Here is a 107,600-nt window from a genome sequence, read left to right on the forward strand (position 1 = left end):
GCGCATTAACGCTCACCGACCCTGGCTTTAAGCTGCTTTCCCACTGCACGGAAAAAACCAACGCCCCCGGCAGCCCCAAAGCATGGCAGCAGGTATTTGCCGCGTTTGGATTAGAGCTTGAGCTAATGGCAACCGGCTGCTGCGGTATGTCGGGCACCTATGGTCACGAAACGCGCAACGCCGCCACCTCAAAGGCTATCTATGCGCAGTCCTGGCAGCCCCAAGTGGAAGCAAGTGACCATGCGGGCAAGCTACTCGCCACCGGCTACTCCTGCCGGAGCCAAGCCAAGCGCTACTCGAAAACGGCGCTTCCCCACCCTTTACAAGCATTATTAACGGCCTTAAAAAGCGGTTAAAGATTGTACAATAAGAAAGCCTTGTATAAGGTTGAGAGAGTTAAACACGGAACGTCAATAGACACGACGCGATGCATTTAAGCGTTTTCAGGAGCTGCCTTGTTGTCTCTACTCCCTCTACTGCCCCGCCTAAGCGTTGGGTTATTAACGCTTAGTTTGTCGGGTGTCATCACGGCGCAAGAAAACCGTGTTGTAACACAGATAGTGGCCGACGCACCGCGAATAGAAATACTGCCTCTCACGGGCAGTGTTACAGCCCTGCGTACCTCACAACTTTCGAGCGCGGAAGCAGGCTTGGTCAGTGAGCTGGCGGTTGAAATGGGCGACAACGTCACCCAAGGCGAGCCGTTGCTATCCCTCGATACCCGCTATATCACCTTAGAAAACCAGCGCGCCCGCGCCGATCTGGCCCAGGCAGAAGCTGAGCGCGACGAAGCTCAGCGTTTAGTTAACGAGGCGAATCAGCTCTCGGCGCAAAACTTTGCTGCCAGTGACCGGCGCCAACGTGAAAGCAGGCTGGCCGCCGCGCAGGCCACGCTTGAAGCGCGCCGCGCAGACTATGCACTCACTCAGCTCCAGCTAGAGCGTCATCAAATACGTGCCCCCTTTGACGGTATGGTTACCCAACGGGAGAGCAACGTTGGCGAGTGGGTCAACCCGGGTGATGCCCTGCTCACGCTGGTTGATTTAGCGTCGCTTAGGCTCGATTTTTCGGTACCGCTGGCGGCTTACCAACGCTTTGAAGGTTCCACCTTAGAGGTGCGCCTGGAAGGCGATGATCAATGGCACACGGCACGCACCCTGGCACGTATTCCCTTGGATGCCAGTTCGCGGCAGTTTCTACTTCGCGCAGCAGTAGATACTCCGCTTGAGATGCTGCCGGGCATGGCCGTAGAGGGCCAGTTACAGGTTAACGGCGAGAGCGGGCCCAGCGTACCGCGGGATGCATTGATTCGCCGGCCCGATGGCAGCGTTAGCGTTTGGCTCGCCCGCCAAACCGACGGTACTTGGCAAGCCTTTGAGCAACGCGTTGAAATCGGCAGCAGCCACCTGGGAGAAGTGGCTGTTAATGAGGGGCTATCAGCGGGAGACCGCGTCATCGTCGTTGGTAATGAGCGCCTCGAAGAGGGGCAGAACGTGACCCTAAGCGACGACTAAAGGAGCCCCCTCACCTATGTTTGCCGCCATTATTCGTCACGGCATTTTGGTCAGTGTGATTACCCTGATCCTTCTGATTCTAGGCATCGCGGCCATCTGGCGGATCCCGGTTCAGATGATTCCCGACCTTGAAACCCGCGTCGTGGGCATCGAGACCCAGTGGCCGGGTGCCACGCCACAGGATATCGAAAAAGACATCTTGATCGAGCAGGAGGAATTCCTACGCAACGTGCCCAACCTGCAGCGCATGGAGTCCACCGCTAGCAGCGGTAGCGCCGAAATCGAGCTGGAATTCCCGTTTGGGGTCGATCTCACCGAGACCTTGATTCGGGTTAACAACGCGCTAAGCCAAGTGCCCTCCTACCCCAACAACGTCGACCAGCCCCGCATCGTCGCCAACTCCTTTTCCGCCAATGCCTTTATGTACTTTAACGTTGGCCCCCGGGAGGGCAACCCGCGCCAGCTCGATATGCCCGCCATGCGCGACTACCTGGAAGACAATGTAAGGCCGCGGCTGGAGAGTGTGGCGGGTGTTTCGGAAGTCACGGTTTCCGGTGGCGCCGAGCGGCAAATGCAGCTATTGATCGACCCTGAGGCACTGGCCGCCCGTGAGTTGAGCATTCCCGATATTCAGGCCGCGCTTCAGGCACGCAACCAGGATGTGTCCGGCGGTAACCTGGAGAGCGGCAAACGCCGCTACCTGCTGCGCACCGTCGGTCGGTTTGAAGATGTTGAGAGCCTTGAAGCGCTAATTCTTAAACGAGAGGGTGACGCCGTTACCCGCCTTGGCGATATCGCCAAGGTGCAACAATCCTACGCCGAACTAACCTCCCGGGCTTACAGCTCGGATGGCCAGCCGGTACTGAGTGTGCAGGTGCGCCGTGAGCCGGGTGCCAATGTAATCGATATCAAGCGCGCTATGCTGGATGAAGTCGCGGCGCTTAACGAAGGGCTCCTGGCAGAGCAAGGCATGCGCATGACGCTTTCCAGCGATGACGTGCGTTATGTCGAATCATCAATTGCTAACGTTTGGGTCAACTTGGGCCTCGGTGCACTATTTGCCACCCTGGTGATGTACGCGTTTTTGCGCTCTGCACGCGCCACCGTGGCCGGGATTATTGGTATTCCCATCTGCACTATCGCTGCTTTTCTAGGCCTGCTATTGGCGGGCCGTACACTCAACGTCATTTCGCTGGCGGGCGTTGCTTTCGCCATTGGCATGACGATAGACAACACCATCGTAGTGCTAGAGAGCATAGAAACCCAGCGCCGTCGTGGTTTCGCGCGCTTTGAAGCGGCGCTCGAGGGCGTCAAGCAAGTATGGCCCGCGGTGCTCGCCTCAACGCTGACCACTATATTGGTGTTTGTACCGATCTTCTTTATTCAGCAGGAAGCCGGTCAGCTCTATTCGGATATTGCGGTGGCCATCTCTACCTCGATTATCATTTCGATGGTAGTGGCGATAACGGTCATTCCCACCCTTGGCGCGCATATCGATTTTCGTGGTAAAGAGAGCGCTTCAACGGCAGCACCGCACTGGGTGCGTGGCTGCTTATGGATAGTGGATAGCATGATTCGCACTGCTCCCCGGCGCTTCTTTGCCATCGTGCTGGGCATTGCCGGTGGCATTGGGATTTTCGTTTGGCTGACGCCCCCAGCGGAGTACTTGCCCGAAGGCGAAGAGGCCAAAACCTTTGTGAGCATGAATGCCCCGGCGAGCTATAACTTAGCCACCATGGATGCGATTGCCCAAACCCTGCAGCAAGAGCTCGAGCCCCATGTAGGCGCCGATCCTGAACGCTTTGAGCGTGGCGATACCGATATTCCGCCGATTAGCACCATGGGCATTCAAGCCGAAGCTCAAAGCCTGCGGATCATTGCTGAAACCAGCGATCCCACCCATATTGAAGCCTTGATGGATGCACTCACCCAGCGTTTTGAAGCCTACCCGGATATGCGTGCCTTCGCCGCCCGGGGCTCGATTATTTCCAGCAATGACGGCGGTACACGCAGTATCACGCTGGATATCGCCGGTAACGATTTAAACGAGCTTTACACCACCGCCAATGCCATTTACCAACGCGCTCAAGACGTTTTCGACAACCCACGCATTCAGTCCCGCCCTTCCGCCCTGGATCTCGGCCAACCGTTGATTGAAGTGTATCCCGACTGGGAACGCGCTGCTGAGGTGGGTATGGACACCAGCACCCTAGGCACCACCGTGGCAGTGCTCACCAACGGCGCCTACCTGGATGATTTTTACCTCGATGACGAGAAAATCGATCTCTACGGCTACGGCCCTGGCGCGGGGAATATCGCGCTGGATGACCTCGCCACCCTGCCTATCCACACACCGTCGGGCATCAACGTGCCGCTTAATACTCTCGCTGAGATTCGTGAAACCGTGGGGACGGCTACCCTGCGGCGCGTCGATGGGCGTCGCAGTGTCACGCTGGACGTCATACCACCGCGCAGCGTGGCGCTGGAAGCGGGTATCGAGCGCATGCAGCGGGAAGTGATAGAGGCCATGAGCGACGAAGGTACGCTGCCAGCTAACATTAATGTCACCGTCAGCGGCGCAGGCGACCAATTAGACGCTACCCGCCAAGCCCTTACTGGCAATGCGTTGATTGCCTTGGCAATCGTCTATTTGTTACTGGTGGCCATTTTTGCCCATTGGGGTTATCCACTGCTGATTCTGGCTACCATTCCACTCGGCGCCGCGGGAGGCATTGTGGGGCTATGGCTGATGAATACCGTCGGCGCCCAACTACCGAAAATTGGCTTGAACGCCATCAGCCAGCCGTTCGACATGATCACCATGCTTGGCTTTTTAATTCTGATGGGAACGGTGGTCAATAACCCTATTTTGGTGGTTCATCAGGCGAGGGAGAATCTGCGCACGGCGAGCATGAGCGTTCGTGACGCCGTACATCAAGCCGTAGAGAGCCGGTTACGGCCCATTGCGATGACCACACTGACGACCCTGTGCGGCCTTTCACCGCTGGTGTTTTTACCGGGGGAAGGCACCGAGCTTTACCGCGGCGTCGGTGCCATTGTGCTCTTTGGGTTGCTGGGCACGGCAATTGTCACCGTCACCTTCTTACCTGCCCTGACGGTGGCCGTGCTGAGCTGGAAAAACCCAACACGATCGGCCTAAGGGAGTGTTTTATTAGGGGAGGCTTCGATTAAAAGAAGAGCCGTTTAAGCGCTAAGCCGGGGTCGCTTTCGCGCATAAACGCCTCGCCCACCAGGAAGCCGTTAACGTTGTGGTCGCGCATTAGTTCTACGTCATCGCGGGTGTGAATGCCCGATTCGGTAATCACGGTAACGCTCTCAGGTATACGCGGCAGCAGATCCAGCGTGGTATTGAGACTGGTGTCAAAGGTGTGCAAATTGCGGTTGTTGATACCCACCAACTTTAGCTCCAACGCCAAGGCGCGCTCCAGCTCGTCTGCATCGTGCACCTCTACCAACACATCCATTCCCAGTTGATTGGCCTGCTGGTGTAGATCACGCAGCTGTGCGTCATCCAGGGCGGCGACGATCAATAGGATGCAGTCGGCACCAATGGCTCGCGCTTCACTGACCTGATAACCATGGGTGATAAAGTCTTTACGAATCACCGGTAGCGTGCACACATCCCGCGCGGCAATCAGGTAGTCTTCATGGCCCTGGAAGAAGTCGGCATCGGTGAGCACCGATAGACAGGCAGCGCCCCCTTGCGCATAGCTTTTGGCGATATCGGACGGGTGAAACTCCTCACGAATAACGCCTTTCGAGGGAGAGGCTTTTTTCACCTCGGCGATAATGGCAGCATCTCCAGTGGCGATGCGCGTATTGAGGGCCTCAATAAAGCCACGCGGGGCGCTCTGCTGCTCTCCTAGCGCAAGTAAATCCGCTTCAGAGACGGCTTGGCGGCGCTCAGCCACTTCCTGGTCTTTGCGGGCCAGAATGCGGGTTAAAATAGTCGGCGTTGACTGTTGAGTCATAGTGGTCTCTTCTTATTTAAAAGCGTGCTGCTGAAAATCTTATTGCTTAAACACGCTGGTAAAGTGCGAAAGCTCTTTGAGTTTTTCCAGCGGCAGTTTGGACGCCTGGGCGTCTTGGGCGACCATCACGCCCTCTTTCAGTGTGTCGGCCACCCCCGCACAGTAAAGCGCCGCACCAGCGTTCAGCGCGACCATATCAGCAGCGGCACCTTCACCTGAAAGCGCTGCCTTGACCAAGCGCAGGCTGTCTTCGGCACTGCTGGCCTTCAGCGTTGCCAAGCTTTGGCGCTCAATGCCCAGTTCCTCGGGTGTAATGGTGTACTGGGTAATCTCACCCTCTTTTAGCTCAGCGACTAACGTCGGGCTGGCCAATGATATTTCATCCAGCCCCTCCTCGGAGTGCACGACCATCACGTGGCGGCTACCCAAGGTTTTAAGCACTTCTGCCATTAACGGCACCAGTTCGGGGGCATAAACACCGAGCACTTGGTTGGGCGCGCCAGCGGGGTTGGTCAACGGGCCCAAAATATTGAACAGGGTGCGCACGCCCATTTCGCGACGTGGGCCAATGGCGTAACGCATGGCCGGGTGGTGGTTAGGGGCAAACATAAAGCCCACGCCCACCTGCTCGATGCAGCGCGCTACCTGATCAGGTTTAAGGTCGAGATAGATACCCGCCACATCGAATAAATCCGCACTGCCGGAAGACGACGAAACGCTGCGGTTACCGTGCTTGGCCACATGAGTACCGGCGGCGGCAGCCACAAAACTGGCCGCGGTGGAAACGTTAAACAAATTAGCGCCATCGCCACCGGTACCGACGATATCCACCACGTTCTCAGCGTTAAGCTCAACACGCTTCATTAGTTCGCGCATTACCTGGGCGGCAGCGCTAATTTCGATAGCACTTTCGCCCTTCATTGCCAGACCGACCAGCAGCCCGCCAATTTGTGCGTCAGAGGCATCGCCAGTCATGATTTGGCGCATCAAAGCGTGCATGGCATCGAAAGAGAGGTCTTCGCGGCGCATCACCGCATTAATCGCGTCTCGCATTTGCATAAGCAGTGGAGCCCTTAAAGCGTTTGAAACCGGCCGTCAGCCGCGTTTTAAAAAATTGGCCAAAAGCTCATGGCCTTGGCGGGTAAGAATGGATTCAGGGTGAAACTGCACCCCTTCAATATCCAGCTCGCGGTGGCGCAACCCCATTATCAAGCCGGGGGTCACGTCGTCTTCGCCGGTCCAGGCGGTAATTTCCAAGCAATCCGGCAGCGTCTCTTTATCGACGACCAGGGAATGATAACGGGTCACTTCCACGGGGTTATCCAACCCTTCGAACACGCCTTGGCTATCGTGCCGTACGACTGATGTTTTACCGTGCATAACCTGTGGTGCGCGCACCACCTTGCCACCATAGACTTGGCCAATGGCCTGATGGCCAAGGCAAACACCCAAGATAGGCAGTTTGCCCGCGAAGTGTTCAATGGCGGCCATGGAAATACCCGCCTCATTGGGCGTGCAGGGCCCTGGCGACACCACCAAATGGGTCGGCGCCAGCGCTTCGATCTGCTCAATGGTGATCTCATCATTACGGTGAGTGATGACGTCTGCGCCCAGCTCGCCAAGGTACTGCACGATGTTGAACGTGAAACTATCGTAGTTATCGAGCATTAAGACTGTTTGAGCCATAACCCTTTGATACTCCTATAATCGCCTGTGCAATGGCTCTTTTGTCATCCAGGCGGTTCCCCAGATTAGTCATCGATTGCCATCCGCTTCATGCGTTCGATGATACCGCAACCCGAGCCTCTCTTGCAGGGGTTAAGTGCCGCCCTGGGTGAGTCGACAGGCAGCGTACTTAAACTCAGGGATTTTGCCATAAGGATCGAGCGCCGGATTGGTGAGTAGATTCGCGACGGCTTCGGCCAACTGGCAGGAGAGCGAATCACACACCCGCACCGCGCAGATGTTCAAGTAACTGACCACGTTAGCGCAACGCAGGCTGTTGTCGCTCGTCACCCAGCAGCGCCCGCAGGGCGAAGCGCTACAGGGGATAAATCGCGGCCTTGTGGGTGGCCACGCCGACGCCGCAAAGAAGAAACCGTTCGGTCAGTCATAAGGCACGCTATGATGAGGGGAATATTATTCAGCATAGTGGCACTTGCCCCTGGAGGAAATCCTCCCTTAGGCAACATCCTCTCGAATTACCGGTGCATTGGAACTGGCAACTGTCCGCCGCAGTCTTTATTATCTGCCGTCTTTTTTGGGATAGCTTTGCGGGCAGCTTTTGGGATAGCTTTGCGGGCAGCTTTTGGGATAGTTTTTAAGATAGCCTTTATGATCGTTTTTAAGACAATTTTTTAGATACTTTCTAGCCAGTTAGGAGCGTGGGATGTTAAAGCGGGTTACCTGGATGTGTACGCTCTTATTCGTCGCATTAATAAGCACAACACCATCCTATGCCAACACAACGCTGCGCGTTATGGCCTCGTTTTCAGTGATAGAAGACTTGGTCAAGCGAGTCGCTGGTGACGCAGTCAGCGTCAACGTTATTGTTCCACGGGGTGAAGATGTTCACCTCTGGGAGTTAACGCCGCCCAACGTGCTTGCGTTAGAAGAAACCCATATTGTGTTTTATAACGGGCTAGGCTTAGAACCGTGGATACGCCATGTCGAAGCGATGTCGGACGACCAAATCACCTTAATCGAAGTAGCCCACAAGGCCGATTACGCACCCTTGATGATCTCTACCGGGCAGTATAAAGGCGAACCAGATCCGCATATGTGGATGGATCCTGACGGAGCTTCAGCCTACATTGATGTCATTGCGGAGACCTTAGCTGAGCATATGCCTGACCAAGCAGAAGCATTTTATGCCCGTGCCGAAGAAGCCCGCAGGGCATTGAATGATCTCAGCCAAGCGGTTAAGGAGCGGCTCGAAGGCATCCCAAAAACCAACCGCACCTTACTGACCAGCGAAGCAAGCTTTGGTTATTTTGCGGACGCCTTTGACTTCGAAGCGCTGGGGTTGTGGGGGTTGAATAACGAGACCCAAGGCAGTGCCCAAGCAATGGCCAAGATGAGCGAACATCTCGGCGAGAAGCGCCCTCCAGCGCTGTTCTATGAGAGCACCACACCTAGCATTCATATGGACGCATTGTCACGGGAGACATCGCTCCCCCTGGCAGGGCCACTGTATGTCGACACACTGAGTGGTGCAGACGGCCCGGCTGCCACTTACTCGGCCATGCTGCACCATAACGCTGAAATACTGCACTCAGCCCTGGGAGGCGCTACCGCCGAGTAATAGGATCGCCGTCATTAAAGGTTATCCAAACCGCGCTCGGCCATGGCCACTGCGCGAAAAATCGCCCGGCCTTTGTTGAGGGTTTCTTGCCACTCCATTTCAGGCACCGAATCAGCCACAATGCCCGCCCCGGCCTGAACGTGGAGTTGGCCGTCTTTGATCACCGCGGTACGAATGGCAATTGCGGTATCCATATTGCCGTGCCAGGAGAGATAGCCAACTGCCCCGGAGTAAATTCCACGCTTAACCGGTTCAACTTCATCGATAATCTCCAGCGCACGAATTTTAGGCGCTCCCGAAACAGTACCTGCGGGGAATGTGGCCCGCAGCGCGTCCATGGCGGTTAAACCTGGCTTTAGCTTCCCCGTTACGTTAGAGACGATATGCATGACGTGGGAGTAGCGTTCAACCACCATCTGGTCGGTGACTTCCACGCTGCCCGTTTGGCAAATACGGCCGACGTCGTTACGCCCCAAATCGATCAACATAAGATGCTCGGCTAGCTCTTTCGGGTCGGCGAGCAGGTCTGCTTCCAGGGCGTCGTCCTCTTCCTCTGTTTTACCGCGCTTACGTGTTCCGGCAATGGGGCGCACGGTCACTTCGCCCTCTTCCATACGGGTTAGAATTTCCGGCGAAGAACCCACTACGTGGTGATCATCCAAATTAAAGAAGAACATATAAGGCGATGGGTTGAGGCTACGCAGCGCGCGATAGAGATCCAGCGGCGAGGCCTGATAAGGAATCGACATACGCTGAGAGGGTACGCACTGCATGATGTCCCCCGCCAACACGTACTCTTTAATTTTATCGACGGCGGCTTTGAAGCCCTGCTCCGTAAAGCCAGAGTTAAAGTCACTCTCTTGCACCGGCTGCTTACCGCTGCCAGCGTTATTAGGGCTAATGTGCGCTTCACGTAGACGGGTTTCAAGATGCTTTAAATGCCCCTGGGCGCGCTCAAACGCGTCCGGCTCGGCAGGGTCAATGTGAGTCCAGATCGTCAGGCGCCCCGAGAGATTGTCGAATACCACAAAGTCGTTGCATACCATTAACAGAATATCAGGCACGTTCAGCGGATCAGGCTTGTCCGCTCCACCGCGCAGGCGTGGTTCGATATAGCGAATGGTGTCGTAACCAAAGTAACCCACCAGACCACCATCGAAGCGTGGCTGATCATCCAGCTTAGGCACCTTAAAGCGGCTTTGGAATTTTTCGATCCACGCCAGGGGATCGTCCACTTCGGTGACGCCAACCGTTTCACCCTCTTTAATGTGGCGCACCGTAAAGCCACGTACTTCAATACGTTCATGACTCGGCAAGCCAATCATTGAGTAGCGACCCCATTTCTCACCCCCCTGTACCGACTCGAACAAGAAGGTCCAGGGAGTGTTCGCCAGCTTTAAATAAGTAGATAACGGCGTATCTAAATCAGCGAGGACATCACGCGAAACAGGAATTCGGTTGTAACCTGCTTGGCTAAGCTCGTGAAAATGTTCCGGGGTCATCATTAAGCGGTCCTTGTCGCATGGGGTGCAGTCATCAACAGCTCTGTTAACGAAGAGAGCACTAAGTCAGGGTGGCTATCTTCGATGGGTTCGCCGTGATTATAGCCGTAGGGTAACGCCACGGTCGTAAAGCCCGCTGCTTTTCCCGCAGCAATATCATGGCGCGAGTCACCCACCATCACACACTCAGAAGGTTGTATTTGAGATGTTTGCGCAGCGTGCAGTAGCGGCAATGCACTGGGCTTTTTTTCGGCCAGTGAATCCCCACCGACCCATAACGTAAAATAGTCCAGCAGTTCGAAGTATTTTAAGAGTGGCTCAATAAAACGCTCGGGCTTATTGGTGATCAGTACTAATGTTATGCCCTGCTTATGCAGCGCCTGAAGCGCTGGCTGAACCCCAGGATAAAGTGTCGTGAGGACACTGGGCGCTGCGCCATAATACGTCATAAAAGCATCATAGCCGCGCTGTTGAAGCGCTGGATCAGGCGCCGCTTGCAAGGCCCAAGCCAGGGCTCTTTCGACTAACACTGGCGCGCCATTGCCAACCCAGTCGCGCACATCGGATTCGCTCGGTTCGGGCAGATCAAGCTCCCGGAGTGCGCACGCCACCGCAGCAGCAAGGTCCGGTACGGAATCAATCAGCGTACCATCCAAGTCGAAAGCAATCAGCCGTTTACCCTGCAGTACTGGATGCAGGTCAGAATATCGTATCGAATGCACCTTCAAAGCCCTCTAGCTATTGCCTTCTAGCGTCATCCACCGCTAAAAATACTTTATCGTCCTTCGCATTAGGCAACCATCTTACCTGCTCATGGCAAACTTTCGCATTAGTCAGAAGCGTAAGAAGCTTCTATGCTGGAGCTAATTTAGCCAAGGAGATAATGATGGCCATCCCCAGAATCGTGATTGTCGGCGGTGGCGCAGGCGGGTTAGCCCTTGCCACGCGTCTAGGACATACATTAGGCAAGCGTAAGCGCGCAGAGATTGTGCTGCTAGATCGTAATGCCACCCATGTTTGGAAACCGTTGCTCCATGAACTGGCGACTGGCGTGCTGAATTCCAGCATGGACGAGGTAGATTATCGTGGCCATTCCACTACACACTATTACCGCTATCAGCGTGGTTCGCTAACGGGAGTGGATCGTCAACAGCGCGTACTGCACTTAGCCCCCGTCGAAGACGAGGATGGCGACGAGGTACTGCCTGCTCGCGAGCTGACATATGACTATGTAGTGATGGCCCTGGGCAGTGTTTCAAATGACTTCGGCACGCCCGGCGTAGCAGAGCACTGTCACTTTATTGATTCGCCGCAGCAAGCCAAAGCGTTTCAGCGCGATATGATTAATACCTTCCTGCGCTACACAGATCCCACGCTACGCCAACACGTCCAGTTGACTATCGGGATCGTGGGGGGCGGCGCAACAGGCGTGGAGCTTGCCGCCGAGCTATTTGATGCTTCGCGCATACTCAACGCCTACGGCGTTACCGCTATCGACCATCAGCACATCAGCGTGCACTTGCTGGAAGCGGCGCCGCGCTTACTGCCGGGTCTCTCTGAGCGGGTCAGCCAAACAGTCAAAACCGAGCTTGAAAGCATGGGCGTGACCATCCACACCGATACCGCCATCAAGGAAGCACAGGCGTACAAGCTGATTACTGGCGACGGTGAAGAGATCGAAACGGATATTAATGTGTGGGCAGCGGGTATTAAAGCACCTTCGTTTCTAACGGAACTCGGCCTGACGACAAATAAGAAAAATCAGATCGAAGTGAAACGCACCCTGCAAAGTGTCGACGATGAGAGGGTATTCGCGCTTGGTGACTGCGCCAGTTGCCCGATGGGAGAAGACAGTACCGTGCCACCTCGTGCACAAGCGGCGCATCAACAAGCGAAGCTATTAGCCAAAAACTTGGTCCACGAACTCGACGGCAAGCCACTGCAGGATTTCCGCTACCGCGATCATGGCTCGCTGGTATCCCTGGCCCGCTACGATGCGGTGGGCAATTTAATGCGTAGCTCCGCATCCAGAGGCCTATTTTTAGAGGGCTGGCTGGCACGTCAAGCCTACGCTTCGCTATACCGCATGCACCAGTTGGCTATTCATGGCGCGATAAAAACAGGGCTAGCGTGGCTAGTGGATAAACTCAACCGGTACTTAAAACCGCGTATGAAGCTTCACTAACCACCCTGGCTCGTTAGGCTTTCGCCAGCGCCTCGCGCATTTGTTGAATGACACTATCGTATCCGTGCGGGTCGCTGGCTTGGTAGGCGCTAAAGATGGCTGACCCGGCCACAAAGGTATCAGCGCCTGCAGCGGCAATCTCGGCGATGTTGTCCACTTTTACCCCGCCATCGATTTCCAAACGAATATCATATTTCGAGGCATCGATGCGCGCCCGCGCTTCGCGCAGCTTGTTCATCGTACCGGGAATAAATGACTGACCTCCAAAACCTGGATTGACGCTCATCAGTAGCACCATATCGACCTTATCCATGACGTAGTCGAGGTAAGAAAGCGGCGTCGCCGGATTAAATACCAGGCCTGCTTTACAACCGCCATCACGGATTAACTGCAGCGAACGGTCAACGTGCTCTGACGCTTCCGGGTGAAATGTTATATAGCTGGCGCCCGCCTCGATAAAATCGCTGATCATGCGATCGACTGGCTTAACCATCAGATGCACATCAATCGGCGCAGTCACGCCGTGCTTGCGCAGCGCTTTACACACCATCGGACCAATGGTCAGGTTGGGCACGTAGTGATTATCCATGACATCGAAGTGCACCACATCCGCGCCTGCAGCCAGCACGTTATCTACTTCCTCGCCCAGCTTGGCAAAGTCAGCCGATAAAATAGAGGGGGCAATCAAGAAATCCTGCGCAGCGGTCATATTCCATTCCTGCTTATCAATCAGTAGACGAAGGGGGGTTACTCGATATACCTGCGAGTGAGCAGGCAAGAGCAAAGCCAGGCCGCTATCTTATCAGAGCCGCTTAACAGAACCACGTATCCGCGTCTTCGCAACTCATCACACATATATTCTTAAATAGAATATAAAACAAGATTGTAATTCCACATTGATAGTTTTAACCTTGGCAATATTGCGCCACGACGTGCTTATTGATTTAAGGAGTTCCCTATGACATTACCGACAATTTTCCGCCGCAGCCTGATTGCGATTGCATTGGGCGTCACGGTCAGTGGCACCGCCGCTGCACAGGAGCGGGAGCTGCTCAACTCATCTTATGATATTGCTCGCGAGCTGTTTGCCGCGATCAACCCTGAATTTCAAGCGTGGTGGCAGGAAGAGCACGATGAAGAGATCGAGATTAGCCAATCTCACGGTGGCTCTTCTGCCCAAGCACGCGCCATTCTCCAGGGTCTACGTGCCGATGTCGTCACCTTTAATCAGGTAACCGACGTGCAAGTACTCGCGGATGCCGGGCTAGTAGCAGAAGATTGGCAGGACGCGTTTGAGAATAATGCCTCGCCCTACTATTCCACCACTGCCTTCTTGGTGCGTAAAGGCAACCCTAAAGGCATTGAAAGCTGGGACGACCTGGTACAAGAAGATGTCGAGATGGTCTTTCCTAATCCGAAGACCTCGGGTAACGGACGCTACACCTACTTGGCTGCCTGGGGCTTTGCCGAGAATGAATTCGACGGTGATGAAGAGAAAATTGAAGAATTCATGCGCACCTTCTTAGCCAACGTGGCAGTCTTCGATACCGGCGGCCGTGGCGCAACTACCAGTTTTATCGAGCGTGAAATTGGCGATGTACTGATTAGTTTCGAGTCTGAAGTGAATAATATTCGCAGCGAGTACGGCAGCGACGACTACGAAGTGATCGTGCCGCCAGTGAGTATTCTGGCTGAATTCCCCGTCGCGGTTGTCGAGGAAAACGCTGAGCGCAACGGCAACAGCGATTTGGCCCAAAGCTATCTTGAGTATCTCTACACCGAAGAAATCCAGCGCCTGCTTGCGGGTTTCAACTACCGGGTACATAACGAAGCCGTGGTTGAAGAATTCGCTGACCAGTTCCCGGAAACCGAGTTGCTTGAAGTAGATGAAGTATTTGGTAGCTGGGATGAAGCCATGGAAACTCACTTCGAGGGTGGCGCCCTGCTCGACCAGTTGCAGCGCCGCTAATATTTACTCATGAGCCAGCCTGAATTATGAGTCAACTTGCCTCGTGGCGAACCGGCAGCACGCGCGTGCTGCCGGGTTTTGGCCTTTCTATGGGTATCAGCGTGCTGTTTATCTCGCTGGTGCTGTTATTGCCGATTACTGGCCTGTTCGGCCAGTTAGCAGAGCTTAGTCTTGCCGAATATTGGGCGATCATTACCGAGGGCCGTGTCGTAGCAAGTTATATGGTGACTATTGGCGCTGCGGCCGTCGCAGCACTGATCAACGCCGTGTTTGGTTTGTTACTAGCCTGGGTATTAGTACGTTATGAGTTTCCCGGCAAGCGCCTACTTGATGCATTAATGGACCTGCCCTTTGCACTGCCCACCGCCGTGGCCGGTATTACGCTAGCAACGCTGTATGCCAGCAGCGGCTGGATGGGCCAACTGCTTGAGCCGCTGGGTTTTCAAGTCGCCTACACCTGGGTGGGTATCGCGCTGGCGATGGCCTTTACCAGCATACCTTTCGTAGTGCGTACGGTGCAGCCGGTACTGGAAGACTTGCCCGCTGAAGTGGATGAAGCCGCCATGTCACTGGGGGCTACCGACGGTGTCGCCTTTCGCCGCGTGATCATGCCGCATATCTGGCCCGCCTTAGTGACCGGTACCGGGCTTGCCTTTGTGCGCTCGTTGGGTGAATTCGGTGCCATCATCTTTATCGCTGGCAATATGCCCTACGAAACAGAGATCACTGCGCTAATGATTTTCGTCAAGCTACAGGAGTATGACTATGCAGGCGCGTCGGCAATTGCCTCAGTTGTACTGTTTGTCTCGCTGGCGCTATTACTGGCTATCAACATTTGGCAGGGCCGTTTTGTACGCCGCCTGCATGGAGGTAAGGGGTAATGCGCCGAATTGGTGATGCGCCGCTTATCCGGCGTCTGCTGATAGGGGCTGCCTTGCTGCTATCAGCGCTCTTTTTATTACTACCGTTGGTAGCCATTTTTGCCCAAGCATTTTCCCAGGGCGTCATGGTTTTCTGGGCCAACGTTAGTAACACCTTTACGCTGCATGCGATTGGCTTAACGCTGTTTATCGCACTAATGACCATTCCGGTATGTTTGGTTTTTGGCGTCGCGCTGGCGTGGCTGGTCACGCGTTTTAGCTTTCCTGGGCGGCGCATTTTGCAAACGTTGATTGATATTCCGTTTGCGGTATCCCCCGTGGTAGCGGGTCTTATTTATCTGCTGCTCTATGGCCGTAACGGCTGGATCGGCAGTTGGCTGGATGGTCATGACATTCAGCTAATGTTCTCTTGGCCGGGCATTCTGATGGTGACCATTTTTGTTACTTGCCCATTTGTTGCACGGGAGCTGATCCCGTTGATGCAGGCGCAAGGCTCCCGGGAAGAGGAAGCCGCCGTGACGCTTGGCGCTTCCGGCTGGACGACCTTCCGCCGGGTTACCCTGCCCAATATTCGCTGGGCACTGCTTTATGGCGTCATCCTGACCAACGCCCGTGCGGTCGGTGAATTTGGTGCCGTCTCAGTAGTCTCAGGGGCCATTCGCGGTAAAACCAATACGCTGCCACTGCACCTGGAACAGCTCTATCAGGATTATAACGCCGTGGGCGCTTTTGCTTGCGCGGCCTTACTTGCATTTATTGCCCTATTGACGCTCGCTGCCAAGGCCGGGCTGGAGTGGCGCGCATCGCGTCGGGAGGCTTTCATATGAGCATTCACTTACACAATATTGCCAAGCATTTCGGCCCTACTCAGGCGTTAGAGCCGATCAATCTGGATATTCAAAAAGGTGAACTGGTGGGCTTACTCGGCCCTTCGGGGTCGGGCAAAACCACCCTGCTACGTATCATCGCTGGCCTGGAAAACACCGACCACACCGCCCAGCCGGGTAAGATTTTATTCGGTGACCGCGATGTGACTAATGTGCATGTACGTGATCGGCGCATTGGCTTCGTGTTTCAACACTATGCGCTGTTTCGCCATATGAGCGTTTATGACAATGTGGCGTTTGGTCTGACCGTGCTATCACGTAAGCGTCGGCCCAGCAGCAGTGAGATTCGCGCTCGGGTATTCAGGCTGCTTGAAATGGTTAAGCTGGAGCACTTGGCTAATCGCTACCCTGCTCAGCTCTCAGGCGGTCAGCAGCAGCGTGTGTCGCTAGCCCGCGCCTTAGCCGTGGAACCCGAAGTGCTGCTACTGGACGAGCCGTTTGGCGCCCTGGACGCCAAAGTTCGCCAGGAGCTGCGCCGCTGGCTACGCCATCTGCATGACGAGCTCAATTTTACCAGTGTGTTTGTTACGCACGATCAGGAAGAAGCGCTGGAGCTATCCGACCGTGTAGTAGTGATGAGCAACGGCCGCATCGAGCAGATTGACACCCCAGATGAGCTCTACCGCACGCCGAGAAATCGCTTTGTGTTTGAGTTCCTGGGTGATGTAAATCACCTGGAAGGTAAAGTAAGCAATGGCGTATTGACCTGCGGTGACGCCTATTGGCACGTTGACCTGCCCGATGGCCATGAGGAATTATTGCTTCGTCCTCATGAAGTGCGCCTGACCGAACAACCGACCAAAGAGAGCCATCTGCCCGTCACCATCACGGCAATCTCGCCGGTGGGCGCCGAAGTACGCGTAGAACTAGAGGCGGATTGGCTAGCCCAGCCGTGGCTGGCGACCGTCCGCCATACTGACTTTGAGCACTTGGCGCTACGCCGTGGGCAGCGCTTATTCGCCCATCCGCGCCACTGGCGACGCTTTCCCGAAACAGAGGCGAAAGCCGCAGAACAAAGTCGCGTTGCATAAAGCCTAAATAGCCGCCCCCTCACAGGGCGGCTAGCATTAATCACCTACCCCTTTGTTTTAAAAACGCATTTGCCTAAAGGTTAGACTCACCCGCGGCTCGATATCTTTCTTGGTTTTAGGCAGGCTATGGAGCCAGTTTTGCTGAGTAGTACCTTTCATAATTAACAGACTGCCGTGCTCTAGCGTAAGCGACACACTCTCCCCTGTTTGTTTATGTTTAAACGAGAATTTCCTTTCGCCGCCTAAGGTCAACACCCCGATTGCCCCATTCTCAACAAGGTCTTTTTCGGCATCACTGTGCCAACTCATGCCTTCCTCGCCTGAATTATAAAAATTACCCAGGCAAGAATTAAATCCCTCTCCGCAGTGGCTCTCCACGACCTGTTTAAGCTCACGCAAAAAGTCTGGCCACATTGATGCCATTTTTGTGTAGCCAGAGTAGGTATAGGAAACCGGCTTATCTGCATACCAGGCTATTTTCCTCTTTGTAACAATCTCCTTGCCGTAAATAAACGCGCGATCATGCTCCCAGCTTAGTTTGCTTTTGCATTTATCTAAATACATAGCAGCTGTGGGCGTATCAAGGATTTTACCGTGGTAATAAGCCGCCCCATCCTGTGGAAGCAAATTAATCAACTTCATATCGTCGTTTTCAAACAGATCTGTATACGTCATAGCGATGCCTATTGCGTGCCCATTACAAAGACAGCAAGAAACGGGTTTTTCTCACACTAATAAGGAAGCAATACTGAGCGCCATGGGACCAAACAGCCGTGTCTATGGCCTGTTGTCTAATAGAAAACCTTGAAAAGGAAAATAAAATGAGAGCAGTAGCCTATATACGGCTACTTTCGCTAGCCGCAATTTGGGGAGCTAGTTTCCTTTTTATGCGAACTTCATCACCAGCAATAGGAGCAATCAATACAGCTTTTTTCAGGGTCTTTTTTGGACTAGTTGGCTTGGCTGTTATAATCCTAATCGTACGTAAAAGCCTGGCGTTCAAAGGCAAACTAGGCAAAATTTTGGTTTTGGGAGTCATTAACTCAGGCATCCCATTTCTTATGTACAGCATAGCGGCAACATTACTCCCTGCTTGCTATTCAGCGATTCTAAATGCAACGACGCCTTTAACAGGGGCCATGATTGGCTTTTTTATCTTTAGCGAGAGCTTAACTATAAAAAAATGGCTGGGCGTAACGCTAGGAATTATCGGCATTACGGTTATTACCACAGTGGGTGATTCAAATATTGTTGGTAACATCTATATTGGCGTTGCTGCCTGTATGATAGCCACTATTGGTTACGGCTTTGCTGGCTTTTTGACCCGAAAGTGGATAACCCAACAGGGCGGTCTGGATTCAACGCTGGTTGCGTTTGGCAGTCAAATAGGCGCTACCGCTTTTCTCAGCCCCTTTTTGCTTTGGAACATTTCATCTGGCCCCAGCATTGATTGGCTTCAAGGTGATGTATGGATCAGCCTGCTCGCCGTCGGCTTTTTATGCACCTCCCTCGCTTATATCCTCTATTTTAGATTGATCGCTGACATTGGGCCGTTACGTTCGCTCACCGTTACCTTCTTGGTGCCACCCTTCGCTGTGTTGTGGGGGTTTTTAGTCCTTGATGAAACGATTTCTAGCGGATTCTTACTTGGCTCTTTTATCGTTTTACTTTCAGTTTGGCTAATCGTAAGTCCAGATTCTCAAAAAAATAGCCTTGCGCACTAGCTTGCTTGTCTTATTTCACAATGAAGATGGCGCACTATGGCAATAAACAATGAGGTATTGAACATAGCTAAGAAAAGTCGCGTCGCCTGACCATACCGCCAGTGCGCTACCCGCGTTATACTGGCGTTTTAGCCATAGCGGAGGAAGACCATGCTTCGGCGTCACTTTTTACGACTTTCAGGTGTCCTACTTGCCAGCGCATGGCTAGCCGGTTGCACCAGCCCGCAATACTTACAGCTCAGTCCTGAACGTAACACTCAGGTACCCCAGGTGGGTTCCGGCCAGCAGGTGACGGTGATAGCCCAGGATGGCCGCGAAAGCGATATTATTGGTAATCGTGCTGGCGGAGGAATGTCGACGGCGCATATTACCGTCAGTAGCCACGAGCTGATCCCGCGTCTGCAGCAAGAAGCTGAGCGTGCGGTACGCGATATGGGCTTCAATCCTACCACTGAACAGGCTGAGGGACGCCCGTCCTTAACGTTGGAACTTGCCAGTCTCAACTACGCGCGTGGCGACAGCGGCCAGCCGTTGGTAGACGAAGCACGCCTTGAAGGGGTTTTTCGCGCTATCGCTCAAAACAAGGGCACCACTTATACGGGCACTTACACATCGCGCCGCACCCAGGGCTATGCCCTTAAACCCGATGCTGATAGCAACGCACGCATGCTGAGTGACTTGCTTAGCGATGGCTTGAACCGCGCCTTTAGTGACCCTGAGCTGGGGCGCCTCTTAGCACGTTAGGCTGATTTCTACTCCGATACGGGCCGCATCTGTATTGTCCCCCTGTGTTTATTCTCTACAACTACAGGGGGCATTTACAGGCGCGGCCCGCGTCGTTCTAGCGCCCATACGCTTTCTCGATATCCTCGCTCATCAGGGCTTCCCTCCTCCAGAAAGGTCAAAGCGAAGTTAGCCGAAAACAGGTTATCGAGCTCATCAGCGGTCACACTATAAGGAGGCCCTGCGCCACCCTCGTCATGCGCCAAGCTAATCAGCAGCCCTTTGGCGCCAGGCGGGACTAACTGCGCAAGGTGAAAGGCATAGCGCTGGCGAGTGGCAGGCGGCAGCGCTATCAGCGATGCACGATCATAAAACGCCCCAATCTCGGCCGCATGCTGAATATGTAAGTGAAAAAAATCGCCACACCAGAGTTCAACATTACCTTGACGGGAGATAGTAAATCCTGCCTGACGGTAACGTGACACCGGTGTGCTTCGCTGCGCCAAAAACTGCTCAATGGCCTCAGGAGCAAATTCAATGCCAAGCACGGGATGCCCCTGATCGGCCAACCAGCGCATATCAAGACTTTTACCACACAGCGGCACAAGCACCTTGGTACGATCAGTAACGCCAAGCGAGTCCCAATGACGCTGCAGCGCCGGGTGCGTCTGCTGTAGGTGGAAACCAATGCGTCCTTCTTGCCAGCGCTTGCGCCATTGATCGCTCATTATTTGGCCACCTTCGTATCGATTCCGCTATTCGTTTATTTGTCCAAACGCGTGGCTAAAACCAGCGGTCACGCTTCTTACGCCGACGTGGCAAGTGAGGCACAATCAGACCCACCAATAACCCCGCGCCAGCCACACCGCCACCGTACATGAAATAACGCATTAGGAGGTCTTCTTCTTGCGTTTCCAAACGCGCCTGGAGTCCTCTTACCTGCTGACGCGACTGCTCTGCCTGGCTGTCGAGCTCTTGATTGCTTGCCTCAAGCTCGGCAATGCGACGTTCACGCACATCAAGAGTCTCCGTCATTGAGGAAACACGCTGCTCCCAGGTATCGTTGATCCCTTCAAGCTCGGCAGTCAACTCCTCAACTCGCGCTTCTAACTCGGGTAACTGCTCGATCGCGCTCGGCGTTTGCTGAAGCTCATCGCTCAACACCCAGACCGTATTGCCGTCGCTATTGCGCACCCGCGTGTAGTCTCCACTGGTTTCCAGCACAGCGACCTGTTCACCGGCATTCAATGTGCCAATAATGCGATAGCCATCGGTCGGACCACTTCGCACGTAAGTGCTAAGCTCATCGGTCACCCAGGCTTGGTTGTCGGACTGAGCATGGGCCTGGATACTGGCAACACTGAGCAAAATTCCAGCCGCAGCGGCGTAGTAATGAAAACGAATTCTATTTACGTGCATGACATCATGTCCTGATTTAAAACGCCGCAAGGCGGACGAAGCCAGCAGCGCTTATCGCTTAGCTTAGCGGCGCGCATCTCATACGTTTACCCTTCTCCGCGTGGAGGCAACGGAAAGGGACGGGGGAACTCAGCTACACGAGCGTCAGTCTTTACCGCCTTCAAAGGCCCTTCTCTCTCCACTTCGTCGATACGCACAATGGCATTCAACGGCAGATAACTTCGCTTAACGCCTTCAAAGGTTCGCTGCAGCTTTTCGCTTACAGGGTCAACGACTACACGTGAAGAATCTTCAAAGACAAACTCCTCGACTTCAATAAAGCCCCAGAGTTCGCTTTGAAATATTTCTCTGACATATAAATCCCAAATTTCACCCTGCTGGTGAACCACCACACGGTAGATCGGCTTGGCCGCCATCTTGGCCTATTCCTCTTGCCACTTGTACATGAAAGTTGAACCGCCTAGCTTACCATATTCGTATCACTACGCCTTTAGCTAACCCTGCGTTTGCACTGCGGACACTACACCCGTTGGCCAGCTACAAAGCCCTTGTGTATGGTAACGGCGAGCGGCTTGCTAGGTTTCATCACTCTTTCAGATTGAAGCCTCAATGCGAGTGAAAAAGCTTTGAGCTTCCATAAGCACAACAAACAAACGTTTATAAAATCAAAGTATTAATCGGAAAATTCATTAAAGCGTTTGATATTGAGTTTGGCTTAATTCATTCTCAATGCATCATCAGCCTTGATGGTGGCTAGAGAGCATATACGTTTCGCCCCTAGAGGAAACAGTCGCTGAGCGTACTGCAATTTGGTACCTACTAGGGATTGATCTACTTTAAAGCGATGATTCACCCACATTTCGCGATCTACTAAAACGCCAAGAAGATCTCGACTTCTATGTATAATCCCTATTGATGCTGGGATAAGGAGTCACCGTGAAGACAGATCAACTCACGTCTTCTCATGAAGATAGTAAGCTCAATGGACTATTGAGCAATTTTGATGACGCCGTGAGCCTGCTTGCGCAAGCGCCCGCGCCCTCGAAGCCCGCCCAGTTACCGCATGTGATGGATACTGCACGGCATGTACTATTTCAAGATGGCGGCTGTGAAGCGCTAGAGTCGCGCGCACAAGCGTTTGAAAATTCGGGTTTATTTTCCGGCTCTGACTGGGAAACCCCCCAGTATTTAGTACCGACGCTGACCACATTTTCGCTGAAAAGCCCAGACGCTAACGTGGTCGTGATTGAAGCGTTAAGTGAGCTGAGGCTACTGGCCGTTGCCAAAGGGGCCTATCCACATCCGCTTATTTCAGCAGAACATGCTCATCACTACCTAACCCAGGTAATGGCGATTAATTTATGGCTGCTTTTCTTGCCGCCGAGCGAGGCTGAGCGCGAAACCCAAGGGCAACTGGCCACTATTCCACGCCAGCTTTTTCAACATTTAGCCGATCGAATCGGCTACGAGCATATCGTCGACCAACTGATTGATGAGATTTGGCGCATTTTGAAGCAGCGTCCAATCCAAGTCGATGCGATCAAGCAAATGATCACTCAGATTGCGCTCTGCCAAGTCAATCCTGACATTGATCTTGGCATTAGCGGCCAAGGCGCCGATCGGCTAGTCAGTTCGCTCTACGGGCCGACTCAAGCGTGCCGTGAAGATCCAGGTGTGGATATTTATCGCGAGCGCTTGGAGCGTATGGACCAAGCCGCGCTTCAGGCAGAATCCACTGGTTTTGCCCGTGCAATGCACGATACCGGGCTGGTGTCGCCTTATCATGCCGTATTACTACGTCACTTACTCGAGGAAGGTGACCACTTACTTTCTGAGGCGCTCGGCCTTTCGTCTACCGGGCGTGATTGTTTGCTCTGTTACCGCGAACTGGTCCAAGCGCTTATTCGTGGCGGTGTATATCCTGCTACTTCCCAAGCGGTTTACGGCCTAGCGCTAATGCTTGAGCGCGGCATTCTTTATCAGCCGCCGGTAGCGCCAGCAATGTGGCGACAACTTAACCTACCGCTCTCTGAATGGGCGCAGTCGCGTCTGCAAATGGCCTATGGCGACATTGCTTCTCCCCGTGCACGGCTAATCGAAGGTGTACTCTGCATGCTGGGACTTCCCCTAGGTGTTGGTCAGGGGAATAACCCAACCTGCCAGTCGGCCCGGGCACTCTCCATGTGGGCATACAACGACCCAGACTACCTACTGCAGATGGTGGCATGGGCGGCACGCGACGATGAAATTATTATGCACTTTGAGGGACAGGCGATCTCATCAATGGAGAGCGTTTCTGGCGTTGCCACGGAACTACCCATGGATCTAGACCCGGTCTCGCTGATTGTCGTACCGCATCTGGATCGTATCTATGCAGAAATGGGCCGACGCTGTATTGGTCGCGAAGGAGACCCTCACCGCTGGGTTAACCCTGAATTCCATGGCTGGTGGTCGGGCCGCGGCTTTCGTATTAATGTCGATGTGGCGACTGGCCAGCTAAGCGATGTGGACGATTTTGTACGTCATTTTTACGCCTGCTATCACCCCTATTACAATGGCAACCAGCCGCTGATTCACCCGCAGCCAGCGGGTATTGCGGTCACCGATAGCGCGGCACGCTTTATCGGCTGGCACGCGATTACGATTTTGCGGGCGTCGCTTGATCCTTCTGATGTCATGCGGGTTTACTTCTATAATCCCAACAATGATAGCGGTCAGGATTGGGGTGACGGTGTCATTGTCAGCACCTCAGGCAATGGTGAACGCTTTGGTGAAGCCTCGTTGACGTTTGAGCGCTTTGCATCGCGGCTATATATTTACCACTACGACCCACTTGAGCGTGGCGAATTGGTTTCAGTCACTAGCGATGAGCTGGATAATGTTAAGCGCTATCTGCACCGTAGCTGGGGAGCCTCGCGCCTACCGCCTACCGAACTACAGGCTGATCAAGGCCCGAATGCGCCTTTGGACGAGGGTTAAGTAGCCCTCACAACGACACGTTTAATTATTATGATGCGACTCGATCAACTGTTAGTCAGCCAAGGGCTGGCCAGCTCACGCACCCGTGCCCAACGGCTTATTCGCCACGGGCGGGTACGCCTCGCCGAGAACGGCAAGCCACTCACCAAAGTGTCCGAAAAATGGCCTGAAGATACCTGCTTTGATATGGAAGATGACGCCGAAGAGCGCTATGTCTCCCGTGCAGGTTTGAAGCTTGAGGCAGTGCTGATAGCGCTTGAGCTGCGTTTTGACGACTGCGTTGTCCTCGATATCGGCCAATCCACCGGCGGTTTCACCGATTGCGCACTACGCTTTGGCGCTTGCCATGTTATTGGCGTGGAAGTCGGCCATGGCCAACTCGCTGCTGAACTCCGCAACGACCCTCGCGTGACTTGCCTGGAGGGGTTAAACGCGCGTTCGATGAGCAGCGCTAAAACGCTCAACAACCTACTGACGGCTCAGCCTATCGACAGCGCTGTAATGGACGTTTCGTTTATATCTCAAACGCTGATAATGCCCGAAATCGCCGCCTTGCTCCCAGCGGGCGGACAGTTGATCTCGCTGGTTAAACCCCAGTTTGAGCTGAACCCCGGCGCACTGGATAAACGCGGCATAGTACGCAATGCCAAACATTATGCAGAGGTTGAGGCCAATATTCGTAGCGCCTGCCACGCCTGCGGACTCGTCATTCACCATTGGCAGGAGAGCCCCATCACCGGCGGCGACGGCAACCGCGAGTTTCTCCTCCACGCTGTAAAAGTGGCTTAACTCGATGCGGGAGGCGTTAGCTCGCTAGCCGACTGCACTTTAACCGCCTCACCCTGCTCCGGGTGCAGCCATACATCCATCTGCTCAAAGGCCACACGGACATTCGCTTCGCGAAATAGCTGGTCTACCCTGCAATTAATTTCATCGGCAGCAAATAGCCGATCGAGCAGATCGTTGACAAAAATACGCAACTCAAAATTAAGACTATGTTGTCCATAGCTCAAGCAGAAAACCTGGGGTTCTGGGTCGGTGAGTACGCGGGGGTTTTCATCCGCGGCCTTGCGAAGCAACTGGTGCACCTTGGGCATATCTGAACCGTGGGCCACGCCATAGGTGAGAACGACACGTGTAATATTATCCGACAGCGACCAGTTAATAAGTTGGTCGGTCACGAATGTTTTATTGGGGATAATGATCTCTTTGCGATCAAAGTCAGTCACGGTGGTCGCACGGATGCGGATACGGCTGACAGTGCCATGCAAATTACCAAGCGTAATGGTATCGCCAATACGAATGGGGCGTTCAAACAGAATGATCAAGCCCGATATAAAGTTGGCAAAAATCTCCTGTAGACCAAACCCTAACCCGACACTTAACGCTGCCACCAGCCATTGAAGCTTGTCCCATGAAACACCCAGCGTCGCCAACCCCATCACGATACCGGTGCCGACAATCGTGTAGGAGAGCAAAGAGCTAATCGCGTAGGCGCTGCCCTGCTTCAATGACAGCCTCGACAACACCATGACTTCCAGCAGGCCGGGTAAATTACGTGCCATAATAAACGTAATGGCAACGATCAGCAGGGCAGCAAATATATCTGAGATCGACAGAACGTTATCGACCAGATCTCCCTCTTGTGCTTCCCACAGCGAAACGTTATCCAAATAGCCAAGCACCGAAAGCAAGTCCGACCATACTAGATAAAGCAATACACTGAAGCCGATCAGCAAAATCAATTTGGAAAGCCGTAACGATTGGCTATTGATCTGTTCCATATCTAGCGGCGGCTCTTCTACCACTTCCAGGCCCCCTTCTGCGCCCTCTTGCACCTGAGCCCGGCGACGCGCTAACGCACGGCGGTAGGCAAGACGCCGTGCGGCGACGGCTAAGCTCCTGACCAGGGTAGCTTCGACGACGACCCACAGTCCCAGCAGGTAAAGCGTGATAGCAAACCGCGCCACTAAGCGCAGCGCAGTGTATTCATATCCCCACACCACCAAGCCCAGCAGGATCAAAGGCACCGATGCCATCGCCAGCCCTAGCAGCAAGCGAAACAGGCGAACGCCAAAGATAGGAATATGTGCCAATATCAGCTGCGCTAACCACCAACTCATGGCTAACAAGCCACACGATAACAACATCAGCGCCACAGGGCGTAGCGCCAACGGGGTTTCCATTTCTCCTGACATAGCCGCAATGCCGATTACAGGCACCAAGGCGATACCTAAGCCACGTAAGAGTTGGCGTAGACGGGCACTGTATTGCGGTGACCAGGTGAAGTGACGCTCAGCTACGCCATCGGCCACCAGCAGCCTGCGCGCCCATGCGATCACGGCCCAACTTAAGGCCAATTGAAGCATCGCTGGGGCGACGCTGTTTGCCAACGGCCCCGCCGGCCCGAGCAGCCCAACACCAACGCCTGCTAGCACTAAGGGACCAGAGAGAGCCAATAATGCATTTAGCAACACCGCCTTCGGCGTGTGCAGTTGAGTGTCACTTTTTAGCCGGCCAATTTGCGAATGAATCTTGGCTAGACGTGCTTTAATCTGTCGCCTCAACCCCATAAGCAGCAGGCCCAGCACCACTAGCGGTGCTCCTTTTAGCACTTCCCAAGAGAGCCCTTGCCAACGGGCGGGCAAAATGGCACGCCACTCCCCCTCCTGCCACTCTAAACGTAAATTATTGGGCAATTGACGCAGCCAGTTAAAGTCCAGAGGGCGACTATTGGCGACCCAAAAAAGTTGTTCATCGATGGTTTCGCGTAGCTCACTGGTTGTCGTCAAAAGCTGCTGTTGATTCAGCTGTAGCTCGATCGCCGCACTCAACAAGCTGCCATAAGACTGTTCCAACTGTTCGACAAGCTCACGACGGGATTGATAGAGCCGCGAGAGGGAGTCTACTAGGCTTGGCGTTGCCTCTATGCCTGCCTCCGATAGCCGCCTAACGGCAAACTGCTCGCTTTGGCGTAACTGGTCACGCTGGCGGACTAAATCAAACTGTTTAAGGCGTAGATCGGCAATTTCGTCTTGCAAATTACGCGGTGTCGCTAACGGGGGTAGTGATTTACGTTGTTCACGCAGAATTCGCGACAGCAGTTGACTGCCACGAATAGCCTCAATCTGCTCATTAAGGCTGCGCTGCAGTTGGCGTACATGTTCCAACTGGCGCTGGGCTTCGATATTTTCGCGCACGATACTGTTAGCGCGATCTGTCGCTCGCAATAACTCAAGGCTTAATGCCTGGTTGGTTTGCTGCGCCTGCACCACCACAGGATGCCCTGCGGCAATGAGCGGATTGTCCCGGGCGGCATCGGCAATGGCTTGCTCGGAGGCCAGCCGACGCTGCCGATCAATCACACCTTGAAGCATGCTTAGTTGCTGCTCTTGATAATCAATCTGTAGCATCAATACATCGCGGCGCTGCTGCGCTAATTCACGCAGGCGGCTGTTAGCGCTTAGCTCGCGCTGGTAAAAGCTTACTTCGCGGTCGGCAAGTGCCCGTTCTAGACGTAATTGAATAAGGCGTGGGTCGTTCAACGCAGAAAGTTGGCGATCCGCCAGCAAAGCCTCGCGCTCATCGTGCTGTCGGCGTAAACTCTCTGCGCGCTGAAGGGTTTCAGCGATAGATTGTTGAGCACGCTCAGGAAGTGTTTGGGCGGCCAGCAGTTGGGAGTTCACTTCCGCTAGCTGGCTTTGCAACTCTTGAAGCTCGACCACTGCGCCAGTTTGCAGAGTTTCCAGTTCGTCGAGAGGCAGGTCGCTTAAGTCGGCAACTGAAAGCTGCTGCGAGGCGTCTTCAGCCTCGCTCAGCTCACGCTGAAGACGTGCCAGCAGCTCGGGGGCTTGTTCTACACGCGTATCTAACGCAGCTAGACGCTCCTCAAGAGAGGCCAGCCGCTCATAAGCGTCAAGGGACGCCTCTAAGGCTTCTTTGTCACTAGTCTGCTGAGCAGTTAATGTCCCTTCAAGCGCTTCCAACTGAGCAAGCCTTGATGCCAGTTCAGCCTGCTCAGGCACTCGCTCAAGCATATTGGCTTGGAGCGCGGCGTGGGCTGGGTTAGCGGTACCGCTGATAATGAATAGCAAGAATAAACACGATATGAACCACTTACAGGTGTATCTCACCACGTTACTTATGCCTCATTGACATCAATCGCTCCGTAGATACGGATAATGGGGCTATTGTCAGGCGTTCTGATAACAAGCGCAATCAGAGGTGTTGACTTCCTTAGGCGGCGTGATAGAAACAAACTTGGCTTTTGCCTCTTCATTCATTTTGCGAGTCACCTCGATGGTCACCCGAAAACTGCCGTTCACAAAACTTATTATCCTACTGAGCTTTGCTACTTTTAGTGCCAATGCCTTCGCTGCTTCTCAACAAGAGATAGAAGAGCGTATACGCGCCCTCAATGCTGAGTTATACGATTTACATCAGCAGCTGCAGCAGGTAGAGAGCCCCGAAGACGCCGCTCAAGGCGTCCCATTTGAGCCATTGCCGGAAGAAGCGGCGCGGGAAGATTTAAGTGAGCGCCGTGAACTTGAGCAGGAATCTAGCCGGAATCCGTTCTCAATCACAACGCACCACACTAATTATCTGTTTCCGGTTAGCTTCAATGCGAATAAGAACCGCGAAAGCTTTCGCAATATTTCAGATGATGGCGAAGTGAATAGCGTAGAGCTTAAATTCCAGTTCAGCGCCAAGGTGAATCTAATTGAGGAAGTATTCGGCAACTACGGCGACGTCTATTTTGGTTACACCCAGCGCAGTTGGTGGCAGGCTTACAACACTGACGCCTCGTCACCATTCAGGGAAACTAACTACGAGCCTGAAGTTTTTATCGACTTCGACAATGCATGGGGCGCGCTAGGCTGGGTGAACACGCGTAATAGAGTGGCGTTGAATCATCAGTCTAATGGGCGCTCAGATCCTCATTCACGTAGCTGGAATCGCGTTTATCTTGAAAGCACTTTCCAGCGGGGTGATTGGGCGTTCACTCTAGCTCCCCATTGGCGTATACCAGAATCCTCAGAAGATGATGACAACCCTGATATCGAGCGCTACATGGGCTATGGGGATATTCGCCTCGCCAAACGTCTCAATAACAACCATGAAGTAAGCGGGCTACTGCGCGGCAATCCAAGCGCTGGCAACATAGGCACACAGATAGATTACAGCTGGCCCGCTTTCAACAGCTTGCGTGCACATGTACAGTATTACTACGGCTACGGTGAGAGCATGATCGATTACGATCACCGTGTTCATCGCTTAAGCCTTGGGTTTAGTCTTAACCCCTTATTTAGTGCGACAGGACTGAACCGATAGATGCCTTTGCTTGTCTGTAAGCAAGTGGCTGCTATCTTTATTGCAGCTTATCATTCATTCGCCCAAGGAAGACTCCATGGCTAAACGTCAATCCACTTACTCTACTCAAGCTGATCAACTCAAAGATGATTTGCGCCACTTAAGTGAAACCGTTGAAGAGCTCGTCAATGCGACAGCTAAGGACGCCAGCGGAGAGATGAACGATCTACGTAGTCGCGCCGAGCGCCGTTTAAAAGATACCCGTGCACGTCTTGAAGCTCGTGGTGAACGTATCTATGACGATACCCGTGATTCACTGACTCACCAAGCTGATGCATGCGACCGCTACGTTCATGAAAACCCCTGGACGAGCATTGGTATTGGTACCGCAGTGGGTATGGTTGTGGGTATGCTGCTCGGTCGCCGCTAATGGCTTTGGGTCCAACCCAACGCGTCTTCTCTGCTGCCAAACGCTTACTGAAATCGCTGATAGCTAATAGCGAAACCCGTCTGCGTTTGGCGGTGTTTGAGTTAGAAGAAGAGCGTGCTCGTATATTGGTCCTCCTTCTTCTTGCAGGAGCAAGCCTATTGTTGCTCTTGTTAGGTATTGCCACGCTGACAGCGCTTGTAGTGGTGCTGTTCTGGGATACCTATCGCTTAACAGCGATTGCTATTAGTGCAGGGGTGTTGATAGGGGCTAGTTTGCTGCTTGCATGGATGGCTATCCGCCAGTCCAAGCAACACTCTCTTTTAAAAGAGACACTCAAACAACTTGCCGCTGATCGAGCACTGCTTGAGGAGCCAAGTGATGAAACCATCCGCAGACACCGCTAAAACGCTACCTAAGCCACCAAGTCGTGCTGAGCGCAAGGCGCTGCTGCTGGCTGAATTAGAACAGCAGCGTATAGATATTTTGGTGGATAGCGAATATCTGCAACAAGCCGCTTCACCACTGGATAAGAACTGGCAAAGCGTCAAATTGCCTCTCTACGCAGTCGGCGGCTTTGCCGCATTCAAGCTGATGCGCCACCCAGGCGGTGCAATGGCGGCAGGCAGAAAAGTACTTGCGGGCTACATGCTACTCAAGAAACTTAAATTATTAGCCAAAGTGGCTACTTAAGCACAATGCTAATAGCCTGGGCTAGTGGGGTCGTCTAGCAGGATTGCCCGCAGGCTACGCCACTCGCCCAAGCCCATTGAAAATTATACCCGCCTAGCTCCCCTGTCACATCCAGCACTTCACCGATAAAGCGCAATTGCGGCAATCCTTTAACTTCAAACGTTTTTGACGATAGTTCATCGGTATTGACCCCACCCATGGTCACTTCAGCGGTGCGCCAGCCTTCAGTTCCCGCTGGCTTTAGTTGCCATGTATTAAGCCTGCCTGCCCACTCATCCAGCGCCTGGTTTGCATATTGGGCCAATGGGCGTGCTGGGTCATGATCGGGATACCACTCCAACAGAGACTGGGCCAAGCGCTTCGGAAAGCGTTCCGTAAGCCACGTAGAAAGCTGTCGTTTGGGGGTAGCTTGGCGTGCCTCACGCAGCGATTCGGCCACATTTTCTTCGGGCAGTAGATCAATTGTTATTGGCTTTCCAGGCTGCCAAACACTGGATACCTGGAGCATCGCTGGTCCTGATAAGCCACGATGAGTAAACAACATAGGGTCGACAAAGCGATGGCGGCCTTCAGCACTAACCGCCACCGGCACGCTCAATCCAGAAAGCTCCGCCGCCCGCGCCTTCCAGGTATCACTCAAGGTAAAGGGCACCAGCCCAGGGCGGGTCTCAAACACCTCCAAGCCAAATTGGCGGGCAAGATCGTAGCCAAACCCCGTCGCCCCCATAGTGGGAATAGAAAGCCCACCACTGGCCACCACCACCACACCCGCATCTATCTTCCCTATAGAGGTCGTTAGCTGCATGGCATCGCCCTGCTGCTCGACACGGCTGATCTGTGTACTCAGCGCTATTTCAACCCCAGCCCACTCACATTCGGTGAGTAGTGTGCGGACAATTTCTTTGGCGGATGTCGCACAAAATAGCTGTCCCGGTGTTTTTTCCACATACTCAACCCCATGACGCTCAACGAGCTCCACAAAGTGTTCAGGACGGTAACGTTTAAGCGCCGAAATACAAAAGTAAGGATTTGAAGAGTAAAAATGCTGTGGTGTAGTGCCGAGATTGGTAAAGTTGCAGCGGCCACCACCGGACATCAGGATTTTTTTGCCCGCTTTTTTAGCATGATCAAGCACTAAGACCCGCTTTCCAGTATAGCCCGCTTGTGCAGCGCACATTAGACCTGCGGCGCCGGCACCAATAATGACAACGTCATAGATCATAATGAATAGTTCATGATAGATGGCTTAAAGGGCGGCATAAAGGACGGCTCCTGGGCTAAAACAGGCATTCTATCAGGGCTAAGCCTTAGAATTTCTTATGTTATTAAATTACTACGCATAATATATGTATAAATATTTCCAACGCTGAGAACACTATGCATTTATTTTTTCACCAAAGACGGCACGCGCGACATACGCTTGTTGCTCTTGCGCTGCTGTTATCGAATGTGACGTTTGCCCAATCAGCGCCCTCGGTCATCGGCACACGAGCAATAATGACCACCTGGTCAGACCCCCTTGAAGCCTTGGGCACGCTGAGTGCCGATGAAAGCGTCACGCTATCGACCACCGTCACGGACATTATTGCTGAAATCAATTTTAGTGATGGCGAACAGGTTAAAGCGGGCCGGTTACTTATTCGACTTGAGGATGCTGAAGAGCAAGCTCAATTAAGAGCTTCACAAGCACTTCGTGAAGAGCGTCGCAACGCCTCGAACCGTTCCTCGCAGTTGCAGGAACGTAACTTAGCGGCCCGCGCCGACGTGGAAGATAGTCAGTCCCGCCTGCGCCAAGCAGAAGCTGATATACAAGCGATTGAAGCCCAGCTAGCCAATTACCAAATAAAAGCCCCCTTCAGCGGACGCGTTGGTTTCCGCAATATCAGCGTGGGTGCCCTGGTCACACCGGGCATGAACTTAGTGACCCTCGATAAACTGGATGTCATGAAGCTCGACTTCAGCGTTCCCGAAGTGTTTCTAGGTCGCCTTTCGCCAGGATTAATGCTAAATGCCACCACTGCCGCCTACCCTGACGACATTTTTAGTGGCGAAATCGCCACCATCGGCACGCGGGTCGATCCGGTAACGCGCAGCATCAATGTGCGTGCTGAGCTTGATAATGCAGATGGTCGACTGCGCCCTGGCATGCTGATGGAGGTTGTCGTTCAGCAACACGTACGCGACACCATTGTAATCCCTGAGGCAGCCATTGAACCCAGTGGAGACCGTCATTTTGTGATGCTAATCGAACAAGGTGATGACGCGACACGTTTAACACGACGCGAAATTGTGATCGGTGAGCGGCGTAATGGTGAAGTGGAAATTCTAGAGGGGCTATCCGCTGGCGATTTAATAGTCGTCCATGGCTTACAGCTAGCCCGAGATGGCCAAGAGGCAAGATTGATCGGCATTACCGATGACGAGACCGGTATTCGAGCATTACTGGAGGCTGACCGCTAATGCGTCTTTCGGATATTTCCGTTCAGCGCCCCGTCTTGGCAATGGTGATTGCAGCCTTGATTATCGCGTTTGGCTTATTGGCACTCAACCGCCTGCCGTTACAAGAGTATCCGACGATTGATCCGCCGGTAGTCACCATTGACACCCGCTACCCGGGGGCATCAGCTAGCGTTGTTGAAACGCGAATCACCCAAGTACTTGAAGACCGTATCGCGGGCGTTGAAGGCATTGAGCTAATTACCTCGCAAAGCGAGGACGGGCGCTCTCAGATTGAAATCGAATTTGGCATTGATATGGACATTAATGCCGCCGCCAATGATATTCGTGATCGCATATCCGGCGCCCTTCGCAACCTACCCGATGATGCTGATAACCCGGAGGTGACCAAAGCCGATAGCAGTGAAGAGATTGTGGTGTGGCTCAGCCTTTCTGGCGAAGAGTACTCCATCACTGAACTTACCGACTACGCTAACCGCTTCTTGGTCGACAGCCTTTCTGTTCAGCCGGGTGTAGCACGGGTGCGTGTGGGCGGCGGCAGCGACTACGCCATGCGGGTATGGGTGGACCGTAATGCGCTAGCCGCGCGGGGCCTCACTGTGAGCGATATCGAAGATGCGCTACGGGCGGAAAACGTTGAACTGCCAGCAGGCTCGATTGAGTCCGAAGATAGGCAGTTTATTGTTCGCCTTCCCCGCAGCTTTGCCAACGCCGAGGATTTTCAGCGTCTTGCTCTTAATGCTCCCCGCAATCCTTCCCCCAATCAGGGCGAAAGCGGCTATCTGGTTCGCCTTGCCGATGTAGCAAGGGTAGAAGTCGGCGCGGTAGAGGACCGCTCTGTTTTCCGCTCCAACGGCGTCCCCATGGTCGGCCTTGGCATGATCATGCAGTCGACAGCCAATGTTGTAGAGCTTTCTGAAGCGGTGCAGGTGGAGTTAGAGCGGCTGCAGGGTACGCTGCCTGAAGGGATGTCACTGAGCTTGAACTACGACGCCTCACTGTTTGTTTCGGGGGCAATTGAACAGGTCGTCATGACACTATTCATCGCCATGGGCTTAGTCGTGGTGGTGATGTTCATGTTTTTAGGCAATTTGCGCACCACCCTAGTCCCTGCGGTGACCGTGCCTATTGCCGTTATTGGTGCCTTTACCGCTCTTGCCGTGATGAACTTCTCGATCAACCTGTTAACGCTGCTAGCGCTGGTGCTTGCCATTGGCTTGATTGTTGATGACGCCATCGTGGTACTGGAGAATATTAATCGGCGTATGCACGACTACGGCGAAACGCCTTTAGTCGCCGCCTTTCGAGGTACCCGGCAAATCGCCTTTGCCGTTATTGCTACCACGCTCGTATTAGTAGCGGTATTCGTGCCCCTTAGCATGCTGCAGGGCGATATTGGCCGGCTGTTTTCCGAGTTCGCGCTTACCATGGCCGCTGCGGTCGTAGTCTCTACCCTGCTCGCACTGACACTCACTCCCATGATGGCGTCGAAAATACTTAAGCCGGGCATGCACGACAGCCGCATTGGCAAAGCCGTGCAGTGGCTGCTTAGCGGCACACAACGGCGCTATCAAACTGCCCTTGAGTGGATGCTCACTATGCGCTGGCTGGTAGTGGCCCTGTTTGTGTTGCTAATTGCCGCCACCGCTTGGCTGGCCACAGTACTGCCGAACGAATACACCCCGCAGGAGGATCGCGGTAACTTCATCGTATTAGTGAATGGCCCTGAAGGGGCTACCTTCGACTACATGATGGATTACATGGATGAAATCGAAGCACGCATGGCGCCTCTGGTCGAGAGCGGCGAGCTGGAACGGGTGGTGGTCCGTGCCCCACGCGGCTACGGCAATATCGAGAACTTCAACAGCGGCTTTATCATCGTCAATATGGCCGACTGGGGCAGCCGACGTAGCGCCTGGGAAATCATGGCCGAAGTGCGTCAAACCCTGAGCACATTACCGGGGGTGCAAGCCTTCCCTGTGATGCGCCAAGGCTTTGGACAACGCACCCAAAAGCCGGTGCAGTTTGTGCTGGGCGGAGGGACGTATGAGGAGCTAGCCCGCTGGCGCGATACATTGATAGATCATGTGCGCGAAAACAACCCGCGCTTAATGGCTTTGGAGAGCAACTACAACGAGACTCAGCCGCAACTGCGGGTGGAAATTGATTACGAGCGCGCCGCATCGTTAGGGGTTACTGTTACTGAGATCGGCAGAACACTGGAGGTACTGTTAGGCGGCCGTAATGTTACCCGCTACGTGGATGATGGCGAAGAGTACGATGTTATTCTGGAAGGCGACCGCGGCAGTCAGAACAGCCCCAGAGCATTGGATAACATCCAGGTTCGCTCTGCACGTACCGGCGAGCTGATTCCTCTGGCCAGTCTCGTCACCCTTTCCGACTTTGCGGGCGCCAGCACCTTAAATCGCTTTGACCGTATACGCGCCATTACCATTGAAGCTAACCTAGCGGATGGCTATCCGCTAGGCGAGGCACTGACATATCTAGAAGAAGCTGCCGCTGAGCTACTACCGGAAGAGGCACAAACCAATGTGGCCGGAGCGTCGCGTGATTTCCAGCAGGCCAGCGGTGCCACCGCATTTCTGTTGATACTGGGAGCTTTAGTTGTCTTCTTGGTGCTCGCTGCCCAATTTGAGAGTTTGATTCACCCCTTTGTGATTATGCTCACGGTGCCATTGGCGATGAGTGGTGCGTTGTTTGCCCTGCTCCTGAGCGGTCAATCGTTAAATATTTACAGCCAAGTGGGGCTGGTACTGCTAATTGGCCTAGCCGCTAAAAACGGCATACTCATTGTTGAGTTTGTAAATCAGCTACGCGACGAGGGCCAAGCGTTCCGAACAGCGTTAATTGAAGCCTCGGTCACGCGCTTAAGGCCGATATTGATGACGGCCGTGACGACGATGGCCGGTGCCATCCCGCTGATTATATCAACCGGCCCTGGTGCCGAATCGCGTCTGGTGATTGGCACCGTGATCATGGCGGGGGTAGGTTCGGCAACGCTGTTTACGCTCTTTGTGGTTCCTGTGGCTTACGACCTACTGGCACGCCACACAGGATCGCCAGGCGCAGTGAAGCGACAACTTGAGGATGAAATCGCTAATGCTCCAACGGCAAATCAGTTGCCCACGGGTAATGCAGAAAAGTAGCCCGCGTCATTAAAAAAGGCTTCCCATAAAATTGGGAAGCCCTTTCTCTGAACCAGCTCTGAACTAACGTTGCTGTTGGCTGTTACTCACACTCACCCAAGTGCTCGCCTTCAATCACTGTATTCATACTCAGCTCGCCCATGGGCGACTGGGTCAGAATATCGACGCTGCCTTCAATACGCTCACCCATAAAGCGCATTTCGCCATCGATGGTGGCTTCGCCACCCTCAGCACGACACACCATGCTGTAGCTTAGGCCGTCCGCGTTCAATTCCTGGTCGAGCAGCTCACAGCCCTCTTCTTCCTCGATGAAGCCGAATTCAGCGCCCTCAAGCTCTTCTTGGGTAATGCACTGGCGCTCGGTTTCGGTTTGATCCGGAATTTCCATTTCGCCGCTGACGCTGGTTTTGCTGACAAATTCCCACTCACCAGCAGCCACATTAGGGGTTTCAGCCAACGCGACCATCGGAAAGGCCACCAGGGCCGCTACTGCCATGTTACGTAACATCATCGCTACTCTCACTGCGTTGCTTAAGGAACCAGCGAATATCCTACCTGATTCACTCTCACGATGCCCTACCTAGCGATCACACTGCTACACTCTATGTTTAATCAATGCCTGACTTTGCGCACCGACTATAAAGGTAGTTAACCATGCATGACGATGCCCTGGTCAATTATGACTTTCATTGCCCTTACTGCGACTCACCGCTGACCTTTCTGATTGATACTTCTCAGGGTAGCCACGAAACCTGGGAAGATTGCCATCAGTGCTGCGCGCCCATCCAGCTACAAATCATTGTCTCACCAATGAGTGGAGAGCTCGATAGCGTTGTCGCTGGACGCGACGATGATGTTCTATAGCAGATCTAAGCTTCTCGTAGCGCTGCCTTCCGCCTAGTCTCGTTACGGCGCATAAAAAACCAAGCCAATAGTGTTGCCAAGGATACGATCAATATAATCAACGTGGCGAGTGCATTAATCTTCGGCGATACGCCCATACGCACCGATGAAAATACCACCATCGGCAGGGTATTCGCCCCAGGACCTGAAACAAAGCTGGCAATCACTAAATCGTCCAAGGAGAGCGTAAACGCCAGCAGCCAACCTGCCGCCAATGCCGGCGTAATGATCGGTAGTGTGATGGAAAAGAAGGTTTTCACTGGCGGCGAGCCTAAATCCATGGCGGCCTCTTCAATCGAATGATCTACTTCACGCAGGCGCGCTGCCACCACCACCGCCACATAGGCACTGCAAAACGTGGTGTGGGCAATCCAGATCGTCGCCATGCCCCGATCGGCAGGCCAACCGGTTATTTGCGCCATTTGAACAAACAGCAGCAGTAGCGACAGGCCAGTAATCACCTCGGGCATCACTAGCGGCGCCGTCACCATACTGGAGAGCGCCGTTTTACCCCGAAAATGGCCGTAGCGGGTCATTACAAACGCTGCCACAGTCCCCAAGCAAACCGCCATGCTGGCTGCAAAAAATGCAATGCGCAGGCTCGTCCACACCGCCGACAAAATCTGCTGATCGCGAAATAGCTCGCCGTACCATTGAGTGGAAAAGCCCGCCCACACCGTGACCAGTTTCGAGGCGTTAAATGAATACACCACCAACACAAACATGGGCAGGTAAAGGAACAGCAGGCCAAGCACCAGCATGAACGTCGAGAAGTTGATCCTCCGTAGGCGGCTCATGACGCTAACTCCCGGGACTGGTAACGATGGAACCAGACAATCGGTACCAGTAATAACAACAGCATCACCATGGCTAGCGCTGACGCGACGGGCCAGTCGCGGTTAAGGAAAAACTCTTCCCACAACACCTTACCGATCATCAGTGTGTCCGGGCCGCCAAGCAATTCGGGAATCACGAACTCCCCAACCGCCGGAATAAACACCAGCATCGAACCGGCAATAATGCCTCCCATCGATAACGGCAGAGTAACTTTGATAAAGGTATTCAGTTTGCGCGAGCCAAGGTCAGCAGCGGCTTCCAATAAGGCGTTATCCAGCCGGGTTAGATGGGCATACAGCGGCAACACCATAAACGGCAAATAGGCGTAGACAATCCCAATGGTGACGGCAAACTGGGTATTCATCATACGCAGCGGCGAGTCAATCAGGCCTAGCCCTATCAATAGGTTATTAATCAACCCGCTGTTACTTAAAATTCCCATCCAGGCGTAAACCCGAATCAAAAAAGACGTCCAAGACGGCAGCATGACTAACAGCAGTAATAGCAACTGCCAGCGTGCCGGCGCCCTCGCCATCGCATAAGCCATCGGATAGCCTAGTAGCAAGCATGCTAGGGTGGCTATGAACGCTGTTTTTACCGAGCCCCAATACGCAGCTATATAGAGTGAATCCGAAAGTAAAAAGAGATAGTTACCAAGATTGAGAAATACATGCAGCGTCTGGTCAACGTACTCAAGCAGCGGACCATAGGGTGGAATCGCAATGGCTGCTTCGGACAAGCTGATCTTGAGCACCAGCGCAAAGGGCAGTAAAAAAAACAGCGTTAGCCACACAAGCGGAAACGCGATCACCGCTCGGCGCCCTAACTGCATGCGTTTGAACAGTGCTGAAGAAAGAGATGGCTTCATTAAAGGCAGTCTCCTCGCCGTAAGAAGTTCACCACACTAGCGGCTCCAGGCCCTAGCGATTCAAAACATGGGCGGTGCAGGATATTAACGGTTCAAGACGATGGTGCTGTGATCTTCCCAGTGAACATAAACGCTGTCTTCCCAGGTTGGGCGATCACCGCGACGTTCTGTATTGGCCATGCTGACCTTGATCATCTGGCCAGCGGCAGTACGCACATAATAGAGCGAAAAACCGCCCAAGTAGGCGATATCATCCACCTTCCCTTCTGCCCAGTTATATTCCGTGGTGGGCTTTTCACGGGTTAACCAGATTTTTTCTGGGCGCAACGCGACCCAAACCCGACGATCCATTGCCTGGGTAGTAATACCGTGGTCAATATAAATAGGTCGCTCAAGTGCCGGGGCGACGATGCGGCAATGGTCGGCAGCATCTTCGATAATTTCCCCTTCAAACAGGTTCACCGTGCCAACGAACTCAGCCACCATTCGGCTTGCCGGGCTTTCATAAATATCGATGGGTGAGCCGATCTGCTCGATCCAGCCATCGGCCATGATCGCCACGCGGTCGGCCATGGTCATGGCTTCTTCCTGGTCGTGGGTCACCATAATGCAGGTAACCCCTACCTGTTCGATAATTTCGACCACTTCCAGCTGCATTTCAGTGCGCAGTTTTTTATCCAGTGCACCCATGGGCTCGTCTAACAGCAACAGCTTTGGCCGCTTGGCGAGTGAGCGAGCCAGCGCTACCCGTTGGCGTTGCCCACCGGAAAGTTGATGCGGCTTACGCTTGGCAAAGCGCTCCATATGCACCAACTTGAGCATTTGTGCGACGCGGGCGTCGATATCCGCTTTCGGTAACTTGTCCTGTTTCAAGCCAAAAGCGATGTTCTGCGCCACCGTCATATGCGGAAATAGTGCATAGGACTGGAACATCATGTTGATGGGCCGCTTATGCGGGGGCATCGCGGTGATATTGACACCGTCTAACAAAATGCGCCCTTCCGTTGGCGTCTCAAACCCCGCCAACATCCGCAGCAAGGTTGATTTTCCTGATCCGGATCCGCCTAATAACGCGAAAATTTCGCCGCGCTTAACCTGCAAATTGACATCATCCACCGCCAGCGCATCATCAAATCGCTTGCTCAAGCGCTTAACTTCCAGCACTACATCCTCCGCAAACCGCGGGTTTTTTCCCTGAGGGCGTGGTGCTATAGGAAGGGAGGGTGAAGGAGATGAAGGCTCGTTCGACAGGGGTGTAGTGACCATTCGCCACTCCCATCAAAAGGCCCGGCAAACCGGGCACATTAATAAAATAAACAGCGAGCCAGTGAGGACGCTCCTCAGGCTCGCTGTTAGGTAAAGGTCGGCTTAACGGCCAGACTTCACGCGATTCCAAATACGTGTACGGGCGCGCAGCACATCTTGAGGCTTTTCAGCTTGCACGTACAGGTTTTGCATGACGTCGGTTTCTGGGTAGATAGCGGGATCGTTGATAATTTCGTCAGAGAGATATTCATTAGCCGCCGCGTTAGGGTTGGCATAACGCACATACTCGGTGATCTCAGCGGCGATTTCCGGGTCAAGAATAAAGTTAATAAACGCATGAGCGTTTTCAGTGTTCGGGGCGTCAGCCGGTACCGCCATCATATCGAACCAGAGGGCAGCGCCTTCTTTAGGAATGCTGTAACCAATACTGAAATCACGACCGGCCTCTTCAGCGCGCTCGGCGGCTTGGAAAACGTCGCCGGAATAGCCAGCAGCCACACAGATATCACCGTTCGCCAGGTCAGAGACATAGCGCGACGAGTGGAAGTAAGTCATTTCGTCGCGAACGTCGGCAATCAGCTCTCCCGCAGCTTCGATATCGTCGATATTTTCGCTAAGCGGGTCTAAGCCCAAGTATGCCATGGCGGGCGAAAGCATCTCATCTGCGGAGTCCAGCATTGACAAACCACAGCCCGCCTCGCTCAACGCAGCGGTTATTTCAGGATCGAACAGCAGCGCCCAGCTATCCACTGGTGCATCATCACCTAGAATTTCTGTTACACGATCAACGTTATAACCAATGCCATTGGTGCCCCACATATAGGGAACCGAGTATTCGCTACCGGCATCAATGGCTTCCAGGTTAGCCATCAACTCAGGGTTGAGGTTCTCTAAATTGGGCAGTAACTCGTGGTTAAGCGGCTGGAACACGCCGGCTTTTACTTGTCGAGTGAAGTAGTAGGTAGAGGGTACGACCACATCATAGCCCGAACGGCCGGCGAGCAGAGCAGCGTCCAGGATTTCATTGCTATCATAAACGTCATAGGTCACTTCAATGCCGGTACGCTCGGTGAATTTTTCCAGCGTTTCCGGGGCAATGTAATCAGACCAATTATATACCCGTACCTCTTCGGCATGGGCAGCGCTAGCCGCTGCGGCAAACGAGATGGCCGCAACGGCCAGGGAAAGTTTGTGGATGGTCCCCATATTACTTCTCCTGTTGTTTAAACTACTTATAAAACCATTTAGCCACACATTCTTAACCACATTTGCCTAATATGCACCGCTTCTATCGTCAACAGCCTACTATTGCTACCAACAGGGTAGGCCATAAAGCTGACCGTGCGAATTTTGCGGTGCAGTGGCGCCTATCGCAAGCCAATGTGAAAAATTCTTGTATTCTACTTCATCGACCCCATTAACCCAGCAGCGCAATGACATCAGTCTGGAGTGATAGGGAAAGACTATTGATCACATGTCTATTCTTAATTTTAGCTGTTAGTCGTTAGCCGTTAGTATTATCACCAATTTCTAATTCCTCATTCACCAATCGCGGAGATTATCTGAATGTCTTTAATCAACACTGAAGTTAAGCCATTTAAAGCAACTGCCTATTTGAATGGCGAATTTGTCGATGTTACTGAAGCGGACATGCAAGGTCAGTGGTCAATCTTTTTCTTCTACCCAGCTGATTTCACTTTTGTTTGCCCAACCGAGCTTGGTGATCTTGCCGATAATTATGCTGAGTTCAAAAAGCTGGGCGTTGAAATTTACAGTGTTTCAACCGACACCCACTTCACTCATAAAGCATGGCACGACAGCTCTGACACCATCGGCAAGCTCCAGTACCCGATGATTGCTGATCCGACGCTGCGCATTTCACGCAACTTTGAAGTCTTGATCGAAGAAGCCGGTCTTGCTGAACGTGGTACTTTTGTTGTCGACCCTGACGGCAAAATCCAGATCGTCGAAATCAACGCTGGCAACATCGGTCGTAATGCTGAAGAGCTGCTGCGCAAAGTGAAAGCTGCTCAGTACGTGCGCGCCAACCCGAACGAAGTTTGCCCGGCAAAATGGAAAGAAGGCGAAGACACCCTCGCACCTTCATTAGACTTGGTAGGTAAAATCTAAACTGCCTACGGCTGCCAAACGGATATTTTTCACTCTGTTGCCCTTTTGGCAGCGCGACACCCGGGCACCAGCCCGGGTGTTTTGTTTTATTAAGCACGTGTTGTAGTGCCGTGCTCTGTGACCAATCACCGACATGTTAACTGCGAGGAAGCACTGTCATGCTGGACGCCAATTTAAAATCCCAGTTAAAAGCGTATCTGGAAAAAGTGACTCAGCCGTTCGAGATCGTTGCGTCCCTCGATGACGGTGACAAGTCACAAGAATTGCTCAAACTGCTGGAAGATATCAGCAGCCTGAGCGATAAGATTACCTTGCACAGTGATGGGCAGGATGCACGCACGCCGTCGTTTGCGATCAACCGCCCCGGTGAAGAGACGGGCGTGGTGTTTGCCGGCATCCCGATGGGCCACGAGTTCACCTCGTTGGTACTGGCACTGCTGCAAGTCGGCGGTCACCCGCCCAAAACATCTGACGAACAACTCGACCAGATTCGTGCGCTTGAGGGCGATATGCTGTTCGAGACGTACTACTCGCTCTCTTGCCAGAACTGCCCTGACGTGGTTCAGGCGCTTAATCTGATGGCTATCTTCAATCCCAACGTGCGCCATGTCGCTATCGACGGGGCGCTGTTTCAGGATGAAGTCGAGTCGCGTGAAATCATGTCGGTGCCGAGCATCTACCTGAACGGCAAACCGTTCGATCAAGGCCGCATGACCCTTGAACAGATCCTTGCCAAAGTCGACACCGGCGCTGCCGAACGCGATGCTAAAAAGCTAAGCGAAAAAGCCGCCTTCGATACACTGGTGATTGGTGGCGGCCCTGCAGGCGCTGCGGCGGCCATTTACTCGGCGCGTAAAGGCATCAATACGGGTATTGCCGCTGAGCGGTTCGGTGGTCAGGTGGCCGATACCATGGGGATTGAAAACTTCATTTCTGTTTCCCATACAGAAGGCCCTAAGCTGGTCAGCGCGCTTGAAGAGCACGTAAAAGACTACGAAGTCGACGTCATGAACCTGCAGCTTGCCACTGCGTTCAAAGCAGCCGAGGCGGAAGGCGGTCTGCATGAAGTCACGTTTGAGTCAGGCGCTAAACTCAAGAGTAAAACGCTGGTGTTGGCGACAGGCGCCCGTTGGCGTGAAATGAACGTTCCAGGTGAACAGCAGTACCGCAACAAAGGCGTTGCTTACTGCCCCCACTGCGATGGCCCGCTGTTCAAAGGTAAGCGTGTAGCGGTCATTGGTGGCGGTAACTCGGGCGTTGAGGCGGCTATTGACCTGGCGGGCATTGTCGGCCACGTCACATTGGTTGAATTTATGGGCGAAATGCGTGCTGATGCAGTACTCCAGAAGAAGCTCAAGAGCTTGCCCAATGTCGATATTATTCTCAACGCACAGACGACCGAAGTTACTGGCGATGGCAGCCGTGTTAATGGCTTGCACTATAAAGACCGTACGACCGATGAAAGCAAATCCATCGCGTTGGAGGGTATCTTTGTTCAGATTGGCTTAGTGCCTAACACCGAGTGGCTGAAAGGCTCACCAATTGAAATGACACCACGCGGTGAAATCATTGTCGATGCCCATGGCATGACGTCCGTGCCCGGTGTGTTTGCTGCAGGCGATGTCACGACCGTACCTTACAAGCAGATCATTATCGCCATGGGGGAAGGTGCTAAAGCATCGCTTGGCGCTTTTGACTACTTGATTCGTAACTGATTACGACAAAACAAAGCCCGCTGACAATGTGTCAGCGGGCTTTTCTCGGCTTCCCTCTTTATTAGCTCTCTAGCGATCAATCAAGACGTCTTGGGAATTTCTCCCAGCACCTCTGGAATCGTCATCTTCACATAACGCCCTGGCGCCGGCTCAATCACATTGAGCTCCCCCTCGCCAGGTTGGCGCACGGGCACCATTTTTTCACTATCGGCATAACCATTCTCGGTCATCCACGTTTGCCAATGGGGCCACCATGAGCCTTCCTGAGCAGTCGCATTTTCTAGCCACGCTTCATGGTTATCCGGCAGCGCATCGTTGGTCCAGTAGCCATACTTGTTTTTATGGGGCGGGTTAACAATACCCGCGATATGACCTGACCCGCCCAATACGAATGTGACCGGCCCTTTGGGTAACAAAGCGCCATAGTAGGTACTGTTCCACTTGGCGATATGGTCTTCTTTGGTGGATACGAAATAGCTGGGCGTGGACACCTTACGCAGGTCAATTTTCACACCATCCAATTCAATGCCACCTGGCTCAACCAAGCGGTTTTCTAAGTACATATGGCGCAGGTACCAAGCATGCGTCCCAGCAGGCAGATTGGTGCCATCGGTATTCCAGTAAAGCAGATCAAAAGCGGCTGGCGTTTCACCTTTTAAGTAATTATTGATGTAAAACGACCAAAACAGATCGTTCTCACGCAACAAATTGAAAGTGTAGGCCATTGAGCGACCGTCCAGATAACCTTTCAGCTCAAGCGTCTGCTCTATGCCTTCGACCACTCGTTCATTCAAAAAGACGCCGATATCGCCCGGATCACGAAAATCTTGCAGCGTCGCCATATAAGTGACCGACTTTACTTTACGCCCACGACGCGTGCTGGTGAGATATGCCACCGTAGAGGCGGCCAATGTGCCACCAACACAATAGCTAAGCAGATTGACAGACTTCTCACCACAAGCCTGCTCGATAGCTTCCATCGCGCTAATGGGTCCCATCTGCATATAGTCGGCCCAGGTAATATCGCGCTGCTCAGGGCCTGGGTTACGCCAGGAGATCAAAAATACCGTATGGCCTTGATCCACCAGCCACTTAACCATTGAATTGTCTTCACGCAGGTCAAGGATGTAATACTTATTGATCCAAGGCGGCACTATGAGTAACGGCGTCTTAAACGTCTTTTCCGTTGTCGGTGTGTACTGGATCAACTGGATCAGTTCATTTTCATACACCACCGAACCGGGGGTCACAGCGATGTTTTCGCCTACGCCAAAGGCGCCGCGATCGGTCATGCGGACATTGATACCTTCTGAAGAATTACCTAAATCTTCGCGTAGGCGCGCTAGTCCATCGACCAAGTTCTGGCCACGCGTTTCAAGTGTACGGCGCATGACTTCAGGGTTAGTGGTTATAAAATTAGTCGGCGCCATCGCATTGACAAGCTGGCGCGCGTAAAACATCAGGTTACGCTGCTGGGTTTCGTCTAATCCACTTAAACTTTCAACCAACTCTTCCACCATCTGCGAAAACAGCAAGTACTGCTGCATAATGGCCATGTAGTGCGGGTCTTGGGTCCACGCTTCATCTTTAAAACGACGGTCACTTTTAGCCGGTGTAATGAGCGGTGTGACTTGCTCCCCGGCCATGCCACGCATGGCTTGTTGCCATAACAGCCATTGATCCTGTAGCAAACGAGCCTGGGTTTCCCACAGCAGGGTAGGATTTTGCATCAGCGACTTCGCACCGGCTTCAAAGCTTTCGCGCATATCGCTGTAAATTGAGTCGGCGGCTTCACTGGGGGCAATACGGGAAAGCAAATCCTGCATCAATCCTTGGTACTGGTCGCCGATCTCTTTAAGCTGATTATTCCAGGCTTCAATTTCTGCCTGCGATAACCCTTCAGGCAAGCCTAAAGCTAAACCATCAGGTAGCCCTTGAGGTAGCCCGTTAGATAGTCCTTGAGGCAACCCCTGCGATAGCCCTGATGATAGAGCCTGGAACGGATTGTGCCACGCTGATTGCATAATTACTCTCCCTACGCCTAGCGACAGGCGCACCGAACACTTTGGCCATTACTGGATGAAAGACCAAGCTAATCAATGCATCGCGGCGCCCTTAGGCGCCGCGATGATGTCGCCAATCAGCTTTTACGTGATGATTGACTAGAGGCTTTTCCAGGCTGCTCGCCTTTAGCAGTCGCCTTGGCCTGGTCGGACATTTGTTGCCCTGCTTCACTGAACATTTTTTCCATTTCAGATTTAAATTGCAGACTCATTTCGCTCATGACACGAGCGTCTTCCTGCATCTGCTGAGAAAGTTCATTCATCATTTCGGCTTGCTTGGTGCCGAAATCGCGGAGGCTTTCTGCATCCTGGATTTCCGTGGCGCTACGAATGCGCTCAGTGCCCATCTGGCTGTAGCGCTTCATAGCTTCCAACTGATACTGCGTCATTTTTTCCATATTGTTGAGCATTAGCGAATTAATTTTACGCATGGGCTCAAACATTTGTTTCGTTTGGGCGTTAAAGGCGTCCATCATATTATCTTGCATAGTGTCTGCTCCTATTTTGTTCCTTGGCATGAGCCTTGGAGTGACTCACCGTAATGTAGCTATGCTGCATCGCAAAAAGAGTAATCTTTGGCATGCTGCATTGCAACAGCAATGTCGTTAGTCAGTGACACCATGCAAACTTGGGTTGCAATATGTATGCACCTTGCCGAATTACTCTGCCCTTCTTCAACAGGCTTGGCACTGCCTGATTGTGTTTATGTACCGCTACGTTTGGATGTGGAACGTGAACTTGTACCGGACCGGGAACGCGACGACGCTGTCGACTTGGTGCTGCTGCCCGTAGCGTTGTTGGCACCACTTTTCGTACTGGCGTCCGGTTCTTTCTCAGCCTCCGCACTGTCAGCCGAGGAAGTGCTGGCACTGCCCGCCTGACGCAGCATATCCAGCATCATTTGCTGGTAGGTGCCGAAGTTGGCTAGCCCTTGAGACAATCCTTCGGATAGTCCCTGAGAAAGCCCTTGCTGCATCATTGGTTGCTGCAGGAAAGGCCGCATCAAACTCATTGGGTCGTAACCTTCTACCCCAGACTCCATCTGACGCTGGATATTGTCCAGCAGGTTTTTCTGAAAGGCTTCGACGTTAGGAAGCCCCAATGATTGGCGAAACTCATCTGGCGTCAGATCAAACTCAACGTTAATCTTCATAGGCGGCTCCAGCATTTGTTTGCTGCATTGTTTTTGCTACATGTTTTGCCACATAGCTTTATTTGAGTGTAGCAGTGAACTGCAAACCTCACCGTATTGCGTTAGCGCTGAGTTAAACGCGGCGTATCAACGCTGACCTCGCCATTTTGACCGCGCTGACGCAACCAGTGGTCTAACAGCGTGATCGCCATCATCGCCTCAGCAATGGGCGTTGCGCGAATCCCCACGCAAGGATCATGGCGTCCTTTCGTGATCACCTCGACTGCCTGACCATGAATATCGATAGAGCGCCCGGGCGTGGTGATACTGGAGGTGGGCTTTAGCGCTAAGCGAGCAACAATGGGCTGACCACTGGAGATACCTCCCAACACACCGCCAGCATGATTGGAGAGGAACCCTTCTGGTGTCATCTCATCACGGTGCTCACTGCCGCGCTGATTAATACAACCAAAACCAGCGCCTATCTCAATTCCTTTTACCGCATTGATACTCATCAAACCATGCGCCAGATCAGCATCCAGGCGGTCAAACACCGGTTCGCCAAGCCCTACCGGTACGCCTTCTGCAATCACGGTAATTTCGGCACCGACCGAATCCTGGTCGCGGCGTAGCTGATCCATATAGGCTTCCAGTTCAGCGACGCGCGCTGGATCAGGGCAGAAAAAAGCGTTCTGACTGACCGATTCCCACTGTTTAAACTCAATTTTGATAGGGCCTAACTGGCTCATATAGCCTCGAATCTGGACACCCTGGGCGGCTAGATACTTCTTGGCAATCGCCCCCGCTGCTACCCGCATGGCCGTTTCACGGGCGCTGGAACGGCCACCCCCACGATAGTCTCGGTGGCCATATTTATGATGGTAGGTGTAATCCGCATGGGCTGGCCGAAACTGCTCTTTAATTTTCGAGTAGTCGTTAGAGCGCTGGTCGGTGTTCTCAATTAACAGGCCGATTGAAGTGCCGGTCGTTTTGCCTTCAAACACCCCAGACAGAATACGCACTTGATCAGGCTCTTTGCGCTGGGTGGTGTGCCTTGAACTGCCCGGCCGACGGCGATCCAAATCATACTGCAAATCTGCTTCGCTTAATGGCAGCCCAGGCGGGCAGCCATCTATAATGGCGCCGAGCGCAGGGCCGTGGCTTTCACCAAAAGTAGTGACGCTGAATAGTTTGCCAAACGTATTGCCAGACATGGCCGTTAGTTCCTCATACGAAAGACGCCGCATGGGCGTCGAGTTCAGCAGCGCTCAGGGCGAAGACACCCTGGCCGCCACGCTCGAATTCAAGCCACAGGAAGGGGACATTCGGAAATGCCGTTTCCACATGACGATCAGAATTGCCGACCTCTACAATCAACCAGCCGTCATCGGTTAAGTGTTCCCTCGCTTCACGCAGAATGCGCCGCACAATATCCAAGCCATCGCTACCTGCGCCGAGTGCCAATGAAGGTTCATGGCGAAATTCGGCAGGCATCACCGCCAAGTCGCGCGTATCGACATAGGGCGGGTTAGAAACGATCAAATCGAAGCGTCGGCCTTCTAAGCCACTGAACACGTCCGATTCGACCGCCCTCACCCGATCACCCACATCGTGGCGGGTAATGTTCTGGCGCGCTACGGCCAGAGCGTCCTGGCTGATATCAGCAAGCATCACTTCGCAGGTAGACAAATAGAGAGCGCTAGCAATACCAATACAGCCAGAGCCGGTGCATAAATCCAGCACACTGGCAGGTGGCTCTTCGGGAAACCAAGCGGAAAAGCCATCTTCAATCAGTTCGGCAATTGGCGAGCGCGGAATCAGTACGCGTTCATCAACGCTAAACGGGTAGCCAGCAAAAAAGCTCTCGCCTAACAAATAGGGCAACGGGCGGCGAGTGGTGATACGTTCCCGCGCCAGGGCAATAATCCGCTGGCGCTCAACGGGCAGCAGCCGCGCTTCTAGTACGCTTGGGTCAATATTCCAAGGCAGGTGCAGTGCGCCTAGGCATAGTGCCACCGCCTCATCCCAGGCAGAATCAGTACCGTGACCATAGTGTAACCCTGCCAGGTAAAACTCGCTGGAGACCCAGCGCAGGTAGTCGCGCAGCGTAAAGAGATCGCTCATCAGCGCCGACTCGGGCAGGGAAAGGGTTGAGTGAGAGTACTCAGCGTTTAAATGCGTGGACACAGCGACTCCTGGGTAACGTTACTCATGGTTGCAGGCAGTAAAGCCTGCTCCATATGACGAATAAAAGATTGTACCTTTCACGCTGCCCGGTTCACAGCAACGCTCAGCCCGCTATACTGTACGTCTTTATTTATCTCACAGTTTTCTGCCACCCGAGCCTGCCATGACGCGACACCGCCACCTGCCTAGTGATGACGATATCAGTGCCTTTCGCGATGCGTTAAAGGCGGCGGGCGTGCGCCGTATCGCTACCAATCAGGCCGACCCAGGCAAGCCCAAACGCGATGGTAAGGCGCATGAAGCGCGGCGCAATGCGGCGGTAGAGAACAGTGCGCCCCAGTCTAACGGGCGCACCTCGGATGGAAGGGTGGAAGCCGTACGCCCTTCTGAGTATTTAGAGTTCAGTATACCGGACTTGCCGTGGCGTACTTTCAGCCAGTTAAAACGCGGCCAAACGGCATGGCAGGCAGGGCTTGATCTACATGGCTATACGCTGGAAGAGGCGCGCGCCGAGCTGGAGAGCTTTCTGCGTGACTCGGCGGGCCAAGGTTTACGCTGCGTATTGGTGGTGCACGGCAAAGCGTGGGGTACTACGTCTGACTTTCCCGTCCTCAAAAGCCATACCAATACGTGGCTACGCGAGTGGCCAGGCGTACTGGCTTTCTGCTCGGCGATTGATCTCGACGGTGGCACCGGAGCGGTGTATATCCTATTGCGCAAACGCAGCCATTAGTGGTTATTCGGTAGCGTCAGACGCAATGCTGGGCATGCGACGCTCCAACGCTTCGTCAGCCAAATGCCTGCCTAAGCGAATCAAGTCCTTACCGCGGTGGAATTCATAAGTGCTACAGACGGTCTTAGGTATTTCAATCAGCACATCGGGTGGATAACCCGCGACCTTGTACTTGGCCAGCGCCGCTTGGGTAATATCAAATGACTCCAATATCATATCGAGCTTACTCCACTCGCGTTTACCCCGCGCTTCGGTGACTTCTTCAAGTTCGCCGTCCTCTCCGTTGGCCCCCAAGCCAGCCCAAAGTTTTCGAGTAGCGATACGCACGTCACCCATCCAATTTCCCATGCTTTGATCATGGGCGATCTCTTTTTTTGTCTGGCTATCGGCAGCTTCTTCCTTGGGTGGCAGTAACTCTTCCAACGTTACCGGCAGCGGGCTATGGGCAGTCACGTTGACCGCCACTACAAAGTCCGCCTGGTGGGCCGCCACCACAGGCATGATGGGTAGCGGATTAAGTAGCCCGCCGTCTACTAACACCTGCTCGCCCAAATGTACCGGGGTTATTACACCCGGCACGGCGATTGAGGCGCGAATCGCCTGTAGCAATGGGCCATTTTGAAACCATACTTCTCGTTGACGCACTAGGTCCGTCGCAACTGTCGTCACAGGGATCGGTAGATTTTCAATTAAAATATCACCCACCAGCGCTTCCAGCTTGCCCATGACTTTACTGGCGCGCATCGCGCCCATCGGGCTCCATGTCACATCAACCAGCCTGAGCACATCCAGGTAATCGAGGGTACACACCCAATCGCGGTATTCCGGCAATTTACCGGCGGCATAAATGCCACCAATCAGCGCGCCCATTGAGCACCCTGACACGGCGATAATTTCAAAGCCCCGCGCTTCCAATGCTTCAATAACACCAATGTGCGCATACCCACGTGCACCACCACTGCCCAGCACTAGAGCGACTTTATTACCACTACTCCTATGTGCCAATTCGTTCATGCTGCTGTCCTTCCCTAAGCCTTATCGTTCTTACACCAGTGAGCGCCGATTACCGAGGCGACTTTTGCTACCGCGCGAGGTTCCAGGTGCAGGTGGTGGCCACCGCTGAGCACGTGGCGTGTTAACCCTTTTACCGCTTGCCGCGCCTGCGCCGCCCAGGCGCGCTCGCCTAGAATCCCCTGTTCCCCTTCGATTAACAGCACCGAGGCGTTGATTTCCCCCAGCAGCGTAAGCACCTGTTCGGGCGTAAAGCGGACCAAAGATGGCTTTAGCAAACGGCTATCGGTACGCATTTGCACATGGCCATCGGCGGTAGACTGGGTGTTGCGTTCCACGAGTGGCGCTGCCGTTATACTATCCACGGGCGTGACGCCACCAGCGACCCGGGCCGCGATAGCGCTTTCGATATCAGGGTAGCGCGGCGCTCGCGAAAGCGAGCGCCGGTGAGCGATTAGCCCTTTACGCAGTTGGCTGGCAGTCTCTTCAATCGGTGTATTAAGCGCCCCCAACCCATCGATCAGTGTTAAGCGCTCGACGCGCTCAGGTAGTGAAGCGGCAAGCAAACAGGCCACTGCCGCACCCATGGAGTGGGCCAGCAAGCTAACTTGTTCCAGGCCAAGGGCTTCCATGGCATCAAGTACGTCGTGACAGTAGTCCCATAACGCATAGTCACCGCTTGGTGGCGTATGTGCCGAATGGCCATGACCTCGAAAATCGAGCGCCACAATACGAATACCCAGTGCGTCGACCAGCAAGGGAGCTAAGCGAGAAAAACTGGCTGCATTATCCAGCCAGCCGTGAAGAGCCACCCAGGTGGGTGCGTCAGAGCGTCCCCAACTTAGCGCCGCCAGGCGACCTTGAGCAAGAGAAAGCGGCTGCGGCACAACAGTGCGTACAGCCGTAAATTCAGTCTGGGGCATAATCAACAATCCTGAACAAACACCAGCGTTGTTAAGCAGGCAAGATGACGGCGTAAGCGACAAACGTTACCATGCTCGGCGCAATGCTTCCGCCTCTTTTATTTTCATACTCACTTGGTGCCGTTATGAAACCCCATCGCGATACCCGGGCTCGTAATTTGGTCTTTTTTATTGTTGTCATCAGCGCTCTTGTGGTCGGTTTCTGGCTTGCAAAATAGGCCATGCCGGCCTAAGCCTCACCGAGCAGCCCCAGGCTGGCTGCTGGCGCTTGGCGACGTAGTCCCCGCGAAAGCGCATGACCTATTACACCGATAAGCACTGCACCGCCAACGGGAAGAAACACCCATAGCCCTAGGTGCAAACGCGGGGTGAGCTCCAGCAGGTAAATATACAGCGCGGCGGTGGTCAGTTCTGCAAGCACCGCGCCCATCAATCCACTGGCAAAGCCCAACAGCGCGTACTCAGCGCCCTGTACCCGAGAAATCATGCGACTACCGGCGCCAAATACACGCAGCAGGCCGCTTTCATGGGCACGTACCGGGCGGCTGGCCGTTAGCGCGGCATACAGCACGCTCACACCCGCCAACAGCACCAACGCGAGCACTAACTCAACCGCACGGGTAACCTGAGCGAGTACATCCCGCACCTGGCCTAAAATCGCATCGACGTTAAGCAAGGACACCCCAGGAAAGTCGGTGATCAGTTCGCGGATCAGTCCCTGTTCCGCCTCAGGCAGGTGAAAAGCAGTAATGTAGCTATGGCCAAACTGCTCCAATACACCCGGCGGAAAAATAACGAAGAAATTAGGCTGGAAGCTATCCCAGTTCAGGCTGCGTAGACTGGTAATTTGGGTGGTTATTTCGTCACTACCCACTGAAAACGTCATTTCGTCACCGATGCTCAGCCCAAGCCTTTCAGCAAGCCCAGCCTCCATGGAAATAGGCACCGGTGCCGCCTGCTGCGTTGCATCGACAGCACTCATCCAGCCTTCGCTTTCAGTGCCTTGTTCAGCGTTAGCGTCACGACCCAACTGCGCTGGCGAAAACCACTCACCTGCCACCACTTCATTGCCTTCGGGCACCTCTGATTGCCAAGTAAGGTTTAACTCCCGGCGCAGCGAGTTGTCACCGCGGGCATCTGGCGGCACGGCATCTCTGGGTGATTGGTCATTAATAGCAATGACGCGCCCACGTACCATGGGATAAAGGGTGCTTTGGGTTTCCACCCGCGGAGAGACCGCCGCTTCAAAGGGATCGCGCTCAGAGGGCTGTATGTTGATGGCAAAGTAGTTGGGGGTATTTTCGGGCAGTTGATCCTGCCATGTGCTTAGCAGATCGCCACGCACCAACACAATCATCGCCATGGCAAAGAAGGTCACCGAAAATGCCAGCAATTGCCCAAGCCCCGCTTGACGACGACGGGCTAGCTGGCGACCGCCTAAGCGTAGCGCCTGGGACCACTCACTGCGCCCGGTGAGCCGGTGCACAACACGCAATAAACTGCTAAGTAGCAGCGCGCTAATCATCCATAGCACACCAAGCAGTAACGCCCCCCCGATTAACAGTGCAATCGCCAGCGACAAACTGCCCGAATAGAGCCATAGCAACCCGCCAAATACGATACTCGCCACCCCGACGACTAGCCAAGCAGATGGTGGCAGTGGATCAAGCTCACGACGCAGCACTTTTAATGCACTCACTCGTTTGATACGCAGCAGGGTTGGCCCAGCAAACCCCACCAGCACCGCAAGAGCAGTGAACACACCTAATCCCAACGGCATGAGCCCAGGTGGCGGCAGCGTCATAGGGAGAAAACTCACCAATAACCAGATAAGCACTGCTTGCCCCACTAGCCCAAGCAGAGCGCCTATAATCGCCGCTACCAGCGCTAGCCCCATTAGCTGGAGGGTGAAAATAGTGACTAATTGGCGCTGACTCGCGCCGAAGCAGCGCAATAGCGCGGCGGTATCCAGGTGGCGTTCTACATAGCGTCGGGTAGACATTGCCACCGCCACCCCCGCTAGCAATACTGCTGCTAAACCGGCTAGCCCTAAATAGCTTTCAGCGCGCTGCAGAGCATTACCGAGCTGTGGGCGGTCCACTCGCACATCGCGCACCTCTACCCCATCGCGGCGTAGCTCAGCAAGTAATTCTTGCACTTGATCGAGCGCGGCAGGCGGACCTGCCGCTAAAATCTCAAACTCAATGCGCGAGCCTTCTTGAACCAGCCCCGTGGCTTCGACATCCGCCGTGTTGATCATCAAGCGTGGGTTAAAATTACCAAAGCCGCCGGACTGGTCCGCTTCGCGTTCGATGATCCCCGTCACTGCAAGCTCGGTTTGGCCCACTTGGACCCGATCACCCAGCTCTATCTCGATCAGCTCTATCAAGCGTGGATCCGCCCATGCCTCTCCAGGCGGCGGGCCTGAGGCTATTTGTTCGGTGCCATCACCAAAATCGACGTATGAGGTGCCGTAGTGGGGGTAGACATCATCCACGGCTTTTAGGCTGGCAGGTTGAAAACGCCCACCACGACTAATCATCGACACCAGATCCACTTGATCGCTAAGTATAAAGCCCGCATTCTCAAGGCGTTCGCGCAAATCAGCAGAAAACGGATCACGCTGTTCCAGTACCAGGTCGCCCCCCAGCATTTGCCCTGCCTGACGTTCCAGGCCACGCTCTAAACGATCAAGAAAAAACGCAATCATTGTAGACGCCGCTACAGCCAATACGAGGGCAACAAATAGCGCACGCACATCAGCGGCACGCAGGTCTCGTTTGAGACTGCGCATCGCCAAACGCCAGTTCACATCGCTCATTGGATCTCCTCTTCGTTGAGAGCAGCTGCAGGCACAAAGGACTCCAGACGGCCATGCTCCAAACGCAAGCAACGATCACAGCGTCGCGCCAAAGCATGGTCATGAGTGACTAAAATAAGCGTGGTGCCCGCCTCACGGTTTAATGAGAAGAGTAGATCAATGATTTGCGCACCCGTCTCTGGATCTAAATTGCCGGTTGGCTCATCGGCAAATACCAGTTCGGGGTCGGTCACGAAAGCGCGAGCAACGGCCACGCGCTGTTGCTCGCCACCGGAAAGCTGTTTGGGTAAGTGGTTTACCCGTTCGCCAAGCCCAACGCGTTCTACCCACTTGATGGCGGTTTGTGTCTCCCCGGCGCGAGGCGACAGCTCAAGCGGCAGCATGACGTTTTCAAGCGCACTCAAGGTAGGCAGTAATTGAAAATTCTGAAAAACAAAACCCACACGCCCTGCCCGCAGCGCTGCACGCCCATCTTCATCCAAGCGGCTCAGCGCATGGCCAAATAGGGTCAGTTCACCGTCGCTCGGCGTATCAAGGCCGGCTAACAGCCCCAACAGCGTTGATTTGCCTGCGCCACTTTTACCCAGTATCGCCACGCTCTCACCCGCCGCTACGCTAAGGGATAGGTCGTGTAAGATAGTGAGTGAACGTTCGCCGCTAGTCACTTTTTTAGACAGCTTGTCAGCGTGCAGCACAGGTTGCCTTGTCGCCCCGTAGGAAGCACCAATGCTGCCTTGAGGAACATCGCCTGCCGATTGGTTGTCGGTATTAGGCTGGCCCGCACCGAAGGGTGACACGCTAGACATCGATGTATCCGTAGAAGAATTTGCAGTTTTATCTGAGGAGCTTGAACGTGAGGAGTTTGAACTTGAGGAGTAAGACATGAAGCGTGGCATCCCTGTGGCATGGCAAGGTCTGAACCGCATAGTAACCGGATGGCTGGTGTTGCTGATAGTCACTGTTGCCTCATCATCAATCAACGCAGAGCCTGTCAACACAGAACAAGTCAATACAGGACAAGCCCCTGCTCTTTTAGTGATGGGCGATAGTTTAAGCGCCGCCTACGGTATTGAGCGAGAAGAGGGCTGGGTAAGCCTGCTGGCAGAGCGCTTGGAAGGCGATGCACACGTTATTAACGCCAGCATCAGCGGTGAAACAACATCCGGAGGTTTGCAAAGGTTCACTGACATTCTTCGACAGCATCAACCGGATATTGTTCTACTTGAGCTGGGCGGCAATGACGGCTTGCGTGGTTTAGCGCCCAATCAAATGCAGACTAACTTAGCCAATATGATTGAACAAAGCCAAGAATTAGGCGCTCAGGTGCTGCTGTTAGGCATCGACATTCCGCCTAACTATGGCCAAGCGTACCGAGATGCCTTTACCGGTGTTTTCCATTCATTGGCTGAGGAATATGATGTAGCAATAGTGCCTTTTCTGCTTGAGGACATCGCTTTAAACAAAGGCTTAATGCAGAGCGACGGCATTCACCCTACGGCTGAAGCTCAACCGATTATTTTAGAGAATGTTTGGCCTGAGCTTGAACCGCTACTAACAACCACCCAGCAAGCAGCAGTTGAATAAGTAAATTGCACCACCCTTTTGGTTGAGAAATGTAGCGCTTCACCCCGTCAACTTGTAATCTTAAGCCCTATTTGACGGCTACTAACGGCGACTCATGCCCGCTTCCTCAGATCATAGCCCCACCGCCTTGTCGCGTCGGCAGTTCTTAGCAACTGTCGGAGCGCTATGGTTAGGCCTTGGTCTTGGAATCCATCCTACCCCCGCTTCAGCTTTTGACCCCCAACGCCTTCGCCAAAGCATGCAGCAAAAGTATGGGCAAGCCGGTCTGTCCGTATTAGAAGAGTGGCTTGCCCTACTACAGCAATTACAAAACCAGGCAGTCCAAGCGCAATTGCGCGGTGTTAACGATTTTTTTAATCGTCGTATCCGGTGGGTGGATGATATTCGCGTTTGGGGAGAAGAGGATTACTGGGCTACGCCCTTGGAGGCACTGGGTAAAGGTCAGGGGGATTGTGAGGACTACTCAATCGCTAAGTACATAACCCTTAAGCAATTGGGTGTTACTAGCCAGTATCTACGCATGATTTATGTTCGAGCTCGCATAGGCCGTAGTCAAATTACCCAAGCTCACATGGTGTTAGGTTATTACTCGACCCCCGACGCAGAACCGTTGGTACTGGATAATATTGTACCTTCCATTACCCCCGCCTCTCAGCGTACTGATCTCGACCCACTGTTCAGTTTTAATAGCGATGGCCTTTGGGCTGGCGGTTCATCTGAATCTCGCGCCGATCCATTGGCTCGGCTATCACGTTGGCGCAGCGTCATTGAGCGTATGCAAACCCAGGGTTTCATTTAAAAGGAATTGGCACGATGTCACTTATAAAACAACTTTGGCTTGCCATTATCGCCCTGCTAGTGCTGTCCTTCATTGGTAGCCTCGCCATTAGCATTACCACTAGCCGCGACTACATCGAGCAGGAAGTACGCATCAAGAATGAAGACAATGTCACCGCACTGGCCCTATCTATGAGCCAGCTCGAAAAAGAACTGGTGACGTTGGAGCTATTGATAGCGGCTCAATTTGATACCGGCTATTACCGCCGAATTACGCTGAGGGATACGGATGGAAGCGTGCTTATTGAGCGTTCAGCCGAAGAGTATTCAGGCGAAACGCCTGTCTGGTTTCGTCAGCTTGTCGAGTTTGATGTACCCAGTGGCACAGCGACGATTCAAGACGGGTGGCGGCAGTTCGGCACGCTGGAACTTGAAAGCCAACACAGCTTTGCCTATGCCTCGTTATGGCGGAGTACATTAGAACTAGCCGCTTGGTTTTTACTGGCGGGTGCGATCAGCCTAGCAATGGCGACTGTGTTGGTTCGCGGCATTAAACACCCTCTTTCACGGGTGGTTGCTCAGGCGCAAGATATCAGCGCACGGCGTTTTACCACCGTTCAAGAACCACACACGCTGGAATTGCGGCAAGTCACCCAAGCAATGAACATGCTGTCAGCTAATGTTCATCAGATGTTGATTCACGAAGGGCATAAGCTGGATGAGCTCCGCCGCCATTTACAGCATGATCGCGTCACCGGTGCGCTTAACCGCGATGTGTTTATGGGTAAACTTTCCTCCCAGTTAAGCAGTAATGATGCGCGGGCAACAGGCATGTTGATTATGGTACGCGTACTTGAATTAGAGACGCTCAATGAACAGTTGGGTTACGCCGATACCGATCAGCTACTAAGCACCCTGGTCACGCAGTTGGGGCAATTGGATAAGGTGTCGGTAGAACCCATAATAGGCCGCCTTAACGGGAGTGATTTTATTTTTATGCTGCCGCTGGCCGACGATACCGAGCAGGTTAAGCAGCATGTTATCTCAGCGCTGGAGAAAGTGGTCGAAACGGCGCCTAGCGGCGATGTTCTCTTGCCTACGGCCATTATACCTTATGCGCCTCATGATGAGCGTGCGACACTTCTGGCAACGCTGGATGATGCCTTGGCTCAAGCCGAAAGCCTAACCTCGCATAAGCAGGTAGTGGTACGTCAGCGCGAGCGTGTCTCGCTTTATAATAGTCGTGCAGAATGGCGATCAGCGCTGGAAGCAGCAATTCTGGTAGGGCCGGAATTGGCTTACTTCCCCGTGATTAATGCCCAAGGGAACATTCTCCACTACGAATGTCCGGCGCGCTTAAAACTAGGTGGGGAATGGCAAACTGCCGGTGTTTTCATTCCCTGGATAACCCGATTTGATATGGAGCCAGCGCTTGATTTAGCCGTGATCAAAAAGGCACTGAGCAACCTACAAACTGACTTGAAACCGATTGGCATTAATCTCTCTGCGGCATCCATTACCAATACGCAATTTGTCAACGACCTGCGTGCACTGCTGGTATCCCAGCCATTGCTTGCCAAGCAACTCTGCTTTGAAGTACCCGCCACGCTTAGTACACATGCGATTGGTAGCTTGCGGGGACTGTGTGACGCCTTACGCCCGCTTGGTTGCACGTTTGGCATTGAGCATGTGGGCGCAGAGTTTTCCAAGCTCGCGGATTTGCATGACGTTGGGCTTGCCTACTTAAAAGTGGACAGTAGCCTTATTCACTCCCTACATGCTTCAAACGAACAGCAATCCATCGTGCGCGGCATGACCACGCTTTGCCATTCACTCGGGATTCAGGTAATAGGGGAAGGCGTCATAAACGATGAAGAACTCGCCTGCCTGTTCCATGTGGGTGTCGATGGCGCGACCGGGCCAGGCGTGCATTACGAGTAATTTCCACTCTGTACTGATGAGGATTAACGTAATAAAGAAGGCAGCGGCACTGGATAGCAAAAAGCGCTAAATAGTGTCGCTGTCACCCCCAAACAAGTCGACATTGTTTTTTACCCGCAACGACTTACGTTCCATTACTTTGGCCTGCGCTGCTTCCGGCAGGTCAGTAAACGTAATAATTCCTTTCTCTAGTAGCACTTCCAAAATATCTTCGACGACTCGCACAAACGCTAAGTCAGACGCTATAAAGTGTGCGGAAGAACCGGGCTGATCGGCTAAAAACGCAAGCACCTCAGGTGAGTCGGGCGCAACTGTTTCACTACACTCAGGCGTTGGGTCTTTGCTGAGCATGACGATCTCGCCGGACATACTGCGCTTGGTATAGAGCATGTTTAAATTCCTTAAAAGCCTTGCTTTATGCAAGAGAGCCGCCCCTTAAAGGGCGGCCCTCCAACTATACCTTATGACATCGGTATTTTACTGGTCGATTTTTAACTGATCATTGTCCAACATACTTTGAATAAAGTCTGAAGAGTTTCCGCCTTGCGACATCTCCACTCCTTTCAAAACGATATGTTGATCAGCATTGCTACCATCCGCTGCCAAACCACCACCAGACTTAACATGAAGCACAGTGTCACCACCCTGCTGTTCGGCAAAAATATAGTCGTCAATACTTCCGCTGCCTTGGTCTTGTAGAAGATCCGCTAGGTCTAGACGATCCGCTTCACCATCAACACCAAATTTACCCAGGCTGAAATCCATCACCTGGTCTTCAGCAGGACTATTCGATGTACCCTGATCATTCAAGTCCCACTTGAAAGTGTCAGCTCCTGCACCCCCGAAGAGGATATCGTCGCCTTCACCACCGACTAGAATATCATCGCCGCCCTGACCATAGAGAATGTCATCCCCTTTACCGCCGTACAACGTATCATCCCCGCCACGCGTATCATTTGCTACATTGAACTCCGCTTGCCCGGCATTAATGTAGTCATATAACTGCTGTTCGGTCGGCTCGTTTCCACCATTGCTGACTTTCAAGAATTCCTTAAGGGCCGTCATACCTGCCCCCTCGGGCAGCTCTCGACCTTCCCAACTCAAGGCATCAGTATTGATGGTGTCGCCAAAAATAATGTCATTACCATCGCCGCCGTTAATGACATCATTGCCCAATTCGGCTAGTTCGGTGCTACTAGAACCACCCTTCAGGGCTGCTTCCAGCTCCTCAGCGCTGTTAATAATATTCACTTCGCCTTGAGGGACATAAGGTGTCAGGGTGACATTATCAATCTCAAGTCGTGCATCACTAGCAAACCAACCTCCAGTACGGTCGTCAACACTAAATTCTAGACGGTAGGTACCTTGCTCCAGGATGTCAGTTTTAGCTATGTCATTCCCAGTTAATGTCCCGCCTTGGCCGTCAATATCTCTCCAGCTATTGCCTTCCAGCTTTTGTAGCTTCCAGACAGCACTGTCGCCACGCGAAAGATAGGCATTATATTGGAACGAAACTCCGGCATATTGACCAGTTGCGATATTAAACTGAGGAGTAGCAACCTCATAGGCAGACTGGTTCACCGATGTATCAGAAATAGTCATATAGCCATTTCCACGAAAGGCTTCCCGGCTTAAGCTTCCACCTGATGAGGGCTTATCCCAGTTACTTGCGTTACCCCAGCCACTATTGTTACTGAAATTAGCCAGTGTTTCCGAGGGAATACCGTAAGGTGCTTTTACCCAACTAAGCTCGCCCGTATTATCAAAGTACTTAAGATTACTTTCGGTAGTATCTTTACCTATACCAATGGCATGTACCTCGCCCTGCTCCCTTAAAGAAGCGAAGGCCTCGATCGCATCTCGCATATCCCCGTCATCGGTTCTATTTGCGCTGCCATAGGAACCATTGTTGCTAACCGTCGGGTCTCCATCCGTCAGAAAATAAGTTAAATTTTTGAATTCTTTTCCATCACTGGCCGACTTTGGCTGTTCATTGAACCAATCCGAGGCTTTATCAAATGCCGCCTCATAGTTGGTACTACCATCAGCCGTGAGGGCTTCAATCTTGGATATCAACTGCTCAACATTAGCAGTTGTTAGATCATTCAAAGCCCAAGCTGTTGCTGTTGCAGAAAAACCGATCAATGACACATTCACCACACCATCATGTTCGGCAACCTGGTTTGCCAAGTTTTTCAAAGCGTCGATAGTCAGCTTCATGCGGGTATCGTTATACGAGACATTAGTCTCTTTACCATTTAAATCAAACGTCATTGAGCCTGAGGTATCAACAACCAGCGCAATATTATAATTCTTGCCAGGCTGAACAGTCGTGACGGTACCACCAGTGTCCCCTACAACAATATCGTTGCCAGGCCCACCTTGTAGAGAGTCATTATCGCCATTATCACCGACTTCCAACTCCCCTTTGTAAAGCGTCAGACTAACCGGTACATCAACCGCTTCGAAGTTTCCATTGACTTCGATAACTTCAGCGGTGAGGTCAGTAGAACCGTCTGTTTCAACGGCTACTGTGCCCTTGCCATTGCGATCGAGCTTGACAATGTACTCCTCGCCACCAATTAATACCTTCGCTGTCGGGAAATCATTCCCTTCAAAGGTATATTGACTTTCATCGGGTGGATTAGATGTCTCTATTTCAAAGATAACCTCAGATGCCCCCCCGATGCTTGAGGCTTCACCATCCATCACTTCCTTATAATTGATGGAGTGGATTAAATAATCGTCATCGTTACCCACCGCCGTAAACTCGGCCCGAGTAAATGTTTCGCCACTGCCTGGCTCAAAGGTATATGAGTTATCAACTTGGTCTGACCCGCCAGGTGCGCTTTCAGTTTTGGTAATTGTTCCCTCAGCATCGTAATAGGTCACCAAAGCATCCGTAGATGTTCCGCCACCCGACACAATTGCCCAGCCGACAGAGTTTCCATCTTTATCGAAGAATTCGACTTTTGCCCTCTCGTTGTTGTTACGCCATGCGAACTGAACGTCGAAGGTTTTTACTTCATTGTTAAAGGCAACGACGATAGATTCACTACCAACGCTATCGTTAACATAACCGAGCTCGCTGCTGGCACCACTACCGGAAGTCGTACCTACGACACCAAAGCCATCATGGTTAGTGCCTGTCACTTGGGAGATAACTCCCTTTACGCCATCAGTTCGGTAAGCCGTCACGGTGAAGCTGTCAGTGTTATCTACATTGCCAACGTTAATCTCGGATGTTTTGGTCACGATAGCGGTGATATCGACATAGGTAGTATCGATAGTGTCGTTGACCGTTACGGTGGAGGTGTCGTGGCTGTCGAGATTCTCAAAGTTGTGATCGCCGTTATCGGTTACGCTGATAACATAGCTCTCTCCATCCTTGTAGACGTCATCACCCTGGATACCGAACGGCGTTGAGGTGCCTTCAGTCTCGCCTTCAGCAAATGTAATAGTGGCGCCGTTGCTCAGAGAAACAGTGAATTCTTTGCCTGCCGCGTTGCTTAGCGTGGCGGAGATGGTAGCGGTGCCTGTCCCCTCTTTTACTGTGACATCGTTCAATGTGAGTGTAGTAGTGTCGATGGTGTCAACCACGCGGGTCTCGGCGGCGTCACCCAGGGTGACGTTCTCGAACGCGGTGCCGTCAGTGGCGGCGGCACTTTCCAGGGCCACGGTGACGGTCTCGCCGTCGACGAACACGTCGTCGCCTTGCGGCTCACGGGTGTAAGTGGTCTCGGTCTCGCCGGCGGCGATGGTGACGGTGTTGCCGCCGTCCAGGGTGACGGTGACGTCGCGGTCCACGGCTTCGCTGAGGCTGACCGTGAAGGTCTGCTGCTCGGCTTCGGTGAACTCGGCCTGGTCGGCCACGATGTTGACGGTGATGGCGTCGCCGCCATTGGGCGTGCCGGGCTCGCCGGGGTTGCCCGGGGTGCCGGGTTCGTCGGTGACGGTGACGCGGGTCTCACCGGCGGTGGCGAGGTCTTCGAACTCGCTGTCGCTGTCGTTCTCGACCGCGGCGATGCTGTTGACCAGGGTGGCCTGGCCGCCTTCGAAGGCGTCATCGGCGGCGGTCACGGTGGCGCTGCCACTGAGTTCACCGGCGGCGATGGTCACCAGGGAGCCGTCGGCAAGACGGAACTCAAGGCCGTTGTGGCCGCTGAGGTCGGCGCCTTGCGGGCCGGTCAGGGTGACGGTGTAGGTGACGGTGCCGCCTTCGGCGACACTGGCGGTGTCAGCACTCAGGGTGGCGGTGACGGTGTCGATGGTGTCAACGACGGTGATTTCGGCGGCGTCGCCCAGGGTGACGTTCTCGAACGCGGTGCCGTCAGTGGCGGCGGCACTTTCCAGGGCCACGGTGACGGTCTCGCCGTCGACGAACACGTCGTCGCCTTGCGGCTCACGGGTGTAAGTGGTCTCGGTCTCGCCGGCGGCGATGGTGACGGTGTTGCCGCCGTCCAGGGTGACGGTGACGTCGCGGTCCACGGCTTCGCTGAGGCTGACCGTGAAGGTCTGCTGCTCGGCTTCGGTGAACTCGGCCTGGTCGGCCACGATGTTGACGGTGATGGCGTCGCCGCCATTGGGCGTGCCGGGCTCGCCGGGGTTGCCCGGGGTGCCGGGTTCGTCGGTGACGGTGACGCGGGTCTCACCGGCGGTGGCGAGGTCTTCGAACTCGCTGTCGCTGTCGTTCTCGACCGCGGCGATGCTGTTGACCAGGGTGGCCTGGCCGCCTTCGAAGGCGTCATCGGCGGCGGTCACGGTGGCGCTGCCACTGAGTTCACCGGCGGCGATGGTCACCAGGGAGCCGTCGGCAAGACGGAACTCAAGGCCGTTGTGGCCGCTGAGGTCGGCGCCTTGCGGGCCGGTCAGGGTGACGGTGTAGGTGACGGTGCCGCCTTCGGCGACACTGGCGGTGTCAGCACTCAGGGTGGCGGTGACGGTGTCGATGGTGTCGACGACTTCATGTGCGGTGGCACTATTAACTAAATTAAGGTTTTCGTAGCCACTGTCGTTGCTACTCTCAAGGTTGGTCGGTGCCGGAATAGTGTCACTATCAATGAACACGTCCGGATCGCTGAATGTAAATTCGGTGGTACCACTGATGGCACCCGCCTCTACTGTAATAGTTTGCTGCTCACCATTAACATCGAAAGTGAAAGTCTCAGCTGTTGTCGGGGCGGTGCCCAGCGTAATGGTGTAGATCACCGTGGCGCCGTCTTCGTTACTGCCGGTTGCTAACGTAGAGGTGAGCGTTGCATTAACGGTATCGCTATCATCTACCACATTGACCGTTGCGGTACTATCGGTATTAAGGGCCTCATAATTACCACCCTCAGTCTCAGTGATACTCACCGCGAGAGGCGTATTACCCTGTTGAAACTCGTCATCATCACGAGAGGTGAAAGTTATCTCCCCACTGGTGGCACCTGCAGCAATAGTAATCTGCTCACCATTACTCAGAGTAATTGTGAGATCAGTTACCGGTGCATTATCCACGCTAGCGGTGATCGTAATTGAATCACCTTCGGTGACCTGTTCAGGCCCACTCAGCGTTATAGTCGTAGCATCATTATCGTCAACCACAGTTACTGTATCAGTTGCTGTAGTATCTAGAGTGTCGTACCCACCGCCAGTAGCATCTGAGATAGTTAACGATTGTGGCTCGTCACCTTGAACATAAAAGTCGTCCGGGCGGCTGTCGAAGGTCACGCTACCGGTGACTTCACCTACGGCAATAGTGATCTGCTGACCATTACTTAGTGTAATGACCAGCGGACTATCTTGGGGAGCGTTACTAACAGTTGCCGTAACAGTAATAGGTTGACCTTCGGTGACCTGTTGCGGAACGCTAAGTGTGATCGTGCCAGATAAGCCAGTGCCAGGCTCTGGAGTAGGCTCAACCTCTTCGGCCGCTGCCGCAGAGGGATCACCGCCGATGTCAATGAACTCCCCCTCTTCAAGGCCACCTGACGTTTCGAAACTCAGAGATCCTGTTTCCTCGCTAATACGCGCCACACGAACGAAGTCGTGGCTGCCACCACCACCGCCACCAACACCAGCACCAGCGGCCGTCGCATCAAGAATTTCGAGCAGATCGCCATCTTCGTCGTCCAACGCTGTTAACAGCGTCTCAAGGTCTTCATCTAATACACTTGAATCTTCAGTCGTTACTACAGATTCATTGGCCATCTCGGGAGTAACGACAACCTGCTGGCCACCTTCGACTAAGTTGAGCCCGCTACCATCAGCAAAATCCAGTTCTACACTGCCATTACTGGAAGTAATGAGGACTTCACCCTCTTGCAACACATCACCAATACTTAGCTCACGCAAGTTGCCTGCTTCGTCTCGTGCCCAAGCCTGACCTGACATTGAAATAATGGTTGCAGTTGCCATGTAGTTCTCCCGAACGAATATAGAAGCCGTTTGCCTAGCGCCTTAGCACTAGGGAATTAACGGCGTATATCATCATCGTAAGTGAGCAATCGATAAAAAAGTATTGTACTGATGGACAGTAATCGGCGGGGCACTAACTAGGTCAGAAATAGGAGAAATGTGCGCTCTGTCGGGGGCACGAAGATGCTAAGACAAGAGCGCATTACCTAGCTTATTGACTAACAGGCTCCTTCATCGAAGAGAGTTTGAGCATTAATTGCAGGCGGTCGCGTACCGCTAACTTTCTAAAAATAGCGCTTAAGTGGGCTTTGACAGTACGCTCCGTAATTTCAAGCTGACGAGCGACTTCTTTATTCGTCGCACCGCGTGCTACCGCTAATGCCACACCCCGCTCACGCTCCGTAAGCAGGGTGAGATGTTCATTACTGACATTAGTGGAGTCTTCGGCCCGCTGTGTTAACGCCTTAAATGTCCCACCGATCACTTTTGCAAGCAATTCCTGGCCTACCCAAACACCTTGATTAGTAACCACAAGAGCCACTTGCTTGAGAATATTCACCGAGGCTAGCGTGTGCACATAACCACGCGCTCCCAAGTCTAACGACTTTAGCGCCTCTTTATCATTAGGCGCATAACTAAGTATGACAACCGTTAAACCCATCGATACTAAGCGCTGAGTCAGTTGCGGCCACGAAGCAACTGAACTTGCTATCCATGCTAAGTCGCCAGACCGAGCATGTTGAGCGACCGAGTCAGGCGTTGAGGGTTGTGCATCGGGGAAAGCCTTTTGCCAACGTGCCTTGAGGTTGCCATCCATTGTCACAAACCAATGACCCATTATCGTTCCCCCATCGAGTCGCGCCATGCCCGCAGAATAGGCTTGAGCAGAAACTGCATCACTGTTCGCTTACCGGTTATGATATCCACTTGCGCGGTCATGCCTGGAATAACCTGAAGTGAATCCGCTACATTTTGTTCGGCAAGACTGCGGACACGCACTAGATAAAAAGTGTTGTCCTCATCATCGGTAATGGTATCGGCGCTAATGTGATCCAACTCAGCTTTAAGACCTCCATAAATGGCATAGTCGTATGCCGTTAGTTTGATGGTGGCTGGCTGACCGGGATGTAAAAAAGCAATGTCTTGAGGGGCAATGCGCGCCTCGACCAAAAGCTGATCGTCACTGGGAACGATATCGACTACCTCTTGCCCCGGCTGGGCAACGCCACCGATAGTGTTGATATGGATGCGCTGCACCACACCATCGACTGGCGAACGAATTTCGGTTAACCGCACCCTATCCTGAAGACCAGTGCCGGATTGTTGAAGCGCATTCAAGTCCCCCAGCGTTTCAGCAAGGTCATTACGCCATTCGCTCCGACGCTCTGCTCCTAGTTCGAGTAGCTGACCTTCCGACTCTTCGACCGCTGCTTCTAACCGTGAAACAGCAGCATCGGCTTGGTTACGTTCACCGGTGGCACGTGACAAGTCTCGCTGCAAACGCAGCACTTCAACTTCTGAAACAGCACCTGAGTCCAGCAGCGGTCGCGTCAAGTTAAGCTCTTGGCTGGACATATTAGCTTCACGCTGAGCGGTATCGCGCTTAGCAACGGCCTCTCTTAATTCTTCCTGCCGCTGGCGTATACGATCTCTTAACACATTTTCTTGTTCGCGCAGCTCTTCGCGACGACTCTCGTATACCTCTCGCTCTTGAATCACGATAGAAGGTACTTCTTGACGCAGCTCTTCACTAGGCTCAAAAGGAGAGTCAGTGACCAGGGCGCGTAAGCGTTCCGCTTTTGCTTGCAGGGCAAAACGCTGTGCTCGATTTTCGCGGAAGTCCGAGACAAACCGGGTCGGGTCTATTTGCATTAACACCTGACCGGCTTCGACCATTTGGCCTTCTCGGATCATAATCTGGTTAACAACACCGCCATCAAAGGACTGTATCCTTTGCAACTGGCTAGCGGGGATAACGCGGCCACTGCCACGGGTGACTTCGTCTATTGGCGCGAAACAAGCCCATACGATAACCGCGAGGAAAGCAAGGCAGACGCCGTAGAGAAACAGGCGGGCTCGCATAGGCTCTTGTTGCAAACGCGCCCAATCAGTGTCGCTTGCCCAATCCCGACTTAGATGCGCCGAAGTAACGCGGCGCGCAAACAAGCGATCCATAAACGGTCGGAATGGCTTTTTACCCTTCTCTGAAAAGCGGCCAATGGCCTCAAAGCCTTTCTGTTCGGCAGTCTCATTTTTCTGAGCCATTAGGATGCCCTCCCAATCTGACCTTTCCGGAGTGCTTCCACTACCGTGTCGCGAGGGCCATCCGCCACTACTTTGCCAGCATCCATCACGATAATACGATCCACCAATGACAGCAGCGAAGTACGATGCGTCACCACAAGCATCGTTTTACCTTGGGCCACGTTACTGAGGTTCGTCTTAAAGGCCTCTTCACTGGCGTTATCCATAGAGCTTGTCGGCTCATCCAACAGCAAAATCGCTGGGTCATGCACCAAGGCTCGCGCAATCGCTACGGACTGCTTTTGTCCTCCCGATAGTGCTTGGCCTCGCTCGCCTACCTGTAGGTCGACGCCATGAGGATGGCTATTAACCAACGACTGTAAGCCCGCAATATCGAGTGCCTTGAGCAACTCTTCATCATCGATACGCTCACTACCACCGCCCGCGACAATATTCTCACGCAATGAGCCTGAAAAAAGACTGACATCTTGAGGTACGTAGCCAATATGACGGCGCAGCTGAATAGGGTCGATTTGTCGGATATCAATGCCGTCGAGTAACACCGCACCTGCAGTGGGCTGATAAAAACCCAGCACCAGCTTGTTAAGTGAAGACTTACCACAGCCTATCCGGCCTAATAACGCGACCTTTTCCCCTGCTTTAATCGATATTGAGACATCGCGCAGCGCATCGCGCTCTTCATTGGGGTAACGGAACGTCACCTTTTCTAGCAGAAGGCTACCCGCAACACTTGGCTTTTCGACATAGACCTTACCCTCATGGCGTTCAACACGCTTATCCATCACTTGATTAAGTGAATCTAGCGCTGTAGAAGATTGGTGATACTGCGCCAACAGCGCTGCCGCCTGGCTAATCGGCGCCATTGCTCGAGAGGAGAGCATATAAGCGGCAATAAGACCGCCCTGAGAAAGGTTGCCTTCAATAATTTGATAAACACCGACAATAATGACGCAGACCGCCACACTATGCTGCGCCCATTGCGCCACGTTCGAAACCGATGTGCTCACCAGTCGCAATTGAGCACTGGTACGCGACAGAAAAGCAGTGGCTTTTTCCCAATGGCGTTGAATACGGCTTTCGGCACGCAATGCTTTTACATTTTCCAGCTGCGAAACAGACTCGACAAGCAGGGCATTACGCTGGGCGCCCACTTCCCAGGTAGTTTGCGATAACTCATGCAACTTACCCTGTGCAGCCAACGCATAGAGCAGGACAAACAAAATCCCAGCTAGAACAGGCAGCACCAGCCAAGGGTTAATGAGGGCGATTATTGCAGCGAATAACAGCACAAAAGGCAGATCAACGATGCCTAGGATGGTAGCCGAACCGATAAACGCACGTATCGATTCAAACGACTGCAGGGTCGAAGTAAATGATCCCGTTGATACGGGACGATCTTCTAAACGCAGCCCCAACGTTTTAGCCATAATCGAAGAGGACAATTTCACGTCGGCTCGGCTAGCGGCTAAATCCACAAAGCTACTGCGCATTAAGCGCAGTGCTAAATCAAAGCAGAGCACTATAAAAACACCGCCCGCCAGCACCCAGAGTGTTTCGGTCGCCTGGTTTGGCACTACCCGATCGTACACATTGAGCACGAATAGCGGCATCGCCAAGGCAAATAAATTAATAGCAACTGAGCCAATAAGAATGTCGCGGTAAAGCCTTCTATTCTCCTGAATGACACTCCAAAACCAGTGCCCACCCTTCTTTTTCTTAGTTTCAGGGTTATTATCTAACCGCAGGCGTGGGCGAACATATATAGCCTCTCCTGAATAGCTAGACGCTAGCCCATTAAGACTAACCTCGACTTCGGCTTCATTGAGCTCTGGAAAGATGGCTTTAGCAATACCCTTTTTTATATCAATGGAAGTAACAATACATGCACGGCCGGGTTCAAGGAGTACAACCACAGGAAACAGTTCGGGGTTTAAATTGACTAGTCCACTTTTAACAATACGAGCGGTCATGCCCGCCCGGGCGGCCGCTCGGGCAAAAACCGAGGGAGTAAGTTTTCCATCTTCAAGCGGCAAACCCGCCGTTAATGATTCAGAGGAAGCCTCATGCTGATGAATCCTAGCCACAGCCTGTAAGCAAAGAAGCAGTTCATCATTATTCAATGAGGAACTCAACGTCTTCTTACGAGAAAGCGTTTGATCATGCTCTGACAAAGTTCACCTCTTATAATAAAATGGCACATAGCATTTTAACAACGCTATGTGCCGTATCCCCTTACTCAAACAGCTTCAAGACTCTATAAGAACAGGTTAAGGCCAAATACATCATTTACGTATTTATCTCGTCAAACCGCTCTAAAGTAATTTCAACGCGCCGGTTCAGCTTTCGCCCTTCAACAGTATCGTTTGAGGCAACAGGCCTTTTAGAACCATACCCTTCTGTTTGTATTAGATTCTGCGCTACCCCCTGCTCAACGAGAAAGCGGGCGACACTATTAGCCCGACGCTGAGAAAGAGGGTCATTGATTTCATCTGTTCCGGTAATATCAGCGTGGCCAGCGATAAAAATGCGAGCGAGATCATCCCGATCTTTTATTTCTGTTGCTAGGCGAGAAAGATCATCGCGTGTATCTGTTCCCAGCTCAGCACTATTAATGGGGAATAACGCATCTGTTGAAAGGGTCACATCCGGCGCTCTAGTCGGCGCAGGGGCAGAAAAGTCTCCGCCGGTAAAGTCTTCCAGGGTAAAACCGGCAGGACCAGCGACTGGGCAAAGGATATCGGGCGTAATTTCCACACCGTCATTACCCAGTTCAGCGAGGCTTGGCATGTCTTCACGCATAATTTCCAATGCTTGCATTAATTGGCCAGTCGCTGCGAGTGTCCTTGCATCGGCGAGCGTAATATCATACTGAGCGTTGGTATAAGCGCGGCTGGCTTCGAAGTATTCGTTTTCGCTATCCAATACATCCAAGAGGGTACGCTGACCAATATCAAACTGTTGCTGATACGCGCCACGAACGCGGTCAATTGACAATCGATGTTGATTTAAATAGTTCAGCTGTTCACGAAGACGCTGAGCATCATTATAAGCAATTTGTGTCGTCTGACGGACATTGGTACAAGCTAGTTCCCGCTGATCAACGGCTTCTTCAATACGATCGCTAGCAGCTCTGTAGGCAGCTAGATCACTGCCTCCATTGTATAAGTTCATGCTAGCCACTAGCTGAATACTGGTTTCATCACGGCGCCCCGCAATCGCATCATCTTGATTATTGGTGCCAGTTCTTCCCTGGATTTCCAAGCGGGGCATAAAGGCAGCGCGCGAGCTTTCATGCTCAGCACGTTGAACATTTATATTTTCAATCGCGGCATGAAAATCAGGATTACCCTGAAAGGCAAGTTCAACTGCTTCACTGACACTTGCCGGTAACTCTTCATCAAGTGAGGGAGCGGGCATCAAATTTTGTGCGGGTAAATCGCCGACAATACGCATGTAACGCGCAGTAACGTCATGCAGGTTGGTCGCTTCGGTCATCAAATTTGACTCCGCCAACGCTAAACGGCCGCTGATTTGTTCGAGATCAACACCACGACCCGCGCCTGACAAGGTGCGCTCTTCTATTTGACGGTAAACTTCCTGATGCTTGGCGTAATTTTCTTGGGCCAGCCGCACAAGCTCTCGACGGCGCGCGACATCTAAATAGGCCTCTGCAGCTTCAAGAGCAATATTCTCGCTAGCGCCAATGAACTCGTAATAAGTCACTAGCTTAGAACGATCTAATCGCTCAACTTCGCTACGGGTTGCAAAACCATCAAATAGCATTTGCGTTAACGTGAGTTCCGCAAAATCAGTTTCATAGCTACCACGCCCATCACCTTCTTGAGCTTCTCGCCCCACACCTGCAGTGGCATCAATACTGGGCAAGTAGTTGCCGCGCGCTACACCAATATCGTGTTCTGCGGCACTGAGGCGTCGCCATGCTGCCTCGACTTCAGGGTTGGTGGAAATGGCTTTCTGTACAACGCTTTGTAAATCGCTACTCCCAGGCGAATAAAGACTTTGAGGTAGCGTTTGCGCTATCGCACTAGAGAGCGGCCCTAGAGCCAGGGTGAACGCCACTAGCGGTAGAGAAACACAGCGAAAGTTAAATTTAAGTGTTTTTGTAGCTACTGCGTGCTTCATTTTATGTTCCCTATAGCTGATATCACTTCTCTAGTCACCCAGCTAAGCGTTTAGCCTCCATGCTTTTTTATATGGCTAACCACCCCAAGCCTAGCACCTATCTACAGAAGCAATAATTGAAAATAGACATATTTTACTAAGCATATCTAGTAGGTATGCTCAATACAATCTTATTACTCACCTAGAGTAATACAAAAACACAAAAAAACACAAAAAAAACTGAACTAATGCTGGGAGAGCTAACACCTCAAAATCAGTTCAATTGCTGACGCTGCTGAAGTCCCAGCCCTAGTAAAATCAATACCAATCCAATCAGGGTGGAAGGCAAAATAGGCTCTCCAACTACCAAAAAAAGCAGCATGAGTGACACAGGGGGCGACAGGAAAATAAGATTAGAAACTTTGGCTGTACGTGAGACTTTATGTACCGCCAGCTGCCAGAGAATAAACGCAACGCCCATCTCGAACAGCCCGACATAAATGCCCGCACCAAACGCTGGCCAACCGTGCCATTGCACACCTGGGCCGAGTAGTAACAAAACCGTTAACACAGGCAAGCCTACGCTGAAATTTTGCCATTGGCCTACGAGTGGTGGGCGAGGGTCACGCGCATTGAGCAGCCAGTAAAGAGCCCATAGCAACGTAGAGGCTATGGCCATCACTACCCCAAACGGGTCGGCGAAAGAGACATTAAATACCGAGCCCCGCGTCGCGATGACCCATACGCCTGCATAGGCTACCAGCCCAGCCATAATATCCATGCGCGTCAAGCGCTGCCCAAGCAAAGGCACAGCTAAGAACGCCATCGCTAAGGCCCAGGTATAATTTAGCGCCATTGCCTCCTGTCCTGGCAGGCGGTCATAGGCGGCGAACAACACCAAGTAATAGGCCACTGGGTTCATCAACCCCGCCCACGCAGCGGTTTTCCAGCCGGTGCGAAGCGCTGTGGTTATATTGCCTTGCTTGACGACCAGCGCTCCCATCAATACCCAGGACACAAGCGCTGCGAGCCACATCAGCTCCAAAGGACTCATCCAAGCAAGTGCCAACTTAAAAGCTGTCGCCACGGTCGACCATAACGCGACAGCCCCTAGCCCATAGAGGATAGCTTGCCGGTCCTGACTCATCGGTCGATATGCCCTAAATCTCGACCTGGCTCTAGCTGGTCCCGCACACGTTGTTTGAGAAGCTTGATATCGGGAAAACCACCATCTCGCTTACGCTCCCATAACAGAACGTCGTCACACCAAATTTCGAACGTTCCACCATGGGAGGGAGCCAGCGACACTTCGCTTAAGCCCTCGCTAAAGGTAGAGAGCAATTCTTGTGCATACCAACCACTACGCAGAAGCCACTGGCATTGAGTGCAATAACGGATTCGAATACGTGACATCCACGGACTCCCAGAAAAGTTAATATGGCAACCTTAAACGATATACTCTCATTTAGAGATAGCTTGAGTTAGATAGCGCTTGAAACGGATAGCGCTTGAAATAGGTAGAAACCGCCAAGGACCTCCAATGGCCGAACATAACATTTCACAATCCCGCCTGTATGAATGGTTAACAGGCGATGAAGATAGTCGCATGTGCGACGACATACCTGAAGGTGCGTGTAACGAACAACCGCGCAATTTTTTCCTACACTTATGGGCATCTTTGGGCAACAAGCTGGCTGACGAGTTGTCTAGCGCGCGCTTAGTTTTGCCATGGTTGATGGGTATTATCGGCGCTCCGGTATGGATGGTAGGCCTGCTGGTGCCCATCCGTGAGGCAGGCGCCTTACTTCCACAAATTTTTGTGGCTGGCTTTATCCGCTTAAAGCCTAAGCGCAAGTGGGTGTGGGTAGCCGGCGCATTGGTCCAAGCGCTAGCGGCACTAACGCTTGGCGTACTTGCATTAGTCGCCTCGGGCTCGTTGGGGGGTGCGTTAGTCCTTGCGACGCTAGTTCTGCTATCCCTTGCTCGGGGTTTATCGTCTATCGCAACGAAAGACGTACTGGGCAAAACAATTGCCAAGCGTCGCCGCGGTACGCTAATGGGCTGGAGCGGCAGCATTGCCGGTTGCGCCACACTCGCGGCAGGGGCTGTTTTAATGCTGCTCGATAGTCAGTCCAGTGGCTACATTGTGGCGATACTATTAGCAGTTGCTGCTAGCGGTTGGTTAATGAATGCTTTAGCCGCCGCCCGCATTGAAGAGGCCCCTGGTGCCATAGAAGGAGGAGAAAGCGGCTGGAACAGCCTTAAACAGAGTTTATCGTTACTCAAAAAAGACCGCACTTTTTTACACTTTAACCTTGCCAGGGCGTTGCTACTCTCAAGCGCGCTAGCCCTGCCCTACATCGCCCTGCTGGGGCAGGATCAAAGCGGTACCGACCTCAGCGGCTTAGGCATATTGATTGTGGTATCCGGACTTGCCGCGATGGTAGCAAGCCCCGTTTGGGGGAAACGCGCGGATCAGTCGAGCCGAGGCGTCATGCGTGATGCAGCGATCGGTACCGCTATTTGCTGTTTATTGGGCGCCAGCTTAGCTTGGCTGCCCGGCGGATGGACGCAAAGCATTTGGCCTTATGCTGCGGTATACGCGTTATTGGTGATTATTCACCATGGCGTACGCCTAGGACGCAAAACCTACCTAATTGACATGGCAGGCCAAGATAATCGCGCGCTTTATATTGCTCTCTCTAACACCCTTACAGGCCTATTAATGTTGGTCGTAGGCGGCATTATTGGTGCCCTTGCACAATGGCTTGGCAGTACTGTATTGCTAATAATTCTTGCCGCTACCGCCGTTGGGGCAACACTAAGCGCGCACCGATTACCCGAAGTCGAGTGAAACAGCACCGCCAACCTTGATAAAACGCAAGCCCTCTTTAGCAAGCGCTATTAACGTTAGGATAATGTTCATGATTGCAATGCGTGACAACGCTCGCCATGATAGGCCCAAATAAAAGTGGTGTATGAACACTTTTATTCTTCTACTTATAATAAGTGATTAGAAATTCAGCCAGTTTATGGGCAAGAAGAACCACCTTGAACGGCTGAAAGGACTGGAGCTACTACAGGACCCCCTTGATGAAACGATCTCCCTTGATTAGCCCAGAGTTGCTCGAACGTATTGTTGACGCGTCGGATGACGGTATTGTTGTTGCCGAACGAGAAGGAGATGAAAATATCCTCATCTACGTTAACAAAGGGTTTGAGCGCTTAACGGGCTATAGTGCGGATGAAATACTGTATCGCGACTGCCGTTTTTTACAAAACGAAGATCGTGATCAGGATGCGCTAATCTCAATTCGTGAAGCACTGAACGATGGCCGCTCCTCACGTGAAGTACTGCGTAATTATCGCAAAGACGGCACCATGTTTTGGAATGAGCTATCCATTACCCCGGTCTACGACGAAGCTGATGAGCTAATGTATTACATTGGCGTACAAAAGGATGTGACGGAACGCATAGAAGCGCAGCTTGCATTAGCGGAGCTACAAAACCACTAGATATCGGCGAAAGATTAACTTTCTCACTAAAAAAAGCCATCAATACTTGAACTTCATCCCAACTGGCGTTATATAGCGGCAAGGCGCGCGAAATGCGCTAGGCGCTTCACTTTATAGAAAGCATGTGCTTAATGGTTCGCATATGAAAACAAGTGAAGCCATTGTTACGCCGGCACGCCGGCTGGGTTGGAGGACATCACATGAGCCGTGATCCCCTAAGTCGTGACACGTTTACTAATGAAGCACTCGACACCGAAGAGTTCGAAAGCTTAGATGCCGTCAATGATGACCACTACGGTAAAAGTAAACCAAGTAAAGCGGACAGTTTGCGCGCGCGTCGCCAAGTGGAAGCGTGGTTAGAAGAACGCCGATTACAGCGCGCCATTGAAGATGACTGGGACGAAGAAGAGTAAGTCTGGAACGGTGCGGCCTTCTCAATAATGAGAGGGCTCAGCCTGCCAACTAGCAAGCAACCTAGCCTTTCCTGGCCCAGACCACTATCATCACTCCTTAACCAGTAGTTTGCTGCTGTCACTTTATTCCTTTCAACAACCTAACGGATCTCCATGGCGCAATACGTTTTCACCATGAATCGGGTTGGCAAAGTAGTGCCTCCCAAAAAGCAAATTCTCAAGGATATTTCGCTATCGTTTTTTCCTGGCGCCAAAATCGGCGTATTGGGTCTTAACGGTTCGGGTAAATCCACACTGCTGCGCATTATGGCCGGTGTCGATAAAGAGTTTGAAGGTGAAGCTCGTCCGATGCCTGGCATCAACATTGGCTACCTTCCCCAGGAGCCGGAGCTGGACGATGAGAAAAACGTCCGCGACACCGTGGAAGAAGCGCTAGGGGCGATTAAAGAAGCGCAAGAAAAATTAGATGCAGTGTACGCAGCCTATGCAGAACCAGACGCCGACTTCGATGCCCTAGCGAGCGAACAGGCACGGCTGGAAAACATTATCGAAGCGGCCGATGCGCATAACCTTGAGCGCAAGTTGGACGTGGCTGCCGAAGCGCTCCGCCTCCCCCCTTGGGATGCCAAAGTAGGTAATTTGTCAGGTGGTGAGCGCCGCCGTGTCGCGCTTTGCCGCTTGCTGCTCTCTAGCCCGGATATGCTGCTGCTGGATGAGCCTACCAACCACCTTGACGCAGAATCGGTGGCTTGGCTTGAGCGCTTCTTGCATGACTACAACGGCACGGTAGTGGCCATCACCCACGACCGTTACTTCCTGGATAACGTGGCTGGCTGGATTCTTGAGCTAGACCGTGGCCAAGGCATTCCGTTTGAAGGCAACTACTCCCAGTGGCTTGAGCAAAAAGACCAGCGCTTGAATCAAGAAGCCAAGCAGGAAGCCTCGCGCCAGAAGGCCATTAGGCATGAGCTTGAGTGGGTACGTAGTAATGCCAAAGGCCGCCAGGCGAAAAGCAAGGCCCGTTTGAATCGCTTTGAAGAGATGCAGTCCGGTGACTTCCAAAAGCGTAATGAAACCAATGAGATTTACATTCCGCCTGGCCCACGGCTCGGGGACAAGGTCATCGAGTTTCATAACGTCACCAAACGATTCGATGACAAACTGCTTTATCAGGATTTGTCTTTCACGATTCCTCCCGGCGCCATTGTCGGTATTGTCGGCGGCAACGGGGCAGGCAAATCGACCATGTTCCAGCTTATTACCGGCAAACAGCAACCGGATGCTGGCGAGGTGGTGATTGGTGAGACCGTCGATATCGCCTACGTTGAGCAGCTTCGCGACAACTTGGACGATAAGCAGACCGTCTGGGAGGCCGTCTCCGATGGTCAGGACATCCTTAACATTAATGGCTACGAAGTCTCTTCTCGTGCCTATGTGGGTCGCTTTAATTTTAAGGGTAACGACCAGCAGAAGCGCCTATCGGAGCTTTCCGGTGGTGAGCGCGGCCGCTTACAACTCGCCCAAACGCTCAAACAAGGCGCTAACGTTTTGCTCCTTGATGAGCCCTCTAACGACTTGGATATTGAAACCCTGCGGGCACTGGAAGACGCACTGCTGGCCTTCCCTGGCTGCGCCATGGTGATCTCTCACGATCGCTGGTTCCTGGACCGTATTGCTACGCATATTATGGCCTTCGAAGGTGATTCAGAAGTGGTGCTATTTGAGGGCAACTACGCAGAATACGAAGAAGACCATAAAAAGCGGGTCGGTACCGATACACCTAAGCGCATGAAGTACAAACGTATTGATGCCTAATAATTCGTTTCTATCTGCAATAGATGTTGAGAGTACAAGGCCCCGCTTAGCGGGGCCTTTTTCGTTTGCGATGGCGTTGTAGCAACGCTGCATTCATCAGGTACGTCGTGAATGTGTTTTATAGGTGATAAACGCTTTTAGTCATTGCTTTAGAGGCAAGACGCATTCCCCATTTCACCGGCGCTGGAAAGCGTGCGCCTCCCGACTCTAAGGCAAGATGCGCGTGATGCGCTTCATCAACCGCTATTTGACGCAGTATGGCACGTGAACGATTATCGCCTAGGGGAAGCGACTTTTGGTGTGCATCAAGTTGCTTCACAGACTGTTCTTCGGTCGCTGCTACGAAACCTAAGCTAACGCGATCGCTTACTGCACCCGTCGCGGCCCCGATGCTAAATGAAGCTACATAAAAGAATGGGTTTAAATAACTGACGCGGCTGTGCAACTGCTCCAGACGCTCGTCACACCATGCCTGATGATCGGTTTCCTCCAGCGCTGATTGTTCCATCTGCCTACGCGCATGAGGAAGCTTCGCTGTCATCCCCTGTCCTTGGTACAACGCCTGGAGACACACTTCACCGGTATGGTTAATGCGCATTACACCCGCTGCATGGCGGCGCTCTTGATCATCAAGCGCTCCATCGATCACACCTTCAGCAGGATTAGTGCGTTGCGAAGAGGCAGCATGCGGCATTAGCGTACGTAAAAGGGTATCAAATTGATGAATCATACGATCTGAACGACTCTGGTGACGATCCATGGCAACACTCCATTGTTTTACGATAGCGGGTTGCTTTGCTCAACCAGCGGGCCATGTAAAGGCGCGCCCACCCATTAAATGCATGTGGATATGGTAGACCGTTTGCCCGCCCATTTCGTTGCAGTTCATCACCACACGATAGCCATCTTCAGCAAAGCCTTGCTCGCGGGCAAGCTTGGCAGCGGTAAACTGCAGCCGCCCTACCGTGACGAGGTCGGTTTCATCGATATCATTGAGCGTCGCGATATGCTTTTTAGGAATGATCAACTGATGCGTCGGCGCTTGGGGGCCAATATCGTTAAATGCCAACACGTGGTCATCTTCGTAAACGATATCAGCGGGAATTTCACGCTTAATGATTTTGCAAAACAGGCAATCCATATAACTCTCCTTAACGGCTTTCAAGCAATGCTGGCCGTCACGATTAACGGAAGCGACGCTGCGCCAGTAAATGCCTAACCAAGGGAGCGAGTATTAGCTCCATTGCCAGCGACATCCTGGCGCCAGGTACCACCAATGTATGCGGGCGGGTCATAAACGAGTCTTTAATCATCGCCAGCAGCCAAGGGAAATCAACGGTGGAGGGGTCTCGAAAACGGATGACCACAAACGACTCTGCGTCAGTAGGGATATCTTGCACTTCAAAGGGGTTAGAAGTATCGACGGTAGGTACACGCTGAAAGTTAATGTGGGTACGCGAAAACTGCGGTTGAATATAGCGCACGTAGTCGTCCATCCGGCCCAAGATAGTGTCAATGACGGCTTCTTGTGAATAGCCACGTAGCTTGGTGTCACGGTCAATTTTTTGAATCCACTCTAGATTCATGGTCGGTGCTACGCCTACCAACAGATCCACATGACGAGCAATATCGTACTCTTCAGTGACCAACCCACCGTGCAAGCCTTCATAAAATAGCAAGTCTGTTCCACAGGGCAGTGATTGCCATTCGGTGAAAGTGCCTACTCGGTAACCCGCTTCAATTTTCTGCTTATCTTCGGCGTGAATATAATGCCGAAAAGTACCCGAACCATGTTCGCCATACTCGCTGAACAGACCTTCCAGACGATCCAGCAAGTTAGCTTCAACCGCAAAATGAGAAAGCTCATCTTTTCGCTCAGGTTCTTCACGGAAGATACGGTGCAAATCATCGCGGGTGTAGCGGTGAAAGGCATCGCCATCAACCACGGCCGCATGCACATCTTCACGCAGAAACATCCGCTCAAAGCTGCGCCGAACGGTGGTAGTACCCGCACCTGAAGAGCCGGTCACCGCAATAATCGGATACTCCCGCGACATCAGCCATTCCTCGCGTGGGCAAGCGCTTGTTTAACCTGTTCAGGCACCTCAACCGGGCGCCCAGTAGCGACATTGACCAGTAGTTGGTTGACCCGTGCTGTTGCCACTATCTGCTGAGAATCGACTTGGTAAATACGCTGGTAAATCGTCAACGCTTTACCCTGGGGCTCAGGCACGGCAGTCGCAATCATTAATGCGTCAGGCCAGCGTGCTTCATGTTGATACTGTACCGCGAGATCAGCGACAACCGAAGGATACCCATGAATATCCCACTCTGGCAGATCCAGCGCTGCAAAGGCTTGAATTCGCGCCTCATGCAGTAAAGATACCAATGCATCATGCCCCAAGTGGCGCCCGTAATTCATATCGGTTACCCGCACTGTCAAAGGATGCCGATGAATAACCGCTTCCGCGGGAAAGTCCAGCGTGACACGCTCCATGTCTGTTTCCTCGTCAGTGGATTAGGAAGCCTCTGATTAATCGGGTATCCGTTTAGTATTTACCTTCAGTGTCAGTCAGGCTTACCTATTTCTTAGCGGGCATTTCTTCGCGGGCGATCGCCCTGAAAGCGATATCACGGCGAAATTCGACTCCTTCCCAGTGAATAGCATTAGCCCCTTGGTACGCTTGTTGCTGTGCCTCCGAGACGCTGTTGCCCAATGCCGTCACGCATAGTACGCGACCGCCAGCTGTCGTGACCTCACCTTGAGCATTTTGCGCGGTGCCTGCGTGAAACACCTTACAGCCCGCTTGCTCAGCATCTGCTAAGCCGTGAATGACATCGCCTTTACGGTAACTGCCAGGATAGCCACCTGCGGCCAGTACGACACCCACTGCAGCGCGAGAATCCCAATCACAACGCTGCCCGGCCAACCGGCCCTCCGCGCCCGCTAAGCAAAGCTTTGCAAAGTCAGAGGCCAAACGGAGCATAATCGGCTGCGTTTCAGGATCACCAAAACGGCAGTTGTACTCAATAACGCGGGGGTTACCTGCCGCATCAATCATCAAACCTGCGTACAAGAACCCAGTATAAGCATTGCCCTCAGCGGCCATGCCCCGCACGGTAGGCAAAATCACCTGTTCCATAATACGCGCGTCAACCTCAGGGGTTACCACCGGCGCTGGCGAATAGGCGCCCATACCACCGGTATTCGGGCCCGTATCACCATCGTAGGCGCGCTTATGATCCTGGCTGGTGGCCATGGGTAAAACATTCTCACCGTCCACCATGACAATAAAGCTCGCCTCCTCCCCTTCCAGGAACTCTTCAATCACCACGCGAGCGCCCGCACCACCAAACGCATTGGCTTCAAGCATGTCACGAATTGCGGCCTCGGCTTCGGCTTCGCTAAGCGCCACAATGACGCCTTTGCCAGCGGCCAAGCCATCCGCCTTAATCACAATGGGGGCACCCATTTTGCGCAGGTAGGCAAGCGCAGGGTCCACCTCGGTAAACGTCTGATAGTCAGCAGAAGGAATGTCATGGCGAGCCAGGAAATCCTTAGTAAACGATTTTGAACCTTCTAACTGAGCGGCCGCCTGAGTAGGACCGAAAATCGTTAAACCTGCCGCTTGGAAACGGTCGACAACGCCCTCAACCAAAGGCGCTTCAGGGCCTACCACGGTGAGACCAATCTGCTCATCGCGCGCAAAGGCCAGCAGACTGTCTAGATCCGTTGCGGCAATCGCCACGTTCGTTAACTTAGGCTCCGTTGCGGTACCAGCATTCCCAGGGGCGACAAACACCTGCTCAACCTGATCCGATTGCGCCAATTTCCAAGCCAGAGCATGTTCACGACCACCGCCGCCTATCATCAAAACCTTCATGTGCATCCTTCTCAAACGGGAGAGCGTTATCGGCGGCATTATGCCACAGCACGGCAACGAGTGGGCTCAAGAGGAGGGCTTGTTATCATTGTGGGTGTCACTGCTATCTCCCTCAGGCTGCTCCGCATCGCCAGGCTCGTCGGTTTGGCCGGGCTGATTCAAGGTGTTTTGCCAAAAGCGCATGTTCTCTTCGGCTAGTTCGCGCATAAACTCCAACGGTGTGTTACGCATCGCCTGCTTCCACTGGCTTTGTAGGCGTTTTTGCTGCTCTAACATCAGTTGCGTGCCCTGCTCTAGATAACGCGACAGCGGCAACGGTGATGTCATATCGTAAACACGAATTAACTGTGCCAACAGATCGTTAGAAAACACTTCCGCCTCGCTGTCCGCCTGCTCCTGCTCGATAATGATGGAAAGCAAAATAGTGCGCGTCAGATCTTCTCCGCTTTTGGCATCTTCCACCCGAAACGGCTCTTCTTCGATGATTAAATGACGTAGATCCTCCAGCGTGACATAACGACTTTGCTGAGTATCGTACAACCTTCGGTTAGCATACTTGCGAATAACGCGCACGGCGCATCTCCTTAAACGCGATAGGGGGTTTTATTCCCGTTACTGGTATTGTGCCTGCACCACGCGCCCATGCAAGCCACCTTGATATATTGATAAGCGCACTAAGCCTATTCTGTGACCAATAGACCATCACTATGAATTTGATACTACTCGACTCTAACGATCTTACCGACGACGGCTACGTCTGCATCACCGACCCACGTCGACTGTCACATCTGCGCGACGTCCATCGTTCAACCCCAGGCGATCTTCTGACGGTGGGTGTACAGGGTGGCAACATGGGCAAAGCACTGTTAAAAGAGCTCACCGCGGAACGCGCGTATTTCAAGTTAGAAACCCTTGACGAGCCACCGCCTCCACCGTTACCCGTGCATCTAGTTTTGGCCCTGCCCCGCCCACGGATGCTAGCGCGCACCCTAGAGCACGTAACCGCATTGGGCGTAAAAGAGATTACCCTGCTGCATACCAAACGGGTAGAAAAAAGCTACTGGCAGTCCCCTGAATTACGCACTGATAAAATTCACCAGCACCTACTCTTAGGCTTGGAGCAAGCGCGCGACACACAGCTACCTACTGTCACTTTGAGTAAAGGCTTCCGTCCCTTTTTTGAGCAGCAATTACCCGGTTTACTTAGCCAACGAAGAGGCCTGCTCGCCCACCCTGGCATGCCAAATGCCTGCCCAAGAAATATCAATGAACCTACTTTATTACTGGTAGGCCCAGAGGGAGGCTTTATTAGCTGGGAAGTTGAGCAACTGCTTGCGGCTGGCTGCGAGGGAATGCATCTTGGCCCGCGCATTTTACGTGTCGAAACAGCCGTGACCGCGCTACTGTCACGGCTGTTTTAAGCGGCAATTAAGACTGGTTATCTTCGGGGTCATGGGGAACAACGTCAGCGTTTTCCCCACATGCTGGTTCTTGCAAGAAGGTGTTACGCACATCGAGCAAGCCTAAATGACTAATCGTGCGGCGACCTAGCAGTAACGGATAATTCATTTCTTCACGATCACGCAGGCTGAACTGTTCTTCGTAAATAGTATCCCCCATACAGACTTCCAACAGCACGACTGGGCGCTCATCGCGCCCCCCAGCGCCACGCACGGCAAGCTCACGGTAGAGGGGACGCTCAATTTGATCGCTAAACACATCACCACTCGCCTGATCTTCAAGCTTCAGACGAAAGCGCACCCACTCTTGATCATCTTTTTCAAAAAGCTCAATATTCCGCGCATCGAGCGAAGAGGTTAAGGCCCCACTATCGAGTTTGGCTTTTACCTCGATATCCCAGGGCTGTAGCGTTGCTTTTTCAACCCAGCCGAAGACTTGTTCGTCATCAGCCATCGTCACAGAGGCTGAGAGCAGCCCCCCCATCAACATACCGCCAAACAACAGCTTATCCATTAATTGCATAGCATCATCCTTGGTCCATTTAAATCACTTCACAATCATTACTTACTGGAAACGGCTGCGTAATCGTTCAAGCAACGCTTGTGTCGCAAATCCATCTGGTATTAACCCTTGATCACGCTGAAAGTTCCGTAAACCTTGCCGCGTATTGGGCCCCATGACGCCATCAGCGCCACCTACCGAGTAACCGGCCCGGTTTAACGCCCGCTGAAGCTCTTGAACATCATCACGGGTGAGTGGCGCTTGATCCCGCGGCCAGCCGTGCTGAATACCATCTCGTCCGGCAATCGCATCCCCGAGCGTTGCCACGGCCAACGCATAACTGGTGGCATTGTTATAGCGTAGGATCGCGCGAAAGTTAGCGCCGACTAAAAAAGCGGGACCATCAGCGCCAGCCGGAATGACGATGGCAGCGCTATCGAAGTCCGGCAACTCACCCTGTTGCGCCTGAACGCCCTGAGAACGCCATTCGGCGGTGCTGCGTCGCTCGGTTTGGGCATAATCGAAGCCTTCAGGCAAACGCACCTCAACCCCCCAAGGCTGGCCTGTTTGCCAACCGGCTCGGTCAAGATAGTTAGCTGTTGATGCCATGACGTCGGGGATGCTGCCCCAGATATCACGACGGCCATCGCCATCGCCATCTACGGCATAGGCTTCAAAGCTGCTCGGGATAAACTGGGTATGGCCCATAGCCCCCGCCCAGGACCCTTTCATCTGCTCAGCAGCGATATCTCCCTCGTCGATGATACGTAACGCAGCGAGCAACTCACCACGAGCAAAATCACGGCGCCGACCATCATAAGCCAGCGTGGCAAGGGACTCTAACGTCGAAAAATCACCGAAATTACTGCCGTAGTTACTTTCAATGCCCCAAATGGCAACAATAATTTCGGCAGGCACGCCAAAACGCTGCTGCATCTGCTGTGCGGTATCGCGGTGCTCAGCCAATTTCTCACGGCCGGTATTAATACGTGTGGACGAAACCGCGGTATCAAGGTACTCCCAGATAGGTCGCACGAATTCAGGCTGATAGCCATCGAGCTCAATGACACGCTCACGATAGCGTACGCCATCCAGCGCTTCACTCAGGGTCGCTTCGCTGATTCCCTGATCCGCTGCATACTGACGAAATTGTTGAAGCCATTCCTGAAAATTAGCATAGCTAACGTCGGTGGCCGCCTGAGTATCTACTTCTGACATTAATTGAGCGTTTGCTAGCGCTACGCTTCCTGCAAAAGACGTGCTTAACGCTGCTATTAATGAGAAACACATAATGGGGCGACAGCGCCGCCCAACCGATAAATTACCAACCATTATTTATATCCTTAGGCAGTCCTTGGCATGCCCGGGATGATGGCCTAGAAAAGTCGTAGATACCAGCCCTCACGGCTGTTCAGTGTTGGCAATTAACCTATTGCGCTATCCAACCCGAGCGTCGGGCTTGATATTCCTATCGCTTAGAGAGGAATCAACCATCGCTCCCACTGCTTAGGCTCGACACAAGGCGCCTCAAACGCCAAAGGATAGGCTCGCCAAGGCTGGTGACGCTTTGCACCATAGGGAAGATTGGCGAGCGGCTTCAGCCAGTGAGCAACATAAAGCCCCTTGGGATCGTAGTGGCTCGCCTGCTTTAGCACATTCAAATAACGGTCCTGACGTGGGTCGCGCCCTATCCCAGCAATATAGCGCCAATTGCCCCAGTTAGTCGCAACATCGTAGTCAATCAAGCAGTGCTCAAACCATAGAGCGCCCAACCGCCAATCTACTTTTAGATCGTTAACCAAAAAGCTGGCCACGTTCTGCCGGGCGCGATTGGAAAGCCAACCCGTATAGCGAAGTTCCAGCATTGCCGCATCGACAAACGGCAACCCGGTAGTGCCATTGCGCCAAGCATTGAAAGCGGCACATGGCTTGGCAGGCTGTCTAGAGCCAAACATTTTCGGCCCTTCCAATTCGGCAGCGCGGATAAAATACTCCCGCCAAAGTAGTTCGAACGTAATCCAATAGCTCGATTCGCTGCTGCCATACTCCGCTTCCCAAGCCTTCACCGCATCATTGACTTGGCGTGCCGACAGGCAGCCACGGGCAAGCCAGGGAGAAACACGGGTTGAAAAATTAGCGCCCAGTAGACCATTGCGGGTTTTTTTATAAGTTGCCGCTCCCTGTATACGCCACAAGTAGTCGTTCAGGCGCGCATGTGCCGCTGATTCACCGCCTCTATACACGTAACCCTGGCGGTTATCTGGCTGCCAGGTAGCGCTCTGTTCGCATACGGCTTTTAGGGGAGGAAAACCTCTTGGCGCATCAGGCCAAGGGGGCAGCGTTATAGGAGCACAGCGACTGCTGGGCACCGTGCATGCTTGCTCAACGCTGCGTCTAAAAGCAGAAAAGCTTTCAGGCAACGCCTCACGCTCAAAAGGTAACGATTGACGGGCCAACAGCCGTCCACCCTCCATGCATTCAAATGTCGTTTGACTGGGCAGACCTTGGGAAACCCTCTGAATATTAGCATTTTCTTCAACGCCAGCATGCTCGGCAACACGTACTTGTCGTGCATTAAGCGAATCCGCCAGCTCAATCACAACGTCACTGGGCTTGCCAATCCGTACTAGCAAGTCACTGCCACGCTGCAATAGCTCGCCGCGCAATTCCATCAAGCTTTGCCATAAAAAGCGTAAGCGTGCGGGCCCAATACGCGGTGTCAGCTCACCGTCAATTAATGGCGCAAACCACTGCTCATCGACAACGTAAAGGCACAGCAGGTGGCTAGGGGGAACAGCGAAGTGTAAAAGAGGATTATCAGCAATACGCAGATCGTCTTGTAGCCACACTATGTTAATCATGCTGTTCATGCTCGTGCCTCCTTAGGGCGCTTTAATACTCGCTACTTTTATGCTCCCTACATGGGTTTCCAGCACAATAAACATGAACTATCCACTTTATGCCGTACAATTATTGTACATTATTTAAGCCAATTACTTGTACAACAATCTCGGGTTTTCTTAACCGTCAGGCATGAAAAAGCCACCCGTAGGTGGCTCAATAATGGTTAATCTCACTATCTTCGCTGTGTCTCGCTTTTTCTAGCTGATCCTAATCGGGATCTGTCTCCCTTGGCTGACGCTTGGCGTTTTCTTGGGTTTCCAGGCCACTCTTTAGTTCATGGGTTAACGGATCGTAATTAGGTCGCAACTCATCCTTCACCGTGCCGCTCCATAGTTTTGAGCCTACAAAGTAACCGGCTCGACCAATGACATGCGCAGCCACCGGTGCGGTCATCAAAATAAAAACAATGATGGCAAATGACCGGGCGACAATGCCCACTTCAGCAAAATGCATAGCAGCCGCCAACATAATCAAGATGACGCCTAACGCCGCAGCCTTGGTGGTCGCATGCATGCGGGTTAACAAGTCAGGCAACCGCAGCAGCCCTATCGAGGCAAGCAATATAAACAGAGCACCGCCGATGATTAACGTGCCTTTTATAAAGTCAATCATCGCGCGGGCCTCCTCTTTCCAAAAAGCGTGCAAATGCAATCGCCGCCAAGAACCCCATCAAAGCGATCACAATAGCGGCATCCAGAAAACTAGCAACGTCTGACTTAATCGCGTATACACCCACTAATCCCACCACAGTGGTAGAAAAGAGCTCTAAAGCAACCACACGGTCAGGTAAGCTGGGGCCGCGCACCACACGAACAAAAGTAAGAATAAGCGCCAAACTCATGATGACTTGGCTTATTAAAATGACGATATCCATTAACGAAACAACTCCAAAGCCCTGTGTTCCATCTCTTTTAAGTTGCTCCGCAGTTCCTCTTCATTGTCTAAAAACATTGCATGAATATACAAGACCTTACGGTCATCAGACACATCCAAACTCAGCGTGCCGGGTGTCAATGAAATCAGGTTAGCCACCAGGGTAATTTCCATTTCAGTGCGGGCAGAAAGTGGCATAGCAATCACACCAGGTTTCATATGCCAAGGCGGGGTTACTATATCGAAGGCCACACGTAAGTTGGCTTGGATTAATTCTTTAAGAAAAAAACCGATAAAGCCGATGAAGCGGGGTATTCGCGCTGGGTAGCCCTTCAAAGAATCGAGTTGAGGTTCAATCAATACCAGCGTGAAATAGCCAAATATTAACCCGACAAGGAGATTCAAGCCGCTAAAATCACCGCTTAAGAATACCCATGCAAGCCCTAGCAACAGATTCCAAATTGCACCGGTCATGGCGTCATCTCCCCGGCTTCAACTTCGGGTTCTTCATCTGCAGTAGCAGCGGCGGGTTCCAGTAGCACCTCGTCAGCACTCGCTGAAGCACCCAGAACGGCTTCTACATACCCAGAAGGCTCATGCAATTGTTCCCCAATAGCCATCATCACCCACATGATAGGCTCGGCGAGCACTCCAATCATTAAAGAACAGAGGGCCAACACCATCACCGGCAAATACATCATCCACAGGCTTGGCTTTAACAGCCGCCCATCGTCACCCAGCGGCGTGGCGGTTTCAGGCACTTGGTTATCTTCAGGGAGAGATTTCCAAAACACCTCATTCCAGATTTTCACCATGGAATAGAGCGTCATAAACCCAACAGCCAGCGCGATACCGGTCACAACATAGGCTTCAATTTCTAAACCGGCACGCACAATCACAAATTTGGCAAAAAAGCCTGATAACGGCGGCACACCCGCCAGTGAAAAGGCAGACACGAAGAACGCAACGGCGAGCCAAGGGCGCTCCCGATACAACCCTCCCATTTTTTTAAGTTGATAGGTGCCCTGCAGACGATGGGTGATACCACTAATGAGGAAGAGGTTGGTCTTCACCACCATGTTATGGACGATCGCAAACACGCCACCGGCTATCGCTAAGGGGGTGTATAATGCCAGCCCCAAGATCATGTAGCCAATCTGGCTGACAATGTGAAATGACAAAATGCGCCTGAACTCATACTGAGCTGCCGCGCCTAAAACACCCGTTACCATGGTAAAAACCGCGCCCCAGAGCATAATATCCTGAAGATAGCCCATGGTTTGATCGAAGATTAATGTGAAGACGCGGAACATTGCATAAACGCCTACCTTGGTGAGAAGCCCGGCAAATAAGGCTGAAACTGCCACCGGTGGCGTGTGATAAGAGGCTGGCAGCCAAAAGAACAACGGAAAAGCCGCTGCTTTAATCCCGAAAGCGACCATAAACATGACCGCTAACACTTCAACCATGCCAGTGTGTTCCGCCTCATCAATGCGTAATGCTATATCCGCCATGTTGAGCGTCCCTACCATCCCGTAGAGCAGTCCCACAGCCGACAAGAAAATGACCGATGCCAGCAAATTCAAGGTAACGTACTTAATCGCGCCTTCCATTTGTGCGCGCTCACCGCCCAGAATCAGCAGCGCAAACGAAGCCACCAGCATCACCTCAAACCATACATAAAGGTTAAAGATATCGCCGGTTAGAAACGCCCCCATCACCCCGGCAAGCAGCAGGTGCATCAACGGATAATAACCAAATTTTTCATGGCCACGGCCAGTCGTCGCCAACGAGTAAATCCCCATTGCCAAGCCGATAATCGCGGTCATTAATACCATCACCGCACTCAGCAAGTCGGCAATTAAGGTAATCCCAAACGGGGCTGGCCAACTGCCCATTTGCATAGTGACGTAGCCATCCGACAGGGTCGAGACAAACAACCACAAGCTGACAATTAATAACGCAATATTGCCCGCCACAGCCACAAAGCGCTGCATAGGCCGTGAGCGCCAAAACAATAACGAGATGGCTCCTGACAGCAACGGTAAGAGGACGGGAAGAGCGACTTCAGGCCTCACGTGTCCGTATCCTTCATCTTATCGAGATCATCGGCTTTAACGACTTCGTAGGCGCGTCGAATCAATACCACCGCAAACGCAAGCACCCCAAAGGCAATCACGATCGCCGTTAGCACTACCGCTTGGGGTAAGGGGTCGGCGACACCGCTAGGTGGCTGCATCATGCCTTCTGCAATCAACGGCGGTGCTCCCCGCGTCATACCCGCCGTGGTAAATATCAGCAAATTGGCGGCGTTAGAGAGCAGCATCAAACCAATGACCAGTTTGACAATGGAGCGACGCAGCATCATGAAAATAGCCGTCGCATACAGCAGGCCAATGGCCAATGCCATTAATGGTTCCATACGAAGCCTCCTGTTAACTCACGGTTCATCCTTATCAACCTCCATCAGCGTCATTACCATGCCGGTGACAGAACCGAGCACAGCAAAATAGACACCAATATCAAAAATCAGCGGCGTAGAGGCTTTAAAGTCAATGACCGGCACTGTCCACCATTGAGCGGTCAAAAAAGGTTGGCCCATAAACCAAGCGGGAACCACTGAGACCATCCCCAGCAGCAGGCCAACGCCAATCAGATCGCGGGGATCGACCATTCGCAGTACTTCTTTGGTAGCGCTCACACCAAAGGCAAATAGATAGAGGGTAAACGCCCCCGCCGCCACCAACCCGGCAATGAAACCACCGCCGGGTTCATCGTGCCCTCTCAACAACAAAAATACCGAAAAAAGCAACTGCAACGGCATCAAAAATCGAGCGGCTGTATTGAGAATAATCGTGCCTGACTTAACCATCGTAAGGCTCCTTGGCTACCTTGCTGCTCGTGTCGCTTTTGCCGCTGCTGCCTTCCTCATGACGTGATTCACCCTGACGCAACTTGAGCATGGCGATAACGCCAATGGCTGCGAGTGCCAGCACGAACATTTCACCAAGCGTATCCAGAGCGCGGTAATCGACCAAAATAACGTTGACGATATTGCGGCCATGGGCCAACGGTGCACTGTTCTCGATCATATAGGTTGAAATCGGCTCAAACTGTTGAATGCTCCACGCCGTCATAATCAGTAGGCAGATCAAAATGCCGACCATAGCGGCTACGGAACCATCACGTATACGCTCAAGATTGGTCGATAGATTAGAGAACCGTGGTAGCCGGAACAACACGAGCACCAGCAAAATCACCGTGAGGGTTTCCACCAATAATTGGGTAATCGCCAAATCAGGCGCGCTGAACAGAATAAAAATTAACGCAATGGAAAAACCCATCACCCCAACAGATACCACCGCCCCAAGACGTGAACGAGTCGTTGTGGCAAAAAGTGCACCCATCGCCATGGTGCCCGCCACGACCACCTCGTGGAAACGAACATCAAGTTCAAAGGTAAATATTGGCGAATGACGCAGTAAGATCGAATTACCAATGAGCGCAATGAGCGTGACTAACATCACCAGGATGTAGTTGCGCATATAGCCGTTTTGCAACAGCCGCGTCTGCCATTCAGAGAACTGAACGATGCCGTTCATCATGCTTTCATAGCCTGCTTCAGGTCCATGGCGCATGATCGGTGCCAATATAGAAAGCTTGGCACGCACACTGTCCCAACGTTTAAAGAGTAGAAAGCCAAAACCAACGCTAATGATCGACATTATCAAAGCGACATTAACACCGTACCAAAGCGACAGCGCCACCTCGATGGTTTGACCAGAAATTGAGGTCGCCGCCGCCGTCAGCAGCGCGTTTGCACCTAAAATTGACGGTAGCAAACCCAACAGTAGCGACCCCAGTGCAAGCAAGGCAGGGCCTATCAACATGCTGATAGGCGCTTCATGGGGCTCGCTCGGGGTATGGTGACGTTTACCGAAAAACGGGCGCAACGCCACAATAAAGGCAACGGCAATCGTTAAGACGGAGGCAAAAAAGGCAAATAGCACTAGCAGTATTTGAAAGCTATCAGCGCCGAGCACTGACTCAAGCATTAGCTCCTTACCTATAAAACCAACCAGCGGCGGCGCCCCTGCAAGAGAAAGTGCGGCAACCATGGCGATAGTCGCCGTTAGCGGCATCACCGAACGCAGCCCGCCCATCTGAGTAACGTCTTTGGTGCCGGTTTCATGGTCAAGAATACCGGCGACCATAAACAGCGCACCTTTATACAACGAGTGCGCCAACAGGAAAGTGACGAAGGCCGTCATCGCGTACTCGGTGCCGATGCCCAGTAGCATGGTGAGTGTGCCCAGCGCCATGATAGTCGAGTAGGCGAGCAGCTTTTTAATATTGGTGTGATGAATAGCTAAAAATGCACCGACCAGCATCGTGGTCGCACCTACGACGGAAAGGATTCCAACCCATAGGGCCGTGCCGCCCAGCTCCGAATGCAGGCGCGCCAACAGGTAAATACCGGCTTTCACCATGGTGGCGGAATGTAAATAGGCCGAAACTGGCGTAGGCGCCGCCATTGCGTTGGGTAACCAGAAGTGGAACGGGAACTGAGCTGACTTGGTAAATGCCCCCAGCAGCAAGCAGATCAACATAGGGGTGTAGAGCGCGTGTTCGCGCAAATCGGCTTCCTGGCTAAGAATATCCGCCAGCGACCAGCTTCCACTCGCAATTCCAAGCAGCAATAGCCCTGCCATTAATGCCAAACCACCGGCGACAGTGACGAATAAGCCCTGCCGCGCTGACTTGCGAGCATTGATGTCAGCGTGGTTAAATCCAATCAGCAGATAGGAGGTAATGCTGGTCAGTTCCCAGAAAATAAATAGCGTAAAAAGCCCATCGGCGAGTACCAGCCCCAGCATGGAGACCATGAAGGCGACGAGAGCAAAATGAAATCGTGGAAGGTCAGGGTGATTGTTTAGGTACCCACCGGCATATACCAGCACACAGGCACCCATCACGGTAATCAATAGCCCAAAGAGCAGCGATAAACCGTCCAACAGAAAAGAAAGGCTGATTCCAAGAGAAGGCACCCACTGCCACTCGAAGAGTAAGCGACCGTTTTCAAGAACTTCCGGCGCCTGGAGTAACAGCCACACCGTTAGCGCAGCAGGAAACAGGGCCAAAAAAAGGCTGGTACGCTGGCCAAACCAGCGGTTCAACACAGGCGACAATGCGGCCAGTACGAAGCCCATTAACACGGCGAACTGTATCAAGCGAAACCTCCAAAATGACGAAAGGCTCACCCTTCAAGTCGAGGTGAATACCAGGCACTCTACCTTGCCACTGGCATTTAAGCGTTGAAGAAATGTGATTCCAAAGTTGTACACCTTATAACAGCTAGTTTTGACAGGCTAGCCAAACTCATAAACGCAAACAGCCGCTAGCGATTAAAATCGTCTAGCGGCTAGTAGTAGCTACTTTCTGGGGGAAAGAGGGTATTACAGGCTAGGCAACCGGCAACCAACCGGCTAATTCATTGTTGATAACGTCTAGTAGCGCTTCGATATGGTCGTCTCGGTCGTTCAGGCATGGAATATAGCTAAACGTTTCACCGCCCGCCTCCATAAAGCTATCGCGTATTTCCTCTTCTATCTCCTCCAGAGTTTCGACGCAATCTGACGAAAAGGCCGGCGACATAATCGCAATATGTTTATGTCCCTGCTTGGCGAGTTCCGCTACGTGATTAACAGTTTGCGGGCCGACCCACTTCTCAGGACCAAACTGTGACTGGAAGGCCGTATCCACCTCCTCTTTGCTGAAGCCAAGCTTCTCACGCAGTAGACGTGTGGTTTTCTGGCACTGACAATGGTAAGGGTCGCCTTCCAACAGGTAGCGTTCGGGAACCCCATGGTAGCTAGCAACCAGCTTGGTAGGTCGAGTAGAAAAACCGTCGTAGGCCTCTTGCACTGAATTGGCCAACGCCTGGATGTAAGCAGGATGTTCGAAATAAGCGGGCACCGTACGAATATAAGGCTGCCACTTCATTTTCATCAGGGTGCGAAACGCCTGATCATTCGCCGTTGCCGTGGTTGGTGAGCCGTACTGTGGGTAGAGCGGGAAAAAGACGATTCGCTCGCAGCCCTTCTCTTTTAATCGTGTCAGTACGCTTTCCGTAGAGGGATTACCGTAGCGCATACAGAAATCGACTTCGACATCGTCACCGTAAAGGGCTTTCAACCGAGTGGTCATCTTCTCGGTCTGAGCACGGGTGGTCGTCAATAGTGGGCTTTCGTTTTTTTCATTATTCCAGATTCCCCGGTACGCCTTGCCCGATGAAAATGGTCGCTTAGTCAAAATAATTAGCTGTAGCAGCGGCTGCCATTTCCAACCGGCATAGTCGACCACACGCTTATCAGAAAGAAATTCATTTAAGTAACGGCGCATTGACCAATAGTCGGTGGCATCCGGGGTTCCCAAGTTGGCTAGCACAACACCCACTTTGGCACGAGGCACGGCGGGATGATCGCTGGGTGCATGGGCCAAGCGGCCCTCGCCCGGGTGATCCTTGACGACATTCTCGGTCATTACGCTTGCTCCTGGAAAATTACGATATTAATCACAATCACTATAAACTGGCTAAATCCTATCACTTTTCGTCAAAGCGGCGGCATAAAGTTATACTATCGACATCATTTGTATAACTACAGGCCAATTCATGTCCAAGCCTTTGGACCAAAGCGATGCTAATAAGGAGTCATGATGAGTCGCTACACACCGCTGCAAGCTTCACCACCCGTCACACTGTTTCATGATGGCCATTGCCCTTTCTGCCAGCAAGAAGTGGCGTGGCTAGAAAAGCATCGTCATCGGGAACATATTACGCTGGTAGATATTCAGGCCACGGACTTTAACCCCCAAGCATATGGGCAGGAATTTAACGCGATGATGGGCCAGCTACATTTAAAAGACAGCAAGGGAGAATGGTATATCGGTATGGATGCCAGCCGTGCCCTCTATGCAGTATTGGGCTACCGGCGGCTGGTGAAGATTCCGTGCTTACCGGGAATACGCGGCGTTATGAATGCCGGTTACCGTTTTTTTGCCCGTCGCCGAATTAAGCTTGGACAATGGTGGGAAAAGCGTCAGGCGAAACGTTAAAGGGAAAGCATAATGTTAAAAAACAAGCGGCATACGCGATGTCAGGGGCTCACTGTAGTGCGCATCGCGACCAATCACTTCATCGTGTGGCACGTGTTGAACTAAGTAAGCACGATGAATGCCGGCCCGCTTGAGTTCCATATAAGCATCATCCAGCGAGCGAAATAACATCGGCTTAGAGCGTTGCATCAGCATATGGCGCTCGCCCTCTACATCTTCAAGCTCTACTTGATAAAAGCGACTACCCGAATGGGTAATGACGCGAATTTCAAAGTTGTCGTGACTGGCGACAAACTGTTTAAGATCCTTCAGTTCCATGGTTCACTCCTGTTATTCGTATATGCCATTAGGGCCCAGCATGGCTGCACCCGATGACATTTCTGTTGCTTTGTTATTGCAGTGTCGTGACGACACTAAAATACAACCTTCAAGTTGTATTCAACTACTAGGAAAGCAACAGCGCAAGAGAGTTCCTGACCGAAGGGTCAAGAAATTTTTTTTCACTGGTATTCAGAGGGATCAATGGCTTTGCCAAGCGAATTACGGTCAATCCAATTACCGCCTTTGGTTTCTTTATAGCGAAACACAACCTTGTCTCCTACAGCGACAGGCAGCTCCCCATCTTCGGTTTGATAGCTATACTTCTCGCCCTCCACCACCAAATGATAGCGATACAGATCCGGCATACCCAACCATTCCTTAAAAGGACCTTCTCGCTCTAACGATTCCAATTCACCACGTCCTTCTAACTTAGGAAGACGCTGCCGATTACCGCGCCGAAATCCACCTGCCATTTGCTACTCCCGTTTTTGCACATCGTGGGTGAGGCATTATACGAGCTTACTCCCCACCCTCAAACGACTCATCACTCGCCTGTCATTTAAAACTTAGCCATTAAAAACTTAGCCACTAAAAACCTAGCCATTAAAAACCTAGCCATTAAAAACCTAGTCACCAAAAGCTTCACCGTAACTATCGGGGGCCAGATCTTCGAAGCGGGTATATTTGCCGATAAACGCCATGTGCACCGTGCCAATGGGACCATTACGCTGCTTACCGATAATTAATTCCGCGATTCCCTGGTTATCGGGATTATCTGGATTATAGACCTCATCGCGATAAACGAAGGCGATAACGTCTGCGTCCTGCTCGATGGCGCCCGATTCACGTAGATCCGACATCACCGGCCGCTTATTAGGTCGCTGCTCTAACGAGCGGTTCAACTGTGAAAGTGCCACCACGGGGCAATTAAACTCTTTCGCCAAGCCTTTTAATGAGCGCGAAATCTCAGAAATCTCACCGGTGCGGTTTTCGCTAAAGCCTGGGATCTGCATCAATTGAAGATAATCGATCATCACCAGCGCAATATTGCCATGTTCACGCACCACACGGCGCAACCTGGAGCGCATTTCGTTAGGTGACAATGCCGCGGTGTCGTCGATAAACAGCTGCTTGTCTTTGAGCAGGTTGACCGCGGAAGTTAAGCGCGGCCAATCCTCATCTTCCAACTGCCCTGTGCGCACACGCGTTTGGTCAATCCTGCCCAGAGATGACAGCATCCTAAGCATGAGCGATTCTGCTGGCATCTCCATCGAGAACACCATGACAGGCTTGTCGCTGGAAATGACGGCATGCTCTACCAGGTTCATGGCGAAGGTTGTTTTACCCATTGAAGGACGCCCGGCGATGACCACCATATCCGACGGCTGTAGCCCGGTGGTCATTTCGTCCAGGTCACGGAAACCGGTCGAAAGCCCGGTCATTTCGCCCTTTAGGTTGAACAACTCATCAATGCGATCGACGGCTTTGGTCAATAGATCGCTCATACCAATAGGGCCGCCGGTTTTAGGGCGTTCCTCGGCAATCTGGAATACTAACCTCTCAGCTTCATTAAGCAGTTCATCCGCAGGACGACCTTGGGGAGAAAAAGCACTATCTGCAATTTGATTAGCCGCACGGATCAACTTACGTAGTGTTGCCCGCTCACGAACGATATCGGCGTAGGCACGAATATTACTGGCGGAGGGCGTGTTGCGCGCAAGCTCAGCCAGAAACGCCAACCCACCTACCGTATCCAACTGGTCACGTGCTTCCAGAGCTTCGGAAAGTGTCACCACGTCTAATGGTTGACCGGCTTCAGCCAGATGGATCATCACATTGAACACTAACCGGTGTTCATAACGATAAAAATCATCAGCAACCAGCCGTTCTGAGACGTTATCCCAGGCTTGGTTGTCTAGCATGAGCCCGCCCAATACCGACTGCTCCGCCTCCAGAGAGTGCGGCGGCAGTTTTAGCGCTGCCGTTTCTGTATCAGCAGAAGGCTGGTCCTGCATAACGAGCTCCTTTAAACATTACAGCGTAGTCATTGAAGAGGAGGTATCTTAGTCGGAGCGAGAGAGTTCCACCACCGACATCACCATCAATCTAGACGTTGTCTGAAAACGCCAAACCTTAATAGTCCGGACGGTTTTATGACACTATCCAGCACAAACACCGATAAACACAGGCGTCAGAAATAACAAAAGGCGCGGGGAAACCCGCGCCTTTTGAGGCGGTCATGCTAGTGCAGCAAACAACGACGTTACGTCGTCAGTTACTCTGCCACTACCACAACGCGTACAACCGCATTCACTTCAGCGTGCAAGTGAAGGTCGATGTCATATTCGCCAGTCTGACGAATCGGACCATTCGGCATACGCACTTCGCTCTTGGCAACATCGATGCCAGCAGAGGAAATGGCGTCAGCCAAATCACGCGGACCAATAGAACCGAACAGCTTGCCTTCGTCGCCAGCTTTAGAAACCAAAGACAGTTCGATGTCATTCAGTTGCTCAGCGCGCGCTTCGGCTTCTGCCTTACGCTCAGCGGCTTGTGCTTCGAGTTCAGCACGCTGTGCGTCGAATGCTTCGATATTATCTTTAGTGGCCGGAACGGCTAAGCCGTAAGGCACTAAATAGTTACGACCATAACCAGGCTTTACAGTGACCTTGTCACCCAGGCCGCCCAGCTTACCAATGTTGTCGAGCAGAATGACTTCCATCTCGTAAACCTCTTGTCAGTTGCTGCGGGCAAGGCGTGCGCGAACGTTCGCGAATGTATCAATCAGCCCCAACAGCAGCACAATGAGAATCGTGGGCCAGGTCGTGATTAGCAGCACATAAAATGCTACCAGCCACAGCCCGTTCATCCCCTTTAATCCAATAAACCCGTGCACTAACGCAACGCCAGCTACCAATAGCGGAATCCAGCCAAGCATCGCCAACGCATGAGCGCCTAGCAGCATGCCGATTACCCCAATGACGACCAACACGGCCAGTTCTTTAGGGGTTAAGCGCAGTGCGTGAAACTCTTCGCGAAAGCCACCTGGGTTATACAACCCAGCTTGCCAACTCCGCGCAAGTGCCAAACACACTATCGCTGCTAACAGCACAACAAGCCCGGTAACCCCACCCACCACCAGTATGGCGATGGTTTGAGTATCGTAGCCCTGATTGGCAAACTCCGTGAGCATGCGATCCACCTCTTCTGAACCTTCACGCAACTGCTCAAGCATTAGCTCAGTGCCGCCTGGCGGGCTGAAGATGCCAAGTTGAACCATGGCGGCGGCGACCAACGTCCCCACGATCAAGGTTTCACCCCAACGCATCCTCTCACGAAGAATAACGGCCATCAGCGTTACCAGCAGTATGCTAGCAAGCGGAATCACATCACCCTGAGCCCACCACCAACCAGCCGGCAGCGCTGCTGCAATGATGACCGGCAGCGCAGGCACGAACCCTTTGCGTAGAGTCACCAAGGCGGCGATAGCTGCTCCTAACCAGAACAACCAAGGCACTAGCGTTGCTAGGGCCGCCCCGCCAGCAGCATAAGGCGTACCACGCATTAGCCATCGGGCTAGCGCCAGCATCACGTTAAACGCTTACTGGTGGCTATCGGAATAGGGCAGCAGTGCCAGATAGCGTGAACGCTTAATAGCGGTCGCTAGCTGACGCTGATAGCGTGCTTTGGTGCCGGTAATACGGCTTGGAACGATCTTGCCGGTTTCGGTGATGTAAGCCTTCAGCGTATCCAGATCTTTATAATCAATCTGCTTGATGCCTTCAGCGGTAAAGCGGCAAAACTTACGGCGACGGAAAAAACGTGCCATGGACTAGCTCCTTAAAACGTGCAGTGAATAAAATCAGGCAGTTTCTTCTTCTTCAGCGCGCGGTTTTTCTTCGCGACGCGGACGTTTTTCTTCTGCCGGTTTCATCATCGGGGAAGCTTCAGTGACAGCTTCTTTGCAGCGAACAACCAAGCTGCGGATGATGGCATCGTTGAAACGGAAGATATTCTCGATCTCTTCGAGGGTCTCACCGGTACATTCGACGTTCATCAGCACGTAGTGGGCTTTGTGGATCTTGTTGATCGGGTAAGCCAAGTGACGACGGCCCCAATCTTCTAGACGGTGCACAGTGCCGCTGTTTTCGGTAACGATGCTGGTGTAGCGCTCAACCATCGCCGGCACCTGCTCGCTTTGATCCGGGTGGACCATAAACACGATTTCGTAATGACGCATGGGATCTCCTTGCGGTTTGACAGCTTCCTTTGTGTGCTACTGCTAAAGGCAATAAACGACGACAAGGAAGCAAGGAGTTAACTGAAGTGCTCCGCCACCGCACTAAACGGCTAGGGGCATCAAACAGAACTTTTATTTCATCAACTGTTTACAACGACAGTTTCAATTACTGTTTCAACTACCAGTTCTCACAGCTAACGCCCGCTTGCAGACAAACGGGCGCGTGTATCTTAGTAGTAAGACGTTTAACTTGCAAGCTGGCGCTGGCGGACTGCCTCAAACAAGCAAATACCGGTGGCCACCGACACGTTTAGACTGGAGACCTCTCCCGCCATCGGTAGCTTGGCTAGGTTATCGCACGCTTCGCGGGTTAAGCGCCGCATGCCCTTGCCTTCTGCCCCCATGACCAATGCAGTAGGGCCGGTCATATCAATATCGAACACGCTAGCCTCAGCCTCGCCTGCCGTGCCCGTTATCCAGACACCCGCATCTTTTAGCTTAGCAAGCGTACGCGCCAGGTTGGTCACTTGATAAACAGGCACTACCTCGGCAGCACCACAGGCAACTTTGCGTACCGTTGCATTAAGCGGTGCGGCTTTATCTTTCGCCACAATCACACCATGCGCACCCGCGGCATCCGCGCTGCGCAGGCAGGCGCCAAAATTATGCACGTCCGTCACACCATCTAGTATCAGCAACAGCGGTGGTGTAGAAGAGGGCCAGGCGCGTAGCTTAAGCCAGAGCGACTCTTCACCTTCAGGAGTTAACGGCGGACAAAAGGCCACCACTCCCTGATGAGCCGCACCCTGGGTTAGCTGATCGAGCAAATCTCGCGGCTGCTCTTTAACACGAGCCCCATGTGCCTGAGCCTGAGCAACCACCTCTTTTAAGCGATTGCCTGCCCCCTGCTGCACCCACAACTCGCGGGGCGCTTCCCCTCTGTCTAACAGGCTTTGCAATGCATGAACGCCATACACCTGATCCAGACCATCAGGGGTCTTGGCCCCCCTCCGAGACGACGCCGACTTCATGCTCAGCCCTTATTCGGTGATGGTTTGCGTGGGCCGTTCCGTGTGCGGCGTGGGCCGCGACGCGTAGCGGGCTTCTCACTCTTGGACGGCTTGTCACCAGTACCTTTGGTATTAGAAGCTTTGGCGCTAGAAGTCTTGGAACCCCCGGCATTGGCCTTAGCGCCCTCTTCACCACCGCGGCTCTTACGCGGCTGGCGACGTGGACGAGGTTTTTCATCCCCCAGACCGAAGTCAATCTTACGGTCATCCATATCGACTCGCGCCACCTGAACAGTAAGACCATCGCCCAAACGATAGGTCGTACCGGTACGCTCGCCTTTAAGGCGGTGCTTCTCGGCTTCGTAGTGGTAGTAATCCGAAGGCAGCGAGGTGACGTGCACCAAGCCTTCCACGAAGAACTCATCCAGACGCACAAACAGACCAAACTGAGTGACCGAGGCAATGGTGCCATCGAACGTTTCGCCCAATTTGTCAGACATAAATTCGCATTTCAGCCAGCTTTCTACATCACGCGTGGCTTCATCAGCGCGACGTTCAGTCATTGAGCAGTGCTCACCTAGCTCAAGCATCTGTTCGAAGGTATACGGGCACCACTTGCTCGGCGGCTCAACCGGCGCGCCTTCGACACGAAGTACCGTGTTGGTCTGGCGCGGACCACGGATAACCGAGCGGATAGCCCTGTGTACCAGCAGATCAGGATAGCGACGAATCGGTGAGGTAAAATGGGCATAGGCCTGGTAGGCCAAGCCAAAGTGACCCTCATTTTGTGGCGAATAGACCGCTTGATTCATCGAGCGCAGCATCACCGTCTGGATAATATCGAAATCAGGGCGGTCGGCAATCGTTTCTCGTAGTGCCTGGTAGTCCTGTGGTGTGGGCATATCACCGCCGCCGACCGCAAGGCCTAACTCATTCAAGAACAGACGCAGTTTATCAAGCCTTTCCGGCGTCGGCCGCTCGTGGATACGGTAAAGCGCAGGCAAATCATGCTTGTCCAGGAAGCGTGCGGTCGCCACATTGGCAGCCAGCATGCACTCCTCAATCAGCTTATGAGCATTGTTACGGCTGCGTGGAACGATTTTTTCAATCTTACGTTCATCATTAAAGATGATCGCCGTTTCAGTAGTATCAAAATCGATCGCACCACGCTCGGCACGCGCTTCACGCAACAAGTAGTAAAGTTCTTCCAGATTTTTTAGCGGCTTAACCAGCTCGCTGTGCTCTGCCCTTAGCGCCTCACCTTCTTCGCTTTTCTCGTCGAGAATCGCGGCCACCTTGTTATAGGTCAGGCGAGCGTGGGAATTCATCACGGCTTCGTAGAAGCGGTAGCGGCTAATCGCACCGGTTTGCGAAATATTCATCTCGCACACCATGACTAAGCGATCCACATGGGGATTCAGCGAACAGAGCCCGTTGGACAGCAGCTCCGGCAGCATGGGCACCACTTGACCGGGGAAGTAAACCGAGTTCCCCCGAGTGCGCGCTTCATCGTCAAGAGGTGTACCAGGGCGTACATAGTGGGAAACGTCCGCAATGGCGACGAGCAGCTTCCAACTGCCAGATTTGGTTTTCCAGGCACATACCGCATCGTCAAAGTCTTTGGCGGACTCGTCATCGATGGTGACCAGCGGCACATCGCGCAGGTCAACGCGGTGCTGCTTATCTTCTTCCAGTACCTCGGCGGAAATACCGGCAATTTGGTCGAGGACTTCAGGCGGAAACTCAGCAGGAATATCGTAGCTGCGAATCGCAATATCAATTTCCATACCAGGGTCCATGCGCTCGCCCAGCACTTCGACCACTTCGCCCACCGGCTGCACACGGGTAGCTGGCTGCTGGACGATTTTAGCCGAAATCACCTGACCATCCTTAGCGCCGGCGCAAGCACTATGCGGAATAATCACTTCCTGAGTAATGCGCGGATTTTCCGGAATAAGAATACCGAACTCAGGGGTATTACTGCGGTAAACACCAACGATGGTTTGGGTGTTGCGTGCAATCACATCGGCAATCGTCGCCTCATCACGGCCACGGCGATCACGCCCACTAACCCGCGCCAATACGTGGTCACCATGAAAAACACGCCGCATTTGGCGCGGCGGCAATACCAAGTCTGGCTTTTTACCATCATCGCGTAGCAGGAAGCCAAATCCATCGCGGTGCCCAAGCACTTTGCCTTTGATCAGATCCAGCTTGTCGATTAACGCATAGGCGCCCCGACGATCACGCAACACTTGCCCATCGCGCTCCATCGCCGCCAAACGGCGCCTGACAGCCTCGATGAGCTCCTCATCTTCCAGCCCCAGCATGCGGCTCATATTTTCATGGGTAATTGGCTTACCGTAAGCCTCTAAGGCAGCAAGCAAATACTCCCGGCTTGGCGCGGGATTACCATATTTATGCGCCTCGCGCTCGGCATGGGGATCATCACTTAACGTCCAATACTTCATACGAGCAACATCCTTAATGGCGTCATTTGCGAGAGGCATAAAAAAAGCGCATACGCGGTGCGTTGCGGGCGGGAGGTTTCAGTGTTTGGAAAGCTGAAATGAATAGGGTTTTGTTTAGTCATAGGCGCAGTATAGCGCTGCACGTTCAATCACCCAACCGTCTTAGACATTGTTTATACAATTTGCTTTATAAAAACCGAGTTCAGGGTCTTGCATTTAAGCATCACCCCGGTATTATACGCGCCAATTGCCCAGATGGCGGAATTGGTAGACGCGCTAGCTTCAGGTGCTAGTGTCCGTATGGACGTGGAGGTTCAAGTCCTCTTCTGGGCACCATACTGTTTTATAGGATTTCCTTTTTATATAATCAGTGCGGTGCCAAGCAATTGTAAGAACGTGATTGTAAGAACGTAGTCAATAGCATTATCGTAGTAAATGGTTTGTGTTCGCCCAGGTGGCGGAATTGGTAGACGCGCTAGCTTCAGGTGCTAGTATCTGTATGGATGTGGAGGTTCAAGTCCTCTCCTGGGCACCATACGAACACAAACGACAAGTAGTTCATCTCAGCTGTAAATGATGCGCCCAGGTGGCGGAATTGGTAGACGCGCTAGCTTCAGGTGCTAGTATCTGTATGGATGTGGAGGTTCAAGTCCTCTCCTGGGCACCATGTTTAACATGGCCCGCCCGCATCATTGTGACGATCTTTCAATTGTTTTAAGCCATCCCCCTCTTATTTTTTCTGTTTATTGATATCTCCCTTTTTATTGGAACCGCCCTGGGCGTCGTGCCACTTCTTCAAGCGCCCATCCCTGTAAGCGAAGCTCTCCTTCCAACACAGACTCCACTTCCGTCGTTAACGCTGGGAAGAAGTTAAGCCCTGTGCGCGCTTCGATTTCATCGATCGTTACCAAGTAATCATCCAATGGCTCATTACCGCGCACGTCCTGCGGCATAATAAACGCCAGCGCTAACGGCGCTTCGCTATGCGGGGCGACGATAATCTTATAAAACGCTTCGGGGACTTCGACCAGACCTACCCGATTAAACACGTTATCCATAAAGTGTTCTGGAAAGATGGGCCCTGTTATTACCTGCAGGCGTTCAAAGCGCGGCGCGAAGTGATCCATCACCGACTCCTCCAACCGCTGCCAGAGCTGACGATTTAGATTGGGCCGCTGAGGAGACATATTACTCATTAAGAAGGTGTCGACCTGGGCACTACGACCATGCACGGCGGCGATTGCGTAGTTAGGTGCTAAATGACCTCGATCGTAGCCACTGCTCGCGTAGCTGTCAGTTCCTACAGGCCATAGCGTGCGCCAATCGGCTTGAAAATTAGGTCGGGGGCCGATGCTAGAATCATCCACCGCTTCCACCTGATAGCTTACCCACAGCGGGTTTACTCTTACATCAGACCAGCCCACTAAATAGCCATCATTACGCAGCACTCGATGCATCGTGGTAGGACGAAATTCCTCCCAGGTAGGCACCCCCATCCAGGTGTAGGCATCTTTATGTTGACGCTCCTGAAACTCCCAAAGGCCCGTCCCAACCACAACAAACAGCACGGCAATACCAAAGCGCCGACCTTGCCGACGCCAGCTCGAAAGCGATGTTCCCAACACTCTTACTCCCTGGCTAGCGCTAACGAGCGCCTATTGTGTTATTCACTCTTATAATGTGGAGGCAAAAGCGGTTCACACTACCAACCGAGTGAAAACATCGTTTCTAGATCATGGCGGGAGTGAACCTGCATAGCATTCAGGGTTTCAGTATCGCTGATCCCCTCAACCGCGTTTAAGCGCTCAGTCACTAGCTCAGCCAAGCTCTCAAAATCACGGGTGCGAGCAATCGCCACCAAGTCGTAGCGGCCACAGGTAGAGTAAACTTCGCTAATGCCTTCTACATCGGCTAGGCGCTCGGCCACGGCTTTCACCTGGCCTTTATCGGTATTGATTAAAATGACTGCGTTTTGCATAGCGCGACCCTTAAGAAAAAATAGTAACTAAAAAGTAGTATCTAGGCTGTGCAGAGTATAACAGCGACCCGTTAGTGGGGGCACCACTCAACGCCAGCGTGACCAATTGTCGCTATACCGACTGGGGTATTCGCACAACCTTTGTACATCCGCTAGCATGTAATTGATGGATGTCGTAGAAACGCCAGTTAGTAAAATTATTCGCAGTATTAAGAGGTGGACAACCACCCGCTAAACGTGACCAAACGTCAGACCGTGACGATAAGGAGAAATCATGGCTAATAAAAGCCGTCGTGACTTTATGCGCAACAGCATGCTGGGCCTTGCGGCACTTCCACTGGGTGCTGGTATTCTTTCCAAGACTGCTTTCGCCCAAGAGCTGCCGCGCCTTGACCCTTCCTCAAGCAACGCCCAAGCACTTAACTACGTAGAAGACGCCAGCGAAGCCAGTGATCATCCGGCTTATGAAGAGGGCGAACGCTGCGACAACTGCATGTTCTTCGTTGAAGAAACGGAAGGCTGTCAGCTGTTCCCCGGAAACAGCGTAGAGCCTGGTGGCTGGTGCCAATCCTGGACGGCACAAGCTTAAACAACTAGCAATTGATTAGCTGTTACTAACTACCCCGCGCATTGCGCGGGGTAGTTGCATTCAAGACGGCGCCTTTTCGTCCTCTATCGGCCAATGGAAACGCCGCGTCACCCGCCCCTCTTCTAAAGAGACAAGATGAACAGGAAACCCCCACAGTTGCTGTAAATGGCGAATGACCGGATAAACGCTGCGCCCTAACGGACGGCGGCTATCCTGCACGTGATGAAGCGTCAATGAACGGTCTCCGCGGATAGCCGCTTCGACCACTTGGATATTAGGTTCGCGGACTGAGAGTGCATACTGGGTGGCAAGCGCTTCGCGGACCTGCCGATAGCCCTGCTCGTTATGAATCGCCGCCACTTCAAGCGTTTCCGCCTGATCGTCATCGACAATTAAAAACAGCTTATGATCACGCATTACCTTCGGCGATAAAAACTGCTGGATAAATGACTCATCCTTGAAATTGCGCATCGCAAACTCCAGCGTCTCACGCCATGGAGAGCCCGCCACATCTGGGAACCACTCTCGATCTTCATCGGTAGGGGATTCACAAATGCGCTTGATATCCATAAAGATCGCAAAGCCTAGCGCATAAGGGTTAATCCCACTGAACTGAGGATTGTCAAAACCAGGCTGGTTAATGACCGCCGCATGGGACTGCAAAAACTCAAGCATCAGTCCCTCGTCAACATTACCGTCGTCGTAGAGCCGATTCATTAATGTGTAATGCCAAAAGCACGCCCAACCCTCATTCATTACCTGGGTTTGCCGTTGAGGGTAAAAGTATTGTGCCAGTTTACGTACAATACGCACGATCTCACGCTGCCATGGCGCCAGCAGCGGCGCGTTTTTTTCAATAAAGTAAAGTAGGTTTTCCTGAGGCTCCGAAGGATAATGGCCTCCGTCGTGTAAACCCAACGGGTCATCATCGCTATGCTGGTTATCATGCTCCTGCAATGATTCCCCGACAGGTGCCTCTGGAATAGTGCGCCACAGCATATTCACCTGGGTTTGCAGATAAGCTTCTCGCTCATCCTGACGTTTCGCCTCCTCTTCGGCAGAAATCGGTGAAGGGCGTTTATAGCGGTCAACGCCATAGTTTTGTAGGGCGTGACAAGCATCCAACAATTGCTCAACGGCCTGCACGCCGTGACGCTCTTCGCATTGGGCAATATATTTACGCGCAAACACCAGATAATCAACAATTGAAGAGGCGTCGGTCCAGGTTCGGAACAGGTAGTTGCCCTTGAAGAAAGAGTTATGACCGTAGCAGGCATGGGCCATTACCAACACCTGCATCATTAGCGTATTCTCCTCCATCAAATAGGCAATGCATGGGTCAGAGTTGATAACCAACTCATAAGCCAAGCCCATCTGACCACGCTTGTAAGCGCCTTCAACGGCTAAAAATTGCTTGCCAAACGACCAGTGATGATAGCCAACAGGCATCCCTACGCTGGCGTAGGCATCCATCATCTGCTCGGTAGTGATCACTTCTATCTGGTTGGGATAGGTATCCAGCCGATACTCATCGGCGAGCCTGGCCAGCTCCGCATCAAAACGTTCCAGTACACTGAAGTTCCAATCGGAGCCAGTGGCAATCGGCTTGCGCTTGCGGGTCGCACTCATAGCCCACTCCTCTACACGCGGTTACTAGCCTCTACACAGGTCACTAGGACTGGCTTAAGCGGCGCTTAAACAATTCACGAAAGACCGGATAAATATCGCCCGCCTCCACAATTTGTCGCATAGCAAAGCGCTCGGGAAACTCATCGACCACACTTTCATACTCATGCCATAACGATTGATGGTCGTGAGGCGTAATCTCAACGTAGGCATAGTATTGCAACTGCGGCATTAGTTGTTTGACCAGCAAATCGCGACAAATATTAGAATCGTCGTCCCAATTATCGCCGTCGGAAGCTTGTGCCACATACAAATTCCATTGCCCCACGGGATAGCGCTTTTCGATAATTTTATTCACCAGGTTCAGCGCACTGGAAACAATCGTGCCGCCGGTTTCTCGTGAATAAAAGAACTCCTCCTCGCTTACTTCACGAGCAGCCGTATGGTGACGTACAAATATCAGTTCGACTTTCTCGTAGTGCTTCTCCAAGAACAGGTAGAGCAGGAGGAAAAAGCGCTTAGCGATATCTTTGTGGTTCTGGGTCATCGAACCCGAAACATCCATAACGCAAAACATCACCGCCTGGTTGGAGGGCTGCGGCTGTGCGCTGAGTTGGTGGTAGCGCAAGTCATAGGTATCAATAAACGGCACGCCTGCAATACGCTTCTCAAGCCTTTCAATCTCTGCTTTCAGTTCGGCAATACGGGCAGGGTTACGCAGCACCGAATCTTTTTTCTCCTCGGTTTTCAGCAATTCTTGAGCTTCTTTTAGTGCCCGCTTGATAGGCGCTCGCATCGCTATGCGCCGAGCATAGGCCTCACGCATCGAACGGGTAATACTAATTCGAGAAGGCACGCCGTCGCGGGAGAGCCCTGCCCGTACCATTTTTACCTCTTCCAACGATTTTAACGGCTTACGCTGAAGATGCGGCAGCTCCAGTCCGTCAAAAACAAACTCAAGAAACTCTTCACGGCTCAGGGTGAAGGCGAACTCATCGACGCCTTCTCCCTGGTTAGAGGCCCCCCCTTCCCCCGAACCAC

General features: G+C 52.7%; 97 protein-coding genes, 3 tRNA genes and 1 pseudogene. 36 read left to right on the forward strand and 65 right to left on the reverse strand.

All coding sequences use genetic code 11. The features are described from left to right. The 3 genes and pseudogenes from ACUVOF_RS20200 to ACUVOF_RS20210 all read left to right on the forward strand — a co-directional run. Nucleotides 1-356 (forward strand): annotated as a pseudogene (locus ACUVOF_RS20200) (FAD-binding oxidoreductase); the annotation flags it as partial. A gap of 102 nt (nt 357-458) precedes the next feature. Then, nucleotides 459-1,514, forward strand: a complete 1,056-nt coding sequence (locus ACUVOF_RS20205) for an efflux RND transporter periplasmic adaptor subunit (RefSeq protein WP_447046052.1) — start codon at nt 459-461, stop codon at nt 1,512-1,514. A gap of 16 nt (nt 1,515-1,530) precedes the next feature. Then, nucleotides 1,531-4,674, forward strand: coding sequence for an efflux RND transporter permease subunit (locus tag ACUVOF_RS20210; protein WP_447046053.1), 3,144 nt, complete (start codon nt 1,531-1,533; stop codon nt 4,672-4,674). Between the two features lie 28 nt (nt 4,675-4,702). Here the strand turns inward: ACUVOF_RS20210 and trpC are convergent, their stop codons facing one another. The 4 genes from trpC to ACUVOF_RS20230 all read right to left on the reverse strand — a co-directional run bounded on the left by trpC (nt 4,703) and on the right by ACUVOF_RS20230 (nt 7,522). Beyond that, a complete protein-coding gene (gene trpC / locus ACUVOF_RS20215) occupies nt 4,703-5,506 on the reverse strand; it encodes an indole-3-glycerol phosphate synthase TrpC (protein WP_447046054.1) in 804 nt (267 codons plus the stop codon). A 39-nt stretch (nt 5,507-5,545) separates the two neighbouring features. Next, on the reverse strand, nt 5,546-6,565 hold the full coding sequence (trpD, locus tag ACUVOF_RS20220) for an anthranilate phosphoribosyltransferase (RefSeq protein ID WP_447046055.1): 1,020 nt from the start codon (nt 6,563-6,565) through the stop codon (nt 5,546-5,548). A 36-nt stretch (nt 6,566-6,601) separates the two neighbouring features. Next, nucleotides 6,602-7,192, reverse strand: a complete 591-nt coding sequence (locus ACUVOF_RS20225; protein ID WP_447046056.1) for an anthranilate synthase component II — start codon at nt 7,190-7,192, stop codon at nt 6,602-6,604. Nucleotides 7,193-7,324: 132 nt separating this feature from the next. Continuing rightward, nucleotides 7,325-7,522: a hypothetical protein gene (locus tag ACUVOF_RS20230; RefSeq protein ID WP_447046057.1), complete on the reverse strand. Its 198-nt coding sequence runs from the start codon at nt 7,520-7,522 to the stop codon at nt 7,325-7,327. Between the two features lie 373 nt (nt 7,523-7,895). Here ACUVOF_RS20230 and ACUVOF_RS20235 point away from each other — a divergent pair, with 373 nt between their 5' ends. After that, on the forward strand, nt 7,896-8,810 hold the full coding sequence (locus ACUVOF_RS20235; protein WP_447046058.1) for a metal ABC transporter substrate-binding protein: 915 nt from the start codon (nt 7,896-7,898) through the stop codon (nt 8,808-8,810). Between the two features lie 14 nt (nt 8,811-8,824). On the opposite strand, the gene trpE is transcribed toward ACUVOF_RS20235, so the two are convergent. Both trpE and ACUVOF_RS20245 read right to left on the reverse strand, forming a co-directional pair. Beyond that, nucleotides 8,825-10,312, reverse strand: coding sequence for an anthranilate synthase component I (trpE, locus tag ACUVOF_RS20240; RefSeq protein WP_447046128.1), 1,488 nt, complete (start codon nt 10,310-10,312; stop codon nt 8,825-8,827). Nucleotides 10,313-10,314: 2 nt separating this feature from the next. Beyond that, nucleotides 10,315-11,040 carry a phosphoglycolate phosphatase gene (locus tag ACUVOF_RS20245; RefSeq protein ID WP_447046059.1) on the reverse strand — a complete coding sequence of 242 codons (726 nt, stop codon included), beginning with the start codon at nt 11,038-11,040 and terminating at the stop codon, nt 10,315-10,317. Between the two features lie 158 nt (nt 11,041-11,198). Between ACUVOF_RS20245 and ACUVOF_RS20250 the strand changes: the two genes are divergently transcribed. Beyond that, nucleotides 11,199-12,497 carry an NAD(P)/FAD-dependent oxidoreductase gene (locus ACUVOF_RS20250; protein ID WP_447046060.1) on the forward strand — a complete coding sequence of 433 codons (1,299 nt, stop codon included), beginning with the start codon at nt 11,199-11,201 and terminating at the stop codon, nt 12,495-12,497. A 13-nt stretch (nt 12,498-12,510) separates the two neighbouring features. On the opposite strand, the gene rpe is transcribed toward ACUVOF_RS20250, so the two are convergent. Further along, entirely contained in the window at nt 12,511-13,206 is a 696-nt protein-coding gene (rpe, locus tag ACUVOF_RS20255; RefSeq protein ID WP_447046061.1) for a ribulose-phosphate 3-epimerase, read from the reverse strand. A gap of 249 nt (nt 13,207-13,455) precedes the next feature. Between rpe and cysP the strand changes: the two genes are divergently transcribed. Genes cysP through ACUVOF_RS20275 form a run of 4 tightly spaced genes read left to right on the forward strand, consistent with a single transcriptional unit; the run spans nt 13,456 to nt 17,265 of the window. Beyond that, nucleotides 13,456-14,466 carry a thiosulfate ABC transporter substrate-binding protein CysP gene (gene cysP / locus ACUVOF_RS20260; protein WP_447046062.1) on the forward strand — a complete coding sequence of 337 codons (1,011 nt, stop codon included), beginning with the start codon at nt 13,456-13,458 and terminating at the stop codon, nt 14,464-14,466. Between the two features lie 26 nt (nt 14,467-14,492). Continuing rightward, nucleotides 14,493-15,347: a sulfate ABC transporter permease subunit CysT gene (gene cysT, locus ACUVOF_RS20265; RefSeq protein WP_447046063.1), complete on the forward strand. Its 855-nt coding sequence runs from the start codon at nt 14,493-14,495 to the stop codon at nt 15,345-15,347. Then, complete coding sequence (cysW, locus tag ACUVOF_RS20270; RefSeq protein WP_447046064.1) at nt 15,347-16,174, forward strand: sulfate ABC transporter permease subunit CysW; 828 nt, start codon at nt 15,347-15,349, stop codon at nt 16,172-16,174. Before cysT ends, cysW begins: the two co-directional genes overlap by 1 nt. Beyond that, nucleotides 16,171-17,265, forward strand: coding sequence for a sulfate/molybdate ABC transporter ATP-binding protein (locus ACUVOF_RS20275; RefSeq protein WP_447046065.1), 1,095 nt, complete (start codon nt 16,171-16,173; stop codon nt 17,263-17,265). The genes cysW and ACUVOF_RS20275 overlap by 4 nt, the downstream gene beginning before the upstream one ends. Nucleotides 17,266-17,322: 57 nt before the next feature. Here ACUVOF_RS20275 and ACUVOF_RS20280 read toward each other — a convergent pair whose 3' ends face one another. Further along, nucleotides 17,323-17,940 carry an alpha-ketoglutarate-dependent dioxygenase AlkB family protein gene (locus ACUVOF_RS20280; RefSeq protein ID WP_447046066.1) on the reverse strand — a complete coding sequence of 206 codons (618 nt, stop codon included), beginning with the start codon at nt 17,938-17,940 and terminating at the stop codon, nt 17,323-17,325. Nucleotides 17,941-18,086: 146 nt separating this feature from the next. Here ACUVOF_RS20280 and ACUVOF_RS20285 point away from each other — a divergent pair, with 146 nt between their 5' ends. Together ACUVOF_RS20285 and ACUVOF_RS20290 are read left to right on the forward strand one after the other, a co-directional pair. Next, nucleotides 18,087-18,989 carry a DMT family transporter gene (locus ACUVOF_RS20285; RefSeq protein ID WP_447046067.1) on the forward strand — a complete coding sequence of 301 codons (903 nt, stop codon included), beginning with the start codon at nt 18,087-18,089 and terminating at the stop codon, nt 18,987-18,989. A 150-nt stretch (nt 18,990-19,139) separates the two neighbouring features. Then, the gene (locus ACUVOF_RS20290; protein WP_447046068.1) at nt 19,140-19,733 is read left to right on the forward strand and encodes a YajG family lipoprotein; all 594 of its coding nucleotides are present in this window, start codon (nt 19,140-19,142) and stop codon (nt 19,731-19,733) included. 74 nt (nt 19,734-19,807) lie between these two features. Here ACUVOF_RS20290 and ACUVOF_RS20295 read toward each other — a convergent pair whose 3' ends face one another. The 3 genes from ACUVOF_RS20295 to ACUVOF_RS20305 all read right to left on the reverse strand — a co-directional run bounded on the left by ACUVOF_RS20295 (nt 19,808) and on the right by ACUVOF_RS20305 (nt 21,547). Then, nucleotides 19,808-20,440 (reverse strand): thiopurine S-methyltransferase, encoded by a 633-nt coding sequence (locus tag ACUVOF_RS20295; RefSeq protein ID WP_447046069.1) that lies wholly within the window; start codon nt 20,438-20,440, stop codon nt 19,808-19,810. 55 nt (nt 20,441-20,495) lie between these two features. Further along, a complete protein-coding gene (locus ACUVOF_RS20300; protein WP_447046070.1) occupies nt 20,496-21,131 on the reverse strand; it encodes a TIGR04211 family SH3 domain-containing protein in 636 nt (211 codons plus the stop codon). Nucleotides 21,132-21,217: 86 nt separating this feature from the next. Continuing rightward, complete coding sequence (locus tag ACUVOF_RS20305) at nt 21,218-21,547, reverse strand: DUF1820 family protein (protein WP_113271155.1); 330 nt, start codon at nt 21,545-21,547, stop codon at nt 21,218-21,220. 520 nt (nt 21,548-22,067) lie between these two features. On the opposite strand from ACUVOF_RS20305, the gene ACUVOF_RS20310 reads away from it, so the two are divergent. Together ACUVOF_RS20310 and ACUVOF_RS20315 are read left to right on the forward strand one after the other, a co-directional pair. Further along, nucleotides 22,068-24,110, forward strand: a complete 2,043-nt coding sequence (locus tag ACUVOF_RS20310; protein ID WP_447046071.1) for a hypothetical protein — start codon at nt 22,068-22,070, stop codon at nt 24,108-24,110. Nucleotides 24,111-24,140: 30 nt separating this feature from the next. Then, a complete protein-coding gene (locus tag ACUVOF_RS20315) occupies nt 24,141-24,899 on the forward strand; it encodes a TlyA family RNA methyltransferase (RefSeq protein WP_447046072.1) in 759 nt (252 codons plus the stop codon). Here ACUVOF_RS20315 and mscK read toward each other — a convergent pair. Beyond that, a complete protein-coding gene (mscK, locus tag ACUVOF_RS20320; protein WP_447046073.1) occupies nt 24,896-28,204 on the reverse strand; it encodes a mechanosensitive channel MscK in 3,309 nt (1,102 codons plus the stop codon). The genes ACUVOF_RS20315 and mscK overlap by 4 nt on opposite strands. A 205-nt stretch (nt 28,205-28,409) precedes the next feature. On the opposite strand from mscK, the gene ACUVOF_RS20325 reads away from it, so the two are divergent. From ACUVOF_RS20325 to ACUVOF_RS20340, 4 genes are all read left to right on the forward strand, one after another. Further along, complete coding sequence (locus ACUVOF_RS20325) at nt 28,410-29,441, forward strand: phospholipase A (protein ID WP_447046074.1); 1,032 nt, start codon at nt 28,410-28,412, stop codon at nt 29,439-29,441. Between the two features lie 76 nt (nt 29,442-29,517). Next, complete coding sequence (locus ACUVOF_RS20330) at nt 29,518-29,850, forward strand: DUF883 family protein (RefSeq protein WP_447046075.1); 333 nt, start codon at nt 29,518-29,520, stop codon at nt 29,848-29,850. Further along, nucleotides 29,850-30,254 carry a phage holin family protein gene (locus tag ACUVOF_RS20335; RefSeq protein WP_447046076.1) on the forward strand — a complete coding sequence of 135 codons (405 nt, stop codon included), beginning with the start codon at nt 29,850-29,852 and terminating at the stop codon, nt 30,252-30,254. The genes ACUVOF_RS20330 and ACUVOF_RS20335 overlap by 1 nt, the downstream gene beginning before the upstream one ends. Then, nucleotides 30,229-30,540 carry a YqjK family protein gene (locus ACUVOF_RS20340; RefSeq protein WP_113271149.1) on the forward strand — a complete coding sequence of 104 codons (312 nt, stop codon included), beginning with the start codon at nt 30,229-30,231 and terminating at the stop codon, nt 30,538-30,540. Before ACUVOF_RS20335 ends, ACUVOF_RS20340 begins: the two co-directional genes overlap by 26 nt. A 34-nt stretch (nt 30,541-30,574) precedes the next feature. Here ACUVOF_RS20340 and ACUVOF_RS20345 read toward each other — a convergent pair whose 3' ends face one another. After that, a complete protein-coding gene (locus tag ACUVOF_RS20345; protein WP_447046077.1) occupies nt 30,575-31,762 on the reverse strand; it encodes an NAD(P)/FAD-dependent oxidoreductase in 1,188 nt (395 codons plus the stop codon). A gap of 155 nt (nt 31,763-31,917) precedes the next feature. On the opposite strand from ACUVOF_RS20345, the gene ACUVOF_RS20350 reads away from it, so the two are divergent. Further along, nucleotides 31,918-33,000, forward strand: a complete 1,083-nt coding sequence (locus ACUVOF_RS20350; protein WP_447046078.1) for an efflux RND transporter periplasmic adaptor subunit — start codon at nt 31,918-31,920, stop codon at nt 32,998-33,000. Beyond that, nucleotides 33,000-36,164, forward strand: coding sequence for an efflux RND transporter permease subunit (locus tag ACUVOF_RS20355; protein WP_447046079.1), 3,165 nt, complete (start codon nt 33,000-33,002; stop codon nt 36,162-36,164). The genes ACUVOF_RS20350 and ACUVOF_RS20355 overlap by 1 nt, the downstream gene beginning before the upstream one ends. Before the next feature lie 82 nt (nt 36,165-36,246). Here ACUVOF_RS20355 and ACUVOF_RS20360 read toward each other — a convergent pair whose 3' ends face one another. Continuing rightward, a complete protein-coding gene (locus tag ACUVOF_RS20360; protein WP_447046080.1) occupies nt 36,247-36,675 on the reverse strand; it encodes a DUF3617 domain-containing protein in 429 nt (142 codons plus the stop codon). A 143-nt stretch (nt 36,676-36,818) separates the two neighbouring features. On the opposite strand from ACUVOF_RS20360, the gene ACUVOF_RS20365 reads away from it, so the two are divergent. Further along, nucleotides 36,819-37,028, forward strand: coding sequence for a CPXCG motif-containing cysteine-rich protein (locus ACUVOF_RS20365; RefSeq protein WP_113271145.1), 210 nt, complete (start codon nt 36,819-36,821; stop codon nt 37,026-37,028). Nucleotides 37,029-37,033: 5 nt separating this feature from the next. On the opposite strand, the gene ACUVOF_RS20370 is transcribed toward ACUVOF_RS20365, so the two are convergent. From ACUVOF_RS20370 to ACUVOF_RS20385, 4 genes are all read right to left on the reverse strand, one after another. Further along, nucleotides 37,034-37,864 (reverse strand): ABC transporter permease subunit, encoded by an 831-nt coding sequence (locus ACUVOF_RS20370; RefSeq protein WP_447046081.1) that lies wholly within the window; start codon nt 37,862-37,864, stop codon nt 37,034-37,036. Then, nucleotides 37,861-38,772 (reverse strand): ABC transporter permease subunit, encoded by a 912-nt coding sequence (locus ACUVOF_RS20375; RefSeq protein WP_447046082.1) that lies wholly within the window; start codon nt 38,770-38,772, stop codon nt 37,861-37,863. The genes ACUVOF_RS20370 and ACUVOF_RS20375 overlap by 4 nt, the downstream gene beginning before the upstream one ends. 84 nt (nt 38,773-38,856) lie before the next feature. Then, the gene (potA, locus tag ACUVOF_RS20380) at nt 38,857-40,038 is read right to left on the reverse strand and encodes a polyamine ABC transporter ATP-binding protein (RefSeq protein ID WP_113271142.1); all 1,182 of its coding nucleotides are present in this window, start codon (nt 40,036-40,038) and stop codon (nt 38,857-38,859) included. A gap of 102 nt (nt 40,039-40,140) precedes the next feature. Further along, complete coding sequence (locus ACUVOF_RS20385; RefSeq protein WP_447046083.1) at nt 40,141-41,244, reverse strand: polyamine ABC transporter substrate-binding protein; 1,104 nt, start codon at nt 41,242-41,244, stop codon at nt 40,141-40,143. Nucleotides 41,245-41,604: 360 nt separating this feature from the next. Between ACUVOF_RS20385 and ahpC the strand changes: the two genes are divergently transcribed. Together ahpC and ahpF are read left to right on the forward strand one after the other, a co-directional pair. Beyond that, nucleotides 41,605-42,168 (forward strand): alkyl hydroperoxide reductase subunit C, encoded by a 564-nt coding sequence (ahpC, locus tag ACUVOF_RS20390; protein WP_447046084.1) that lies wholly within the window; start codon nt 41,605-41,607, stop codon nt 42,166-42,168. Between the two features lie 158 nt (nt 42,169-42,326). After that, entirely contained in the window at nt 42,327-43,883 is a 1,557-nt protein-coding gene (ahpF, locus tag ACUVOF_RS20395) for an alkyl hydroperoxide reductase subunit F (RefSeq protein WP_447046085.1), read from the forward strand. An 80-nt stretch (nt 43,884-43,963) separates the two neighbouring features. Here the strand turns inward: ahpF and phaC are convergent, their stop codons facing one another. The 5 genes from phaC to prmB all read right to left on the reverse strand — a co-directional run bounded on the left by phaC (nt 43,964) and on the right by prmB (nt 49,265). Beyond that, a complete protein-coding gene (gene phaC / locus ACUVOF_RS20400) occupies nt 43,964-45,907 on the reverse strand; it encodes a class I poly(R)-hydroxyalkanoic acid synthase (RefSeq protein WP_447046086.1) in 1,944 nt (647 codons plus the stop codon). Between the two features lie 116 nt (nt 45,908-46,023). Next, on the reverse strand, nt 46,024-46,434 hold the full coding sequence (locus ACUVOF_RS20405; RefSeq protein ID WP_447046087.1) for a phasin family protein: 411 nt from the start codon (nt 46,432-46,434) through the stop codon (nt 46,024-46,026). A gap of 215 nt (nt 46,435-46,649) precedes the next feature. Then, nucleotides 46,650-47,099: a hypothetical protein gene (locus tag ACUVOF_RS20410; protein ID WP_447046088.1), complete on the reverse strand. Its 450-nt coding sequence runs from the start codon at nt 47,097-47,099 to the stop codon at nt 46,650-46,652. 101 nt (nt 47,100-47,200) lie between these two features. Beyond that, nucleotides 47,201-48,292, reverse strand: a complete 1,092-nt coding sequence (aroC, locus tag ACUVOF_RS20415; protein ID WP_113271135.1) for a chorismate synthase — start codon at nt 48,290-48,292, stop codon at nt 47,201-47,203. Between the two features lie 13 nt (nt 48,293-48,305). Continuing rightward, nucleotides 48,306-49,265, reverse strand: coding sequence for a 50S ribosomal protein L3 N(5)-glutamine methyltransferase (gene prmB / locus ACUVOF_RS20420; RefSeq protein WP_447046089.1), 960 nt, complete (start codon nt 49,263-49,265; stop codon nt 48,306-48,308). Between the two features lie 163 nt (nt 49,266-49,428). Here prmB and ACUVOF_RS20425 point away from each other — a divergent pair, with 163 nt between their 5' ends. Continuing rightward, nucleotides 49,429-49,998 carry a Smr/MutS family protein gene (locus ACUVOF_RS20425; RefSeq protein ID WP_447046090.1) on the forward strand — a complete coding sequence of 190 codons (570 nt, stop codon included), beginning with the start codon at nt 49,429-49,431 and terminating at the stop codon, nt 49,996-49,998. A gap of 3 nt (nt 49,999-50,001) precedes the next feature. On the opposite strand, the gene ACUVOF_RS20430 is transcribed toward ACUVOF_RS20425, so the two are convergent. The 4 genes from ACUVOF_RS20430 to ACUVOF_RS20445 form a co-directional block, all read right to left on the reverse strand. Next, on the reverse strand, nt 50,002-51,012 hold the full coding sequence (locus tag ACUVOF_RS20430) for a patatin-like phospholipase family protein (protein ID WP_447046091.1): 1,011 nt from the start codon (nt 51,010-51,012) through the stop codon (nt 50,002-50,004). A 14-nt stretch (nt 51,013-51,026) separates the two neighbouring features. After that, nucleotides 51,027-51,932 (reverse strand): alpha/beta fold hydrolase, encoded by a 906-nt coding sequence (locus tag ACUVOF_RS20435; protein WP_447046092.1) that lies wholly within the window; start codon nt 51,930-51,932, stop codon nt 51,027-51,029. Between the two features lie 229 nt (nt 51,933-52,161). Beyond that, a complete protein-coding gene (locus ACUVOF_RS20440) occupies nt 52,162-54,753 on the reverse strand; it encodes an ABC transporter permease (protein WP_447046093.1) in 2,592 nt (863 codons plus the stop codon). Further along, nucleotides 54,750-55,559 carry an ABC transporter ATP-binding protein gene (locus ACUVOF_RS20445; protein ID WP_447046094.1) on the reverse strand — a complete coding sequence of 270 codons (810 nt, stop codon included), beginning with the start codon at nt 55,557-55,559 and terminating at the stop codon, nt 54,750-54,752. Before ACUVOF_RS20445 ends, ACUVOF_RS20440 begins: the two co-directional genes overlap by 4 nt. A 76-nt stretch (nt 55,560-55,635) precedes the next feature. Between ACUVOF_RS20445 and ACUVOF_RS20450 the strand changes: the two genes are divergently transcribed. The 3 genes from ACUVOF_RS20450 (at nt 55,636) to ACUVOF_RS20460 (ending at nt 59,055) form a co-directional block, all read left to right on the forward strand. Further along, nucleotides 55,636-56,337 (forward strand): arylesterase, encoded by a 702-nt coding sequence (locus ACUVOF_RS20450; protein WP_447046095.1) that lies wholly within the window; start codon nt 55,636-55,638, stop codon nt 56,335-56,337. Between the two features lie 94 nt (nt 56,338-56,431). After that, nucleotides 56,432-57,136: a transglutaminase-like cysteine peptidase gene (locus tag ACUVOF_RS20455; RefSeq protein ID WP_447046096.1), complete on the forward strand. Its 705-nt coding sequence runs from the start codon at nt 56,432-56,434 to the stop codon at nt 57,134-57,136. 14 nt (nt 57,137-57,150) lie between these two features. Next, on the forward strand, nt 57,151-59,055 hold the full coding sequence (locus ACUVOF_RS20460) for a bifunctional diguanylate cyclase/phosphodiesterase (RefSeq protein ID WP_447046097.1): 1,905 nt from the start codon (nt 57,151-57,153) through the stop codon (nt 59,053-59,055). A 66-nt stretch (nt 59,056-59,121) separates the two neighbouring features. On the opposite strand, the gene ACUVOF_RS20465 is transcribed toward ACUVOF_RS20460, so the two are convergent. From ACUVOF_RS20465 to ACUVOF_RS20500, 8 genes are all read right to left on the reverse strand, one after another. Next, the gene (locus ACUVOF_RS20465; RefSeq protein WP_447046098.1) at nt 59,122-59,445 is read right to left on the reverse strand and encodes a tryptophan synthase subunit beta like protein; all 324 of its coding nucleotides are present in this window, start codon (nt 59,443-59,445) and stop codon (nt 59,122-59,124) included. Nucleotides 59,446-59,532: 87 nt separating this feature from the next. Then, nucleotides 59,533-65,454 carry a retention module-containing protein gene (locus ACUVOF_RS20470; RefSeq protein WP_447046099.1) on the reverse strand — a complete coding sequence of 1,974 codons (5,922 nt, stop codon included), beginning with the start codon at nt 65,452-65,454 and terminating at the stop codon, nt 59,533-59,535. Between the two features lie 211 nt (nt 65,455-65,665). Beyond that, complete coding sequence (locus tag ACUVOF_RS20475) at nt 65,666-66,292, reverse strand: response regulator transcription factor (RefSeq protein WP_447046100.1); 627 nt, start codon at nt 66,290-66,292, stop codon at nt 65,666-65,668. Then, nucleotides 66,292-67,719, reverse strand: coding sequence for an HlyD family type I secretion periplasmic adaptor subunit (locus tag ACUVOF_RS20480; protein ID WP_447046101.1), 1,428 nt, complete (start codon nt 67,717-67,719; stop codon nt 66,292-66,294). Before ACUVOF_RS20480 ends, ACUVOF_RS20475 begins: the two co-directional genes overlap by 1 nt. Further along, nucleotides 67,719-69,890 (reverse strand): type I secretion system permease/ATPase, encoded by a 2,172-nt coding sequence (locus ACUVOF_RS20485; protein WP_447046102.1) that lies wholly within the window; start codon nt 69,888-69,890, stop codon nt 67,719-67,721. The genes ACUVOF_RS20480 and ACUVOF_RS20485 overlap by 1 nt, the downstream gene beginning before the upstream one ends. A 115-nt stretch (nt 69,891-70,005) precedes the next feature. Then, nucleotides 70,006-71,862, reverse strand: coding sequence for a TolC family outer membrane protein (locus ACUVOF_RS20490; RefSeq protein ID WP_447046103.1), 1,857 nt, complete (start codon nt 71,860-71,862; stop codon nt 70,006-70,008). 253 nt (nt 71,863-72,115) lie between these two features. After that, on the reverse strand, nt 72,116-72,988 hold the full coding sequence (locus ACUVOF_RS20495; protein ID WP_447046104.1) for a DMT family transporter: 873 nt from the start codon (nt 72,986-72,988) through the stop codon (nt 72,116-72,118). Beyond that, the gene (locus ACUVOF_RS20500) at nt 72,985-73,254 is read right to left on the reverse strand and encodes a SelT/SelW/SelH family protein (RefSeq protein WP_447046105.1); all 270 of its coding nucleotides are present in this window, start codon (nt 73,252-73,254) and stop codon (nt 72,985-72,987) included. Before ACUVOF_RS20500 ends, ACUVOF_RS20495 begins: the two co-directional genes overlap by 4 nt. 127 nt (nt 73,255-73,381) lie before the next feature. On the opposite strand from ACUVOF_RS20500, the gene ACUVOF_RS20505 reads away from it, so the two are divergent. From ACUVOF_RS20505 to ettA, 4 genes are all read left to right on the forward strand, one after another. Continuing rightward, nucleotides 73,382-74,695, forward strand: a complete 1,314-nt coding sequence (locus tag ACUVOF_RS20505; RefSeq protein WP_447046106.1) for an MFS transporter — start codon at nt 73,382-73,384, stop codon at nt 74,693-74,695. A gap of 239 nt (nt 74,696-74,934) precedes the next feature. After that, nucleotides 74,935-75,357, forward strand: coding sequence for a PAS domain S-box protein (locus tag ACUVOF_RS20510; protein WP_447046107.1), 423 nt, complete (start codon nt 74,935-74,937; stop codon nt 75,355-75,357). A gap of 200 nt (nt 75,358-75,557) precedes the next feature. Then, complete coding sequence (locus ACUVOF_RS20515; protein WP_447046108.1) at nt 75,558-75,770, forward strand: PA3496 family putative envelope integrity protein; 213 nt, start codon at nt 75,558-75,560, stop codon at nt 75,768-75,770. A 153-nt stretch (nt 75,771-75,923) separates the two neighbouring features. After that, nucleotides 75,924-77,585 (forward strand): energy-dependent translational throttle protein EttA, encoded by a 1,662-nt coding sequence (gene ettA, locus ACUVOF_RS20520; RefSeq protein ID WP_447046109.1) that lies wholly within the window; start codon nt 75,924-75,926, stop codon nt 77,583-77,585. Between the two features lie 118 nt (nt 77,586-77,703). Here the strand turns inward: ettA and coq7 are convergent, their stop codons facing one another. From coq7 to phaR, 6 genes are all read right to left on the reverse strand, one after another. After that, nucleotides 77,704-78,345, reverse strand: coding sequence for a 2-polyprenyl-3-methyl-6-methoxy-1,4-benzoquinone monooxygenase (gene coq7, locus ACUVOF_RS20525; RefSeq protein ID WP_447046110.1), 642 nt, complete (start codon nt 78,343-78,345; stop codon nt 77,704-77,706). Between the two features lie 39 nt (nt 78,346-78,384). Further along, on the reverse strand, nt 78,385-78,726 hold the full coding sequence (locus ACUVOF_RS20530) for a histidine triad nucleotide-binding protein (RefSeq protein ID WP_447046111.1): 342 nt from the start codon (nt 78,724-78,726) through the stop codon (nt 78,385-78,387). 43 nt (nt 78,727-78,769) lie between these two features. Further along, on the reverse strand, nt 78,770-79,642 hold the full coding sequence (locus ACUVOF_RS20535) for a phosphoribulokinase (protein ID WP_008959627.1): 873 nt from the start codon (nt 79,640-79,642) through the stop codon (nt 78,770-78,772). Then, the gene (locus ACUVOF_RS20540) at nt 79,642-80,082 is read right to left on the reverse strand and encodes an acyl-CoA thioesterase (protein WP_447046112.1); all 441 of its coding nucleotides are present in this window, start codon (nt 80,080-80,082) and stop codon (nt 79,642-79,644) included. Before ACUVOF_RS20540 ends, ACUVOF_RS20535 begins: the two co-directional genes overlap by 1 nt. An 85-nt stretch (nt 80,083-80,167) precedes the next feature. After that, nucleotides 80,168-81,469: a phosphoribosylamine--glycine ligase gene (gene purD / locus ACUVOF_RS20545; RefSeq protein ID WP_447046113.1), complete on the reverse strand. Its 1,302-nt coding sequence runs from the start codon at nt 81,467-81,469 to the stop codon at nt 80,168-80,170. A gap of 66 nt (nt 81,470-81,535) precedes the next feature. Then, nucleotides 81,536-82,042: a polyhydroxyalkanoate synthesis repressor PhaR gene (gene phaR, locus ACUVOF_RS20550; RefSeq protein WP_447046114.1), complete on the reverse strand. Its 507-nt coding sequence runs from the start codon at nt 82,040-82,042 to the stop codon at nt 81,536-81,538. A gap of 134 nt (nt 82,043-82,176) precedes the next feature. On the opposite strand from phaR, the gene ACUVOF_RS20555 reads away from it, so the two are divergent. Beyond that, a complete protein-coding gene (locus ACUVOF_RS20555) occupies nt 82,177-82,890 on the forward strand; it encodes a 16S rRNA (uracil(1498)-N(3))-methyltransferase (RefSeq protein ID WP_447046115.1) in 714 nt (237 codons plus the stop codon). A gap of 7 nt (nt 82,891-82,897) precedes the next feature. Here ACUVOF_RS20555 and rloA3 read toward each other — a convergent pair whose 3' ends face one another. From rloA3 to hemH, 11 genes are all read right to left on the reverse strand, one after another. Beyond that, nucleotides 82,898-83,452, reverse strand: coding sequence for a retropepsin-like aspartic peptidase RloA3 (gene rloA3 / locus ACUVOF_RS20560; protein WP_447046116.1), 555 nt, complete (start codon nt 83,450-83,452; stop codon nt 82,898-82,900). A gap of 42 nt (nt 83,453-83,494) precedes the next feature. Further along, nucleotides 83,495-84,763: a lytic murein transglycosylase gene (locus tag ACUVOF_RS20565; protein WP_447046117.1), complete on the reverse strand. Its 1,269-nt coding sequence runs from the start codon at nt 84,761-84,763 to the stop codon at nt 83,495-83,497. 143 nt (nt 84,764-84,906) lie between these two features. Continuing rightward, nucleotides 84,907-86,301, reverse strand: coding sequence for a DASH family cryptochrome (locus ACUVOF_RS20570; protein ID WP_447046118.1), 1,395 nt, complete (start codon nt 86,299-86,301; stop codon nt 84,907-84,909). A 241-nt stretch (nt 86,302-86,542) separates the two neighbouring features. Further along, nucleotides 86,543-86,947 (reverse strand): monovalent cation/H(+) antiporter subunit G, encoded by a 405-nt coding sequence (gene mnhG, locus ACUVOF_RS20575; protein WP_113270049.1) that lies wholly within the window; start codon nt 86,945-86,947, stop codon nt 86,543-86,545. Beyond that, nucleotides 86,940-87,209: a monovalent cation/H+ antiporter complex subunit F gene (locus tag ACUVOF_RS20580; protein WP_113270048.1), complete on the reverse strand. Its 270-nt coding sequence runs from the start codon at nt 87,207-87,209 to the stop codon at nt 86,940-86,942. The genes mnhG and ACUVOF_RS20580 overlap by 8 nt, the downstream gene beginning before the upstream one ends. Beyond that, the gene (locus ACUVOF_RS20585; RefSeq protein ID WP_447046119.1) at nt 87,209-87,682 is read right to left on the reverse strand and encodes a Na+/H+ antiporter subunit E; all 474 of its coding nucleotides are present in this window, start codon (nt 87,680-87,682) and stop codon (nt 87,209-87,211) included. Before ACUVOF_RS20585 ends, ACUVOF_RS20580 begins: the two co-directional genes overlap by 1 nt. Next, complete coding sequence (locus ACUVOF_RS20590) at nt 87,679-89,286, reverse strand: Na+/H+ antiporter subunit D (protein ID WP_447046120.1); 1,608 nt, start codon at nt 89,284-89,286, stop codon at nt 87,679-87,681. The genes ACUVOF_RS20585 and ACUVOF_RS20590 overlap by 4 nt, the downstream gene beginning before the upstream one ends. Continuing rightward, complete coding sequence (locus ACUVOF_RS20595; protein ID WP_113270045.1) at nt 89,283-89,630, reverse strand: Na+/H+ antiporter subunit C; 348 nt, start codon at nt 89,628-89,630, stop codon at nt 89,283-89,285. The genes ACUVOF_RS20590 and ACUVOF_RS20595 overlap by 4 nt, the downstream gene beginning before the upstream one ends. Before the next feature lie 18 nt (nt 89,631-89,648). Then, nucleotides 89,649-90,080: a Na+/H+ antiporter subunit B gene (locus ACUVOF_RS20600; protein WP_113270044.1), complete on the reverse strand. Its 432-nt coding sequence runs from the start codon at nt 90,078-90,080 to the stop codon at nt 89,649-89,651. Then, nucleotides 90,073-92,436 carry a putative monovalent cation/H+ antiporter subunit A gene (locus ACUVOF_RS20605; RefSeq protein WP_447046129.1) on the reverse strand — a complete coding sequence of 788 codons (2,364 nt, stop codon included), beginning with the start codon at nt 92,434-92,436 and terminating at the stop codon, nt 90,073-90,075. The genes ACUVOF_RS20600 and ACUVOF_RS20605 overlap by 8 nt, the downstream gene beginning before the upstream one ends. 235 nt (nt 92,437-92,671) lie before the next feature. Then, nucleotides 92,672-93,751 (reverse strand): ferrochelatase, encoded by a 1,080-nt coding sequence (gene hemH / locus ACUVOF_RS20610; RefSeq protein ID WP_447046121.1) that lies wholly within the window; start codon nt 93,749-93,751, stop codon nt 92,672-92,674. A gap of 174 nt (nt 93,752-93,925) precedes the next feature. Here hemH and ACUVOF_RS20615 point away from each other — a divergent pair, with 174 nt between their 5' ends. After that, nucleotides 93,926-94,324, forward strand: a complete 399-nt coding sequence (locus ACUVOF_RS20615) for a thiol-disulfide oxidoreductase DCC family protein (protein WP_447046122.1) — start codon at nt 93,926-93,928, stop codon at nt 94,322-94,324. A 15-nt stretch (nt 94,325-94,339) separates the two neighbouring features. On the opposite strand, the gene ACUVOF_RS20620 is transcribed toward ACUVOF_RS20615, so the two are convergent. The 9 genes from ACUVOF_RS20620 to rnr form a co-directional block, all read right to left on the reverse strand. Next, complete coding sequence (locus ACUVOF_RS20620) at nt 94,340-94,642, reverse strand: DUF6482 family protein (protein ID WP_008958985.1); 303 nt, start codon at nt 94,640-94,642, stop codon at nt 94,340-94,342. A 182-nt stretch (nt 94,643-94,824) separates the two neighbouring features. After that, entirely contained in the window at nt 94,825-95,118 is a 294-nt protein-coding gene (locus ACUVOF_RS20625; protein WP_113270040.1) for a hypothetical protein, read from the reverse strand. 153 nt (nt 95,119-95,271) lie between these two features. Then, nucleotides 95,272-96,660: a replicative DNA helicase gene (gene dnaB, locus ACUVOF_RS20630; RefSeq protein ID WP_113270039.1), complete on the reverse strand. Its 1,389-nt coding sequence runs from the start codon at nt 96,658-96,660 to the stop codon at nt 95,272-95,274. A 260-nt stretch (nt 96,661-96,920) separates the two neighbouring features. After that, entirely contained in the window at nt 96,921-97,367 is a 447-nt protein-coding gene (gene rplI / locus ACUVOF_RS20635; protein WP_113270038.1) for a 50S ribosomal protein L9, read from the reverse strand. A gap of 15 nt (nt 97,368-97,382) precedes the next feature. Beyond that, nucleotides 97,383-98,234 carry a hypothetical protein gene (locus tag ACUVOF_RS20640; RefSeq protein WP_447046130.1) on the reverse strand — a complete coding sequence of 284 codons (852 nt, stop codon included), beginning with the start codon at nt 98,232-98,234 and terminating at the stop codon, nt 97,383-97,385. A 12-nt stretch (nt 98,235-98,246) separates the two neighbouring features. Beyond that, nucleotides 98,247-98,474 carry a 30S ribosomal protein S18 gene (rpsR, locus tag ACUVOF_RS20645; protein WP_008958980.1) on the reverse strand — a complete coding sequence of 76 codons (228 nt, stop codon included), beginning with the start codon at nt 98,472-98,474 and terminating at the stop codon, nt 98,247-98,249. Nucleotides 98,475-98,507: 33 nt separating this feature from the next. Next, nucleotides 98,508-98,885, reverse strand: coding sequence for a 30S ribosomal protein S6 (gene rpsF / locus ACUVOF_RS20650; RefSeq protein WP_447046123.1), 378 nt, complete (start codon nt 98,883-98,885; stop codon nt 98,508-98,510). 245 nt (nt 98,886-99,130) lie between these two features. Next, entirely contained in the window at nt 99,131-99,916 is a 786-nt protein-coding gene (rlmB, locus tag ACUVOF_RS20655) for a 23S rRNA (guanosine(2251)-2'-O)-methyltransferase RlmB (protein ID WP_447046124.1), read from the reverse strand. Between the two features lie 2 nt (nt 99,917-99,918). Then, nucleotides 99,919-102,366 (reverse strand): ribonuclease R, encoded by a 2,448-nt coding sequence (rnr, locus tag ACUVOF_RS20660; RefSeq protein WP_447046125.1) that lies wholly within the window; start codon nt 102,364-102,366, stop codon nt 99,919-99,921. Between the two features lie 249 nt (nt 102,367-102,615). Between rnr and ACUVOF_RS20665 the strand changes: the two genes are divergently transcribed. From ACUVOF_RS20665 to ACUVOF_RS20675, 3 genes are all read left to right on the forward strand, one after another. Continuing rightward, a tRNA-Leu gene (locus ACUVOF_RS20665) sits at nt 102,616-102,702 on the forward strand. Nucleotides 102,703-102,814: 112 nt separating this feature from the next. Beyond that, a tRNA-Leu gene (locus ACUVOF_RS20670) sits at nt 102,815-102,901 on the forward strand. A 45-nt stretch (nt 102,902-102,946) separates the two neighbouring features. Continuing rightward, a tRNA-Leu gene (locus ACUVOF_RS20675) sits at nt 102,947-103,033 on the forward strand. Between the two features lie 94 nt (nt 103,034-103,127). Here ACUVOF_RS20675 and ACUVOF_RS20680 read toward each other — a convergent pair. Further along, a complete protein-coding gene (locus ACUVOF_RS20680) occupies nt 103,128-103,988 on the reverse strand; it encodes a DNA/RNA non-specific endonuclease (protein WP_447046131.1) in 861 nt (286 codons plus the stop codon). Between the two features lie 80 nt (nt 103,989-104,068). Then, complete coding sequence (locus ACUVOF_RS20685; protein ID WP_008958975.1) at nt 104,069-104,344, reverse strand: Lrp/AsnC family transcriptional regulator; 276 nt, start codon at nt 104,342-104,344, stop codon at nt 104,069-104,071. Between the two features lie 274 nt (nt 104,345-104,618). On the opposite strand from ACUVOF_RS20685, the gene ACUVOF_RS20690 reads away from it, so the two are divergent. Continuing rightward, entirely contained in the window at nt 104,619-104,933 is a 315-nt protein-coding gene (locus ACUVOF_RS20690; RefSeq protein ID WP_113270034.1) for a high-potential iron-sulfur protein, read from the forward strand. 60 nt (nt 104,934-104,993) lie between these two features. Here the strand turns inward: ACUVOF_RS20690 and ACUVOF_RS20695 are convergent, their stop codons facing one another. Both ACUVOF_RS20695 and ACUVOF_RS20700 read right to left on the reverse strand, forming a co-directional pair. Continuing rightward, the gene (locus ACUVOF_RS20695) at nt 104,994-106,562 is read right to left on the reverse strand and encodes a SpoVR family protein (protein WP_447046126.1); all 1,569 of its coding nucleotides are present in this window, start codon (nt 106,560-106,562) and stop codon (nt 104,994-104,996) included. 43 nt (nt 106,563-106,605) lie between these two features. Then, nucleotides 106,606-107,600, reverse strand: a 995-nt coding sequence (locus ACUVOF_RS20700) for a YeaH/YhbH family protein (RefSeq protein ID WP_447046127.1), incomplete at its 5' end; no start/stop codon positions are given.

The organism is Vreelandella sp. H-I2 (assembly GCF_052959335.1).

Excerpts from the sequence above, each read along its gene's own strand:
- ACUVOF_RS20210 (WP_447046053.1), top strand. The coding sequence starts at position 1,531 with ATGTTTGCCGCCATTATTCGTCACGGCATTTTGGTCAGTGTGATTACC.
- trpC (WP_447046054.1), bottom strand. The coding sequence starts at position 5,506 with ATGACTCAACAGTCAACGCCGACTATTTTAACCCGCATTCTGGCCCGC.
- trpD (WP_447046055.1), bottom strand. The coding sequence starts at position 6,565 with ATGCAAATGCGAGACGCGATTAATGCGGTGATGCGCCGCGAAGACCTC.
- ACUVOF_RS20225 (WP_447046056.1), bottom strand. The coding sequence starts at position 7,192 with ATGGCTCAAACAGTCTTAATGCTCGATAACTACGATAGTTTCACGTTC.
- ACUVOF_RS20235 (WP_447046058.1), top strand. The coding sequence starts at position 7,896 with ATGTTAAAGCGGGTTACCTGGATGTGTACGCTCTTATTCGTCGCATTA.
- trpE (WP_447046128.1), bottom strand. The coding sequence starts at position 10,312 with ATGACCCCGGAACATTTTCACGAGCTTAGCCAAGCAGGTTACAACCGA.
- ACUVOF_RS20250 (WP_447046060.1), top strand. The coding sequence starts at position 11,199 with ATGGCCATCCCCAGAATCGTGATTGTCGGCGGTGGCGCAGGCGGGTTA.
- rpe (WP_447046061.1), bottom strand. The coding sequence starts at position 13,206 with ATGACCGCTGCGCAGGATTTCTTGATTGCCCCCTCTATTTTATCGGCT.
- cysP (WP_447046062.1), top strand. The coding sequence starts at position 13,456 with ATGACATTACCGACAATTTTCCGCCGCAGCCTGATTGCGATTGCATTG.
- cysT (WP_447046063.1), top strand. The coding sequence starts at position 14,493 with ATGAGTCAACTTGCCTCGTGGCGAACCGGCAGCACGCGCGTGCTGCCG.
- cysW (WP_447046064.1), top strand. The coding sequence starts at position 15,347 with ATGCGCCGAATTGGTGATGCGCCGCTTATCCGGCGTCTGCTGATAGGG.
- ACUVOF_RS20275 (WP_447046065.1), top strand. The coding sequence starts at position 16,171 with ATGAGCATTCACTTACACAATATTGCCAAGCATTTCGGCCCTACTCAG.
- ACUVOF_RS20280 (WP_447046066.1), bottom strand. The coding sequence starts at position 17,940 with ATGACGTATACAGATCTGTTTGAAAACGACGATATGAAGTTGATTAAT.
- ACUVOF_RS20285 (WP_447046067.1), top strand. The coding sequence starts at position 18,087 with ATGAGAGCAGTAGCCTATATACGGCTACTTTCGCTAGCCGCAATTTGG.
- ACUVOF_RS20290 (WP_447046068.1), top strand. The coding sequence starts at position 19,140 with ATGCTTCGGCGTCACTTTTTACGACTTTCAGGTGTCCTACTTGCCAGC.
- ACUVOF_RS20295 (WP_447046069.1), bottom strand. The coding sequence starts at position 20,440 with ATGAGCGATCAATGGCGCAAGCGCTGGCAAGAAGGACGCATTGGTTTC.
- ACUVOF_RS20300 (WP_447046070.1), bottom strand. The coding sequence starts at position 21,131 with ATGCACGTAAATAGAATTCGTTTTCATTACTACGCCGCTGCGGCTGGA.
- ACUVOF_RS20305 (WP_113271155.1), bottom strand. The coding sequence starts at position 21,547 with ATGGCGGCCAAGCCGATCTACCGTGTGGTGGTTCACCAGCAGGGTGAA.
- ACUVOF_RS20315 (WP_447046072.1), top strand. The coding sequence starts at position 24,141 with ATGATGCGACTCGATCAACTGTTAGTCAGCCAAGGGCTGGCCAGCTCA.
- ACUVOF_RS20325 (WP_447046074.1), top strand. The coding sequence starts at position 28,410 with ATGGTCACCCGAAAACTGCCGTTCACAAAACTTATTATCCTACTGAGC.
- ACUVOF_RS20330 (WP_447046075.1), top strand. The coding sequence starts at position 29,518 with ATGGCTAAACGTCAATCCACTTACTCTACTCAAGCTGATCAACTCAAA.
- ACUVOF_RS20335 (WP_447046076.1), top strand. The coding sequence starts at position 29,850 with ATGGCTTTGGGTCCAACCCAACGCGTCTTCTCTGCTGCCAAACGCTTA.
- ACUVOF_RS20340 (WP_113271149.1), top strand. The coding sequence starts at position 30,229 with ATGAAACCATCCGCAGACACCGCTAAAACGCTACCTAAGCCACCAAGT.
- ACUVOF_RS20345 (WP_447046077.1), bottom strand. The coding sequence starts at position 31,762 with ATGATCTATGACGTTGTCATTATTGGTGCCGGCGCCGCAGGTCTAATG.
- ACUVOF_RS20350 (WP_447046078.1), top strand. The coding sequence starts at position 31,918 with ATGCATTTATTTTTTCACCAAAGACGGCACGCGCGACATACGCTTGTT.
- ACUVOF_RS20355 (WP_447046079.1), top strand. The coding sequence starts at position 33,000 with ATGCGTCTTTCGGATATTTCCGTTCAGCGCCCCGTCTTGGCAATGGTG.
- ACUVOF_RS20360 (WP_447046080.1), bottom strand. The coding sequence starts at position 36,675 with ATGATGTTACGTAACATGGCAGTAGCGGCCCTGGTGGCCTTTCCGATG.
- ACUVOF_RS20365 (WP_113271145.1), top strand. The coding sequence starts at position 36,819 with ATGCATGACGATGCCCTGGTCAATTATGACTTTCATTGCCCTTACTGC.
- ACUVOF_RS20370 (WP_447046081.1), bottom strand. The coding sequence starts at position 37,864 with ATGAGCCGCCTACGGAGGATCAACTTCTCGACGTTCATGCTGGTGCTT.
- ACUVOF_RS20375 (WP_447046082.1), bottom strand. The coding sequence starts at position 38,772 with ATGAAGCCATCTCTTTCTTCAGCACTGTTCAAACGCATGCAGTTAGGG.
- potA (WP_113271142.1), bottom strand. The coding sequence starts at position 40,038 with ATGGTCACTACACCCCTGTCGAACGAGCCTTCATCTCCTTCACCCTCC.
- ACUVOF_RS20385 (WP_447046083.1), bottom strand. The coding sequence starts at position 41,244 with ATGGGGACCATCCACAAACTTTCCCTGGCCGTTGCGGCCATCTCGTTT.
- ahpC (WP_447046084.1), top strand. The coding sequence starts at position 41,605 with ATGTCTTTAATCAACACTGAAGTTAAGCCATTTAAAGCAACTGCCTAT.
- ahpF (WP_447046085.1), top strand. The coding sequence starts at position 42,327 with ATGCTGGACGCCAATTTAAAATCCCAGTTAAAAGCGTATCTGGAAAAA.
- phaC (WP_447046086.1), bottom strand. The coding sequence starts at position 45,907 with ATGCAATCAGCGTGGCACAATCCGTTCCAGGCTCTATCATCAGGGCTA.
- ACUVOF_RS20405 (WP_447046087.1), bottom strand. The coding sequence starts at position 46,434 with ATGCAAGATAATATGATGGACGCCTTTAACGCCCAAACGAAACAAATG.
- ACUVOF_RS20410 (WP_447046088.1), bottom strand. The coding sequence starts at position 47,099 with ATGAAGATTAACGTTGAGTTTGATCTGACGCCAGATGAGTTTCGCCAA.
- aroC (WP_113271135.1), bottom strand. The coding sequence starts at position 48,292 with ATGTCTGGCAATACGTTTGGCAAACTATTCAGCGTCACTACTTTTGGT.
- ACUVOF_RS20425 (WP_447046090.1), top strand. The coding sequence starts at position 49,429 with ATGACGCGACACCGCCACCTGCCTAGTGATGACGATATCAGTGCCTTT.
- ACUVOF_RS20430 (WP_447046091.1), bottom strand. The coding sequence starts at position 51,012 with ATGAACGAATTGGCACATAGGAGTAGTGGTAATAAAGTCGCTCTAGTG.
- ACUVOF_RS20435 (WP_447046092.1), bottom strand. The coding sequence starts at position 51,932 with ATGCCCCAGACTGAATTTACGGCTGTACGCACTGTTGTGCCGCAGCCG.
- ACUVOF_RS20440 (WP_447046093.1), bottom strand. The coding sequence starts at position 54,753 with ATGAGCGATGTGAACTGGCGTTTGGCGATGCGCAGTCTCAAACGAGAC.
- ACUVOF_RS20445 (WP_447046094.1), bottom strand. The coding sequence starts at position 55,559 with ATGTCTAGCGTGTCACCCTTCGGTGCGGGCCAGCCTAATACCGACAAC.
- ACUVOF_RS20450 (WP_447046095.1), top strand. The coding sequence starts at position 55,636 with ATGAAGCGTGGCATCCCTGTGGCATGGCAAGGTCTGAACCGCATAGTA.
- ACUVOF_RS20455 (WP_447046096.1), top strand. The coding sequence starts at position 56,432 with ATGCCCGCTTCCTCAGATCATAGCCCCACCGCCTTGTCGCGTCGGCAG.
- ACUVOF_RS20460 (WP_447046097.1), top strand. The coding sequence starts at position 57,151 with ATGTCACTTATAAAACAACTTTGGCTTGCCATTATCGCCCTGCTAGTG.
- ACUVOF_RS20465 (WP_447046098.1), bottom strand. The coding sequence starts at position 59,445 with ATGCTCTATACCAAGCGCAGTATGTCCGGCGAGATCGTCATGCTCAGC.
- ACUVOF_RS20470 (WP_447046099.1), bottom strand. The coding sequence starts at position 65,454 with ATGGCAACTGCAACCATTATTTCAATGTCAGGTCAGGCTTGGGCACGA.
- ACUVOF_RS20475 (WP_447046100.1), bottom strand. The coding sequence starts at position 66,292 with ATGGGTCATTGGTTTGTGACAATGGATGGCAACCTCAAGGCACGTTGG.
- ACUVOF_RS20480 (WP_447046101.1), bottom strand. The coding sequence starts at position 67,719 with ATGGCTCAGAAAAATGAGACTGCCGAACAGAAAGGCTTTGAGGCCATT.
- ACUVOF_RS20490 (WP_447046103.1), bottom strand. The coding sequence starts at position 71,862 with ATGAAGCACGCAGTAGCTACAAAAACACTTAAATTTAACTTTCGCTGT.
- ACUVOF_RS20495 (WP_447046104.1), bottom strand. The coding sequence starts at position 72,988 with ATGAGTCAGGACCGGCAAGCTATCCTCTATGGGCTAGGGGCTGTCGCG.
- ACUVOF_RS20500 (WP_447046105.1), bottom strand. The coding sequence starts at position 73,254 with ATGTCACGTATTCGAATCCGTTATTGCACTCAATGCCAGTGGCTTCTG.
- ACUVOF_RS20505 (WP_447046106.1), top strand. The coding sequence starts at position 73,382 with ATGGCCGAACATAACATTTCACAATCCCGCCTGTATGAATGGTTAACA.
- ACUVOF_RS20510 (WP_447046107.1), top strand. The coding sequence starts at position 74,935 with ATGAAACGATCTCCCTTGATTAGCCCAGAGTTGCTCGAACGTATTGTT.
- ACUVOF_RS20515 (WP_447046108.1), top strand. The coding sequence starts at position 75,558 with ATGAGCCGTGATCCCCTAAGTCGTGACACGTTTACTAATGAAGCACTC.
- ettA (WP_447046109.1), top strand. The coding sequence starts at position 75,924 with ATGGCGCAATACGTTTTCACCATGAATCGGGTTGGCAAAGTAGTGCCT.
- coq7 (WP_447046110.1), bottom strand. The coding sequence starts at position 78,345 with ATGGATCGTCACCAGAGTCGTTCAGATCGTATGATTCATCAATTTGAT.
- ACUVOF_RS20530 (WP_447046111.1), bottom strand. The coding sequence starts at position 78,726 with ATGGATTGCCTGTTTTGCAAAATCATTAAGCGTGAAATTCCCGCTGAT.
- ACUVOF_RS20535 (WP_008959627.1), bottom strand. The coding sequence starts at position 79,642 with ATGTCGCGGGAGTATCCGATTATTGCGGTGACCGGCTCTTCAGGTGCG.
- ACUVOF_RS20540 (WP_447046112.1), bottom strand. The coding sequence starts at position 80,082 with ATGGAGCGTGTCACGCTGGACTTTCCCGCGGAAGCGGTTATTCATCGG.
- purD (WP_447046113.1), bottom strand. The coding sequence starts at position 81,469 with ATGAAGGTTTTGATGATAGGCGGCGGTGGTCGTGAACATGCTCTGGCT.
- ACUVOF_RS20555 (WP_447046115.1), top strand. The coding sequence starts at position 82,177 with ATGAATTTGATACTACTCGACTCTAACGATCTTACCGACGACGGCTAC.
- rloA3 (WP_447046116.1), bottom strand. The coding sequence starts at position 83,452 with ATGCAATTAATGGATAAGCTGTTGTTTGGCGGTATGTTGATGGGGGGG.
- ACUVOF_RS20565 (WP_447046117.1), bottom strand. The coding sequence starts at position 84,763 with ATGGTTGGTAATTTATCGGTTGGGCGGCGCTGTCGCCCCATTATGTGT.
- ACUVOF_RS20570 (WP_447046118.1), bottom strand. The coding sequence starts at position 86,301 with ATGAACAGCATGATTAACATAGTGTGGCTACAAGACGATCTGCGTATT.
- mnhG (WP_113270049.1), bottom strand. The coding sequence starts at position 86,947 with ATGATTGACTTTATAAAAGGCACGTTAATCATCGGCGGTGCTCTGTTT.
- ACUVOF_RS20580 (WP_113270048.1), bottom strand. The coding sequence starts at position 87,209 with ATGGATATCGTCATTTTAATAAGCCAAGTCATCATGAGTTTGGCGCTT.
- ACUVOF_RS20585 (WP_447046119.1), bottom strand. The coding sequence starts at position 87,682 with ATGACCGGTGCAATTTGGAATCTGTTGCTAGGGCTTGCATGGGTATTC.
- ACUVOF_RS20595 (WP_113270045.1), bottom strand. The coding sequence starts at position 89,630 with ATGGAACCATTAATGGCATTGGCCATTGGCCTGCTGTATGCGACGGCT.
- ACUVOF_RS20600 (WP_113270044.1), bottom strand. The coding sequence starts at position 90,080 with ATGGTTAAGTCAGGCACGATTATTCTCAATACAGCCGCTCGATTTTTG.
- hemH (WP_447046121.1), bottom strand. The coding sequence starts at position 93,751 with ATGACCGAGAATGTCGTCAAGGATCACCCGGGCGAGGGCCGCTTGGCC.
- ACUVOF_RS20615 (WP_447046122.1), top strand. The coding sequence starts at position 93,926 with ATGAGTCGCTACACACCGCTGCAAGCTTCACCACCCGTCACACTGTTT.
- ACUVOF_RS20620 (WP_008958985.1), bottom strand. The coding sequence starts at position 94,642 with ATGGAACTGAAGGATCTTAAACAGTTTGTCGCCAGTCACGACAACTTT.
- ACUVOF_RS20625 (WP_113270040.1), bottom strand. The coding sequence starts at position 95,118 with ATGGCAGGTGGATTTCGGCGCGGTAATCGGCAGCGTCTTCCTAAGTTA.
- dnaB (WP_113270039.1), bottom strand. The coding sequence starts at position 96,660 with ATGCAGGACCAGCCTTCTGCTGATACAGAAACGGCAGCGCTAAAACTG.
- rplI (WP_113270038.1), bottom strand. The coding sequence starts at position 97,367 with ATGGAAGTCATTCTGCTCGACAACATTGGTAAGCTGGGCGGCCTGGGT.
- ACUVOF_RS20640 (WP_447046130.1), bottom strand. The coding sequence starts at position 98,234 with ATGCTGGCGCTAGCCCGATGGCTAATGCGTGGTACGCCTTATGCTGCT.
- rpsR (WP_008958980.1), bottom strand. The coding sequence starts at position 98,474 with ATGGCACGTTTTTTCCGTCGCCGTAAGTTTTGCCGCTTTACCGCTGAA.
- rpsF (WP_447046123.1), bottom strand. The coding sequence starts at position 98,885 with ATGCGTCATTACGAAATCGTGTTTATGGTCCACCCGGATCAAAGCGAG.
- rlmB (WP_447046124.1), bottom strand. The coding sequence starts at position 99,916 with ATGAAGTCGGCGTCGTCTCGGAGGGGGGCCAAGACCCCTGATGGTCTG.
- rnr (WP_447046125.1), bottom strand. The coding sequence starts at position 102,366 with ATGAAGTATTGGACGTTAAGTGATGATCCCCATGCCGAGCGCGAGGCG.
- ACUVOF_RS20685 (WP_008958975.1), bottom strand. The coding sequence starts at position 104,344 with ATGCAAAACGCAGTCATTTTAATCAATACCGATAAAGGCCAGGTGAAA.
- ACUVOF_RS20690 (WP_113270034.1), top strand. The coding sequence starts at position 104,619 with ATGGCTAATAAAAGCCGTCGTGACTTTATGCGCAACAGCATGCTGGGC.
- ACUVOF_RS20695 (WP_447046126.1), bottom strand. The coding sequence starts at position 106,562 with ATGAGTGCGACCCGCAAGCGCAAGCCGATTGCCACTGGCTCCGATTGG.